Source organism: Nocardia sp. NPDC019395 (genome assembly GCF_040632335.1).
Lineage (GTDB): Bacteria > Actinomycetota > Actinomycetes > Mycobacteriales > Mycobacteriaceae > Nocardia.
In genome coordinates this window covers 1-115343 of the sequence record NZ_JBEYBT010000003.1, presented here as the reverse complement: position 1 = coordinate 115343, position 115343 = coordinate 1, and the positions used below count along the sequence as shown (strand labels likewise).

General features: G+C 66.4%; 88 protein-coding genes and 2 pseudogenes (1 of these 90 running past the window's edge). 44 read left to right on the top strand and 46 right to left on the bottom strand.

The window, feature by feature from the left end:
* The 6 genes in view from ABZ827_RS11660 to ABZ827_RS11635 are tightly spaced (at most 49 nt apart) and all read right to left on the bottom strand, a layout consistent with a single transcriptional unit that may run on beyond the window.
* On the bottom strand, positions 1 to 881 hold the start of the coding sequence (locus ABZ827_RS11660) for a UvrD-helicase domain-containing protein (protein WP_357236090.1). 1222 nt of this gene lie to the left of the window's left edge; the window shows 881 of its 2103 coding nt (coding positions 1-881); it begins with the start codon at positions 879 to 881; its stop codon lies off the left edge, out of view.
* The gene (locus ABZ827_RS11655) at positions 878 to 7294 is read right to left on the bottom strand and encodes a DEAD/DEAH box helicase (protein ID WP_357236088.1); all 6417 of its coding nucleotides are present in this window, start codon (positions 7292 to 7294) and stop codon (positions 878 to 880) included. Before ABZ827_RS11655 ends, ABZ827_RS11660 begins: the two co-directional genes overlap by 4 nt.
* Positions 7291 to 12399 (bottom strand): hypothetical protein, encoded by a 5109-nt coding sequence (locus ABZ827_RS11650; RefSeq protein ID WP_357236086.1) that lies wholly within the window; start codon positions 12397 to 12399, stop codon positions 7291 to 7293. The genes ABZ827_RS11655 and ABZ827_RS11650 overlap by 4 nt, the downstream gene beginning before the upstream one ends.
* Positions 12396 to 15179, bottom strand: coding sequence for a DEAD/DEAH box helicase (locus ABZ827_RS11645; protein WP_357236084.1), 2784 nt, complete (start codon positions 15177 to 15179; stop codon positions 12396 to 12398). The genes ABZ827_RS11650 and ABZ827_RS11645 overlap by 4 nt, the downstream gene beginning before the upstream one ends.
* 15 nt (positions 15180 to 15194) lie before the next feature.
* Positions 15195 to 16202, bottom strand: a complete 1008-nt coding sequence (locus tag ABZ827_RS11640; protein ID WP_357236082.1) for a serine/threonine-protein kinase — start codon at positions 16200 to 16202, stop codon at positions 15195 to 15197.
* A gap of 49 nt (positions 16203 to 16251) precedes the next feature.
* Positions 16252 to 18279 (bottom strand): N-6 DNA methylase, encoded by a 2028-nt coding sequence (locus ABZ827_RS11635; protein ID WP_357236080.1) that lies wholly within the window; start codon positions 18277 to 18279, stop codon positions 16252 to 16254.
* 185 nt (positions 18280 to 18464) lie between these two features.
* Here ABZ827_RS11635 and ABZ827_RS11630 point away from each other — a divergent pair, with 185 nt between their 5' ends.
* The 6 genes from ABZ827_RS11630 (at position 18465) to ABZ827_RS11605 (ending at position 23551) form a co-directional block, all read left to right on the top strand.
* Positions 18465 to 18803: a hypothetical protein gene (locus ABZ827_RS11630; RefSeq protein WP_357236078.1), complete on the top strand. Its 339-nt coding sequence runs from the start codon at positions 18465 to 18467 to the stop codon at positions 18801 to 18803.
* 15 nt (positions 18804 to 18818) lie between these two features.
* The gene (locus ABZ827_RS11625) at positions 18819 to 19118 is read left to right on the top strand and encodes a hypothetical protein (RefSeq protein ID WP_357236076.1); all 300 of its coding nucleotides are present in this window, start codon (positions 18819 to 18821) and stop codon (positions 19116 to 19118) included.
* 121 nt (positions 19119 to 19239) lie between these two features.
* Positions 19240 to 19896: a hypothetical protein gene (locus ABZ827_RS11620; protein WP_357236074.1), complete on the top strand. Its 657-nt coding sequence runs from the start codon at positions 19240 to 19242 to the stop codon at positions 19894 to 19896.
* 148 nt (positions 19897 to 20044) lie between these two features.
* Positions 20045 to 20635, top strand: a complete 591-nt coding sequence (locus ABZ827_RS11615) for a DUF4352 domain-containing protein (RefSeq protein WP_357236072.1) — start codon at positions 20045 to 20047, stop codon at positions 20633 to 20635.
* Positions 20636 to 20735: 100 nt separating this feature from the next.
* Positions 20736 to 21335: an exonuclease domain-containing protein gene (locus ABZ827_RS11610; protein ID WP_357236070.1), complete on the top strand. Its 600-nt coding sequence runs from the start codon at positions 20736 to 20738 to the stop codon at positions 21333 to 21335.
* 194 nt (positions 21336 to 21529) lie between these two features.
* Positions 21530 to 23551 carry a DUF262 domain-containing protein gene (locus ABZ827_RS11605; protein WP_357236068.1) on the top strand — a complete coding sequence of 674 codons (2022 nt, stop codon included), beginning with the start codon at positions 21530 to 21532 and terminating at the stop codon, positions 23549 to 23551.
* Positions 23552 to 23642: 91 nt separating this feature from the next.
* Here ABZ827_RS11605 and ABZ827_RS11600 read toward each other — a convergent pair whose 3' ends face one another.
* A complete protein-coding gene (locus tag ABZ827_RS11600) occupies positions 23643 to 25016 on the bottom strand; it encodes a helix-turn-helix transcriptional regulator (RefSeq protein ID WP_357236066.1) in 1374 nt (457 codons plus the stop codon).
* A gap of 63 nt (positions 25017 to 25079) precedes the next feature.
* Between ABZ827_RS11600 and ABZ827_RS11595 the strand changes: the two genes are divergently transcribed.
* The gene (locus tag ABZ827_RS11595) at positions 25080 to 25430 is read left to right on the top strand and encodes a hypothetical protein (RefSeq protein ID WP_357236065.1); all 351 of its coding nucleotides are present in this window, start codon (positions 25080 to 25082) and stop codon (positions 25428 to 25430) included.
* Positions 25431 to 25497: 67 nt separating this feature from the next.
* Positions 25498 to 25821 (top strand): hypothetical protein, encoded by a 324-nt coding sequence (locus ABZ827_RS11590; RefSeq protein WP_357236064.1) that lies wholly within the window; start codon positions 25498 to 25500, stop codon positions 25819 to 25821.
* A gap of 377 nt (positions 25822 to 26198) precedes the next feature.
* On the opposite strand, the gene ABZ827_RS11585 is transcribed toward ABZ827_RS11590, so the two are convergent.
* The 6 genes and pseudogenes from ABZ827_RS11585 to ABZ827_RS11560 form a co-directional block, all read right to left on the bottom strand.
* A complete protein-coding gene (locus ABZ827_RS11585; protein WP_357236062.1) occupies positions 26199 to 26888 on the bottom strand; it encodes a hypothetical protein in 690 nt (229 codons plus the stop codon).
* 54 nt (positions 26889 to 26942) lie between these two features.
* A complete protein-coding gene (locus ABZ827_RS11580; protein WP_357236060.1) occupies positions 26943 to 27341 on the bottom strand; it encodes a hypothetical protein in 399 nt (132 codons plus the stop codon).
* Between the two features lie 3 nt (positions 27342 to 27344).
* Complete coding sequence (locus ABZ827_RS11575) at positions 27345 to 27833, bottom strand: hypothetical protein (protein ID WP_357236058.1); 489 nt, start codon at positions 27831 to 27833, stop codon at positions 27345 to 27347.
* Between the two features lie 15 nt (positions 27834 to 27848).
* On the bottom strand, positions 27849 to 28349 hold the full coding sequence (locus ABZ827_RS11570; RefSeq protein ID WP_357236620.1) for a deaminase domain-containing protein: 501 nt from the start codon (positions 28347 to 28349) through the stop codon (positions 27849 to 27851).
* A gap of 74 nt (positions 28350 to 28423) precedes the next feature.
* Entirely contained in the window at positions 28424 to 29017 is a 594-nt protein-coding gene (locus ABZ827_RS11565) for a hypothetical protein (protein WP_357236679.1), read from the bottom strand.
* 154 nt (positions 29018 to 29171) lie between these two features.
* Positions 29172 to 29492, bottom strand: a pseudogene (locus ABZ827_RS11560) (toxin glutamine deamidase domain-containing protein); the annotation flags it as partial.
* 1956 nt (positions 29493 to 31448) lie between these two features.
* Here ABZ827_RS11560 and ABZ827_RS11555 point away from each other — a divergent pair.
* Both ABZ827_RS11555 and ABZ827_RS11550 read left to right on the top strand, forming a co-directional pair.
* Entirely contained in the window at positions 31449 to 31754 is a 306-nt protein-coding gene (locus tag ABZ827_RS11555; RefSeq protein ID WP_357236678.1) for a hypothetical protein, read from the top strand.
* Between the two features lie 718 nt (positions 31755 to 32472).
* On the top strand, positions 32473 to 33843 hold the full coding sequence (locus ABZ827_RS11550; RefSeq protein WP_357236676.1) for a hypothetical protein: 1371 nt from the start codon (positions 32473 to 32475) through the stop codon (positions 33841 to 33843).
* A gap of 442 nt (positions 33844 to 34285) precedes the next feature.
* On the opposite strand, the gene ABZ827_RS11545 is transcribed toward ABZ827_RS11550, so the two are convergent.
* Positions 34286 to 34594 (bottom strand): hypothetical protein, encoded by a 309-nt coding sequence (locus tag ABZ827_RS11545; RefSeq protein WP_357236056.1) that lies wholly within the window; start codon positions 34592 to 34594, stop codon positions 34286 to 34288.
* A 28-nt stretch (positions 34595 to 34622) separates the two neighbouring features.
* Positions 34623 to 35129 (bottom strand): YbaB/EbfC family nucleoid-associated protein, encoded by a 507-nt coding sequence (locus tag ABZ827_RS11540; RefSeq protein WP_357236054.1) that lies wholly within the window; start codon positions 35127 to 35129, stop codon positions 34623 to 34625.
* A 160-nt stretch (positions 35130 to 35289) separates the two neighbouring features.
* On the opposite strand from ABZ827_RS11540, the gene ABZ827_RS11535 reads away from it, so the two are divergent.
* Together ABZ827_RS11535 and ABZ827_RS11530 are read left to right on the top strand one after the other, a co-directional pair.
* The gene (locus ABZ827_RS11535; RefSeq protein ID WP_357236052.1) at positions 35290 to 35949 is read left to right on the top strand and encodes a hypothetical protein; all 660 of its coding nucleotides are present in this window, start codon (positions 35290 to 35292) and stop codon (positions 35947 to 35949) included.
* A 250-nt stretch (positions 35950 to 36199) separates the two neighbouring features.
* A complete protein-coding gene (locus ABZ827_RS11530) occupies positions 36200 to 36499 on the top strand; it encodes a hypothetical protein (RefSeq protein WP_357236051.1) in 300 nt (99 codons plus the stop codon).
* Between the two features lie 62 nt (positions 36500 to 36561).
* Here the strand turns inward: ABZ827_RS11530 and ABZ827_RS11525 are convergent, their stop codons facing one another.
* Positions 36562 to 37368, bottom strand: coding sequence for a DUF3048 domain-containing protein (locus ABZ827_RS11525; RefSeq protein ID WP_357236050.1), 807 nt, complete (start codon positions 37366 to 37368; stop codon positions 36562 to 36564).
* A gap of 313 nt (positions 37369 to 37681) precedes the next feature.
* A complete protein-coding gene (locus ABZ827_RS11520; RefSeq protein WP_357236048.1) occupies positions 37682 to 38854 on the bottom strand; it encodes a molybdenum metabolism regulator in 1173 nt (390 codons plus the stop codon).
* Positions 38855 to 38978: 124 nt separating this feature from the next.
* Here ABZ827_RS11520 and ABZ827_RS11515 point away from each other — a divergent pair.
* Positions 38979 to 39366: pseudogene (locus ABZ827_RS11515) on the top strand (Tn3 family transposase).
* Between the two features lie 28 nt (positions 39367 to 39394).
* Here the strand turns inward: ABZ827_RS11515 and ABZ827_RS11510 are convergent.
* Positions 39395 to 39955: a DUF4303 domain-containing protein gene (locus tag ABZ827_RS11510; RefSeq protein WP_357236047.1), complete on the bottom strand. Its 561-nt coding sequence runs from the start codon at positions 39953 to 39955 to the stop codon at positions 39395 to 39397.
* A 259-nt stretch (positions 39956 to 40214) separates the two neighbouring features.
* On the opposite strand from ABZ827_RS11510, the gene ABZ827_RS11505 reads away from it, so the two are divergent.
* Positions 40215 to 40685: a DIP1984 family protein gene (locus tag ABZ827_RS11505; protein WP_357236045.1), complete on the top strand. Its 471-nt coding sequence runs from the start codon at positions 40215 to 40217 to the stop codon at positions 40683 to 40685.
* A gap of 230 nt (positions 40686 to 40915) precedes the next feature.
* On the opposite strand, the gene ABZ827_RS11500 is transcribed toward ABZ827_RS11505, so the two are convergent.
* On the bottom strand, positions 40916 to 41728 hold the full coding sequence (locus tag ABZ827_RS11500; protein WP_357236043.1) for a helix-turn-helix transcriptional regulator: 813 nt from the start codon (positions 41726 to 41728) through the stop codon (positions 40916 to 40918).
* 203 nt (positions 41729 to 41931) lie between these two features.
* Here ABZ827_RS11500 and ABZ827_RS11495 point away from each other — a divergent pair, with 203 nt between their 5' ends.
* The 9 genes from ABZ827_RS11495 (at position 41932) to ABZ827_RS11455 (ending at position 67540) form a co-directional block, all read left to right on the top strand.
* Entirely contained in the window at positions 41932 to 42882 is a 951-nt protein-coding gene (locus tag ABZ827_RS11495; RefSeq protein ID WP_357236041.1) for an SDR family NAD(P)-dependent oxidoreductase, read from the top strand.
* Positions 42883 to 42987: 105 nt separating this feature from the next.
* Positions 42988 to 43353 (top strand): acyl carrier protein, encoded by a 366-nt coding sequence (locus ABZ827_RS11490; protein WP_357236039.1) that lies wholly within the window; start codon positions 42988 to 42990, stop codon positions 43351 to 43353.
* Complete coding sequence (locus tag ABZ827_RS11485) at positions 43350 to 44462, top strand: acyl-CoA dehydrogenase family protein (RefSeq protein ID WP_357236037.1); 1113 nt, start codon at positions 43350 to 43352, stop codon at positions 44460 to 44462. Before ABZ827_RS11490 ends, ABZ827_RS11485 begins: the two co-directional genes overlap by 4 nt.
* Positions 44459 to 45445, top strand: a complete 987-nt coding sequence (locus ABZ827_RS11480; protein ID WP_357236036.1) for a 3-oxoacyl-ACP synthase — start codon at positions 44459 to 44461, stop codon at positions 45443 to 45445. Before ABZ827_RS11485 ends, ABZ827_RS11480 begins: the two co-directional genes overlap by 4 nt.
* Positions 45442 to 48279: an amino acid adenylation domain-containing protein gene (locus tag ABZ827_RS11475; RefSeq protein WP_357236033.1), complete on the top strand. Its 2838-nt coding sequence runs from the start codon at positions 45442 to 45444 to the stop codon at positions 48277 to 48279. The genes ABZ827_RS11480 and ABZ827_RS11475 overlap by 4 nt, the downstream gene beginning before the upstream one ends.
* The gene (locus ABZ827_RS11470; protein WP_357236032.1) at positions 48276 to 52628 is read left to right on the top strand and encodes a condensation domain-containing protein; all 4353 of its coding nucleotides are present in this window, start codon (positions 48276 to 48278) and stop codon (positions 52626 to 52628) included. Before ABZ827_RS11475 ends, ABZ827_RS11470 begins: the two co-directional genes overlap by 4 nt.
* Positions 52625 to 53467: a 3-hydroxyacyl-CoA dehydrogenase family protein gene (locus ABZ827_RS11465; protein WP_357236031.1), complete on the top strand. Its 843-nt coding sequence runs from the start codon at positions 52625 to 52627 to the stop codon at positions 53465 to 53467. Before ABZ827_RS11470 ends, ABZ827_RS11465 begins: the two co-directional genes overlap by 4 nt.
* Positions 53454 to 58646, top strand: coding sequence for an amino acid adenylation domain-containing protein (locus ABZ827_RS11460; protein ID WP_357236030.1), 5193 nt, complete (start codon positions 53454 to 53456; stop codon positions 58644 to 58646). Before ABZ827_RS11465 ends, ABZ827_RS11460 begins: the two co-directional genes overlap by 14 nt.
* The gene (locus tag ABZ827_RS11455) at positions 58643 to 67540 is read left to right on the top strand and encodes an amino acid adenylation domain-containing protein (protein ID WP_357236029.1); all 8898 of its coding nucleotides are present in this window, start codon (positions 58643 to 58645) and stop codon (positions 67538 to 67540) included. The genes ABZ827_RS11460 and ABZ827_RS11455 overlap by 4 nt, the downstream gene beginning before the upstream one ends.
* 207 nt (positions 67541 to 67747) lie before the next feature.
* Here the strand turns inward: ABZ827_RS11455 and ABZ827_RS11450 are convergent, their stop codons facing one another.
* A complete protein-coding gene (locus tag ABZ827_RS11450) occupies positions 67748 to 67999 on the bottom strand; it encodes a hypothetical protein (RefSeq protein ID WP_357236027.1) in 252 nt (83 codons plus the stop codon).
* A 90-nt stretch (positions 68000 to 68089) separates the two neighbouring features.
* On the opposite strand from ABZ827_RS11450, the gene ABZ827_RS11445 reads away from it, so the two are divergent.
* Entirely contained in the window at positions 68090 to 68995 is a 906-nt protein-coding gene (locus ABZ827_RS11445; protein WP_357236025.1) for an alpha/beta hydrolase, read from the top strand.
* Positions 68996 to 69039: 44 nt separating this feature from the next.
* On the opposite strand, the gene ABZ827_RS11440 is transcribed toward ABZ827_RS11445, so the two are convergent.
* Both ABZ827_RS11440 and ABZ827_RS11435 read right to left on the bottom strand, forming a co-directional pair.
* Positions 69040 to 70233, bottom strand: a complete 1194-nt coding sequence (locus tag ABZ827_RS11440) for a serine/threonine-protein kinase (protein WP_357236024.1) — start codon at positions 70231 to 70233, stop codon at positions 69040 to 69042.
* A 113-nt stretch (positions 70234 to 70346) separates the two neighbouring features.
* The gene (locus tag ABZ827_RS11435; RefSeq protein ID WP_357236023.1) at positions 70347 to 73103 is read right to left on the bottom strand and encodes an AAA family ATPase; all 2757 of its coding nucleotides are present in this window, start codon (positions 73101 to 73103) and stop codon (positions 70347 to 70349) included.
* A gap of 345 nt (positions 73104 to 73448) precedes the next feature.
* Between ABZ827_RS11435 and ABZ827_RS11430 the strand changes: the two genes are divergently transcribed.
* Positions 73449 to 74009 (top strand): hypothetical protein, encoded by a 561-nt coding sequence (locus ABZ827_RS11430; protein WP_357236022.1) that lies wholly within the window; start codon positions 73449 to 73451, stop codon positions 74007 to 74009.
* Positions 74010 to 74025: 16 nt separating this feature from the next.
* Here ABZ827_RS11430 and ABZ827_RS11425 read toward each other — a convergent pair whose 3' ends face one another.
* Both ABZ827_RS11425 and ABZ827_RS11420 read right to left on the bottom strand, forming a co-directional pair.
* Positions 74026 to 74454, bottom strand: a complete 429-nt coding sequence (locus ABZ827_RS11425) for a TA system VapC family ribonuclease toxin (protein ID WP_357236021.1) — start codon at positions 74452 to 74454, stop codon at positions 74026 to 74028.
* Positions 74451 to 74693, bottom strand: coding sequence for a CopG family transcriptional regulator (locus ABZ827_RS11420; protein WP_357236019.1), 243 nt, complete (start codon positions 74691 to 74693; stop codon positions 74451 to 74453). The genes ABZ827_RS11425 and ABZ827_RS11420 overlap by 4 nt, the downstream gene beginning before the upstream one ends.
* Before the next feature lie 366 nt (positions 74694 to 75059).
* Between ABZ827_RS11420 and ABZ827_RS11415 the strand changes: the two genes are divergently transcribed.
* Positions 75060 to 75365 (top strand): hypothetical protein, encoded by a 306-nt coding sequence (locus tag ABZ827_RS11415; protein ID WP_357236017.1) that lies wholly within the window; start codon positions 75060 to 75062, stop codon positions 75363 to 75365.
* Between the two features lie 217 nt (positions 75366 to 75582).
* Here the strand turns inward: ABZ827_RS11415 and ABZ827_RS11410 are convergent, their stop codons facing one another.
* Positions 75583 to 75966 (bottom strand): VOC family protein, encoded by a 384-nt coding sequence (locus tag ABZ827_RS11410; protein ID WP_357236015.1) that lies wholly within the window; start codon positions 75964 to 75966, stop codon positions 75583 to 75585.
* 393 nt (positions 75967 to 76359) lie between these two features.
* Here ABZ827_RS11410 and ABZ827_RS11405 point away from each other — a divergent pair, with 393 nt between their 5' ends.
* Both ABZ827_RS11405 and ABZ827_RS11400 read left to right on the top strand, forming a co-directional pair.
* Positions 76360 to 77865, top strand: a complete 1506-nt coding sequence (locus ABZ827_RS11405; protein WP_357236013.1) for a SulP family inorganic anion transporter — start codon at positions 76360 to 76362, stop codon at positions 77863 to 77865.
* Position 77866: 1 nt separating this feature from the next.
* Entirely contained in the window at positions 77867 to 78277 is a 411-nt protein-coding gene (locus ABZ827_RS11400; RefSeq protein WP_357236618.1) for a MerR family transcriptional regulator, read from the top strand.
* Between the two features lie 149 nt (positions 78278 to 78426).
* Here the strand turns inward: ABZ827_RS11400 and ABZ827_RS11395 are convergent, their stop codons facing one another.
* A complete protein-coding gene (locus ABZ827_RS11395) occupies positions 78427 to 79131 on the bottom strand; it encodes a TetR/AcrR family transcriptional regulator (protein WP_357236011.1) in 705 nt (234 codons plus the stop codon).
* 142 nt (positions 79132 to 79273) lie between these two features.
* On the opposite strand from ABZ827_RS11395, the gene ABZ827_RS11390 reads away from it, so the two are divergent.
* The 3 genes from ABZ827_RS11390 (at position 79274) to ABZ827_RS11380 (ending at position 82865) form a co-directional block, all read left to right on the top strand.
* Positions 79274 to 80365 (top strand): homogentisate 1,2-dioxygenase, encoded by a 1092-nt coding sequence (locus tag ABZ827_RS11390; RefSeq protein WP_357236010.1) that lies wholly within the window; start codon positions 79274 to 79276, stop codon positions 80363 to 80365.
* 89 nt (positions 80366 to 80454) lie between these two features.
* A complete protein-coding gene (locus ABZ827_RS11385; protein WP_357236009.1) occupies positions 80455 to 81630 on the top strand; it encodes an alpha/beta hydrolase in 1176 nt (391 codons plus the stop codon).
* Positions 81631 to 81653: 23 nt separating this feature from the next.
* Positions 81654 to 82865: a CoA transferase gene (locus ABZ827_RS11380; RefSeq protein ID WP_357236007.1), complete on the top strand. Its 1212-nt coding sequence runs from the start codon at positions 81654 to 81656 to the stop codon at positions 82863 to 82865.
* Between the two features lie 16 nt (positions 82866 to 82881).
* Here ABZ827_RS11380 and ABZ827_RS11375 read toward each other — a convergent pair whose 3' ends face one another.
* A complete protein-coding gene (locus ABZ827_RS11375; protein WP_357236005.1) occupies positions 82882 to 84051 on the bottom strand; it encodes an acyl-CoA dehydrogenase in 1170 nt (389 codons plus the stop codon).
* A 128-nt stretch (positions 84052 to 84179) separates the two neighbouring features.
* On the opposite strand from ABZ827_RS11375, the gene ABZ827_RS11370 reads away from it, so the two are divergent.
* The 4 genes from ABZ827_RS11370 to ABZ827_RS11355 all read left to right on the top strand — a co-directional run bounded on the left by ABZ827_RS11370 (position 84180) and on the right by ABZ827_RS11355 (position 88980).
* The gene (locus ABZ827_RS11370; RefSeq protein WP_357236003.1) at positions 84180 to 84962 is read left to right on the top strand and encodes a hypothetical protein; all 783 of its coding nucleotides are present in this window, start codon (positions 84180 to 84182) and stop codon (positions 84960 to 84962) included.
* Between the two features lies 1 nt (position 84963).
* On the top strand, positions 84964 to 86061 hold the full coding sequence (locus tag ABZ827_RS11365) for a hypothetical protein (protein ID WP_357236001.1): 1098 nt from the start codon (positions 84964 to 84966) through the stop codon (positions 86059 to 86061).
* Between the two features lie 145 nt (positions 86062 to 86206).
* Positions 86207 to 87685, top strand: a complete 1479-nt coding sequence (locus ABZ827_RS11360; RefSeq protein WP_357236000.1) for a hypothetical protein — start codon at positions 86207 to 86209, stop codon at positions 87683 to 87685.
* Positions 87682 to 88980: an AAA domain-containing protein gene (locus ABZ827_RS11355; RefSeq protein ID WP_357235998.1), complete on the top strand. Its 1299-nt coding sequence runs from the start codon at positions 87682 to 87684 to the stop codon at positions 88978 to 88980. The genes ABZ827_RS11360 and ABZ827_RS11355 overlap by 4 nt, the downstream gene beginning before the upstream one ends.
* A gap of 17 nt (positions 88981 to 88997) precedes the next feature.
* Here the strand turns inward: ABZ827_RS11355 and ABZ827_RS11350 are convergent, their stop codons facing one another.
* The 3 genes from ABZ827_RS11350 to ABZ827_RS11340 all read right to left on the bottom strand — a co-directional run bounded on the left by ABZ827_RS11350 (position 88998) and on the right by ABZ827_RS11340 (position 91213).
* Positions 88998 to 89423 carry a hypothetical protein gene (locus tag ABZ827_RS11350; RefSeq protein WP_357235996.1) on the bottom strand — a complete coding sequence of 142 codons (426 nt, stop codon included), beginning with the start codon at positions 89421 to 89423 and terminating at the stop codon, positions 88998 to 89000.
* Between the two features lie 67 nt (positions 89424 to 89490).
* Positions 89491 to 89877, bottom strand: a complete 387-nt coding sequence (locus ABZ827_RS11345; protein WP_357235994.1) for a hypothetical protein — start codon at positions 89875 to 89877, stop codon at positions 89491 to 89493.
* A 154-nt stretch (positions 89878 to 90031) separates the two neighbouring features.
* Entirely contained in the window at positions 90032 to 91213 is a 1182-nt protein-coding gene (locus tag ABZ827_RS11340) for a hypothetical protein (protein WP_357235992.1), read from the bottom strand.
* Positions 91214 to 91588: 375 nt separating this feature from the next.
* Between ABZ827_RS11340 and ABZ827_RS11335 the strand changes: the two genes are divergently transcribed.
* From ABZ827_RS11335 to ABZ827_RS11315, 5 genes are all read left to right on the top strand, one after another.
* Positions 91589 to 92011, top strand: a complete 423-nt coding sequence (locus ABZ827_RS11335) for a hypothetical protein (protein WP_357235991.1) — start codon at positions 91589 to 91591, stop codon at positions 92009 to 92011.
* A 95-nt stretch (positions 92012 to 92106) separates the two neighbouring features.
* Positions 92107 to 93420 carry a S8 family serine peptidase gene (locus ABZ827_RS11330; protein WP_357235989.1) on the top strand — a complete coding sequence of 438 codons (1314 nt, stop codon included), beginning with the start codon at positions 92107 to 92109 and terminating at the stop codon, positions 93418 to 93420.
* Between the two features lie 10 nt (positions 93421 to 93430).
* Positions 93431 to 93667 carry a hypothetical protein gene (locus ABZ827_RS11325; RefSeq protein WP_357235987.1) on the top strand — a complete coding sequence of 79 codons (237 nt, stop codon included), beginning with the start codon at positions 93431 to 93433 and terminating at the stop codon, positions 93665 to 93667.
* A 67-nt stretch (positions 93668 to 93734) separates the two neighbouring features.
* Positions 93735 to 95387: a serine/threonine-protein kinase gene (locus ABZ827_RS11320; RefSeq protein ID WP_357235985.1), complete on the top strand. Its 1653-nt coding sequence runs from the start codon at positions 93735 to 93737 to the stop codon at positions 95385 to 95387.
* A gap of 113 nt (positions 95388 to 95500) precedes the next feature.
* Entirely contained in the window at positions 95501 to 96661 is a 1161-nt protein-coding gene (locus ABZ827_RS11315; RefSeq protein WP_357235983.1) for an FAD-dependent monooxygenase, read from the top strand.
* Between the two features lie 15 nt (positions 96662 to 96676).
* On the opposite strand, the gene ABZ827_RS11310 is transcribed toward ABZ827_RS11315, so the two are convergent.
* From ABZ827_RS11310 to ABZ827_RS11280, 7 genes are all read right to left on the bottom strand, one after another.
* Entirely contained in the window at positions 96677 to 98233 is a 1557-nt protein-coding gene (locus ABZ827_RS11310; RefSeq protein ID WP_357236616.1) for a polyamine aminopropyltransferase, read from the bottom strand.
* 70 nt (positions 98234 to 98303) lie between these two features.
* Positions 98304 to 98729 carry a DUF350 domain-containing protein gene (locus ABZ827_RS11305; protein ID WP_357235982.1) on the bottom strand — a complete coding sequence of 142 codons (426 nt, stop codon included), beginning with the start codon at positions 98727 to 98729 and terminating at the stop codon, positions 98304 to 98306.
* 40 nt (positions 98730 to 98769) lie between these two features.
* Positions 98770 to 99195 carry a DUF4247 domain-containing protein gene (locus ABZ827_RS11300; protein WP_357235980.1) on the bottom strand — a complete coding sequence of 142 codons (426 nt, stop codon included), beginning with the start codon at positions 99193 to 99195 and terminating at the stop codon, positions 98770 to 98772.
* 50 nt (positions 99196 to 99245) lie between these two features.
* Positions 99246 to 99830, bottom strand: a complete 585-nt coding sequence (locus ABZ827_RS11295; protein WP_357236614.1) for a DUF4178 domain-containing protein — start codon at positions 99828 to 99830, stop codon at positions 99246 to 99248.
* Between the two features lie 125 nt (positions 99831 to 99955).
* Positions 99956 to 102262 carry a hypothetical protein gene (locus ABZ827_RS11290; protein ID WP_357235978.1) on the bottom strand — a complete coding sequence of 769 codons (2307 nt, stop codon included), beginning with the start codon at positions 102260 to 102262 and terminating at the stop codon, positions 99956 to 99958.
* Positions 102263 to 102588: 326 nt separating this feature from the next.
* A complete protein-coding gene (locus ABZ827_RS11285) occupies positions 102589 to 102876 on the bottom strand; it encodes a hypothetical protein (RefSeq protein ID WP_357235976.1) in 288 nt (95 codons plus the stop codon).
* 156 nt (positions 102877 to 103032) lie between these two features.
* Positions 103033 to 103377: a hypothetical protein gene (locus ABZ827_RS11280; RefSeq protein ID WP_357236612.1), complete on the bottom strand. Its 345-nt coding sequence runs from the start codon at positions 103375 to 103377 to the stop codon at positions 103033 to 103035.
* A 769-nt stretch (positions 103378 to 104146) separates the two neighbouring features.
* On the opposite strand from ABZ827_RS11280, the gene ABZ827_RS11275 reads away from it, so the two are divergent.
* Positions 104147 to 105265: a CHAP domain-containing protein gene (locus ABZ827_RS11275; protein WP_357235974.1), complete on the top strand. Its 1119-nt coding sequence runs from the start codon at positions 104147 to 104149 to the stop codon at positions 105263 to 105265.
* Between the two features lie 250 nt (positions 105266 to 105515).
* On the top strand, positions 105516 to 105713 hold the full coding sequence (locus tag ABZ827_RS11270) for a helix-hairpin-helix domain-containing protein (RefSeq protein WP_357235972.1): 198 nt from the start codon (positions 105516 to 105518) through the stop codon (positions 105711 to 105713).
* A gap of 40 nt (positions 105714 to 105753) precedes the next feature.
* Here ABZ827_RS11270 and ABZ827_RS11265 read toward each other — a convergent pair whose 3' ends face one another.
* The 3 genes from ABZ827_RS11265 to ABZ827_RS11255 form a co-directional block, all read right to left on the bottom strand.
* A complete protein-coding gene (locus ABZ827_RS11265) occupies positions 105754 to 106062 on the bottom strand; it encodes a hypothetical protein (RefSeq protein WP_357235970.1) in 309 nt (102 codons plus the stop codon).
* A 182-nt stretch (positions 106063 to 106244) separates the two neighbouring features.
* Complete coding sequence (locus ABZ827_RS11260) at positions 106245 to 106463, bottom strand: DUF4287 domain-containing protein (RefSeq protein ID WP_357235968.1); 219 nt, start codon at positions 106461 to 106463, stop codon at positions 106245 to 106247.
* 152 nt (positions 106464 to 106615) lie between these two features.
* Positions 106616 to 107560, bottom strand: coding sequence for a WYL domain-containing protein (locus ABZ827_RS11255; RefSeq protein ID WP_357235966.1), 945 nt, complete (start codon positions 107558 to 107560; stop codon positions 106616 to 106618).
* 94 nt (positions 107561 to 107654) lie between these two features.
* On the opposite strand from ABZ827_RS11255, the gene ABZ827_RS11250 reads away from it, so the two are divergent.
* Positions 107655 to 108020 carry a VOC family protein gene (locus ABZ827_RS11250; protein WP_357235964.1) on the top strand — a complete coding sequence of 122 codons (366 nt, stop codon included), beginning with the start codon at positions 107655 to 107657 and terminating at the stop codon, positions 108018 to 108020.
* 115 nt (positions 108021 to 108135) lie between these two features.
* On the opposite strand, the gene ABZ827_RS11245 is transcribed toward ABZ827_RS11250, so the two are convergent.
* From ABZ827_RS11245 to glnA, 6 genes are all read right to left on the bottom strand, one after another.
* Positions 108136 to 108567 carry a VOC family protein gene (locus ABZ827_RS11245; RefSeq protein ID WP_357235962.1) on the bottom strand — a complete coding sequence of 144 codons (432 nt, stop codon included), beginning with the start codon at positions 108565 to 108567 and terminating at the stop codon, positions 108136 to 108138.
* Between the two features lie 204 nt (positions 108568 to 108771).
* Complete coding sequence (locus tag ABZ827_RS11240; protein ID WP_357235961.1) at positions 108772 to 109620, bottom strand: alpha/beta hydrolase; 849 nt, start codon at positions 109618 to 109620, stop codon at positions 108772 to 108774.
* A 6-nt stretch (positions 109621 to 109626) separates the two neighbouring features.
* The gene (locus ABZ827_RS11235) at positions 109627 to 110373 is read right to left on the bottom strand and encodes a DUF899 family protein (RefSeq protein ID WP_357235959.1); all 747 of its coding nucleotides are present in this window, start codon (positions 110371 to 110373) and stop codon (positions 109627 to 109629) included.
* A 62-nt stretch (positions 110374 to 110435) separates the two neighbouring features.
* Entirely contained in the window at positions 110436 to 112214 is a 1779-nt protein-coding gene (locus tag ABZ827_RS11230; RefSeq protein ID WP_357235958.1) for a M91 family zinc metallopeptidase, read from the bottom strand.
* Between the two features lie 15 nt (positions 112215 to 112229).
* Positions 112230 to 112580 (bottom strand): hypothetical protein, encoded by a 351-nt coding sequence (locus ABZ827_RS11225; RefSeq protein WP_357235956.1) that lies wholly within the window; start codon positions 112578 to 112580, stop codon positions 112230 to 112232.
* A 325-nt stretch (positions 112581 to 112905) separates the two neighbouring features.
* Complete coding sequence (glnA, locus tag ABZ827_RS11220; protein ID WP_357235954.1) at positions 112906 to 114342, bottom strand: type I glutamate--ammonia ligase; 1437 nt, start codon at positions 114340 to 114342, stop codon at positions 112906 to 112908.
* Positions 114343 to 114592: 250 nt separating this feature from the next.
* Here glnA and ABZ827_RS11215 point away from each other — a divergent pair, with 250 nt between their 5' ends.
* The gene (locus tag ABZ827_RS11215) at positions 114593 to 115123 is read left to right on the top strand and encodes an RDD family protein (protein WP_357235952.1); all 531 of its coding nucleotides are present in this window, start codon (positions 114593 to 114595) and stop codon (positions 115121 to 115123) included.
* The last annotated feature ends 220 nt before the right edge of the window (positions 115124 to 115343 follow it).

Here is a 115343-nt window from a genome sequence, read left to right as displayed (position 1 = left end):
TTGAACGTGGTGAGCAGAACATCTTTTCCACCACCCGGTTCGAGTTCGCGGACCAGCCGGACCACCCGGTGCAAGGCTACAATTGTCTTCCCGGTCCCTGGTCCCCCACTCACCCGCGCGGGTCCCTTGTAATCACGTTCGACGATCTTGCGCTGCGTAGGATGCAGGAACGTCTTCCAGCGCTGGAAATCGCCGCCCTCCAGAACCTCCTGCAGTGCGGTATCGGCAGTGGTCACCGTCGCCGGCCGGGTCAGCGCGGATTGGTAGTCTTCTGTGTCGATCGGGTCGGCAGCCGCGGCGGGTGTGGTGACCTGTTCCATCACCTCTTCGGGTGTCTTTCCGTAGAACAGCTCGAGCAGGACTTCGCCGGTGAGCTGGGGCGCATAGGAGAGGAGGGCCACCAGTTCATCCTCGGTGGTGAGCTTGGCGATCAGCGGCAGCAGCGGCTCGGCCACCCCGAGTTCGAGCAGTGTTTCGGTGGAGTACTTTTCGAACAGTCCTGTCGCCACAGGAGTTTCGGCTGCGGGTTCGGGCACGACGGTCTCCGCGGAGACCAGGTCGACGAATTCGATACCGCCACTGACCGGGTTGATCTGGTAAGAGTACCGGTCGAGGTTGTCGTAAACCTCCTGCCGGGGTTTCACGGCGACGATCACATAGTCCTGGTTACCGGCGTGCAGCAACAGCGCCCGGTAATCGTCGTTGACCCGCGCCGAGAACAGCAGCGAGTGCCCCTTCAGCTGTTTGAATCGCAGCCCCGTGGTGGTGGGATCGTGACGAAATTTGTGCTGGAAATCGTAGATTGCGCCCTTCACCGAGCGGGGCAGCTTCATGATCTCGTCGTACGCTTTGTCGAGCATGCGTAGTGTCGCACCGCTCATCGTTTCCCTCCGATCCGTTCGGCGAGCTCATCAGCCGTCCAGTCCGCCGCGGCACGTACCTCCCAGCCGGCTTCCTTGAAAGCGGCGGCACAAGCGTCCGCTTCCGAGTCAGTGGACAGGACTACGCCGACTTTATCTGCGGCCCAGGCCAATTCTGCCTGCCAAGCCTGTTCTCCGAGTTCGAATCCGACCTCTGGAACCGGGACTGCACGTGCCGCCAGCTCATGCGTCAGCTCGGCTAGACCGGGTTCATCGGGATCGATCAGGTCCAGTTGTTCGCGCCACTCGTCCGGGATATCGCCGCTTGCGGGGACGGGCTCCGGTTCGGAAACCGCATCGGTGGGTGGTGGAGGTGGGGGCAGGGTTCTATCGACCAGATCGTCGTCCAGCGGCTGCAAGCTCAGTGCGGTGAGGATGCCCGGCCCACCTGCCGCAGCCAATGCGTTCGCGTCGAATTCGTCGAGGGCTGATAGGGCCAGCTGGGCGCTGTCGCCGGCCCCGAAGTCCAGGAACTGCAGGAGGTTTCCCCAGTACAGCCAGTTCGCCCAGCGCTTCCTGTGCCCTGTCTGGTCCTCGGTGATCGTGCTGTCGCGATCGTCGAGGACGATCGCCGCGGTCCAGGCCGGAGTGGTTCGCTGATCCAGCACGATGGCGAGATGCCCTGCCGTCACCGTGGCGATCCTCCCGCCGGCGGCAGCGGGAAGTTGCTCACCGCGCAGCGCTGCCCCGAGACGTTCCGCGACGCCGTCGGCATTCGAGAGGCTTTGGGCAGTAGCTGTCTTCACAGCCCCCGCCACTACGGCCTCGGCCCGAGCCAGCCAGCGTTTCTGGTCTGGATCTGCCAGATACTCCAGCAATGTGTCGACCGGATTGGTCCACATTGTGCGCACCAGATCGTCGGGATCGGAGCCGGACCTGGCATAGAGTTCGCGCGCGTAGTTCTGCGCGTTGCCCTGATACGGCGCGACCAGGGGTTCCCGTGATGTATTCGGAGCGAACCGGCGCTGCTCCCACGCCTCGATATCGTTCCAGGTGATCTGGAAAACCAATCCCCGATGCGCCCGCAGTCTCGCCCGTTTCCGTGCGTCGTCGGCGAGCCGGTTGTACGCCGGGGATGCGTGGAATTCGTACCCGTCGAGGTAGATCGAGATCTCCTGAGGCAGGTCATCGATCAACCGGAACACCACATCAGGACGGGTGCCACGAATGGTGTTCTGCAGCAGCATCCTCCAGTGCCGCGATGTTCCGTCCGGCCCGATAAGCCGCAGATCGGCAGTTCGCTTTCCGTTCACCAGTCCGGCCCGCGCCAGAGTGCCGGTAGTGTCGTCGCGGGCCGCCCACTTTTCGAGGCCGTCGAGAAAACGGGCCTCCAGTTCACTTTCCACCTGATCCCACAGCGAGATGTGATCGGTATCGGACACTGCCGCGACCTTCCAGCCCACGAGCAGTTCGTCGAGCATCTCGAGCGCCTCGACCCGGCTCACCTTGTCGTACATATCAGGTCGGTCGTCTGGTACATGCGCCAGCAAACACCGGTGGCATGCAGCTTTGGGTGGATCCTCGTTCTGACAGTCGCAGTCGCGCACGAGATTGCGGGCAGCCTCGAGGACCTCCCGGAATTCCGTCGAGTGGGACAAACGATGCAGGTATCCGGTACCGCCTGGAAGGGCGTCGTGCAGTACCAGAAAGCGCCGCCGCCGGCCCGTGTCGTGATCGGGCATCGTGGCGGTGACGATCTTCAGATGGTCGGGGTCACCGCCGTATTTACGGGCGACTCCGGCCATCAGCGCGGCCTGGAAGGTCGCGGTTTTCTCTTCTGCACGCAGGGTCGCCACCGGCAGCAGGATGCGGAGCGCCTCGGTCTCGAGTTCGTGGGCAAGGATCAGCGCGAGGTAGTCCGCGTCCTTGGCCGAACGCCGGTAGGTGCACCAGGGCCGGTGATGCTTGCGCGCCGGTTCCCAGATCGACGGCGCGACCAGCGCGTTCGACGACGCCGGGGGCGGTCCGTCGACAGTGGTTCCGCCACAGGCCGGGCAGGTGTGGAACGGGTTGAGCCGCACTCCCTCACCGGCGAACCGGTCGGTGGCCGGGCGGTCGTAGCGTGTGGTTCCGAGGTTGAACCGGCGAATCATGGCACGGCGCGTGAAATCGACACCGAATACCGAGGTGGCGTGACGCCAGGAGCCTTCGGCGATATCGGCGGAATCGATATCGACCGCCGCGGCGGTCTCGTAGTAGCGGCGTTTGCGGTCGTCCTGATCATCGCGGATACGGGCGTCGTCGCGGCGGTCATGCGCGGTGACCCGGGTGGGCCGCAGCACCTTGTACAGGGCGCCGACTTCACCGATATCGCGCGCGCGGCATCGCGGGCAGGGCGAGGTGTCCTCGGCTGCCCCGCTCGTGCGGACATACCCGCACTCCGGGCACACCCGCCAGTGCTGCCAGGCCGGCCGGGTCTGCGACCCGACATCGAGCCCGCTCACCGTGTGCTCATAGCCGCGCATATAGAAGGTGTTGTCGGGCGCGAGTTCGGTGAGCGCCGCCTGCGCCGGACGGCGGTACTCACGAACCTCGCTGTGGTAGTTGCGGTCACCGTCTACACCGACATCGTCCCAGGTAATTGTGGCTTCCAAGGTGGTCGAAGAGTCGATGAGCGAATAGTTCGGCAACAACCCGAGTTCGACGAGTGCTCCCTGGGCGTTCTGCCGGCCGACTTCGGCGATCCGCTTGGTCACGGCCCGGCGCTCGGCCTGCATGGACCGTTTCACGATCCGGTTGTCCGCGTCGTCCTGGGAGTTCTCCAGCGCCGTGTCGATTAGCTTGGTTCGTTCGCGCAGATCGGCCAGGCGTTCGTCCCATGCCTGTTCGGCCTGCGTCACGGCCGCGGCAAGACCCGACGCCGCAAACGCGCGCAGGTCGGCCGCGGCGGCATCGTTCACCGTTTCGCCGAAGAGTCCGAGGAAGGCCTCGACAGCGCCGGAGCCAAGCGCGGCGGGAACGAAGCTCGCCAGCCAGCCGGTCGCACCGAACAAGGCCGACGCGCGATGCGGTAGTGGCAATACTCCGGGCAGGCGGCCTCGGGCCGCGAGGTCGACGAGATGCGCGAAGTATTGGCGATGCAGGATTTCCACGGCCGACAGGTAGCTCCCCGGCGGGATGATATCGCCGTCGATCATGGCGAGCGGCTGATCGAGGAAATACAGGTCGCGTGCCCGCCGGCCGACGAGAGTGACCAGGAAGGCGTTTCCGGTACGCCGCCCCGCACGGCCGACCCGCTGCACATAGTTTGCCGGCCCCGGCGGGAGCGAGGCCAGCACCACCGCCGACAGTTCCCCGATATCGATACCGAGTTCGAGCGTGGGTGTGCAGGACAGCACGTTCGGATTGTTGTAGCGCGTTCCGGCCTTGAACTGCTGCTCGACCTGTTCACGCTGAGCCCGGGTGAGCGCGCCGGTGTGTTCGGCAGTCACCACACGGAACGGCGTGCCCAGATACAAGTGACGGTAGTAGTCGTTCCGGTCAAGGAGGCCGCGCACCGCGAGAGTCCCGCCACAGCGGTAGCGGGGGCAGGGCTGCCCGAGCCATTCGTCGAACTGTTCCGGAGGCACGGTCTGTTGCCAGGAGCATCGGTCGCAACCGATACCCGCGGCTTCGACCTCCTCCGGCGCGAGGAACCGAACCCGGACGTGCCCCGGCTGCAACCCGTACAACTGGGTGGCACCGTCGTCGGCGACCCGCTTGGCGATCACCTTCTCCGTCGCGAGCAGTGGTAACAGCCGGGAAAGGAAGTCGCCCGCCTGGCCGCGCCCCAACTTCAGGCAGCGAGTTGCCCAGTCCTGCATCCAGCTCTGATCGGATTCGATACCGTCGAATTCGGAGCCCTTCTTCGCGCGATCCCGGACAAACGTAGGAGCCGACATATCGCGCACAAACGCGGGCATACCGTCCGGGCGGTGGCCCCAGACGGTGCCGAACCGTTTCGTGCCGGCGACGGCAAGCCACCTCTCCAACCATCGGTGTTTGATCGCCCCGCGATAGCGCATCCGCTCGAGCAGGCCGCGTACGAACACGAGATACCGCTCCGGTGATTGCAGCTCGATCTGCCCATTGACCTGCATATGCGCCGCCCGGACCAGCTCCGCTATCGCCAACGGATCCTCCAGAACCACTTCGGCAGCGGCGGTGCCCGTGAGCTCGAGTGTTCGGCCCTGCCGGGACCGCAATCCGAATTCGAGGATGGTCTGGAAGGCCAGCCGCTCCCCGATCAGATCCCAGGCCTGCCCCGTGCCGCTGGTCTCCTCGGCGAGGATGGCGTCGATTTCGGGCAGATCGTGCAGATCGGGTGGCACCACGGCCGGCAGCACCTCGGCCTCGGTGGCCGCCGCCACGATATCCGCGATCAGATCGTGGAGCAGAATCGGCGCCTCCGGGTCGAGGCGGCTGGTGATGAGCCGGCGCAACGAGAAGGCATACGAGCGGTTGGCGACGAAGCCGGCCCGGTGGGCGGCATCCTGTACGGAGTCGTTGAACATCAGCGTTTTCCGCTGTGCCGGCTCGAGCTGATCCCGCGAGAACAACTGGGAAATCGTCACCGACGCAAGACTGGCCAGACCCGCACCGAGGAACCGGATGCCCTGGTCGATACCGCAGGCAGGGCAGCGGTCTTTCTCGGCATTCCGGTTGGATTCCGTACCGGTGCCGACATCACCCAGTACGAACACAGTCTTGTTGTCGTACTTCTCGGCCGGATCGAAGGGCCGCACCCGATCCAGCTCCAGGATCAGCAGCCCCCGCACCGCGGCCGCAACCTCCTGCTCGGTGGCCTTGATGAACGGCCGGACACGCTTGCGCTCCATCCCGACGTTGGAGCGGTAGATCTTGTCCGGGCTCACCATCAGCTCGGCCGGGTCGCGCTCCGGGGAATACGCCGCCCAACCAGACCGACCACAATGCCTGCAGTAGACGGCAGGCAACAACGTCTTGCCGAGCGACTCCATGAGCGAATCATCGTCAAGGACGAGTGGTTCTCCTTCCCATGCGAAAGCCGGCACGGTGTCGACCAGCCGCAGCAGCCGCGACACCGCACGCGCCCAGATATGGCTTTCGATGAGCAGCAACGGCCGGCGAGGATCCTCCGGATCACGCGCCTCCGACAGCAACGCGACGAACCGCGCCAGCGCCACCGCCGCCTTCCGCGGGTTATCCCGAATGGTGGCGCCCCAACTGTAGGCGCCGCGCTTCGGCAGCGATTCCAGGATCTCGGCCATCGTGCGCGGCCGCCCGCGCGGGGGCTGCTCGTTGAGTATCTCCAGAACCGCGTGGGTAAGAATATGCTTGCGCAGCACACTGCCGAGCTCGGCCGGGTTGAGCCCCGACATCCCGGTAACCACTTCGGCGATATCGTTGAGCGCCCCTGGATACCGCAGCGGGTCCGGGCATGCGAACAGCTCTTCCGGAGAGGGTAGCGGCAATGCCAAATCGAGCTCATCGACGAAATCGCCTACCGCGAGGCGGCTCTCCCCGATAACCGACTGCTCGTCGAACGGCACACCGAACACAGTTTCGGCAACTTGCCGAATCACCGCCCCGTCCCCGCCCTCACCGAGCGTCGCCGAGGTGGCGACCGGACAGATATCACCCAGTGGCGCACCCGGCCGCGAATGCCCCGTGGCAGCGGCCAACCGCCGCAACAGCATCGCCACATCGGTGGCCTGAGCACCGTCATAGGTGTGGAATTCGTCCACCACCACGTAGGCGATCCGCGCGTCCTCCCACAACGGCAAATCATCGGCCCGCTGCAACAACAGATCGAGCATCTTGTAGTTGGTGATCAGCACATCGGGCGGATTGCGCCGGATCTCCGACCGCACCGTCATCACCTTCGGATAACCTACCTCCGGGGTATCACCGATATAGAGCGCCGCGGTCACCTGCTCCATCCCGGCCTGCGTGAGCAGTTCATTGATCCGCTGCGCCTGATCGGTGGCGAGGGCATTCATCGGGTAGAGGAAGACGGCCTTTACCCTGTGGTGGCCAGCAGCGCGCTCCCGCCGGCAATGATCAAGTACCGGAATGAGAAACGACTCGGTCTTACCCGAACCGGTGCCGGTGGTGATGAGCGACGGTGCGGCTTTCTTACCGTTGGTGCTCAGCCGCTGCCAAGCCTGGGCCTGGTGCAGGTGAGGAACGAAACCAGTGGGGGTCCACTCGAGTGGGTTCCGCCAGGTCTGCTCATCGACCTTGCGGAACTTGGTGCGGATACGCAGGTAGGGGCCGCGGAAGATGCCCTGCTGGGGATGTTCCAGGAACCGCTCCAGCGCCTCACGCACCGGAAGTTCCGCGAGAGCGAAAGTAGTGGTGAGGTACTGAGTGACGCTCTTCCGAAGCTCTTCAGCCGCCAGCGTGGGTTTCATGCAAGGTTCTCCTCGCTGTCGGGTGTACCTGGAACGGGGTACCCTGCCGCGCGCAGACGCTCGGCAAAGTGGGCGTGGGCCTGGCGGTATTCGGCCTCGCGGTCAGCCTTGTAGAAGGGAGCCGAATAGCCCTCTGGAACTGGACCGTTTATCTCCGTGTCCAGATGGTCCATGAGCTGCTGGAAGTGTGCCTTGGTTTGACCGTGACCATAGGCATTGTAGTTACCGGCAATCTTTCGGCCTCCAGCATCAAACCAAACCTGCGCCTCATAGTCCGATAAGACGGGGTATCGAGCATCGTAGATCGCTATGAGCTGCTCGTCTGTCATGCCGAGCCAAAGGGAGACCAGCGCGTCAATTTCAACGAGAGCAGCTCGTCGAGCGTATTCCGAGCGCAACGGTGTATTGTAGGACCACCTTGGTTCTACAACACCGAGCGAGGGTAGCATTGGCCAATCAATCGCCCACTGCTCCACCCGCCACTCCGGACAATAGAGATCCTGCCAAAGTTCGGAGTAAGCGGTCGTTAGGCAGTTTAGTCTCAGCACCCTGAGAACCAACGCTTGAGCCAGAATATGATGGGGATAAGGCGCGGGCATAGCGTTAGCATCTGTGACGTCTAGATGGCCCTTTCCAGTTATTCGAAGTAGATAGTCAAGCGGAAGAGAAGCCCAGAATCCCGCCACTAACGCGGTTTCCAATCTACTGTTCGTCGCCATCGATCGAACAGCATGAATATGTGCGGGTCCCGGCGGAAGTAAAGCCGCAAAAAGAGATCGCTCTCCATTGAATGGAATCATTTCACGCCATGCAAGACGATAATACTCAGTATAGGGGCGAGGAATGCCTTCGGAGTCGCACCAGACATCCTGCGCGGCACGATATTCCTCAGAGTCACACGCTCGTTCGTAGTTTGTGGCATGTACAGCATCCTGCGCCAATTTGGTCAGATCTTGAGGTCGATCCGAACTCTTGAAATTGGGAGGCTGCTTGGCATATGGTGTCGCACCCAATATATGAGGACCCTGAAGAATTACTTCCTCCAGCGATGACCTAGGACCTGGGCTCCAGCGAATCAAACCAGACTTCTTGCCGTTAGATTCATCGAACCCTCGACTTATTCTTGGATCGAGCTTCGACAGGCGCAGACTACAATGCGAGAGCGCTTCGATAGCCGCCGCCTCTGCGGTGGTGATAGGGTATAGAAGTTGGGTTTCATCAGTGGGGTGTTCTCCACCTCCAAGAAGTCGCTTCCACTCAAAGAGCGCTTCCTCGTTGACATGGATCATGCGCGCACTATGCGGTCGCACGTCCCACTTGCCCTGGTATTTTATTCCGGGCAAAGGCCCGCCACCGTGATGCTCGAACGATCGCAGGATAACGTCAGCGCCGTAGAGGTCCGAGAAGTGAACGAAGTCCACATCTCGACCCTGCCCGTAGACATGCAGGCCAAATTCCTGGGTACGACTGAGGTCTTCAAAGGCCCAGTTTGCAGCATTTATAAATTTTGCATGAACTCTGAGATGGTGGAACGATTGCGCTCGAAGTAGCCCTTCCTTAACGCCACCAAAATGGGAATCTGGATGTATAAGACCCGCAGTTCCCGCCGCACCTAAGTTGTCCCAGATTCTACACATAAATGCCCGGTATAGATCGGGCTGTGTGCCCGAAAGGAGCGGATACGCGACACCACCACCCAGATACTCAACCGACCCAGCCATCAACGCGAGCTCACGCCCCACGAAGGCGAACACCGTATCAGATTTGAGCAGGACATTCTTTCGGTCTGCAAGCTCTTCCACATCAGGCATATCCGCCATAGCAAACCAGGGATCCATTTCGGCGAATATGGGACTTTCTTCCCACCTCGGCCGGAACCATGGAGGGTTTCCTACTTGCAGATCGAACCCGCCTTGCATAAACGCATTGGCAAAATATAGCTCCCAGTGGAAAAACCCATATTGGTCTGCTATCGATTTAACCTCGCTCAGCCATGGAAAACGATCAGCAACCTTAAATTCCGAGTCCATGACCATATCCATCGGCAATTGGTCCTCATACTCTGACAGCGAGTATAGGTCAGTAAAATTGCTGATGAGGGAGTCCTTTGGGGCATCATCTCGGCCCAGTACTGCCTCGGCGAAATCCAACCAGTCGTCGAGGTTCTTCAGGGGTATGACGTCGCGGACCGCTGGGAGTTTGGGTTTGGGTGTGGTTTTTTTCTTCGGGGTGTCTACCTTCGCGTCCGCGAACCCTGCCAACACCATCTGTTCGTTGTCCACATCGAACAGGGATTCCGTCACGAAGACCTGTTCGGACCCGCTCAGCGTGTGAGACCTTGCCGGCTCGGCGGGTATCGGAACGATCGACTCCAGCAGCGAACTCGCGTTGAGCTCATGCTCGTATCGCATATCGCTCCCGTCGAGCAGTCCGGCCTTGTCCAACGGCCAGAACCAGAGCGCGCACCAGGCATCCATCACCTGCTTCAATCGCCAGAACGGCGTTCCGGGTGCGGTGAGGTCCTGGTATACCTTCTCCTTCGGCACCGCGTTGTCCGGCTGCGTGATCCAGTCCGCCCCCCACACGTCGATCTTGCGGCTGATCTCCCGTTCCGAGATCGTGAGCCGCTGAATCACCAGGTCCCACAGGAATTCCACCCGCCGCGACAACCCCCGCAGCCGCTGCATCTGCTTGGAGGGCGTCCCGTTCTTACTCGGCCCGGCGACCCGTTTCTTGATCCCCTTCCGCCAAGCACCCAACTGCGCGGCTTCCTCTGGCGCGAGGGCTTTGGCCTCCTTGGCCCCGGCCACCGCACCCCACCCGTCGGCGGGCAGCAGGAAGTGGTGGATCTTCCCGGGCGGCACCGGCCCAGCGGAGAACGGTAGGTCCTCGGGCGCCTGGGTGAGCCATTGTCCCTTGGTCAACTGGGCCATGTCGTACACCTTGCGCCCGGCGCCAATGAGCGAGTTACCGCGCCGCAGGTGCAGGCCGAACCATGGTGCTTGCAGGCCGGGGTGCATGACATTGAGCCACAGAGAGACCTCGGCCAGTTCCACGGCCGTCTCGTTCAGGTCCACACCGTACGAGTTGTGCAGCGCGATGTACGCTTTCGTCTTCTGCAGTTCTTCTTCGTACCGTTCGGGGTCGATGTCGCGTCCGAGTTCCCGCTGCCGCCGTTTGAGGTATTCGGCTGCTACCTGGTTAATGGCTTCGTTGAGAAACGCCCCCGAGCCGAGGGCGGGTTCGCAGATCTTCCAGCCCAGGATCTCCTCGGCGGTGGTGGTCGTACCGTCCTGGTCAAGGCGGTATTTCAGGGCGAGCTGGACGGTTACCTTGGTGAGCGATTCAGGGGTGTAGTAGGAGGCGCTGGTTTCCCGGTCGCGGCCGGCGAGGCGGTAGACGAAGGTGCCCTGCGGGTAGCGTTGCTTCTCTTCGAGTTTCGTCCCGTCCTCGTCCTTGCGGTGAACAAAGACCTCTTCCGGATAGTCGTTTTCCTTCGAAGCGGGAATCATCCACGACCCGTCCTTGGGGTCTCCGTTCTTCGCCACCTCGAACAGATCCTCGGTGGCGATGAAGCCGGTATACGACATCAGCCCCTCGTACACCGCGCCGAGCTGGTTGATGCCGAGCTGGGCGTATGAGATGAACCCGCCGCGTTCCTTCCGCCGGCCTTTGGCGAGCATGAGTTTGCGCAGTACCTGATACAGGCAGCCGTTGCGCAGCCGGGTGTCGACGGTGCGGTCCTCGTCGTCATCCAGGGATAGATTCTTGCGGATGAGTGTGATCGCGTCGGGTTCGAACAGGTCCGAACGCATCGGCTCGAACCGCAGCCCCTCCCCTTCGGAGACCACCTCCCCCGTGCGCCGCCGATGCCCGCGGTTCACCAGACGGAACAGCAGATCCAGCGATTCGTACAGGTGCAGGCTGTCGCGTGCCTCCTCACCGGTGAGGTCCCGGATCACGAGGTCGCCGAGGCGAGCGAGGCTGTATCCCTTGCCGTAGTCGGGGTCGTCGGTGGGCAAGATGCCCAGTTCGGGACGGGCTTCGGCGTACAGGAGGAACAGGATGCGATACAGGTAGCGCAAGGATTCCCGCCCCAGCTCCTTGGCGAGGGTGGCGGGTTCCATGATGTCTTCGGGACGGGCACCTTGTTCGCGGATGCGGGCGAGGACTTCGTTGGCGATGAGTTCGACCGATTTCTTCAGCCCGTCCCGCAGATCCTTCGAGACACCGACCGCATGGTTGCGGGAGTTGCTCAGCAGATCCGCGAGTGGTTCGGCGCCGCCTTCCTCGGGCGGGAGCAAAGAGTCCGCGCCGAAGAGTGCGGCGATTACGGACAGTTCGTCGACATCGTTGCGGCCCAGGGCGATATCGAGGCTCACACCGAGGAAACGCCCCTCCCCCCAGGTGGCGCGGTCGGCGAGTATCACCACGCCGCCTGCGAGGATGAGCACGTAGCGGGGCGGGGTGTCGCCGGCGAACAGCCAGCGGGCGAGTTTGCTACCGGAGGTGATCTCCTCGCGGTTGTCGAGCGGTACCGGGTCCAGCAGGTGGCCGGCCTGTTCTTCGTCGAGGGCAGCATCCACCTCCACCGACCACCCGCACTCGACGGCTATCAAATGCTCGTCCGCATAGGCGACCTGGACGGTGTGTTCGCGGCCCGCACGCTCGACGGTCAGTTCCTGTGGCCGGGCATCGTAGCCGAGTGCGCGCAGCACATCACCGTGCAGTTCGTGGAGCTTCTTGTGCCATTCGCCGGTTTCGGCGGGGGTGAAGGTTTCTCCGTCCAGGCGGCGGGTGTCGAGGTCGGCGAAGTAGGGGCGGTCGGCGAAATACGGTTTGCCGAGCGCGCGCAGGCCCTGGCGCGGGGTCACCCATCCGGGCTTGTCCTCGCTCTCCGAGCCCGGCTCTTCAGCGGACCGGTCTTGTGCACCCTGGCTTGGCCGGTCCTGTTTCGCGCTTTCCTGGTCGAGGCGGTACTGCTTCTCCCGCTCGGTCCAGCGGGCCAGCAGGCCGTCCTTCTTCTTCAAGTCCTTCGGCAACACCTCGGCCAGGTAGTGGGCCGAGAAATAGTCGCCGCGATTGACGAGGGAGTCGAGCCTCACCGCGCTGCCTCCTGCTCCGGAACGAGAACGGCGAGCACCCGCAGCAAGGGTGCGCCGGTGGTCTGCATGGCGTCGAGCAGCCGCTGCTGGCGCTCGACGGTTTCGTCGACGGACTTCCGTTTCCGGGTGAGCTGCCCGGCATCCAGGCCGTCGAGAGTGAGCTGTTCCCAGTCGTGCAATTTGCCGCGGTAGTCGTTCAACGGGGCGACCACTTCGGCGTCGTACTTGCTGCGCTGGTTCTCCAGGTGGGTGCGCGCGAGGGCCACCACTTCCCCGATCTTTTCCTGGAGGGGTGCGAGGTCGAGGGGTCGGCCGGTGTTGGTCATCCCGGGGCCCACGCGTGCCGCCGTCAGCACGTCGGTCATCGCTTCCGGCTTCACCCCCGCGCTGGTCACCGCCATCCACTCCACGACGGTGGGCTGGCCGAGAGTGTTGGAATAGATGCCCTGGATGAGAAACACAGGTTCGTCCACGGCCGCGACGATCACGGGGGCTTTCTGCCGGCCCAGCCGGACCAGCACCTTGTCCGTCACCCACTCCACCAGCGGATGCAGATCCGATAGGTAGGCGATCTCCGGCCACATGGTTTTGGTGTCGCGGGCCTCGGTGAGCTTCCGCTGGGCGAGTTCCCGGTCGAAGGTCACCTTCATCCGGTCTTTGATCTTGTGTTTGCGCAGGTAGTCGGCCGGCAGAGCGGACAGGCGGTGTACGAGGTCCGGCGGCGGCGTGAAGGCGAGCATTTCGCCGTCGTCCTCGAGGTCACCGAGCAGGTCGAGGGAACCGATGGCTTCCTTCACGAATTTCTCGGTGCTCTCGAACAGTCGCGGCACATCGGCCGGCTCCGGGTCTGCGTCCACCGGGTCCACGCCGACCGAACCGAGCAGATCCGCGAGCAGATCGCCCAGGGGTCGTTCCTCCAGGGATTCCTCGACGGTCTTGCCCTCGAGCAGGTCTTGGATGAGTCGCTTCTCCTCGCGCTCCGGACGATACTCACCGGTCACCGCTTCGGCGGTGCCGATACTGCGATGTGCGGCTTCCTCTTTCGCGAGCAGTTTCTCGGCAACTGTTCGATCATCCTTGGCGCCTTCCAGCGACGAGGTGAGGATGAGGGCCTTGAACTGGGGCTGATACTGCTGGCCGTAGCGGTCGATACGCCCGTTTCGCTGTTCGATCCGGATCAAGCTCCACGGCACGTCGTAGTGGATCAGGTGGTGACACTGACGGTGCAGGTTGACGCCCTCGGAGGTGACATCGGTGGTCACCAGGATGCGGACCGGGCTGTCGGAAAGCCCGAAGCGTTCGATGATCTCCTGCTGGGTCGTATCCGACATCCCGTTGCCGAGCAGTTTGTCGACCGCTGCCGTGGGCAGCTTCAGGATGCGGGGAAGCCGGTCGTGCAGCCAGTTGACGGTTTCGATGCTCTCGGAGAACACCACCGCGCGGGTAGCGGAGCGCGGACCTACCCCGATCTCCTTCAACTCCCGCACCAGCGCCGCCAGTTTCGCCGAATCGTCGTCGGTCATCTGCGCGGTCAGTTGCTGCAGAACATTCAGCGCATCGATCTCCCGCTGTTCGGTCGCCGATTTCAACCGGTTCTTCACGGTCTTGGCCAGTGCGTGATGCGAGGATAGGAACTGCTTGAGCAAGGTATAGGGGAACAGGCGGTTCGCCGACCCGACCACCGGGCCGTCCACCCGCTGGTCATCGGCCATCCATACCTCGGTGAGCTCGGCGAAGATCTTCTCCTCCGCCGGGGTAGCGGAACAGCGAATAGGCACCGAGGGGCCGCGGTCCGGCCATTTCGTGCCGATCTGATTGCGGACTTCGGAATCTGTCTTGGTGCGCCGGATATACAGGTTCGCGATATCGCCGGCCTGATAGTTCGAACTGTCCGCGATGGCGGCCGGGTCGAGCATCCGGATCAGCTCGGCAAAGGATTCGCTGTTGCCGTTGTGCGGGGTCGCGCTGGCCAGCAGCAGGGCATCGGTCTGCCGGGCCAGCAACCGGGCCAGTTTGTTACGCAGGCTCTGCTCGCCGATCAGATTGTGTGATTCGTCGATGACGACCGCATCCCACGACATCTTCTCCAGATGCTGACCGTATTTGCCCTCGTTCTTCAGGGTGTCGATCGAGACGATGATCCGCTTGTAGTAGGTGAACGGGTTGCGACCGGCGGGAATATCACGCTGAATACGTTCGATACCCACCGAATCCAAGCGGATCAGCGGGATCGCGAACCGTGTCCACAGTTCGCGCTGGAACTGTTCGAGCACCTGCTGCGGGGTGACCACCAGAATCCGCTCACCCCGGCCCCGACGGATCAGCTCCGCCAGGATGAGGCCGACTTCGAGGGTCTTACCGAGGCCGACCACGTCGGCGAGCAGGATCCGCGGGCGCAGCGCCTGCAGCGCCTTCACGGCCGGGCGCTGCTGATAGACGAGCGGGTCCAGCAGGAATCGGTCGGCCAGCGCCAGACCTTTCTCGGTCTGCGGGAGCGGAGTTCGGCGCAGCACGGCTTCGAGGAAGAGGCGGCTCTTGGCGAAACGCCTCGTCTCGTCCTGCTCGAGGATCGTGTCCTCGGGACGCAGCAGGCTGATATTGCGATCGAGGTCGGTGAAGAACACCGCCTCTTCGTCGCGCACGAACTCCGAGGCACCCACAGCGGTGATCCGGTAATCGTCTGCCTCACCATCGCGATCGAGTTTCGCGCAGGTCCGGACGATCCACTCCGCGTCGCGAACCTCGATCCGGGCGCCGGGAGGGAAAGGGGTTGTGGTCACTGTTTCCATGACCTTTCAGAATCGGGCGGTAGCGGCATACTCACGGCGCAGGCGTTCGGCGAGGCGGTGGATCACCGACCCCGGCGGAGCGACCGCGGACAAATCCTTGGGCACCGGTTTGGGTGGTGCGGCCTGCTCGGGATCGGTTTCGCGCTCCACATAGTTGCCGACGGCAAGACTGCGGATGGCGGCGTTCACTTGGCTGCCGACCAACCGCTCGCACCAGGCACGTACCTCGGGAACTGTCGGCCGGTCCGCCTGTTCATGCGCCAGCATGCGCCGGACGAGAGGCTCGAATTGATCGGGCAGGCCATCCAAGTCCGGCGGGGAATTCGGATCCGAGATCTTGAGCAGCCGCGCCGCGGTCACCCGGTCCCGATAGGGGTAGTGCCCGGTCAGCGAATACAGCAGAGTGGCGCCGAGCGAGTAGACATCCGAGGCCGTCGAGATCTGGCGCGGGCTGTTCACCTGCTCCGGAGACATGCACGGGGGCGTACCCAGATGTGCTGCACTTCCGGTCAGATCGCTCGGACCATCGGCAAAGGCAGCAAGCCCGAAATCGATCACCTTGGGGCCTTCCCGGCTCATCAGGACATTGCCCGGGGTGAGATCGCGGTGCAGCAGCTCAGCGGCATGGATGTCGGCCAGGGCTTTTGCCAGCAGCAAACCCAGGGTCGCTGCGTGCTCGAGGCTCAGACAGCCTCGCGTTTCCACCAGCTCTTTCACAGTGAGACCACGGATGTATTCGATCGCGATCCACGGCCGCTCGTCGGTCTCGTCGGACGCATCGAGCAGTGCCGCGATCTGGGGTCCCTGCACGGAGCGCAGCGCGTCGAGCTCGCGGAAGAAGCGCGCGCGCACCTCTTCCCTGCCCAGCAGATCTTCCCGGATCACTTTGACCGCCACCGGTTCGGCGTCGCCGGTGAGCCCGAAGTAGACGCGGCCCATCCCGCCGTAACCGAGCAGCCCGCGAATCGCGATCGGGCCGATCTGTTTGGGATCGGTGCTCTTCAGAGGCTGCACCGAGTCCTCCCCTCGGGGTCGCTGATGGTGTTCAGGGCTCCTTCGGTATTCACTTTCTACCTTTCCCCCGGGTGGTAGGCGCATCTTGGGCGGGTGGGTCGTGCGGTTCGAGGGCGCCGGCGGTGAGGCCGGTGCCGAGTAGCCCGGTGAGCCGGGCGGCGGAGCGTTCGGCGCGGCGGGCCGCGTGGCGTAATCGGTGCAGCCGTTGGAACATCACGCCGTATCGTTCCTGCTGGTCGATTGGTGGCAGCGGGATGCGGAGGCGGCTGGGGACCACGCGGATCGTGGTGGCGCCGACGGTGGCGGCAATGTTCTCGGGGCTTGCGACGAAACCCGCGAGGAACCACGGGTCGAGGCGGCCGGGGGTTGGGCGCAGGAGGAAGACGTTCGGGCCGATCAGGGCGCCGGCCTCTGCGCTACCCGCGACGCGGGCGCGAGGGTGTTCCTCACGGATACCGCGGAGCAGTGGAATCACCACGTCGCCGGGTTCGATGACCACCGGAACGGTCGGTATGCCGGGTTCCGCGATACCGGTCGGCCCGGTATCGGCGAGCAGGTCGCGGGTGGTGAGGACGGGCGCGCCGAAATACGAATCGTCGGTGGTTGTCTCCTCGTCGCGGCGCTGGCGGGCCAGATGGACTTCCACTGCACCGCCCTTGGCGAGGTCGGCGACCGTCGCGGTACGCCAGGTGTGTTCCGCTGTTCCGCGGAAGCGGGGTAGTTCGCCGAACTCGCAGCGGAGGTCGTCGATGGCGGATTCCAGGTCCCTCATCCCGGCGGTCGCGGCATCGGCGGTGCGGTCGGCGTCCACCACGGCACGGACATACCGCCCGGGAGTCAGGTCGACATCCTCGTCCAGGACGTCCATCACGCGAACCACAGCGGCTACATCGGGCATGGCCGCTTTTTCGCTACTGCTTTCGTCGAAATTGCGCCAGGATTCGAGGACGGTTTCGGCGAGGTCGCGTACGGCGCCCGGTTTCGCCGGGTCCGATGCCGGATCGAGGCGGGCGGCATCCACGAACATCACCTCGCCGGTCCGGTCGTCACCGGGGGCCGGGCCGCGAAGCACCCACAGGTGCAGGCCCAGCTGGCGCGGCGGTGCGGTGCCGGCCGGGAGACCGATCACCGCGCGCAACGCGCCCTGCCGCAGTAGCTCACCGCGGATCCGGCGGCCGGCGCCGCGGGAGGCGACGGCGGGCGGTAACAGCAGCACGGCCGTGCCGCCCTGCCGCAGATGCGCGAGCGCGTGCTGGACCCAGGCCAGTTCGGATTCGCCGCGTGGCGGCACCCCGTAGGTCCAGCGCGGGTCGAGGGCCAGTTCGTCGGCGCCCCAATCCCGTTGCTGGTTGGGCGGGTTGCACAGGACGATGTCGACTTCGAGATCGGGAAAGGCATCGGCTAGGAGACTGTCACCCACCTGGGTGTCCACCTCGATATCCGGTGCACCGAGCGCGACATTCAGTGCTGCCCGCTGTGCTTGCACCGGCAAGATGTCCTGCCCGTAGCATTCGCGGGCGCCGAGCCGGGCCGCCGCGGCGAGCAGGGTGCCGCTGCCGCATGCCGGGTCCAGGACCGCCTCGGCGTCCGCTCCGGGGGTTTGCGCCAGAACCGCCATCAGTCCCGCCACGTCGTCGGGGGTTGTATAGACACCGGTGGTCGGGCTCTCCTCCAAGCCGCGCTCGGCCAGGGCCTCGATGGCCGGGCCCAGCCCAGCGTCGGCAACCGCGGCCCGCACCGCGTGCACTACTTCGGACTTCTCGTCGTCCGCTGCCGGTGGACCGAGCGCGGCGCCGGCCGGGGCCAGCACCGCGAGCAAGGGTGGAATCTCGCCCGGCGCCACCTGCGCCCGCAGCACGGTTCGCAGATGGTGCAGCGGCGATTCCGTGGAATCCACGCCGTGTTCTCGCAGCCACTGCCGCACTTCGGCCAGATCGAACACCGGTCGTGATTCGCTGCCGCCCGCCGGAGACGGGAAGCCGGGATGCCGCCGGCGCCAGTTACTGACGGTCGCTCGGGTGACACCGGCCAGCCGGGAGATCTCCGCGGCGGTGACCAGTGGGGCGGTCTCGGACATACGCCTCCTTTCGTCAAGCAACAACTTAGGTTGCCAAAGCATCCACGTCAACCATCGAATTTACGATTGACAATGTTTTCACTTGCGCTACACACTTCGGCCGTCTAATGTTCTCGGCAGACGGCGACTGCCACGGAGCGCCGGCCTTCAACTCCGAATCCTTTTGTGTTGCAAGGAGTACCGCCATGTCTAACCACCGCGACCAGCTCATCGACCACGGATGTGACAAGGGCTACCGACGCCGCCTCGCCGCCCGCGGACACCGGCCGCTGCGGTTGCGGCACGGCGACGACCTCCGCGGCCTGCCGCCGCTCCCCCGCCGCAGCCGATGCGCGGACACCGGGAAGATCCGCTACTTCGACCCCGAAACCGCCGAGCTGGCACTGGCCGGCGTCGACCACCACAACCCCAGAAGACGGGAGCAGCGGGCCTACCGATGCCCGAAATGTGCCGGCTGGCATCTCACCAGCCAGGCCCGCAACAGCGGAAACAATCCCGCCGCCGGCCCCGAGCCGGTGGCCTGAATCCCAGGAGTCCGCGTGTCACTACGCACTCGCATCACCGCTTCCGTCCTCGCCGCCGGCGCCGCCACCGCGCTCACCGTCGGGCTCGGCACCGGCACCGCCAATGCCGAAACGCACCTCCGGCACTACTCCGGCTACGACGCCGAATGGGCCTGCAACGCCGACAAGGCCGCCTACGGCTCCGTCACCGGCGCGGTCGTGCTGTGCGATCGGCTGAATAACGGCCGCTACCGGCTCTCGGTGGTGCCCTACGGCGAGATGCCGCTGCACCTGCTGGGCCTGATGGCGACCGGCAGTTTCGACGGGCTCTCGTAGCTCCCCGCCGGGCCGCCGTCGCGTGCGGCGGCCCGGCCCGAGTCGACCGACTACAAGCAAACCCCGCGGGAAGCCCGCCGGGGCCGACCCCACACGCCCTGATCACGGAGAACCAACCCGGATGAAAATCAAGAAATTCACCGCTGCCGCCGCGCTGGCCATCGCCGCGCTGGGCGTGGTCGAGAACACCGCGGTCGCCGCACCGCAGCCGAGCGCCGGCAAAATCGCCGGCGTCGTGCCCGAAAGTGCTCGAGGTGTCGAGCAGGGCGTCGGCTACCTCGTGAGCCGTGACGGGCGGACGCTCGCCGCCGAGCTGACCGGCGCCACGTTCGCCATCACGGAGGACACGATCGATATCGTCGCCGGAAACGGCACCCACGTCGCAAGCCTTCCGCGCGCGGTGCAGGTCGGCGAGCACGTCCTCACGCTGGCGCCGCGCGTCGAAGCGAACGGCACGAAAATGGTCGCCGACGTCGCCGCGCAGGACATCGGCTACTGGCGCAAAACCTCACCGCGCCAGCGCAGCATCGAAGCCGGGGTCGGAATCGGCGGCGGTGTGGGCGCACTCACCGGGTTGTTCGTCGGCATGGTCGTCGGAATCGCCGCCGGTGGCCTGCTGATTCCGATCAGCGTGCCGATCGGCCTGCTCGCCGGAGCATTCGGCGGCATGGCGCTCGGCGGCGCGGCGGGCGCGGCCATCCCGAACTCCGATGTCCCGGACAAGTGGGACTACCAGGAGGAATGCGAATACATCGGCGACCACCGCTACTGCTGGTAGCCGGCCTCCCCCATGAACCCGCTGGGTCGCCGTCCACCGGCGACCCGGCGTTCGCCCCGCCCCACAGCGAAATACACGCAACCTCGCGGCCGGCGCCGCCGGGCTGATCCCGCATGTCCTAATCCCCCGAATCAAGGAGTCCGGTCAGATGACCAACCCCCAATATCCCCTCCCCTATCCGCAGTCCCCGCGCAAGAGCCGCACTGGACTCTGGATCGTCCTCGGCGCACTCGGCTTCTTCATCCTGCTCTGCGGCGGATGCGCCGGCCTCATCGCCACCAGCGCAGATGACACCGACACACCGAGCAGCAGCGTGACCGCCGGTTCCGCACCCGATGACGGTCCTGCCCTCGCACCTGCCGGATCGGAAGTGCGCGATGGCAAGTTCGCGTTCGTGGTCACGCAGGTCGAGCCGCCGGTGAAAACGGTCGGCGGCGACTACCTGAGCAAAGCCGCACAGGGCGAGTTCATCCTCGTCCACATCGATGTCACCAACACCAGCGACCAGCCGCAGTCCTACTTCGGCAGCAACCAGAAACTGATCGACGCCCAGGGCCGGGAGTTCACCAACGACACCGAGGCCGAGATCTACCTGAACGACGACGTCTACACCGATATCAACCCCGGCAACAAGTTCTCGGTGATCCTCGCCTTCGATGTCCCCGTCGGCACCGACCCCGCGGCCCTGGAGTTCCACGATTCGATGTTCTCCGGCGGCGTCCAGGTCGCGGTGCGGTGAGATGCAGACCCCGGCGAGCTCGAATACAGCGCATCTCCCCTCGCACCACACATCTTTCCGGGCTTGGAACAACTCGCCCATCACCTCTGAAAGCAGGCCGATGACCACCTCCCTGAACTTCGCCGCCTTCGATGTCGAGACAGCAAACCCGAAATACGGCAGCATCTGCTCGATCGGCGTCGCGATCGTCCGTAACGGAGCCCGGGTGGGCACGCGCACCTGGCTCTGCCGGCCGCCCGCACCCGTCGACAACTTCAATCCCGTGAACATCCGGATCCACGGCATCACCGCTGAAATGGTGGCAAGGCAACCCTCTTTCGCCGAGCAACTGCGGGCAGCAGTGACGGCTATCGACGGACTGCCGGTCGTCGCACACAATGCCGCCTTCGATATGGCGGCACTGGTACAAGCGTGCGGGCACAGCCGAGTGCCGGTCCCGAGCTGGCAATACGGCTGCACCCGCCGGTGGGCGAAACAACACCTCCCGCATCTGCACCGGCACGGGTTGAAGGAGGTCGCCGCCGCTCTCGGTACCCGCATCGACCGGCACCACGAGGCCGGCGCCGACGCGGCCGCAGCAGCAGATATCGCGATCACCATCGCCACTCGCGTCGGCGCCCACGATTTGGTGGCCCTGGCAAAGGCCACTGGCACACGCCTCGGCTCGCTCGGGCCGAGCGGCAACATCGGCTGCCGCTGACCGTTGAAGTGCGATGCCGTCCAATAGTTTCGCTTGAAACATGATGGGCGGCACCGCCGATATGCCCCCGAGCTCGTACTCACGGGGGGTGCCCCCCAACCCCTTACGGCCGGTCGATCCGCCTCCGGTCGAATCCGCCGAGGAGGACAACCGTAGTGGTCGCCGCGCAGGAAACCAGTCTGCAAAAGATACTGGTGGGAGCTTCGCAATATTTGGTGCCGCTGTACCAGCGGCCCTACCAGTGGGGCCTGGACAACTTCAAGGAGCTGTGGCGCGATATCACCCAGCTCGCCGAAGACCTGACCGACGACATCCACACCACCCACTTCATCGGCTCGGTGGTCCTAGCACCCGTGCCTGGTGGCGTGGCGGGCTCGATCACCAGGTATCTGGTCGTCGACGGGCAACAGCGACTCACCACCCTGACTCTCCTTCTCGCCGCCATCAGAGACCACCTCGGTGAACTCGACGAACCCCCACGCCGCGATATCGACCGCATCCACAACCAGCTGCTGACCAACCAGTACGAGGACGACCCACTCCGCCTGAAACTGCTACCCACGCAGACCGACAGAGACTCCTACGCCGCGGTGATCGACGGCCTTCCCACGGCGGGCGGCGAAGACAATATCGGCGCTGCCTACCGATTCTTCCGGGCACGGCTGGCCGAACCGGCGGATCCGGACGCACCCTATGATGCGGTGCATATCGCGCAAGCTGTCGTATCCGGTCTCTCAGTAGTCTCGATCAGCACGGATCACGGCGACAACGTCCATCGCATCTTCCAGTCTCTCAACAACACCGGGTTGAAGCTGACCCAAGGTGACCTGTTGCGCAACTACCTCTTCATGCGGATGCCCAATCGTAGCGACGAGGTGTACCGCTCACTCTGGCGTCCGCTGCAGGACGCTCTAGTCGACAACGAACGTCTCGAAACGCTGTTCTGGCTCGATCTGCTGCAGACCAAGGCGAAGGTAAAACAGACGCAAACCTTCGCCGGACAGCAGGCCCGGCTGGACAAGTTCACGCATGAGGACGAGATCGTGGCCGAGGTCGAGCGGATCTCCGCGCTCGGCCACCTGTACCGGCTGATGCTGCAGCCGACGGAAGAAATCGCCCCTGCCGTGCGGCAGCGACTCGTGCGATTGAACGAATGGGGTTCCACCACACCGGCACCTCTGGTGCTGCACCTGCTGGCACTACGCGACCGTGGCGACGCCACATCGGAGCAAGTCGCACGCGCACTGCTCTATATCGAATCGCTGCTGGTCCGGCGTTTCCTGGCCGGAACGGCAACGCAGAGCCTGAACAGGCTCTTCCCCGCAGCAGTACACGAACTCGATCGGACACTTCCGGTCGACGAAGCCCTCCACCGCTATCTGTCCGAAGGGCGCAAGCACTACGCCTCCGATGAAAAGCTCACCGAAGCGATTCTCACCTCCCCCTTGTACAACACCGGCCGCGCCGCCCAACGAAAAACGATGCTCGCCTGGATCGAGGAGCTGTTCACACCCAAGGAGCATGTATCACCTGAATCGCTGACGGTCGAGCACGTGATGCCGCAAACGTTGTCAGCCCAGTGGAGGGACGAGCTGGGCGCCGTATACGGCACGGACAACGTCGACGAACTCCATGATCGCCTGGTTCACACCCTGGGTAACCTGACGCTCACCGGATACAACGAATCGCTCGGCAACCACGGTTTCGACCGCAAACGAGAGACGCTCAGCGCAAGCAGTATCCGAATGAACCAGGTCATCGGGGCACATTCCGAATGGGGTCCCAAGCAGATCGAGCAGCGCGGGCGTGAACTGGCTCAGCTGATCATCGCCGCATGGCCCGGGCCGGCTTTCCTGACCGGTCCGTTCAGGGACGACAACCCACTCTGGCAGTCGATGCACCGGCTACTGGCACTCCTACCTGCCGGGCATTGGACCACCTATGGCGATCTCGCCAAAGTCCTCGGCACCGCCGCACAGCCGCTGGGGAACCGGCTGGCGACGGTGCCCGCTCCGAACGCGCACCGAGTACTCACCGCGCAAGGCGAGATCTCCGCATCGTTTCGATGGATCGAACCGGATCGCAAAGATGAACCGCGGCAGATTCTGGAGCAGGAGGGAATCCAATTCACCGGTGGCAGGGCAGCTTCCGCCCAGCGCTTGCCCATCGAGGCGCTCGCCGCGCTACGAGAGACAGCCGACGACGGTCTCGAATAAGTAGTGCTCAGCGACAGCGAGCAAACGGCGACGGCGCGGGTTCCAGCCTCACAGTCTCTCGGTAACACCGGGCCGTAGCTGCCACATTCTCCTACCGGCCGTATCCGGCACCGGCAAGAATGTCCCGCAATTGCCCGGCCTCGTCGCGCGCCGAGGGCACGGGCTCAACAGTGTCGAGGTAGCCGATCGCGTCCAAGAGGGTGGTGGCGGTACGGGTAGAACGGATCTCATCGACCAGGGGCATCACGCGCCTGACCGTATCGCTCGCGTCCCGCCACGCGTGCGCGCGGATTTGCGCGTTGAACAGTGCGGCGAGGTGATGGTAGCGAGAGCGGACCTCGCGGTGTGGGGTGAATTCGACCGAGGCGGCGAAGGTATCGACCGCTGCGCTCCAGTCGGCACAATTGCTGTGGATAACGGCTTCGTGCCAGGCCATTTCCCGGTCGTCGATCCACCAGGCCCACGACGGGTCGTCATCACGGGTGCCATCGAGGTAGAGGGATCGTGCCCGGCGAAACGAGCGTTTGGCCGAGGCCTCGTCGCCCGCCTGCGCGAAAGCACGGGCCTCGCGAATGCGGAACAACGCTTCCAACCGGGGAGAGAGCGCACGAGTTTCCAGCACCATTCTCGCGATACGCAGGGCTTCCGCCGGGCGTCCGAGGTCACCGGCGTGCATGGCCATGTTCTGCAAGATCAGCAGTTCGATGCTCCGATCGCCCGCCAACCGGGTCAGGTGCAATGCTTCGTTGTTCACTTGGCGCACGAGTTCGTGTTTGCCTGCGTCGTAGAGCAGCCACCCCGTGACCTCACCGATCTCTCCGGCCGCCGCACACAGTTCGCGCTCGGTCCCCGGATCACAGCGCACGCTTCCCAGTTTCCGGTGCACCGATCGAAACAACTGGAGAGCGAATTCCGAAGATTGGTCACCACCGAAGGTGGCATCGAGATCGACAAGCTGTGGGATACGGCTGCGGAGTGTGTCGACGTAATCGTCGTCGATGTCCACCGATACCGCAGGGCAATCGATAGGTCCCACACAAACGGGTGAGTGTTGAGCAGACGGTAGGTGACCATCTACGCCCACCTCTGGCGACACGGCGCACCGGTTGGTACGGATAGGCGCGTCCAGATCCTTTAACGCGGCATCGAAACGTGCCCGCTGCTCATGGTCGAGTCTGCCGTGGGTGGTGTCCATGCACTCGGCGTACTTCGTACCCAGGGTGATGTCAGCACCCCTCCGCTCCCATTTGCCAACCGCCTCGATCGAACAACCGATCCGGTCGGCGAACTGAACCTGCGTGTCCCGCAACGCTGTACGCAACGCGGCGATCTCGAGCCCGGTCCACTTGATGATCGTCATTTCTCGGCGTTCTCCCCTCCGCTGTAATACCGCCAGGGTACGGACTGAGTACGGGTTCGGTGTGTCCTTCTGACGCAACAACACAGCAAGGCTGGAAGTGAACATCTTCCGCTATCAGAACAGGCGCACGCTCGACTTTCGCCCCGACAGAACCCGGAGCCGACCGTAATGCCCGTACCCGCAGCCGAAACCAGTACCCGCAAGCCGATCAGCGTGGACCCGACCCCCGCCGGCACTGCGTCTATCGACGACCACCTGCGTCAGGAACTACCGAAACTCCCCACCAGACGCGCGCACAACCAGTCGATGGCGGCCGCCCTCCGACTCTGGCACACCCGCAACCGCGACCTCCTCGAACGCGTCGCCGCCGGCCTCCGCCACCTCGACCACCCGGCAGCCTGCAAGAGCACCGACCCCATCCGCGGGCGAGCGCACGCCATCCACCTGATGGCCGACCACACCAAACACAACTGCCCCCGGTTCCGGCTCGCGGCCCAGTACATCGAGGCACAACAGTGACCGCCGGACCGACGGAGTGCGGCCCGGTCCTGTTACGTCCAAATCGAATCGGGGAGGGGCAAGCGCTGTGACGGAACCGGACGCACCGAGACGGGCGGCTGCCCTCCTGCACAGCACCCACGACCCGGCCACCTACGAAGCACTGACGCGGAAACACCGGCTGACCGTCGTCCACACCATCCACACCGATACCGTCGCCGTCCTGGCCGCGCTGATCGCCGTCCAGTACGCCCTCGAGCACGCCGCGGACGCGGTCGTGATCCCCCACCTCGGCACCCTCGGGCCGCGCACCCCGTGGTGGCTGGTCACCCAAGCCGCCGACCTGATCACCGGAACGCAGAAGTATCCCCTCGGGTCGGCACTCACCACACAGCACAGGACCGAACAGTGATCGCGCTAGGATTCGCCATCGCGATCGGCCTGCCACTCGCCGTGCTGATCCTGTCGGTGATACTGCCCGAACGCCGGGACAAGCCATGAACCATCCTCGTCCGATGGCATCGCCCCGGGCACTCTCCGGGGTTGCCGGCCGAACGGGACAACTGCGTGGCCCGTCGGCGCCATCGCTTGCGCAGTTGTCCGATTCCGCCACAGCCTGTTTCGGCTCGCCTCAGATTTGTCCGTTGCGGGGTACTCGGGACCGGTTCGCCGATCGAATCGGATTTCTGTCGAGCCCGATTCCGCGATGCGCGACGAGACCGGGCGGTTTCGGGAGGTCCTGGCGACCAAGCGCGCAATACCGCGGTCGAACACGGTGATTCCGAGGACTCACATACTCCTCGGGCGACCGGGTTCCGGTGGTACATCGAATACGATGCCCCGTTCCTCGTCCGCCTTGATCTGCGCGTCGACTTCTTTGAGTTCGTTCCACAGCGAGAGGATCATGGAGCCCCACAAACCCATGCTCGGTGCGCCCCCGGGGTTGAAATGTATGACACTGTTCTCAATGGGGCAGATGTAGTCCAGAATGTACATTCCGCTCAGCGATATTCGAAGAAAGGGGTTGGTGTCTGCGGGTAGGAACTGTGCCGATGTGTATACCTCGAGCACTCTTTCTTCGCCCTCGTATTTCAGAGGCGCCTTATCAGGCATATCTTCGAGCGCAACTGCCAATAATTCCGCTCCGGAAAGTCCCCGCACGAAGTCGCCGGCACGGCAGTACCCCTTCATGGTTCGCCAGAATATCAATTCGAATTCGTTGGCGAATTTCATTCCCGCTGTACTCGGGACAGGAATGAATCCGTCGTTCATCCAGTATTCTTCGCTCACATTGCCTGCATCATCGGCTTTCCGTCCGGACATAACGTTCTCCGGAAAGATCGGTCCGTCGCGACTGACCGCGGGATCCACGTAGTAGAACCACTTCCCGGGGCTCCTGCGTGCGGTTGCCCGATCGTTCTCCGATATCGGTGGAAGTGCGGGCCTTCCGAGCCGATTGAATATGCGAACGTCGGTCATGAAAATCCCTCCGGGATCAATGGATTGTACTGTGGTCGGGTGATGATCTTCGATCTAGAAGTACTCGAGCATCTCGGAGTCGAATTCGGGTGAAAGTGTGATGTCGGTGGGTGGGGTGTAGTTTTTTGTGCGAACATGCTCGAGAAACTCTTCCGGAATGTCGATATTGTATCGACCGAAGTAATGGACCGAGTCGACTCGCCATATCCATTCGCCATCGGAAATGAGAGACGATGCGCTGGCGATTTTGTCGGTTTTGTTCAGCATATCTATCACTACATCGAGGACATCGAGGACGCCTGGGGAGGATTTCATGTACCGCGCAATGCGTTCGCGATCGTCTATGGCGCTGCTGGTCAACGCGTCGAATATTGAGGGTAGTTCCTGGTGACGTCCAGGCTCGTACATTTCACGGTACAGTCCGACCGGCTTCGGTGTCACTATCGGTTTCACTTTTCATCTCCGGTGGAGTCTGTCGTCCAGTTCCGCCCTTCGTGGCAACTCTGCAAAATTTCTGCGAATCCATTCCGAGAATGTAGTGCTGCTTCTCCGGAGTGGTCTTCCTCCGGTGTATATCCAGAAGTGCGGATCGTTGGACGGTAGGTCCTCTTTTCTGAAGAAATTGAACATGTACCCCTGGTGTGTCTCGAATATAAATGATTCAGCAAACGGGGAAAAATCCCCTTCGTAATCTTCTTCCACGATCTCGCGGGCGACTACTTTTGCTTCCATGGTCCATTCGTAGTCCCACTCGCCACCGCGGCTCAACCAGTACGGATTCTTCCCGCTGAACAAGAGGAACTCGCGGTAAGAAAACGGTAATTCGGATACCGACTGAGCGTACTGCAATTCGTCTACTTCGACGTCAGCGCATCCCTTGATTTCGTCCTGGGTGACCAAACCTGTCTCCAAGAGCGGTTTGACCAGTTCGTTCAGATAACTCATTTGATCGTTGACCTCCTACAGGGTTGGCCGATCCCGGCGAACCGGCGGGTACGGTAGGGTGTAATATACATCGATCCGCAGTCCTGGATACATATCTTGGAAAGCTCGAATAGTAGGCTCGCAGGAGTTGCAGGGCTGCTGTTCCGAGAATATTCTCACGTGCCCGTTTATGCGATTTATTCCGTTGTTGTCGGGTGGGTACTCTTCCTGTATTTCCCGAAGCAGATGCTCCAACATATTGTTCTCCGCATCGTTCTCCCTCAAGTCGTCTTCCGAAATATCGGGAACTATTCGATTGAGCGATGCTGGAGGTGCGGTCGGTGGCGCGGTTTCGCCGGACGCAACATTTCGTGTGACGTCTCTCGTGCCGCTGAATCCCGCAAAAGCGCCGGAGAGGTCGCCGATTCGGAACTCGAGCGCACCGCCCATTGTTCTCCAGCCCACCTGCGCTGCCCGCCGGGCCGCACGCTGCAGATCGACGAGATCTCGGATCTCGGGGGCTTCCGCATCGAGCATGCGGAAGCATGGTTCACGATCGGACGGAGGATCCGTGTCCCTTCCGGCGCCCGCGGTGGTGGGGGGTGTCGGGTCTAGTGGTCGAAACTCCCCTGGTCGGGCCATACCCCCCGGTTGGTGCGGCGGTACTGCATGATCCACGCCGCCACCTGTTCCGGTATCCGGTCGCCGGGCAGGAATTCCCGGGGCTGGACGTCGTGGGTCTGCTTGTTGATCTCCAGGGGGAATATGCTGCCGGCCAGGTACGGGTTGTCGAAGCTCACCGAGTACCCGACTATCAGGGCGTCCTCCCATTCCTTCTGGAAATGCACCTGGGGGACGCGATGGTGAGTTCGGGGTGGTTCCGGGATCCATGCGGGGGGCGGCGGGGGCTGCCTGGGGTAGATCTGTACGGCCTCGGGTCGGCTGCCCGCCTCCTTGGAGGTGTGGAAGCTGCTGGTGATCATTCCGAGCGACCAGCTCGGGTACTCGTAGATCGCTCCGTTCTCCGCGTCGACTACCAGCTTCGGCATCCCGACGTCCTGTTGGGTCGAGGTTTCGTGCTGGGTCGGTATCGGGGAGCACACCCACCCGTGATCGATCTGGTAGATCCGGTACTCCCGGTCGGGTTCGAGGATCTGTGCCAGATGGGTTTTCACCTGTTCCTCGGTCTCGAACTGTGCCGGCATCGGGTGCTCCTGTCGGGGAGGGAATGACGTTGAACCATAGGCCGGCCGAGTCGGCGATCAGGTCCTGCGGCGGGCCTTCGGCCAGGCGGTTGCCCTGGGGGTCCACCCATACCGGGCCGTCGGCGCCGAGCGGGTAGACGATGGCGATGGCGTGGTTGCCGTCGGTGACAGGCCGGCCGTCGGGGCTGTACTGGAATTCTCTGGTGGCGGGGTCACGGGCATGCCATTGGTTGACGACGAACGCCGCGGCACCCGGCCCCAGGCGGGCGACTTGATCGTGCAGGCCGCGGAATTGCTCGTTGATGGTGCTGCCGAGGTCGAATCCGGACCGCAGGTCCTGGCCGAGCCAGGCTGCCGCGCGCCGCAGGCTGTCGGCCTCGCCGGCCGTCACCCGCCCGTACGCATCGGGTTGCTCGGCTCGCCAGCACGGCGCGGCGACCAGGGGCCGGCCGAAGAACGACGAGAGGAGAGCCATGCAGCTTTCGACGCAATTGTTGTTGCGGCCGGGAACGCTGGTACCGCCGTCGTTGATCCGCGAGAAGTAGGGATTTGTTCGTGGGTCGGCGAACATCTGGAAGTGGTCGCCGGTGCGCAGGGCGTCCTCGACGGCGGCTTGGTATTCCGGACGTTCGACAGGCCGGAGGTATCCATCCGCGAAGACTCGGCCCTGGGAAGGGTCGGCGAAGGGGGCGCGGGTATTCGCGGTGGCGATATCGTTGCCGATCACGCGGAGGTCCGCGGTGTTCAGGCCGGGATCCCCTGGTCGGCTCGGGCCGATTCCCAACTGGTCGCGCACGAAGCCGGCGAGAGTGCCGGGATCCGCGTGATGCGGATTCCAGATGCCCGGCCCGTTCTGCCGGGGGTCGACGGAAACCTGGATATTCGCGGCCGCCGGATCGCTGGTGTAGACGATATCGAGCAGGATCCGTTCGCCGCCCGGGAGTTCGTGGCCGCGGTTGAAGGCGCTGTCGACGGTTGTCTGTACGGATTCCATCACCCGGTGCACATCCGCGCGGGGCACATCCGGAGGCGCGCTCACATGGACCGCGATCGTGGCGACGGTGATCCGCTGGGGCGGATTCCTCGGGACATCGACATGCCGGACGCTGTACGCGGGCCCGGACCGTGGACGTGCCGCCGGTGCGACCGGTGTTACGCGTCCCTCGACCGGCGGGAGCCGACGGCAATCTTCGCGGAAAACACGCGTGGGGTTCGGTGGATTCTGCGGGTGGATACCGGGGGGAGCGGGGGAAGCCGGCGTGTCGGTGCGTCGGCCGTCGCCGACAGGGCTTCGACCGCCTTGCGGACGGGCCGGGCCGGCCGTCTGCGGTCGGTCGGCCCGGGCCGGTGAATTACCCTCCGGCGCACGGTGGCCGGGGTGGGGCGCGATACCTTCCGGCGTGCGGTGGGGGGCCGCGACCGGGGCATTCCCACGAGGACTCGCGACCCCGCCGTTGCCTGCTTGTACAGCCGGGGTTCCCGGAGTCGGTGTGCGAAGCCCTGGACTCGCCTCCGTCGACCGGGGCGCGGGAGCATTCGGCGGGGCGTGATGATCGGGGTGAGTCCTGGTGTCACCGCGCGGCGCCGGTGGCTGTGCTGAACCGTTTTCCGGGGCGTGTGGAACAGGGGCGGGCGGCACGCTTTCCGGTGCCCGGGCCGGGCCGGAATTCGTAGCGTTATCTGTCCGTGCAGCGGGGAATTCCGGTATGCCCGTATTCGTGGCGGGCGCCTGGTGCAGTGCCGGAGCCGGCTGCCCTTGGGGGAATCGGTGAGCTCGAGGATCGGTGTCGGTGCGGCCGGCGGAGTCCCGCTGCGCCGGCTCGGGCGTCGCTCGGGATTGTGGCGGGAGCGCAGGGTCGCTCTCCGCGTAGTCCCTGCCGAGGAGGTTCGCGATGTCGGCCGGGTCCCAGATGGGGTCGCCGGGGAGGGGGTCGGTGGCGAAGCGGGGTCCAGGTTGTTCGTTGTTGCTGTCGGGCGCTCGGTAAGGGTTCGAGGGCGGTTCGTTTTCCGGTGCCCGGCCCGGATCGGGGTCCGGGGTCGTAGCCGACTGTGGTGGTGCGGGCGCGGGGTTCGTCGGCGGCGCGGAGGAATTCTCCGGTGAGGTGAAATTCGGGTGATCGCTATATCGGAAATTGGGATTGTAGATGGGTGGTAGCACCCGGGCGCTGACTATCTGGTTCCAGTTATCGGGGTCGAACACGATTTCGCGTGTCCATACGCGATAGATCACGTCGGAGGAAAGTCCGCCCGGTGCGAGAACTTCCGCTTCCCGGTGACCGCTGGGATTGCCCGTGTCGCGATGTGAGGACTCCACGTCGACACCGAAGGGATGATATGCCTCGTACATGTAGCGCGTCTGCCGATACAACCCGTTGGGCAGTTGTTCGACTCCGTGCATATCGACGCTCAGCGAATCTTCACGCTGGAGCACATGTTCCGGACTGTTGGAGAACGAGACACATCCACCGCCGTTGGTGGGCTGGCCGGTGTGCGCCCCGAGGTTGGGGTCGCCCGGCCTGCGGCAGTGGAACCCACCGAGGCCGCCGATTTCGGCCGGCCCTCTGCTTTCCATACGGAACAGCGCGTTCTCCTGGCGAAGAAAGGCGTCGCCGGCGGAGCGATCACGCCACACGACCGCGTCGTCGCCTTCTTGATTCAGAAAGAGGTTGTCGGCAACCGGATCCACAGCGTCGGCCAGTGCGTCCGCCGGCATGTCACGGGTGATATGAGCGGGTAGCTCATTGTCCGGGCAGCCCGGTTCGAACGTAGGGTCGGCCATACTGTCGTAGGGCGAGACCCGGCGGTTGTGCGAGTAGTGATGCTCGAGAACCGCGTTCAAGTAAGCTTCGTCGAAATTGTCCGGCGGCGGCAGCGCATCGACTTCCTGGATCTGTAGTCTGGGGAAAATTTCCCAGTTCGGGTCGATCAGGAGATCGCCGGCTCGCACTTCCCGTTGAACTTCCTCGAAGGTGAGATTGTTCTCCTGCGCGTAGTTGAGCATCGCTCTGAGCATGTTCGTGCGATTGGCGCGGTCCGCGAGTTCGTGCGAGGTGAGGGCCCGACGATCCGGAGGATGGGATTCCAGCGGTGCGGTCTCGTTGTGGGTCCCTGGGGTGAGCGAGTCGTCCGTTGGTCGGGGCGCGACAGGTTCAGCGGGCTCGGCGGAGCGTGCGGGTGTGCCGGCATCCGGGGGTCGGTGCGGTGGCGGGTGTTCCCAGGAGCGGTGACCGGACCTCGGACTATCCCGGTCCCCGTACGGTCTCGATCGACCGGCATCGGGCGCGGGGGTCGGTCGCGACCGGCGAAAGGGGTTCAGGCCCGCCGCTTCTCGCGGTGGTTCGAGGCGGTGTGCGGGACGGTCGGCGGGTTGGCCGGAACGTTCGAGGTCGCCGCGGGCCGGACGCGAGGGGCCCGCACTCGGTGCTTCCGGTGCGCGGCCCGGGGGGATTCCGCGGGTGGGATCGGTGGTGGTCCGTGGCGCTCCCGCCGGTCCGGCCTCGGCTGTGGGCGCAGCGGTGTTCGGCCGATGGCTGCCCTCGGTGGCCTGCGAAGTGGGGGTGCCGGAGAGAGGTGCGGTGGAGGGCGGTGTCGATGTGGCGGGGGTGCCCGTTGTTGTGGTGGTCGCCGCTGCGCTGGTGCCGGCGGGGTTGTCGGTGCTCGTCGGAGTGCCGGAGGTGTGCGGGGTGGCGGTGTCGCTCGTTGTCGGTGCGGAGGGGGCGTCCGAGGTGGCCGGCGTGGGGCTGGGTGGATCCGGTGGCAGGTTGAGGCTGCTACCCGGCACTGTTCCGTCGGGTAGGACCGTCTGCGGGGTATCCGATGTGTTGGGTGTGGTGCCGGGAGGATCAGAGGAGAGGTCGGGGCTGCTGCCCGGTGGGGGGCTGTCGGAGGTCGGGGTGTCGGGTCTATCGGGGGCAGTGCCGGGCACGTCGGGGGCAGTGTCGGGCGTGTCGGGTGACGAGTTGGGGCTACTGCCCGGTGAGGTGCTGTCCGTGGTCGAAGCCGGGCTGTCGGGCGAGGACGGGGTGGCGGTATCCCCCGGGGCGGCCTGGCTATCCGGAGTTGGTGCCGGCCCGGTACTTTCGGGTGCCGATCCGGAATCGGTCCGAGTGGGGGTGCTTTCGGGAGTCGATGCCGGACTGGCCGAGGTGGTGGATGCGGAGTCGTTCGGCGGCGCGGAATTCGGGGATTCGCTGCTCGGGGTGGAGCCGGTGTCCGGATCGGCCCCGGTGGCGGCGGGCTGTGTCGCGGTCTGCTCGCCTGGTGCGCCGTTGTCCGGCTGCGCGGGAGCGCCGGACTCCGAGGGGGTTGATGCGGGGCTGCTCGGATCGGTATCGGCCGGGCTCCCGGTCTCGGGGGCGGAGGGGGCGCCTTGGCCGAAATGTGTGCCCGCGGCTTCCCCCGCCGCGGTGGCCCCGCGCTCGGCGGCGCCACCAGCGGCTCCGGAAGTGAAGGTCTCCAAAGTCAATTCGCCACCGACGGCCACGGTTCCCGCGACATTCCCGGCGACCCCGGCCGCACTCTCGACACCGAGCTCGGTGACAGTCTTCCCGACGGTGGAGCCCACCTGGTTGGTCAACGGTGCGGCAAGCCCGCCGGATCCCAGACCACCGCCCACGGCGCCACCCACCGCACCGGCGATCGCGCTGCCCCTGAGCCCCGCCCAGTCCTCGCCGTCCAGTCCCGTCCGTTCTCCCGAGGCGAACTGGATCAGGTGCGGGATCAGTTCACCCGCGCCGCCTTCGAGGACTCCGAAAAGCGCGCCCTTTCCGACCACGGTGGCCAGCCTCTTGATCAACATCTGGATCGCTATGCGAATCCCGGCCTGAGTGGCGACCCGTGCCGCGGCACCGGCCACCGCACCCACACCGGTCCATGCGGTCGCCCCCGCCACCACCAGTTCGGCGGCGAGCAGGACCATGGAAGTGATGATCACCAGCTTGGTGTGCTCGATATCGAGCGCCCCGTCATCGGCCTGGTCGGCCAGCCATCGGCAATGCTCGATCAGCTTCGGTAGCGCGGCGTCGTCCTTGCCACCGACCAAGTCCCAGTGCGCGCTGAGTGCGGTATGCGATTCGCCCGAGTGGAGTGCGGTCAGCGCGGCCTGCATGGTGAGGTTCGCGTCACCGGAGCTCTCCTCGAGCGCCGTCGCCATACCGTTCCACGCATCGGCGATCCGCCGTATGGCCGTCTCGTCGGCTTCCGGCCAATCCCCGGCCCCCACAACCCATTTGGCGACCCATTGCAGTTCGTCCGGGATCTCGATACCCATCAGGACGCAGCCGAGCCCAGATTTCCGGAGATGATCTGTTCCTGGGCCTCCACATTGTCGGCCAGGGTCACCACATCTTCTCCATATCTGGTGAACGCGTCCCGCACGTCCTGTATGGCCTCCAGTCCCGGGTCGGGTGTGTAGCGCTTGGCGAACGCCTGACCTACCTGGTCGGTGCCCCAGCACTGCCCCTCGGTGTCGAGCACGCGACGCAATTGTTCTGCCGCAGTGGTGATATCGGCGGCCACCGCACCGAATCGCGGTCCGGTATTACGGAGGCCGTCCGGATCGACGCCCAGGTCACTCACGACATGTTCTCCCCGGTGCGCTCGTCGGTCACCGGCCGGGATCCAGGTAGGAACGGTTGCGGAAGTACTCGTCTTCCTCTTCGTCGGTCAGTTCCGGCGTGGCCGGCGGGGGTGTGGCCGGCGGAGGTTCGGAGAAGCTCGACACCATGTCCCGGATGCTGGGTGCGCCGGGGATGAGCTCGGAGAGATCGGGCATCGCGCCGACCTCCGCCTCGAGCGGCGCCATGGCCTGCTGCGTGGCGTCGCCGGCTTGCCGGGCCGCGGCGTGCACCGCCTCGAGTACGGAACGGGCGAGCTTGTCCGGTGTGGTCCGTTTGAACGCCCCCGCATCGATGTGCACACCGACCGGGATCCCGGCCACATTGCTATCGATCCGGACCATATTGTCGGCCGACCACACACTCACCGTCGTGGCCGCCAGCCGGGCCTGGAGTTCTCCCAGCTGTGCGCGCTGCTGTCCGAACGACTCCAGTAGGGCATCCATCTCGGCCCGCATCCGATCGTTCCGTGCCCGCTTCTCCTCGCGCTCGCTCACTCGGCCCCCTAACCGGTCGTCGCCTCAGTACTTGTTCCGGCGCACCGATCCGCGAACGGTCCCATCCTGTCCCTCCGGATTCCATCATCACATCGGAGTCGAGGCAAATCGGGACGGCGTGCCCTGCCTCGTCCGTGAGCAGGTACTGGCCGCGTAGTGCATGCTCCAGTTCGAGGAGTGGCTGGGGAACATCACTTCGGGACTGCTGGCCACCGTGACGCCCATACTCACGGACTTCCGGACTGCGTTCGGCGGGCTACACGGGCAGGACCGGACCACGCTCGACGCCTACGCCACCACCTTGGCCGACAACGCCACCCAGTACCAGGCCACCGACGGATCCACCGGACAGACCCTTGCCCTTACCGGTCAGCAGCTGACAGGAAGCACCGGCGCCGCGGCCGAGGGTTCCGACGGCGGGGCCGCCCGATTCACGGGATTGAACTTGTCGGCCTCCACGATCGAGAACGAACCCGCCTACACCATCGCCCGCACCCTCACCAGCGTGGTCGAAACCTGCCCATACGACGACGTGCTCGGCAGTGCTATCGGGATGAAGCCGGCGGCGGATTATCTCGCGCCCCTGGTCGGCGACTGGGAAGCGCTGCAGGGCATCGGCATACGCATCCGTTCGATGGGCATCAACGACTACGTCACCGCACAGAACCTCACCAACGGCACCACCTGGCTACAGCAGTTCTGGACAGGGGACGCCGCCCGGGCTTTCGCCCTCACAAACTTCGTGCAGAGATCATCTACCGTATCTATATCTACGAGTTCTACAATTTCGACCACAAGAAGCAGGACACGTTCCGATTGAATATCGGAACGAATATCAACAACGAGATGCGGGAACTCGAGGAATTCGGCTGGGCCCGGAGTTTCCGGGTCCACGGTGAAGCGCCACGACTCGAGCGATGGATCGGAAAGCTGTGACGCACCGAAGCATTCGACGAGCGGCCGTCGGTGTGGCGGCATGCATCGTTGTGTCGACTGTCGCGGGGTGCTCGACCGATGAGGAAGAGACTCGCGACCTGGTTGAATGCGCCGGCATTGTCTTCCCTGAGGAGATGGACGCCTTGTGGTCGTGGACCGACAACGCCTTTCGCGAGGCAACCTCGGCAGCTGTCGTCGATATTCCCGCCGACTCGGTCGCTGAATTCACGCGGCTGTCCGGGTTCGGTCGGTTCGAGCCCGGAGTTCCGCCGTCGTGGCAGTCTTACTGGCAGGACAGCGGAATGGCCGACGTCCTCTCGGTCGATACGGGAAACGAACACTCGATCGACGAATACCGCGATCCACGCCGATACGCCGTCATCCACAACGGAGGCGGTGAAACGCGCCGGATCTTCGTGCGCACCGACTGCTGAACCTGGATCTGCCGATCCGGTGATGGGGGCTACCTGTTGCCGTGGTGGCAGCGCGGTCCCGGTTACCAGAGCTGCGCTGGAACCAGGACTGTCCAGACCTGGCCCGGCGCGAACGGGATGGCTGTACCGGTGGGGGTCGTATAGCTTGTGCCTGCCTGTGGGGAGGGCCGGGACCACACGGCCGGGAACGATTGACCGTCGCGAAGTACGAGTGCCGGACCGCTACCGGTCGTCTCGGCCAGGGGTGAGACGCTGCCCGCAACGTCGCTGACGGCCGAGTTCTGCACCTGCACACTCTGCAGCACGACCGTACTCGCCATGACCGGTCCGGTTTCGGCCTCGGTGTAGGCAGCACCGTCCATGGACACCAGCCACCGCTGGTGGTCGGGTGACCAGTCGAAACCGATCACGGTGTCCTGATACCGCGCTTCCCGATATTGCGTGGTCTCGCCGCCGTCAGGCGCAGGACCGAAGTGCGGTTGCGAAGCCGCCGGCCAGCCGCCGCCTTCGGGCAGCTGATCCGAGCGAACGAACATATTGTGCGGAGCGACGCGACTGTAGTCGCGGAAGTACGCCGCAGGTTCCCGCTCGGCCGAGGCGTTCTGGAGCGAGGACTGATCGACGGAGGCAACCAGCTCAGGTGCGGCACCAGACGATGCCAACGTCGGGTTGCCGAACTGGTCCAACAGCGTCAGATCCGTCTCCCGCGCGCTGCGGACAGGTCCGATCACCGGGGGTATGTCGGTCGAGAACACGGCGGCCAACCGGCTCAAACCACCCTCGACCGGCTCGACGTAAACCACATCGGCGGCTCCCAGCCCCACCGGTGGTCGTGCCTGCGGACTGTTGTCTATCTTCGCGACCAGCACGGGCACCCCTACCCGGGAGGATGTACCGGGAGGAGCGCGCTCGGGTCGGGTGCCATTACTGCACGCGAACACCGCGCACATCCCCAGTGTCGTCAGGAACGCGGCTATCCACACCCACCATCGCTGTTGCATAGGGGTAACCCTTTGACACACCCAATGCTACGCCGCGCTCGACCAGGGCAGGAGTGGCCGAGCCGGCCGCTGGATGAGGCTTACCCCCCGCAAGCTCACGAGAACTGATATGCGCATCTGACTCAGAGGATCAGCCATACGGCTTCTGCTGATTACCGGTCGCCCCGCGACCGGCCGGCGGTCAGATCAGCTGCCGGATGTCGCCGCGAACTCGGTAGAAAAAGCCGCGCTCGGGTTCGTCCACGTCATCGACCACATAGCGGGCACCGGAACGCCACAGGTCCTTGGGGAACTGGACCTCCAAGGACAACACGTGATCAGGGGAGACGGCGATTACGCACTGCTCGCCGTTCTGTAGAACGCATTCGACCACAACGCCGGTCCCGGCGTCGGAGGTGACCTCGACGGTGTTGCCGGGCACCACGGCGGAGATCTCCGGAGCCGTCACCGACACCGTCTCGGGCAGCACACCCTGCTCGGCGTCGCGGAAGGCGGCCTCGCTGACATCGAGACAGGCGAGGGTTCCGGTGGTGGTGACCAGGTACAGCTTGTCGTCGTGGTACTGCATGGAAGAGGCCGAGCCGCAGCCGGTGGCCCATTTCCACGCACCGCATCGCGACATGTCCCAGCAGTACACCGAGGAGCAGTCGTCCCCGGCGAAGACACGGCCGTCGAGGGCGGTGGCGCAGGACTGTACCGGCGCATCGCCGTTGTAGCTGATCCCCGCCCATTCGTCCTTGCCGACCACCTCGACAGAGTTGTCATCGGTGCCGGCGTAGAACGCGTTCGAATCCTGGCAGCCGGACAGGACCGCGCCATCGGTGTCCTCGTGACACACTCGGTATCCGGCTTCCAAGTCATATCCGGTGACACCGGCGGAATGCCCGTGGTAGACGGCATGCGAGTCGATCTGGATCACCCCGCCCTCGTCGCCGGGAGTGCTCCACAGCAATTCCCCGTTCCAATCGATCGCGGTGATGACACCTTTCCGGTCGGTGACGCAGAGGAGGCCTTCATGGATGTCGAGCGAGCAGATATCGAATTCGGCAGGAATTTCGTAGGCGACTCGCGGCACCGTGCCGGACAGGTCGTAGACCCGGTTGTCGGCGCACACGGCGTAGATCCAGAAACCATCGGCCACAACGCATTCGACCGCACTCGGCAGTCGAAATCGGCCGGTGACCACGCCCTCCGGCGTCAAGGTGAACACGTCACCGCTCTCGGTGCCCACCCAGCAGCCCCGCTCGTCCACGACGACACCGGAAGCGGCGGCGCCGGAATGAAAACTCCACAGCACCGGCGCGGACATCACATCCTCGGACTCTTCGAAACCGATATTGTTCCCGATTGCCATAGTTCGCCTCGTCGCTTCGTCGGATCAGAACGCGACAAGTTAGCAAAGGACACCGACTTTCGGAGAGAAAGCCTGCCGGTCCTGGGAATCCGGCACCAACTCCGCCCACCCCGCCTACCAGGCCATGATGGAGCTCGGCCGGGTCCAGAAGACCATCTTTCTATGCCGCTACCTGCGCAGTCGCGAATTGCAGAGAGATCAACAGCGGCCTGAACCTGGTCGAGTCCTGGAACGGCGCCAACTCGGTCATCTACTACGGCAAGACCTCCGAAATCGCGTCCAACCGGCGCGATGAACAGGAGATGTCGGTGTTGTGCCTGCGGATCCGCCAGGCCGCCCTGGTCTACGTCAACGTCCTGATGATCCAGGACATTCTCGCCGACCCCCAATGGGACGGTGTGCTCACTACCGAGGACGAACGCGTCCTGACCCCACTGTTCTGGTCACACGTACCACCTTATGGGGAGGCCAAACTGAACATGAACAGTCGTCTCACCCTCGCCGGTTCCTGAAGGTGGAAGCCGTTGAGTTGGCTGGTGGTCACGTCCCCTTGAACTCTCCCAAGTGCTCGACCAGTTCGGGGACGGTCGCAAGCACCTGTGGGTCGACACTTGCGCGGATCAGATCGGCTTCCTTCTCACCCCGTTGTCCCTCGAGAATGACGACAACGAAATCGGCCGGCAGCGAGTCGTGGATACCGCCCCGGCGAGCGGTCGCGGTCATCGCCTTACAGACCCTGGCCATGGCGCGGTCGTGGGCCGCCTCGAGCGTGTCCATCGTTGCGTCCTGGGCGGCATCGGTGCCGGCCGTGAGGAACTCCTCGCTGAGGCGTTGGTACCACGGCCGCATCGGGTCGCCCGCGGCATCCAGGACGTCCCATCGCCACTCCGGAGGGGCGAACCGCGTCGAATATCCATTGTTCTGGTGCACCGCCGCCTCCGTGTTGGCCGCAAGAGCCGGCGGGAGGATCTGGATGTCATCGCTGTAGAAGAGGTGAAAGGCTGCCGCGTACAACCGCTCGCCCGGATGCGCTGCGGCGAGGCCAGCCAGGCTGTGGCATCCGCTGTCGTACCATGCTGTCTCGAAGGCATTCCAATCCACCGGCACACGCTACCGCGCCCCGCAAGCCCGACTCTTGAAGCCTTCATCAAGTGCAAAGTACGAACGGCGGCTCCTGGCGTAGTGGTGTTCCGTAAGCCGAACGGCCAACGGAACACCACAGCGGGACCATTCCGTCAGGAATACAGTATCGGCCGCTCCACCATCCACCGGCTTCGCGGGGCCCGGGTGTCCATTAGGACCGCCCAGTGCCGGTAGGCCATACTCGAATCTTCTTGGTCGAGGACGAAAGTAGGGGGATGTGAAGCTAGCAGAGGCTCTGTCGTTGCGGGCGGACGCAGTGCGCCGTATCGAACAACTGCGCACCCGGATCGTGGGCAACGCCCGGTTCCAGGAGGGCGAGGAGCCCGCCGAGAACGCCGCCGCGCTGCTCGACGAAGCTCGCGAAGTGCTCGCGGAGTACGAAGCGCTGATCCGCCGCATCAATCGCACCAACTCCGCTACGAGTATCGGCGCGGACGGCACCCTGACCGACGCACTCGCCCGCCGGGACGCGCTACGGCTCCAGCATTCGGTGATCACCGACGCGGCTGATGCGGCCGCGGGCAAGAATCGGGGCGGTTACGCACGACAGCTGCGGTCGGAGTTGAAGATCCTGTCCGCACTGCCGGTGGCCGAACTCCGCGCGCAGGCCGACGGGCTCGCCGCGCAACTGCGTGAACTGGATGTGCGGATCCAGCGGGCCAACTGGGAGGTCGACCTCCTGGACTGAGCAGAGCAGTGGAGCAGGTAGCCGGCACGGAGGCGCGCACCGACCCGCTGGACCGACGGGCAATCGGTCACCTCCTGGCGCACGAAGGGCAGTGCGAGGGGTTCGACTCCCCTACCCACATCGCAGCCCAGCAACGCGCACAGGTGACAGCGCACAGCGCACAACACACAACCGGGTGCGGATCCGTCACGGTGAGGGCGGGAACGGGGTACTCCACTGAAATTCGGCGGCTACAGCAAGGGCGGCACGGGCTCCTCGCGCGGGGTGTAGAGCATGAGCCAGTGGTCCCGCTCAGGGTCGTGGAGCATCTCGAGGTCGAAGCTCAACCATCCTCGGGCGGGATGGTGCAGATGCTTCACCGCTGATCGGAGAGTACCGACCTCGCCGCGTTCCCAGTGGTCACGGAAGCTCGCACTGGTCGCCGTGAGTTCGGTCCGCAGTGACCGGAGGTACTCGTCGCCCGGGTAGCGACCGAGTGCCGTGCGGAGTTCCGCTGCCGCGACCCGTCTGAGTTGTGCCGCGCCTTCCTCGCCGAGCAAGTCAGAGAGGGCCGTGGCGGTGAAGACCTGGTAGACGATATTGCGCGCGTAGCGGCCGGTCGCGGCGAGCGGACGGAGCAGTTCGGTGGCCGCGGCGTTGAGGGCGAGCAGGTCCAGGCGTCCGTCGTGCACACTGGCCGGCATCGTGTCCTCCAGGCCGCGCAACAGACGCATGAGCCCCGGTCGGATCGCGCCGTCCGGCGAGTTGCGTTCGGGGGCAGAAACTCCGGCGAGACGGAAGAGGTGGTCGCGTTCGGCGTCGGAGAGTCCGAACGCCTGTGTCAGTGCGGTGAGGATTTCTCGCGATGGCCGGGGTGCGCGGCCCTGTTCGAGGCGGGTGTAGTACTCCACCGAGATCCCGGCGATATCGGACAGCTCCTGGCGCCGCAGCCCTGGGACGCGCCGCCGTGACGTCCGGACGCCGGCAGCCGCGTCCGGGGGAGACATCGCGGCGCGGTGCCGGCGCAGATAGTCCCCCAGGCTCGTCCCGTCACTGCTGACCATAGGAACCATTGTGCCTGCGCCGACTGCGGCACGTTCGGCGCTGCATGGTCCTGCGGAGACCAGGCTCGACAAGGTCTTCCTGCACGGGACGGCGTACCCGAGATTGATACCGGTGCACCGCGGTCATCGGCGGTGCACCGGCCCTGAACAAGGTGGCGAAACCATCGCGTGCACCGACCGATCCCGAAGCTCAGGAGTACTGGATGACCACAGCGACCCGAACCATCATCATGACCGGCGCCACCCGCGGAATCGGCCTCGAAGCAGCACGAGAAATCCTGCGCCGCAGCCCCGATACCCACCTCGTGGTTCTCGGGCGAGGCTCCTCCGCTGCCGAGGTGCTGCCGAGCCTGCGGGGAATCTCTCCGCACGTCTCGACTGTCGATATCGATCTGTCGAGCATGGCGAGTGTCGCCGCTGCCGGTGCACAACTGGAAGATCTTCTCGATTCCGGCGAGGTGCCTCCGCTGCGGGGTCTCGTCTTCAACGCGGGTGTCCACCTCTCCAACGCGTTGGAGAGCACGGTCGACGGATACGAGCGGACCTTTGCCGTGAACGTCATGTCCACCCACCGGCTTCTCCGGCAACTCCACCCCCACCTTCAGGCGCCGGCGCGCATTGTCGTCACGGTCAGCGACGCCCACTTCGGAGATCTCCGGCATACCGGCGGAACAATGCCCGCACCCCGATGGGCCATCCCGGAAATCTCCCGGCCCGGCGCATTCGAGCGTTCCGGAAATGTCCGAGCCGGCCGTCGTGCCTATGTGACGAGCAAACTCGGCGGGATATACCTGGTGCACGAATGGGCCCGCAGGTTGCCCGACGATATCGATATCGTCAGCTACAACCCGAGCCTCGTGGTCGGGACCGGGCTCGCGCGCGAAACCGGTGGGGCCTTTCCCTTCCTGATGCGCAGGATCATCCCGCTGCTCACGGTCACCCCGCTCGTGGACACGCCGGTCCCGGCGGGCAAGAAACTCACCGACGCGGTCCTCGGCGTCACCCCCGCCGAGACCGGTGCCTATATCCATCGGGAGAAGGCCGCGGCGTCATCCGTGGAGTCCTACGACACCGACCGCGAACGCGCGCTCTGGAACTGGCTGGAACAGGTCACAGTCCCCGAGCAGCGCATCGACCCGTCCGCTGACGGATAGGCGCGCCGTACACATCTGGGGATTCATGACGCCCTCCGCCCTCGGATTCGCAGTAGCACCGGGATCCAGCACTGCCGAGACAACCGGGCAGCACCGGCGCGCCGGGTGTCACCGGAAGGGCTTCCCCTGAGAAGGGGTGGCCTAGGAAGAGGGGGCTTGAGGGCTCGGTGTGCAGGGTGGTCCGATCAACGGGTGCACGACCCAGGCAAGGCCAGTGGTAATCGTTCCCATCCAGATCCAGCAGAGCAGTTGCGCCGGTTTTTCAGTGCGATGACCGGAACCGAAGTACAGCCCGACGACGATATTTTCGAGTTGGGGTTGGTGAATTCCCTACGGGCACTGGAAATTGTCGCCCATGTGGAGCAGACGTACGGGCTCACGGTGGAGGTCGAGGATCTGGATCTCGACAACTTCCGCTCCGCCGGCCGGCTGGCCGCCTTCGTCATGCGTAAGCAGGCCGGGGAGCGATGATCGAGCTCGACGGGCTGGTACCGATGGCCCGGGAGAATGCCGCGGAATGGGATCGGACCGGTCTGCCCGAGGAAGTCATCGGTGCTGCCGCCCGGGCCGGGATTCTCGGCCCGGACCGGTCGCCGGAGTGGGGTGGGCACGGGCTCGGCCCCTACGAACTCGGGCAGCTCGCGGCCCGGCTCGGCGGGGTGTGTACCTCGCTGCGCAGCCTGCTCACCGTCGGTGGCATGGTGAGCGCGGCAGTGGATCGCTGGGCGACCGCTGAGCAGCGGGCATACTGGCTGCCGCGGCTGGTGTCCGGGGAACTCGTCGCCGGTTTGGCGGCCACGGAGCCGGGTGCCGGGACCGAACTTCGCAGTGTCGCCACAAAATTCGAAGACGATGGAGCGGGCCTGCGGGTAACCGGCCGCAAACTCTGGGTGAGTTTCGGTGCGGTGGCCGATGTGCTGCTGGTCCTCGGCCGCGCGGAGGGCGGGCTGGTGAGCGCGCTCGTCCGTACCGATCAACCCGGCGTCGTGGTGGAACCGGTGACCGGCCAGCTCGGTATGCGTGGCGCCCGGCTCGCGCACATCACCCTGGACGGCACCCGGGTACCGCGCGACCAGCTCATCGCCCCACCGGGTTTCGGGCTCAGCCATGTGCTGGGTACCGCGCTGGACCACGGAAGGTACACCGTGGCGTGGGGTTGCGCCGGAATGGCCCGGGCCTGCCTGCACGCGGCGGCGCGGCACGCGACCGAACGCACTCAGGGCGGTACGCCGCTCAGCGAGCACGCGACGATCCGGGCTGCGCTGGGGCGTGCCTGGGTGGATGTGGAATCCGCGCAGGCCCTGTGTGAACGCGCCGCTCAGGCCCGAATTGCGGCCGGGCCGGAGGCGGTGATGGCGACGGTCGCCGCCAAGTACGCGGCCGCCGAGACGGCGGCCCGGGTCGGGGCGGAAGCGGTGCGGATACTCGGTGCCGCCGGCTGTGCGGCCGACAACCCGGTGCAGCGCTTCGCCCGGGACGCGCAGGTCGCGCAGATCATCGAGGGTTCACGCGATATCGCGGAATTGCATCTGGGGGAACACTTGCTCACTCGGCCGGCACGAGAGAAGGACGACGCGTGATCGGGATCGGACCGGTGACCGCGTGGTTCCCGGAGCGCGAAATCCGGGTACCGGATCTACCCGAACTCGCCGGGTTGCCGGCGCGGCAGCGCGAACACGCACTCTCGCTCGGGATCGAGCGGGTGCGCTGCGCCGCCGGGGCGAGCGAGGTGGATCTGGCCGAACCCGCCGCGCGCGGGGCGCTGGAGCGCGCCGGAATCGACCCCGGCGCACTCGACGCGCTGATTCTCGTCCAGGGGCGGGCACCGCAGTACCTGCTGGCTTCCGAGGCCACCCGGCTGCAGCATCGACTCGGCGCCGGGCGCGCTTTCGTCACCGGGGTGGGCGAGCTCGGATGTGTTTCGGTGTCGGCGGCGCTGCGGTTGGCCGCGGCGCTGCTGCGCGGGGATCCGCGCTGCCGCACCGTGCTGGTGGTGGCCGTGGCCCGGACGCCGACCCCGGCCCGTTATCGCAGCCCGATGACCGTCCTCGGCGACGGTGCGGCCGCGGTCGTGCTCACCGGCGATACCGCGGCCGGACGATACGAGCTGGTCGATATCGCGGTGCGCAGCGACGGGCAGTACTCCGACCTGTTCCGCATCGACTACCGGGATGTTCCCAGCGAGCGCTGGGTCGAGGAATGCGCCGACGAATCGACCTACAGTTTCCGGCTCGCGGTGGACAGCAGTAAACGGTTCGCCGCGCTCAATGCCGAACTCCTCGCTCGCAACGGTCTGCTCCCCGAGGATGTTTCGGCGATTCTGATGCAGAACCTGTCCGCAGGGGCCTTCGCGTTCTGGTCGGAGGCACTCGGCCGGCCGATCCACCCCTCCTGCGGGGACAACCTGGTCCGCTACGGGCATCTCGGGCCGGTGGACGTACTGATCAATCTGGACGATGCCGCCGAGACGCTGACGCCCGGCGCTACGGCACTGCTGTTGAACAGCAGCCCGGTCGCGGCGTGGAGCACGGCGGTGCTGCGGAGAACGGATGTGGCGGGATGACCGACCGGCCCGAGCCTGTGAAATGCCTGGTCTGGGATCTCGACGATACGGTCTGGGACGGGGTGGTACTGGAAAACGACCGGCCCGAACCGCATTCGGCGGCGCTGCACAGTCTGCGGGTACTCGACGAACGCGGGATCCTGCACGCCGTCGCCAGCCGGGGCGAACTCGACGTCGCGACCGGACATCTGCGCCGGCACGGGATCGAGGACCTGTTCTCGGCGATCACGGTCGGCTGGGGCGCGAAATCCGTCGCGGTCCGGGAGATCGCGGAATCACTGGGGATCGGCCTGGACACGGTCGCGTTCGTGGACAACGACCCGGTCGAACGCGCCGAGGTCGCCGCCGCACTGCCCCAGGTGCGCTGTTATGCGGCCGAGCAAATCGCCGAACTGCCGGGGCTGCCGGAGTTCGTGCCCGAGGTGATCACCGCGGAAGCTCGCCACCGCCGTGACTATTACCGCGCCGAACGCGCGCGGCGCACCGGTGAGAACGAATTCGCCGGCTCCGACGCGGATTTCCTGGCCTCGCTCGATCTGGTGCTGACCGTGCGGCGCGCCACCGCGGCGGACCTGGACCGGGCGTACGAGCTGACGGTCCGCACGCATCAACTCAACACCACCGGACGCACCTACGATCTCGCCGACCTGCGGGAACTGAGCCGATCTCCGGAATACGAGGTGCTCGTCGCGGACCTGCGGGACCGCTTCGGCGAATACGGGACCATCGGCCTGGCGGTGACCCGGCGCCGCGGCACCGATTCGGTACTGCTGCTGACCCTGATGTCGTGCCGGGTGATGTCGCGCGGGGTGGGTGGGCCGTTTCTCCGGTTCCTGATCGAGCGGGCGCGGACGGCGGGGCTGCGGCCGACGGCGGAGTTCGTCACCACCCCGGCGAACCGGATCATGCTGGTGACGCTGCGGTTCGCCGGTTTCACCGTGGACGCCACGGACGGCGATCACCTGCTGCTCGTCCATGATCCGGCGCATCGGCCCCCGCCCACCTCGCATGTCCGGGTGGTGGGCGAGACCACGGCGGCCGGCCTGCCGCTCGCGTTGTTCGGTCAGGTCCATCGGGTGCCCGACCGCACCGCGGTGGTGGTCGGCGACCGGCGGCTCACCTATCGCGAACTCGACGAGACCACGACCGCGCTGGCCCGGCGGCTGGTGGCCGCGGGGGTCCGGCCGGGCACCGTCGTACTGGTCCATCTGCCGCAGAGCCTGGATGCGCTGACCGCCGCGCTCGGGGTGCTGCGCGCGGGCGCGGCGTGGTGGATCGCGGAACCGGACCACTCGGCGGCAACTCTGACGGCCCTGGTGGATGAGCTCGGCTGTGCGGTGGCCGTGGTTGCCGGCCCGGCGGCGGGGCTGCCGGGACAGCTGACGACGGTCGATATGCGCGGCCCGGAGCCGGGGCGGGCGGAGCTGCCCGCCACGGTTCCGGAAACTGCGCCGGCCTACGTGATCACGACCTCGGGTTCCACCGGAATTCCCAAGGCGGTCATCGTCTCCCGCGCGAACCTGGCTGCCATGATCACCGCCCGCGACTACGATCACCGCGGCGGCGAACCGGTGACCTTCGCGGCCTTGCGGCTGCTGTGGGACGGCTGGCTGATGGTGTTCGCCTGGGGCCTGACCGTCGGGGCGACCAATGTCCTGCCCGATGCCGCGGCACTCGGGAACGTCACAGCGCTGACCGAGCTCGCCGCGCGATGGCGGCCGACGCATCTGGCGGCCACGCCGTCGATGTACCGGCTGCTGCTCCCCGGGCTCACCGGGTTGCGCGACGTCCTGCGTCAGGTCGCGCTCGCCGGTGAAGCGGTCCCGGCGAGTGTGGTCGCGCGCCACCGGGAGTTGCTGCCGGAGACCGGGTTCGTCAACGAGTACGGGCCCACCGAGGCGACCGTCACCTGTATCGCCTACGACGTGCGTGAGGTGCCGCGCGGACCGGTGCCGATCGGTACCGCGATGCGCGGGTCGGCGGCGTACGTGCTCGACCCGATGCTGCGGCCGGCTGCCCCGGATACCCCCGGTGAGCTCTATCTCGGCGGTGCCCAGGTGGTGCCGGGGTACGCGGCCCGCCCCGCGCTCACCGCCGGTGTTTTCCTGCCCGATCCGTTCACGGGCGAACCCGGGGCCCGGATGTACCGGACCGGGGATGTCGCGGTGCGCGGCAGTGACGGCGTGATCGAGTTCCACGGCCGGGTGGACGGGCAGGTGAAAGTGCGCGGGGTCCGGGTCGAGCGGGCCGGTGTGGAAGCTGTCCTCGAGACCCATCCGGCGATCCAGGAAGCCGCCGTGATCGACTTCGCGGGCTCCGACGACGCGGTTCGGCTCACGGCGTTCTGTGTGGTTACGGCGGATACCGATCCGCCCCCCGCCCGGGAACTCATCGCCCACTGCCGCGGCGGTCTCCCACCCCAGGCGATACCGCACCGGTTCCGATTCGTCGAGGCGATCCCGATCGCCACGGCGAGTACCAAACGGGACGACGCGGCGCTGCGGGCATGGGCGGGTGAGGCCCCGGTCGCTGCCCCGATCTCCCGGGAGGGCTGGACGGAGACCGAACAGGAGCTGGCCGCGATCTGGCAGGAACTGCTGGGACACACCGATTTCGAACGGACCGACAGTTTCCTGGACATCGGCGGCGATTCGCACCTGATCGTGCGCCTGCACCTGGCCCTGGAGGCGCGGTGGCCGGGCGCGATCCGGGTGGGACGGCTGTTCGATCTGGCGACCATCGAAGCGCAGGCCACCACGGTGCAGGCCGCCGCGGCGGACACCTGCCGGAATACCGAGGACCGAACCCCGACGCCGCAGGCGTTCGAACTGTGAGCGGAGCACCCGTGTACACCTACCGTGACAACGATATCGCCGTCATCGGCCTCGCCGTGCGCTTCCCGGACGCCGACAATCCGGACCGGTTCCATGCAAACCTCGCGGCCGGCCGCGACAGTGTCGGCCCGATGCCGGCCGCCCGCAGCGCCGCTACCGGACTCGGCGACCCCGCGGACTTCCTGCCGATGGGGCATCTCGCCGAGGTGCACGGTTTCGACCATGCCTTCTTCGGATTGTCCCGCCGCGAGGCCGAGGTGATGGATCCGCAGCAGCGGATGGCAGTGGAACTCGCCTACCGGGCCGTCGAGGATGCGGGATATGCGCTGGACGACCTGCGCAAGTCCGAGACCGCGGTGGTGTTCAGCTCCCCCACCCCCGCCTACCACGGGATGGTCGCCGACTCCGGGCCGCTGGGCATGCTCGGCAATCTCGGTTTCGGCACTCCCGCCCGCATCGCTCATCTGCTCGGACTGAGCGGCCCCGTTTACGGGGTGGACAGCGGCTGCAATGCGTCGATGATCGCGGTGCATCAAGCGTGCCGTGAATTGCGTTCCGGTGACGCGGAATACGCGCTGACGGGCGGTATCCGGGTTGCCTCCGGCGGCGCTCGAACCACCGGTCCAGGGCTCTTCTCCGAGATCGTCTCGCCGACGGGTCGCTGCCGGGCCTTCGACGCCGCGGCCGACGGCGCCGCCGGGGGTGAAGGCGGGGCCGCCCTGCTGCTGACGACCCTGGGGCGGGCGCGCGCCGAGGGAGCGGCGGTGTACGCGGTGATCGCGGGGAGCGCCACCCTGCACAGCGGGCATACCGCCGCGACCATCAGCGCACCGAGCGCGCCCGCACAGCAGCGGGTGATCGAGCGGGCGTGGCGGCAGGCCGGGGTGGCTCCGGCAACGGCCGGGTACCTGGAGGCCCACGGTTCCGGCACTCGGCTGGGCGATGCGGTGGAACTGGAAGGTATCGCGGCGGTATTCGGCACCGGGCGGACCGGACCACTGCCGATCGGCTCGGTGAAGACCAATATCGGGCACCTCGATCATGCGGCCGGGATCGCCGGACTGGTCAAGGCGGTACTCGGCCTCGCCCACGGGCAGTTGTACCGGTCCCTGCATTTCGAGCGGCCGACGGATGCGCTCGATCTGACGGCGGCCGGGATCGAGGTGCTGACTGCGACCCGGCCCTGGCCCGCCGGCCCGGCGCCGCGGCTGGCAGGTGTGAGCTCGTTCAGCCTCGGTGGCGCGAATGCGCACTGTGTGCTGGCCGAACCGCCGCCCGGCCCGGACACCACCGCGTCCGAGGCAACGGATCCGAGCGCCCGGCTGGTACGGGTCTCGGCGCGGACCGCGGACGCGTTGACCGAACTCTGCGGCGCACTCGCCGAAGCGCTGCGCGATGGCGACCAGGCCCTCGACGATGTGGCGTTCACGTTGAACCAGGGCCGCTGCGGGTACGCGCACCGATTCGCGGCGGTGGTCCGCAGCACCGGAGAACTGGTGCACGAACTGGCCGAGCGGGCCGGCCGGACACCGGAGGAGACCATGCCGGGTCCGGCGCCCCGAGTGGCCCTGCTCCTGGCGCCCGATACGGTCCCCGCGCTGGAAGATACGGATCCGCTGCCGGAAGAGCTACCCGCCGAAGGGCCCACCGCCGAGATCCTCGCGGCTCAGCTGGCGCTGCATCGGGAACTGCGCCGGTGCGGTATCGAGTTCGCGGCCGTTCTCAGCGCGGGAACCTCCCGTTATGCCGCGCGCCACCTGCTCGGTTCCGCGGTGGCGGTGTCCGCGGCCGAGATCGCCGCGACCGAGTACACGGTCGACGCCGAACGGCTCGCCGCGGCGGCGGATTCGCTGCGCGATGCCGGGCCGGTGGTGTTCTGTGAACCCGGGGTGGGCGGACGGCTCTCGGCACTGCTGCGCGAACACTGCGGTGACGATCTCGATATCGTCTGCGCCCCCGACCCGCTGCACCTGCTCGCCGCCCTGTACGTCCGCGGCGTCGATCTCGACTGGGCAGCACTGCAACCCGGCGGCGGGCGCAGAATTCGGCTGCCCGGGCACCCACTACGGCGAACCCGGTGCTGGATCGATCTACCGGGCAGTGACCGGCCGGTCCCGCCGGTGCAGCGGTCCCCCGCCGGCCCCGAGACGTCGGATCCGCGGAGCTGGCTGCGGGCGACACTGCGCGAACTCCTGCACACCGATACCGAGATAGACCACGGCGCAGACTATTTCGAGCTGGGTGGCAACTCGCTCATCGCCGTGCAACTGGTGGACAGGGTCGAGGAGGCATACGGATTCCGGCCCAAACTGCTGGACGTCTACGAGCACCCGAAAGTGGCCGATTTCGCCGAACTGCTCGTGGCCGGCCCGCGTCCCGCGGACCGCCCGGCGGTGCCCGAACTGGTCGCGCACGACGAACCGGTGCTCTCGTTCGGGCAGGAACGGATGTGGTTCCACCACCAGTTCGATCCGGGGACGACGCTCTACAACTACCCGTATGTGAACCGGTTGCGCGGCGACCTCGATATCGACGCACTACGCGGTGTTTTCGCCGACCTCGCCGAACGGCACGAATCGCTGCGATACAACATCGAAGCTCCCGACGGCCTGCCCGAGCTGCGGGTCCGCGCCGATCTCGGCGATTTCTTCCACGTGGTGGATGTCGCCGATCGGCCGGACCCGGTGGCCGCCGCCCGGGAACTGGTCCGGGCCGCCGCCGCGGCGCCCTTCGATCTGGCGACCGACCCGCTGCTGCGCGTATCGCTGATCACCCTCGGGCCCGGCGATCACGTCCTGCAGATCACCTGCCACCACATGGTGACCGACGGCGCCACCCCCGTGATCCTGGCCCGGGAACTCCCGGAGCTCTACGCGGCCCGCACCGAGGGTCGCCCGCACCGCCTGGCCCCGCTGCCGTTCCGCTACCGCGACTACGCCCGCTGGCAGCGGCAACTGCTGGCCAGTTCGGCGCTCGAGCACGAACTCGACTACTGGACCCGAACGCTGTCCGGCGCCCCGCGGCTGGCGCTGCCCACCGATTTCCCGCGTCCCGCACGCAAGGGCTTCACCGGCGACCTGTTGCCGTTCACCTTGCCTGCCACGCTGCTGACCGAGCTGCGGGCGCTGGCCCGCCGCGAATCGGTATCCCTGTTCGTGGTGCTGTTGACCGGCCTGTATCTGACCTTGGCCCGGCACAGCGGACAGCGCGATATCGTCGTCGGCACACCGACTTCCGGCCGCAACCGGCGCGAACTCGAAGGAATGCTCGGATTCTTCAACAGCACGGTGGCACTGCGTGCTCGCCTGTCCGGCGATATGCCGCTGACGGAGCTGCTGACGGACGTGCGGGCCGTGGTGCTGGGCGCACTGGAGAATCAGGAGATCCCGTTCGAGCGGGTGGTGAACGCGCTCGGCGACCAGCGCGATCTGGACCGGACCCCCGTGTTCGACGTGATGTACGTGCATCAGGAGATCCCGGAGTTCGCACCCCTGACCGATTCCGCCGGCTCCGATTTCGATACCGACCACACCCCGGCGAACGCCTTCGGTGGTTTGCCGGCGGGGACCGCGAAATTCGATCTGACCCTGATCACCTACGCGAACGCCCGGGGCCCGGCACACGATATCGGCGCCTGTGTGGAGTTCAGTACCGAGTTGTTCACCAGGCAGACGGTTGAGCGCCTGGTCGCGACCTACCTGTCCGTGCTGTCACTGATGGTGACCGCTACCGCGCCGGCGGTCGGTGCACTGCTCCGTGACGCGGACGCGCCCGGCGCGCCGGTGACGGACGCGGAAACCGCCGGGACGGCGGCAGCGAACGGAGCAGCCGGGCCGGGGTCCGGCGTTCCCACCGACCGGCCGCGGCGACCGGGCGGGTACGGGATCGACCGGGTGACGGGTCCACTCCCGGACACTGTCGACGAGGCCACCGTGCTCGCGGCCTGGGTGAGCCTGCTGGCCTGGTACTCCGGCCGCGACGAGGTGTCGCTGGGGGTGGTGGGTGCCGGAGACGAACGGCCGGTAACGATGACGATCGATCTCTCCGACGAACCCGGCGGCGCCGAGCTGGTCACCAGGGCACGTGCGGTCCGGGCGGCGCGACCAGGTACGGCGAACGGCGCCGCCCCAGCTATCTGGTTCGGTGCGCTACCCGGCGCCGGTACCGCGACCGAACTCGCGCTGACCTGGTCGGTGGGTGGTGACGGCCGGCCGGAGTTCACGCTCGGCTACGCGCCCGAGCTGTTCGACCGGGACACCGCGGACGATATGGCGGCCGATCTGATCCGGCTGCTCACCGCCTGGTCCGCCGATCCCGCCGCCCCGGTATTCGAGGTGATGTCGCGATGAGAGCCACCGGTGTGATCGGCGCCGGCACCATGGGCACCGGTATCGCGCAGTGTCTCGCGGTGGCGGGGCACCGGGTGCTGGTCGTCGACAACAACGACGACGCCCTGGTACGCGCGCAGAACTCCCTACGGCATGCCGTGCGCCTCGCCCTGCTGCTCGGCCGCGGCGACCGCGCCGCGCTCACCGCGGCGCCGGACCGGGTGGCGTGGACAACGGATCTCGCGGCACTGCACGACGCGGAGTTCGTCATCGAATGCGTGACCGAGGACATCGCCCGCAAAACCAGCGTGTTCGCCGAACTCGGGCGGGTCTGCGCGGCCGGCACCGTGCTGGCCACCTGCACGTCCGCGATCCCCGTGGCGCGGCTCGCCGCCGTGGCGGCGCACCCCGAACGGGTACTCGGCCTGCACATCATGAACCCCGCGCCGCTCACCGGCACGGTGGAGGTCGTCCGCGGCGGGCAAACTTCTTCCGCCGCACTGGACCTGGCGCTGACTGTGGTCGGCGAAATGGGTAAGACCGGCATCGTTGTCGGGGACCGGCCGGGATTCGTGATCAACCGGGTGCTCATGCTGTCGATCGTCGAGGCCGCGACCGCGCTGGACGACGGTGTGCGCGCGGCGACCGTCGACGCCTTGTTCGAGGGCTGCCTCGGTCATCCCACCGGCCCGTTGCGCACCGCGGACCTCATCGGGCTCGACAACGTGGCCGACACGCTGACCGTCCTGCGCACGGAACTGGGCGACGACCGCTACACCCCGCCGCCCGCGCTCGCCGCGCTGGTCGCGGCGGGACATTACGGCCGGAAGACAGGACAGGGTTTCCATGACTACCGCTGATACCCGGGTGCGCGACGACTCCGCGGACCGTGCGTACTGGGCAGACCATCTCCGCGACGCGCCGCGGCCGGAGGAACCCGCCGTCGCCCCGGCCGGCCGGATCGTGCTCGCGCTGCCGGAATCGGGTGATGTCGCGCGGCTGGCCCGTTCGGGAGGCGGGGCCGCCGCGGTCGTGCTGGCCGGGCTGGCGGTGTACGGGCAGCGACTGGGTGGCGCCACGGAACTGATCGTCGCGCATCTCGAGGGGTCCCTACGCACCCCGGTTCGGGTGCGCGTCAGTGCGTACACGAGCTTCGCGGCGCTGGTGCGGGAGGTCGGCGCCGGGTGGCGCCGGGCCCGCCGGCACCGATTCCGCGACGAAACCGACGACCGGTGGGCCGGCCGAGCAGACCGGGGCTGGGCGCTGTCCGCCGAATACCTCGACGGACAGTGGAATATCGCAGTCCCCGGACCGGCGCAGGAGTTCGTGCGCCTGTTCGAACGCCTCGTCGCTGAGCCGGCGCGTGCGGTGGGCGGCGTGACAGTGCCCGTCACGGGTACGGGAGACAGCGCACCGGCACCTGATTCGGCTGACGACGAACCCCACGCGCGCACTGTGCTCGAGGGTTTCCGGGAGACGGTGCTGCGCTCCCCGGCGTCGCCGGCCGTCCGCACCGCCGCGGGCGACGCGCTCTCCTACGCCGAACTCGATGCCCGGGCAAACCGGTGGGCGCGGTGGTTGATCCGGGCCGGCGCCGGACCGGAGACCGTGATCGCACTGACCGCACCCCGATCGCTCGCCGGGATCGTCGCGGTCCACGCGATCCTGAAGGCCGGTGCGGCATTTCTCCCCCTCGCCCCCGACCTTCCCGCGCCTCGGCGTGACCGGATGCTCGTCACCGCGCGACCCATGGCGCTACCCGGGCTCGCCCGGCCCGGTGAGCGCGCCGTCCGGGTACTGGAAGCGCCGCATCTCGACCTGCTGGACCGGTTGTCCGCCGGGGAGAAGACCGCCGACCCGGCGATCACGGTCCGCGGTGACAACCTCGCGTATGTCATGTTCACCTCCGGTTCCTCGGGGCAGCCCAAAGGCGTCGGGGTCGACCATGCCGCGCTCGGTAACCACTTGGCCTGGGTACAACGCAGATTCGCGCTCGATACGACCGATACGGTGTTGCAGAAAACACCCGTCACCTTCGACGTATCGCTGTGGGAGGTGTTGTGGCCGTTGCAGTCCGGTGCGCAGCTGGTGATACCGCCGGCCGACGATCTCGGGCCCGGGGAGCTCGCCGGGCTGATGCGCCGGTTCGCCGTCACCACAGTGCATTTCGTACCCACCATGCTGCGGGTTTTCCGGGAGACCGAGCAGCTACCGCCCGAAGTCCGCCGGGTGCTGGTGGCCGGTGAAACGTTTCCGCGCGACCTGGCCCGGTGGTGTGCCACCGGGCCGGCCGAGGTGGTCAACCTCTACGGGCCTACCGAAGCCTGTATCGCGGTGACCGCACACCGGGTACGCGCCGGTGACACGGGTACGGTCCCGATCGGGACGCCGATCCCCAATGCCGGGTGCCGGGTACTCGACGCCGCACTGCGGCCGGTGCCGGACGGGGTCGCCGGGGAGCTGTATCTGGTGGGGGTCGCGCTCGCCCGCGGGTACCCGGGCCGTCCGGCCGAGACCGCCGGCCGATTCGTCGCCGATCCGTACGCTCCGCACGGGACGCGGATGTACCGTACCGGCGATATTGTGCGCCGCCGCGCCGGTGATCTGGAGTATCTGGGCCGCAACGACTTTCAGATCAAGCTGCACGGTCTGCGGATCGAACCGGCGGAGATCGAAGCAGCGCTGCTGGCCGACGAGACGGTGGGCGCGGCCGTGGTGGTCGCCGACGCCGACCGACTGCACGGTTATCTCGTCGCCGCACCCGGATATCGGATCGAGATCGGCGCCGTACGAGCCGGACTGGCCGGCCGTCTGCCCGGCTCACTCCGGCCGCATACGCTGACCGTGCTCGATTCGCTGCCGTCGACCACCGCGGGAAAGCTCGACCGGAGCGCACTCCCGGCGCCGGTGGTGGAGGAGACGACCTACCGTGCGCCGGAGGACCCGGTGGCGGAAACGCTGGCCGGTGTCTACGCCGAAATTCTGGGCCGGGAGCGGATCGGCGCCGACGACTCGTTCTTCGCCCTCGGCGGCGACAGCATCATGTCGATCCTGCTGGTGGCGCGCGCCAAAAGTCACGGTATCGCGATCACCGCGCAGCAGGTCTTCGAGCACCGCACACCCGCCGCGCTGGCCGCGGCCGCCGCGGGCACCGCGGCCGTACCCGTGCTCGCGGAGCTGGCCGGGGGCGGTATCGGCGAAATGCCGCTGCCGCCGGCGGCGGCGTATCTGGTGCAGCGCGGCGGTGGCTGGCGCCGGTTCGTGCAGGCCCTGGTGCTGGAACTACCGGCGGGTATCAGCGCCGGCCAGTTGACCGCCACGCTCTCGGCGGTGCTGGAACGCCACGATATGCTCCGCTCCCGGCTGTACCGCGACGCGGGCGGGCAGTGGCGGTTGTTCGCCGATCCGCCGGGTTCGGTCCGGGCCCAGGACCTGATCGACCGGGTGGGAATCGCTGCCGGGGCGGACGAGCGCACCCGCACAACGTCGGTCGCCGAGGCCTTCGAGACCGCGCTGGGCCGGCTCGATCCGGGTGCGGGCGCGGTGCTGCGGTTCGTCTGGCTCGAGCCGGAAACGCCGGCGGCGAACGAGACCGGCCGGTTGATCGTGGTCGCACACCATATCGCGGTGGACGGTGTCTCGTGGCGGATCCTGGTGCCGGATCTCATCGCTGCTTGGGCGCAGGTCGCGGCCGGTCGGCAACCGCAGCTCCCGCCCGTGGCGACCTCCATGCGGCGCTGGACGCATGCGCTGGCGACGGAGGCACAGCGGGCCGGGCGGACCGCGGAACTGGACTACTGGCGTGAGGTCGTCCGCCCGGCCGATCCGCCGCTGGCCGACCGGCCGTTCGACCCGGCCCGCGATCTGGCCACATCCATGCGCTACTCCACCGTCGAACTCGACGAGAAACGCACGGCCGCAGTGATATCCACGCTCGCCGAGCGGTACCACACCGGTGCGAACGAGATTCTGCTGACCGCACTGGTTCTCGCGGTCGCGGCATGGCGGCCCCGGGACGAGGTGCTGGTGCGCCTGGAAGGGCACGGCCGGGAACCGGATATCGCCCCGGGCGCCGATCTCTCCCGGACCGTCGGCTGGTTCACCGCCCTGTATCCGGTCCGGTTCCGGCTCTCCGGAATCGATATCGCCGAAGCGGCAGCCGGTGGCGAAAGCCTCGGGCGCGCTGTCAAAGCCGTCAAGGAACAGCTGCGGTCGGTTCCGGACCGCGGCGTCGGATACGGCCTGCTGCGGTACCTGAACCCCGAGACGGCACCGGCCCTCCCGGCCGCGGAGCCGGGACAGATCGTCTTCAACTATCTGGGCGCTGTCGCCAGCTCGGCGATCCCCGGCGAGCTGACCGGTCTCGGCTGGATTCCGGTCGGTGACGCGGGCGAACTGCCGCGCACCCCGGATCCCGATATGCCGGCCGCGGGGGCGCTCGAACTGGACATCATCGTGGTCGCCGGGCGCTTACACGCCACCATCGGGTATCCGGAAAGTCTGCTCGACCGGACGGCGGGCGACGAATTCATCCACCGGTTCGACACCGCGCTGGGGCTACTGGCCGACCATGCCGGCACCGCACGCGGCGGGCATACGCCGTCCGATTTCCCGCTGGTGCGGGTCGGGCAGCCGGATATCGAACGGTGGGAACGACGATATCCCGGGCTGGTCGACATCTGGCCACTGGGCCCCATGCAGGCGGGCCTGTTCTATCACGCGGTGTACTCGGGCCGGTCGGTCGATCCCTATGTGCTCCAACTGGTGATCACGCTCACCGGCACCCTCGACTCCGGCCGCTTGCGGGCTGCCGCCCGCGCGGTGCTCGCGGCACATCCGAGCCTGCGCACCGCCTTCCACGCCGACGGCTCCGGGACACCGATCGCGGTAGTGCTCGCGGCGGTCTCGCTGCCGTGGACCGAACTCGACGTGGAACCCGACAGCGATATCGGGGCACTGCTGGCCGCCGACCGCAGCGCCCGGTTCGATCTCACCCGGCCACCGCTGATCCGCTTCACCCTCATCCGGTTCGGTGACGAGCATGCGAAACTCGTGGTGACCAGCCACCACATCGTTTTCGACGGCTGGTCGGTCCCGCTGCTCATGCAGGACCTGCTGACCCACTACGCCGGGGGCGATCGCCACCCGGCCCCGCCGCGCCCGTCCTACCGCGATTACCTGCGTTGGCTGACGGGCTGGGAGCCGACCGCCGCGGAGCAGGCTTGGCGTACCGCTCTCGCGGACGTGGTGCCGACACTGCTCGCCGCGCCGGCCGAGCCCGCACCGCCGGGCGCGCTCCCGCTCGAGGAGACGATCCTGCTCTCCGAGGACACCAGCCGAGGGATCGCCGCGACCGCCGCCGACCTGGGGGTCACCGTGAACACCGTGGTCCAGGCGGCGTGGGCACTCGTCCTCGGCGAGCACACCGGCCGCGGCGATATCGTCTTCGGCGCCACCGTATCCGGCCGCCCGCCCGACCTGCCGGGTGTCGAAACCATGGTCGGCCTGTTCATCAACACCGTCGCGGTGCGGGTTCGGCTCGATCCGGTCGAATCGATGGCGGCGCTGCTCATCCGGCTACAGCACGAACAGGCCGAACTCACCGCACACCACCACCTCGGCCTTGCCGATATCCAGGCCTGCGCCGCCGGTGCCCACCAGGAACTGTTCGATACCCTCCTGGTTTTCGAGTCCTACCCGTTCGATCCCGGCCTCGCCGCGGAGGCGAGCATCGACGGTCTCTCGGTGACGGGATTCGAATCCCATGAGGCCACCCATTTCCCGCTCGCGTTGTCGGTCTGGTCGGGGGTGGGACCGGTACCTCGAGTCGGTGCGGACAACCGCATCCGGATCGTCGCGAGTCACTGGCCGGACGGGTTCGCCGCGGGAGCCGTGCGCGCGCTCCTCGACCGGTTCGGCGGGGCACTGACCGCGATCGGCACGAATCCGGCGGCAGCCGTGGGGGAATGGCGGCCGGTCGATACGGCACCCGCGGCGGATCCATCGACGCTGAACGAGCACGGAAGGAATCCGCGGTGACCACCTGGCCGTTGACCGCCGCCCAGCAGGAAATCTGGCTGGCACATGAACTCGACACCACCCGGGCCCGGCTGGTTGTCGGCGGGTACGTCCACATCCACGGGCGTATCGATCCCGAGCTTTTCGAATGCGCGTTGCGGGCAGTCGTCGCGGGCTCCGAGACGCTGCGCGTGCGCATAGCGGGCGATACCCAGATCGTCGACGAACTCACCGATTGGCCACTGCCCCACCGGCAGTTCGACTCCGTGGCCGCCGCCGAGCGAGCGCTGGCCGCCGAACTGAACCGTCCGTTCGACCTCGGCGCCGCGCCCTTGTTCGACCAGCAACTGATCGATGTGGGCGAGGCAGGCTACCTGTGGTTCCTGCGCGCGCACCACATCGTGCTCGACGGTGCCGCATTCATGGCGCTGTTGCGGCGGGTCGCCGCGGTCTACACCGCGTACGCCGCCGGGACGGCACCCGCTGACGGACTGTTCGACCGAGTGCAGACGCTGGTCGAGGAAGACACCCGCTACCGCGCCTCGCAACGGTTCCGGGCCGATCGGGAGTACTGGTCGGCACGGCTGCGGGAGATGCCGGAGGCACCGATGTTCGCCGAAGGTCCCGCCGGTGCGGGCGCGCTCGGCTATCCGCGCTACACCGGCGATCTCGCCGCCGCCGACTGGCAGGCCCTGCGTGCGGCCGGTGACCGGTGGACAGCCGGCTGGCCGGCCCTGGTCCTCACGGCGGCCGCCGCCCTCCTGCACGCCGACACCGGCGCGCGCACGGTCGGGCTCGGGCTCACCGTGCCGGCGAAGCGGTCCCGTAACGCCCTCGGGATGACCGCCAATGTCGTTCCCCTCCGGCTCGAGCTCGACCCCGCCGACCGGGTAGCCGATCTGGCGCGGACCGTCCGGGCGGACTCGCTGATAGCGCTGCGCCACCAGCGCTATCGGCTCGCCGATATGTTCGCCGATCTGTCCGCGGCAGGCGGCGAACGGCGCCTGGTGGGCCCGGTGGTGAATATCCTGCCCCGGCAGCGGGCGGTCGAATTCGGCACCTATCCGGCAACGCTGCACGATATGTCCGCCGGGCGCACCGACGATTTCACCCTCAGCGTGTACGAGGGCGAGCCCCGGCTGCGGATAGCGCTGGACAGCAGTACGGCCCGCTTCCGGGAGAGCGACCTCGCCGCGCAGCACGACCGGCTCTGTGCCGCATTGCGCGCCCTCGCCCACGCCCCCGACGACCTCACTCTCGGTGGACTGCGTCTCCATACCGCCGGCGGCGCAGACGAACCGGCCACCACGCTGCCGCGTAGCCCGGAAGCCGTCGCCCCGGTTCGTACCGTGCCGACGGACCGGCCCGTGGCATCGGTGACGGCCACGACCACGCTGGTTTCCTGGTTCGCGCACACCGCCGGATCCCATGCGACGGACCCGGCGCTCACCTTCGGCGCCGGCACACTGACCTACCGCGAACTGGACGAACGCTCCGATCTGCTGGCCCGTCGGGCCGCCGCGGCGGGTGCCGGGCCGGGCTCCTACGTCGTGCTGGCGCTGCCGCGGTCGGCAGAAATGGTGGTCGCCGTCCTCGCGGTTCTGAAAACGGGTGCGGCGTATGTTCCCGTCGACCCCGCCGACCCGCCCGAACGAATCCGGTCGGTACTCGACGATTGCGCACCCGCCCTGATCCTCACCACGTCCGAGACGCTGCTGCCGAGCGGCACGGTCCCGGTGCTCGCCGTCGACGACGAACCGGCCACGCCCCCGGCGGCCGGGCCGGTGCGCGCCGTGCGACCCGCGGACCCCGCGTACGTGATCTACACCTCGGGTTCCACCGGAAAACCCAAAGGGGTCGTGGTCACCCACGCGAACGTCGTCCGCTTGTTCACCACCACCGACAACTGGTTCGGTTTCGGACCAGCTGATGTGTGGACATTGTTCCATTCGATCGCCTTCGACTTCTCGGTCTGGGAGATCTGGGGCGCACTGCTGTTCGGCGGGCGGCTGGTGGTGGTCGATCGCGATATCGCCCGGTCGCCCGCGGATTTCCGGACATTGCTTGCCGACGAGCGGGTCACCGTGCTGAACCAGACACCGTCCGCTTTCGGCATGCTGGTGGACGCCGACGCCGAGCGCGACGCCGGCGATCTCGCGCTGCGCTGGGTGCTCCTCGGCGGCGAAGCGATCGAACCGCACCGGATAGGGGCCTGGTACGCACGGTATCCCGGTCACGCGGTGGTCGATGTGTACGGCGCCACCGAGACCACCGTGCTGAGCACCGGGTACCTCTCGGGCCCGCACGCGCACGCGAACCGGATCGGGCGGGCACTGCCCGATCTGCGGGTGTCTGTGCTGGATGCCGCCTTGCGCCCGGTACCGCCGGGAATACCGGGCGAGATCTATATCGGCGGTCCCGGTGTGGCGTGCGGATATCTGAACAGGCGAGAACTCACCGCGGCACGATTCGTCGCCGATCCCGCCGGACCGCCCGGTGCGGTGATGTACCGCAGCGGCGACAGGGCCCGCCGGATCGACGGTGTTCTGGAATATCTCGGCCGGGCCGACCGGCAGGTGAAGATCCGCGGATTCCGGATCGAACGTGGCGAGGTCGAGGCGGCGCTGTGCGCGCTTCCCGAGGTCTCCGCCGCCGCCGTCCTGGTCGACGACCGCGCCCGGCTGATCGCGTTTGTGGTGTCGGAACTGGACCCCGCGGTGATCCGGGACCGCGTGGCGGCCGGGCTCGCCGCGCATGCGGTGCCCGCCGCGGTCGTCGGGGTCGCCGAACTGCCGCTGACCGGTAACGGCAAACTCGACGAACGACGCCTGCTGGCGATCGGCACCGGCGCCCCGGCCGGCGAACCCGACCTGGCCGGCACCGAACGCGAGATCACCGTGCACCGGCTGTTCGCCGAGGTACTCGGCCGCACCGACTTCGGGTTCGACGACCGGTTCTTCGCCGTCGGCGGCGACAGTATTCTGGCGATCCGGCTGGTGAACCTCGCGCGGACCGCCGGGCTGGTGATCACCGCGAAGGATGTCTTCGAACACCAGTCGGTCCGCGCGGTCGCCGCGCTCGCGGTACCGGTGTCCGAAACCGCCGCGGCGGAGGACGCCGGCGCGGCCTGCGGTGCGATGCCGGCCACCCCGATCATGGACCGATTCGGCCGCGCCGGTGTGGTCACCGACGATTTCGCCCAGTACGTCGTGATCCGGCTCCCCGCCGCCGTCACCGAGCCCCGGCTGCTCACCGCGCTCCAAACATTGCTCGACCACCACGATGTGCTGCGGATGCGGGCCGAGTGGACACCGCACGACCAGTGGCAGGTGGTGATCCCGGAACCCGGTGCGGTGCGCGTGGACACCGTATTCCGGCGGGTGCGGTCGGGCGGGGGTACCGCGCAACGGGAGATCGAACGTCTCGCCGCGCACCGCCGGCTGCTGCCGCGGGACGGTGTGATGGTGCAGGCCGTCGTCGTCGACGAACCCGAGGATGCGGTGCTGCTGCTGGTGATCCATCACCTGGTCGTGGACCATGTCTCCTGGCAGATCCTGCTCCCCGATCTCGCCCGGGCACTCGCCGGGTACGAGCTCCACCCGGTACCGGCTTCGCTGCGAACGTGGTCGAACACCCTGGCGCAGCGCGAGATTCCGGAATCCGAGGTGCAGTGGTGGCTGCGCACCACGGCCGCCGCCACCAGCACGATCGGCCGGCGTCCACTCGATCCGATGCTCGACCGGATGGCCGATGCCGTTGCCGTCGCCGCCGGCCTCGACGCGGAGGCGACCCGGACACTGCTCACCGCGGTACCTCTCCGGTTCCGCACCGGGATCACCGAAATCCTGCTCACCGCGCTGTCGGTGGCCCTCACTCGCTGGCGAGGCACCGACCCGGTGCTGGTCGATATCGAGGGGCACGGCCGCGATACGGTGCCGGACCTGGACACCTCCCGCACAGTCGGCTGGTTCACCGTTGTCCATCCCGTCCCCATGGATACCGCGGTCGCGGACTGGGACCGGATGGTGGCCGACGGCGGGGCACTCGCCGAGGCCGTGCGGCAGGTACGGGAACGGTTACGTGCGGTGCCGGACGGCGGTATCGGCTACGGGCTGCTGTACCGCGAAGGCCGGATCGACGCCGTGGCGCCGATCGGATTCAACTACCTCGGCCGGTTCGATGTCCCGGGCTCCGCCGAACTCGACGCCGCGGGCAGCGCCCGGGGGCCGGACGCGGCCATACTGTACGAACTGGACATCCAGGTCCATATCGACCGCTCGGGTGCTCTCGTCTCGCAATGGGCCTGGCCGGGCGAGGTGTTCGAGCGATCCGACGTGGACGAACTCGCGCACCTGTGGATCACCGTGCTGACCGCTTTCGTCACCCATCACAGCGGCCCCGCCGAGGGCGCGTACGACCCGTCGGACTTCCCGCTGGTACGCATCGACGCGAGCACGCTGGCCCGACTCGGCGAACAGCACGGTGCGCTGCGTGATCTGCTGCCCGCCACCCCGATGCAGGCGGGCATGCTGTTCCACACGCTGTACGAGACCGAATCCGATCCGTATGCCGTGCAGATCCTGCTCACCCTGCGCGGTGCGATCGATCCGGACCGGCTGCGCCGCGCCGCCGCGACCGTCCTGCACCGGCATCCGCACCTCACCGGCGCGTTCACCGTGCACGGAACCGACCGGCCGCTCCTCGTCGTGCCCGCGGAGACACCGGTACCGTTCCGGGTGGTCGAGACCGCCGGTCCGGTGGCCGGGGAAACGGTGGAACGTCTGGCCCGAGAGGACCTGCGCGCGCTGGATGTACGGGTGGCACCGGTATTCCGGGTGACCCTGGTACCGGTGGAGCCCGGTTGCTCGCGGCTGGTGTTCAGCTTCCATCACGCACTGCTCGACGGCTGGTCCACCCAGGTGTTCCTGCGCGAGATATTCCAGGTCTATCACCGGATCCCACTCGGGCCGCCACCCGCCTACCGTGACGTGCTCGCCCGCACCGCCGGCCGGGATCGCACAGCGGCCCGGCACGCGTGGAATGAGTTGCTGCGGAATGCCGAACCGACCCGGGTCGGCCGTACCCGCGGCGGCCCGGCCGAACCCGCCGAGCTCCATCGGTTCACCCTGGATCCCGCGACGTCCACCGCGCTAGCCGAAGCGGCCGCGGCCCACGGCCTGACATTGAACTCACTGGTGCAAGCGGTGTGGGCGCTGGTACTCGAATATCTGACCGGTAGCCGCGAGGTGCTGTTCGGTGTCACGGTGTCCGGCCGCGACACCGGTTTCGATTCCGAGCAGGTCGTCGGCATGCTGATGAACACCGTCCCGCTGCGGGTCCTGATCGATCAGGGAATTTCCGTACTGGAGTTGGCGGCCCGGATCCAGGCCCAGCGGATCTCGCTGCTCGAACACGACCATCTCGGCCTGAGCGAAATTCTCGATACGGCCGGTGAACTGTTCGACACCGCGTTGATCTTCGAGAACTATCCGATCGACACCGCAACCTTCACCGACCCGGCGGCGGATTTCTCGGTCACGGACGCCGAACATCGCGACCGCACGCACTTCCCGCTGGCGGTGACGGTGTTCCCCGAGCCGGTGCTGACCTTCCGCCTGGCGGTCCGCCCGCAACTGCTGGACTGGTTCGGGACGGCCGCGGAGATCCGGTCTGTGCTGACCCGGCTGTGCGACGCGGTGGCGGCGCACCCGGATCGACCGGTGGGCCGGCTGCGACTGCCGGTCCCCGAGATGCCGGGCCGGGGACCGGATCGGGAGATTCCGGAGATGTCGGTGCCCGACCTGTTCGAAAAGGTCGCTGTGGAGTATGCCGATCGAGTAGCGCTGTGGCACAACGGCACCGAGATCAGTTACGGAGAGCTCGACGCACGCGCGAATCGCACTGCCCACCTGCTGGCCCGATCGGGAGTCGGGGTGGGGACACCGGTCGGGATCGCGCTGCCGCGCTCACCGGAACTGGTCGTCGCCTTCCTCGCGGTGCTGAAACTGGGCGCGGTATGCCTGCCCATCCACGAGGGATACCCGCCCGAGCGGGTCGACTGGTTACTGCGGCACACCGGAGCCGAGCTGGTGCTGCGCGACCCGGAATCGGTCGCGGGCACCGACCCGCAGCTCCCGCGGACGAACCCCGGAAGCTCTGTTCCCGCCGCGGCGACGGCCTGGCTGATGTTCACCTCCGGTTCGACCGGGACCCCGAAAGGGGTGAGTATCACCCATCGCAATATCGTTGCGCGCGCACTGGATTCGCTTGGCCGAGATCGGGAATGCACCCGCTTCCTGCTGCACTCCCCCTACACCTGGGACATGGTGGTATACGAGCTGTGGCTGCCGCTGCTGAACGGATACAGTGTCGCCATCGCACGGCCCGGGCCACTCGACGCCGCGGACTACCGCCGGGTACTCGGCCGCGCATCGGTCACCTCGCTGCTGCTCTCCGCAGGCCTGTTCCAGGTTCTCGCCGAGGCCATCCCCGCCGAACTCGGCCAGGTGCGCGATATCGCGGCGATCGGCGATGTGCTGGCGCCCGCAGCGGTGGCCCGGATCCGCGCCGCGGCACCGGATATCGCGGTCACGAACCTGTACGGGCCGGTCGAGGCCACCGCCTTCGCGCTCGCCCACCGGATTCCGCCCGGAATCCCGCAGGACCGCCCCGTCCCGATCGGCATCCCGGCCGACAACACCGGGGTCGCGGTGCTGGATACAGCGCTGCGACCGGTATCGCCCGGAGTCGGCGGGGAAATCTATCTGTCCGGCGCCGGTGTGGCCGCGAACTATCTGCGGGAACCCGGGCTCACCGCGGCACGATTCGTCGCCGACCCGCACGGCCGCCCAGGCTCGATCATGTACCGCACCGGCGATATCGGCACCTGGGACCGGGAAGGCCGCCTGCATTTCCTGGGCCGGGCCGATCGCCAGCAGAAGGTCAACGGATACCGGGTCGAACCGGGTGAGGTCGAGGCCGCGCTGTTGCAGCAGCCGGATATCGCGGCGGCGGTGGTCACTGTCCGTCCGGGCCGAATCGGGAAAACGCTCGTCGCGTATGTGGTGGCCCGCAGTGGGCAGCCCGACCCGGCGGTATTGCGCACCCGGTTGGCCCGGTCCCTGCCTTCCTATCTGGTGCCGGCCGCGATCGTGCCGATCGCTGAACTGCCCCTCTCCACGAACGGCAAGGTCGATATCGCGGCCCTGCCGCAGCCCTGGCGGGACTCGTCCGGCGGCGCCGCAACCGGGTCCCAGCAGCTGGTGGCAGCGGCGGTGGCAGAAGTGCTGGCACTGGACGAGGTGGGCGCTGACGACGATTTCTTCGACTTGGGCGGTGATTCGCTGTCCGCGATCCGCCTGGTCGATGCGGTGAACACCGCATTCGGTACCGCACTATCGGTGCGCGATATCTTCGAGGCCTCGACGGTGGCAGCTCTGGCCGATCTGGCCGGACAACCGGCGACCGACGCCGGTGCGGACCCGTCGGCACCGGCCCGGCCGCCGCGGCGTGGGCCGATGCCGGCCGCGAATCGGCCACCATCGCAACCGATTCCGCTGACACCCGCCCAGCAGCGATTGTGGACCATCAACTATCTGTCCGACGGAGCCCCCGGTTACCTGCTCCCCCTGGCGGGTGAAATCACCGGCCCCCTGGACCTGGTAGCGATGCGGGCGGCCATCGCGGATCTGCTCATCCGGCACGAGATTCTGCGCACCGTCCTGCCGTACACCGATACCGCCCCGGTTCAGCGGATACTGCCCGCCCCCGTGGCGGACGACCCGGACAGCGCGGTGCCGTTACGAGTGCAGCCCTGCACCCCGGAAGATCTCGAGGCGGCACTGACCGCGGAACTCATCCGGGGTTTCGATCTGCAGGTGGAGATACCGCTGCGCGTCACAGTGTTCCGGCTGAGCGATACCCGGCATATCTTCGTCTTCGTCTTGCACCATATCGCCGGAGACGTCGAATCCCTGGTGCGCCTGTCCCAGGATTTCGGATTCGCCTACACCGCCCGCGCCGCGGGCCACGCACCGGAATGGCCCGCGCCCGCCGTGCAGTTCGCGGACTACACGCTGGGGTTGCGCGACTGGATGGGTCCCGAATCCGACCCGGACACCCGCGCTGCCGCCCAGGCCCGCTATTGGCTCACCGAACTCGCCGGAGTACCCCAGGCGCCGGTACTGCCCACCGACCACCCTCGTACCCAGCGCACGGAAGACCGCGCCGCCGGTGTGCCGCTGAGCTTCGACGCCGGAACACATCGGGCGATCACCCGGGCTGCGCAGGATTGCTCGGCGAGCACGTACCTGGTCCTGCACGCCGCGTTCGTCTACGCACTCACCGAATTCGGTGCCGGACACGATATTCCGATAGGTGTAGCGGTCAGCGGCCGTGATCACGAATCGCTCGACACCATGATCGGCTGTGCGGTGCACACGGCGGTGATCCGGGCGCAGACGGCAGCCGCCCCGACCTTCCGCGACCTGGTGGTCCAGCTGCGGGACCGTCTGGCCGGCGCCACCGAGCACAAGGAGTTCCCCTTCGACCGGCTGGTGGCCCAGCTGAAGCCACGGCGATCCCGGCACCACCACCCGCTGTTCCAGATCATGTCGACCTTCTACCGCGATATCGCCACGGACCATCCCTTCGGTTCCGCGACGGTCCGCGAGAGAGCGCTCCCCCTCCGGCACACCGAGTTCGAACTGCTGTTGCAGCTGCGCGACCGATACACCGACCGCCACCCGGCCGGGATCAGCGGCGAGCTGATCTACGCTTCCGAACTGTTCGACCACTCGACCGTCGAGACACTCGCCGCCCGAATCCACGAGCTGATACCGGTCCTCTGCGCCGATGTCGACGCCCCGCTCGGGTCGGATGACGGCCCGCGTACCGCCGCCGACCGTGAAACGTAGTGCGCGGACCGGGCACTCGAAATCCTGAGACGGCCGGCCGCTCAGCCCCACCAGTGCTCGGGTTTCCAGCACAGCGATCAACGTCACAAGGCGGTTCCCCCGCCCGTACTGGGATGCAGTGCAAATTGTTTCGGGTCGGTGAGACGGCGCGGGCCGCTACCGTCGCGGTTCATCTCCCAGACCTCAGCTCCCGGCCTGGACGCTGAGTCATGGGTGAAACGAGTGAAGAGGATCGCCCTGCCCCAGTCGGGGGAGAACGACGGGTGCCCGGTCCAATCGTGCGGGATTCATCACGAAGACCGACTGACGGTCGTCGGCGAACGTGATTTTCGCACGGCCCGGCGTACTGGTGAAGTATTGCACCCACTGCTCGGGATCCACGCCGCAGCCGGCGATCAGCCCCGACAACGCCACGGTGATCGCGACTGCCAACGGCACCCGGATCTTTGTCTCGAACACTTTGCCCAATCTATCCGCAGCCCGGTCCGGGAGCTGTTCGAAGAAGCGAGGCCGGGAAATTCGGCCGCGCTGATCGGTAACGTGTGGAAGATGCACACCCAGGGAGCCGCGGAGTGGATCGAGACTCGCGACGGCCGCGAACTATACGCACAGGTGCTCGACGGCCCCTTCGGAAACCGAGGCGAAGAAGGCAGTACGGATGCGGCGGGGACCCGCGGCGCGGTGACAGTGGTGTTCGAGGCCGGCTACGCCGCCCAGCGCTCCACCTGGGCTCCCGTGCAGACACGAGTGGCGGAGTTCGCTCGCGCCGTCGTCTACGACCGCTCCGGCCTCGGGCGTTCGGCGCCCGACCCCGGCGGTCGCAGCCTGGAGCGGATGGCGGCCGACCTGAACGACGTACTCGACCATCTCGGCACCGGCCCGTTCGTGCTGGTCGGGCATTCCGCCGGCGGCCCTATTGTGCGCGCCGCGGCCGCGAATCCACAACGACGCCAGGAGGTCATCGGCTTGGTTTTGGTCGATCCCAGCGACGAGGCAGCGGGTTTCGCGATGAGCCGCACCACCAGGCTGCTGGAGCAAGTGATCGAGCCGATCGAACTGGGACTGGCAAAACTAGGGCTGTTCAAGCCGCTGTTCGGCAAGCTGCTGGCCGCGATGCCCGCTGAGGATGTGCGTGCCGACCTGGACAGGGAGGCTTTCACCCCGCAGGTAGTCCGTACGCAGATACAGCAGACGAAGACGTTCATCCCGGAACTGCGGGCTTGGCGGCAGAATGCGCCGGACCTGGGTGACATACCGGTCACTGTGGTGTCCGGAGCCCTGCCCGGGGACGGGATGATCCGCAAGCAGCGAACGGCATTCGTGGCGGCGCACGCCACTCGCGCGGCAGCTTCGGCCAGGGGGCGTCACGTGATGGCGCCCAACTCGGCGCACTATGTCCCGCTCACCGACGCCGACTTGGTGGCCGCTGAAGTACGTCGTCTGGCGGAAGCTTAGGTCGGCACGGAACCCGTACATCACCGGCTACCGGAGCCCGACCGTCAGATCGCCTGGTTCCAGCCCTGCTCGTCCCGATCTGGAACCAGTAGCGAAATGCCGTCACCTGTGTACTGATGAACCTCCGAGGCAGCCACGCTGTGGCTGTTCTCCTCGTTCGAGTCGGGCAGCAACAAGGCTGCCGCGCCGCTGATCAGCACCAGTATCACGAAGATGGCAAGTGCCACACCCCATACGATCCCGAGATTACGGTCCTCGGTCGACGCGCCACGCCCGATCGGGTTGCCGGGAGCCGGGGGCGGTACCGGTGGAGCGGCCACCATCGGACGCTCGTATCCGGCCGGTCGTGAGTTGTGCACCGTCGGCGCGATACGCGCGATATCGACCGTGTTCTCGACGTGCCGGCCCCCGAGTGCGTCGAGGACAGCGGTGGTGAATGCGGCACAGGTGGGGAAACGGTCGTCGCGTTGTTTGGCCATCGCCCGCGCCAGGACCGCGTCGAGGGCCACGGGGAGATCCGGGCGTATGGCGGTGATCCGGGGAACAGGCTTCGAGACGTGGCCCAGCACCACCTGTCCCGGATTCGTCGCCGCGTACGGCGGTTGCCCGGCCAGCAGGGTGAACAGGGTGCAGGCCAGGGAATACTGGTCGGAGCGGTGATCCACGACCTCGCCGGACAACTGCTCGGGCGAGGCGTAGGCCAGCGTCGCGGTGAACGTACCGGTGGCCGTGAGCTTGGTGTTGAGAGTGTCGGTGAGCCCGGCGATACCGAAATCGGTGAGCACCGCGTGCGCTTCGCGGAAATCGTCGCCGTGGGCGATCACGATATTGGCCGGTTTCACGTCGCGGTGCAGGATGCCGCGGCTGTGCGCGTAGTCCAGCGCCACCGCGGTTCCGCGCAGGAAATCCGCCACGGTCGCGGGCGGCTGCCGGGCAGCGTCCCAGGATGCGGCGTCGGTGCCGCGGATGTATTGCATCGCGATCCACAGATGACCGTCGTGCGCGCCCCGGTCCAGCACGCCGACGATTCCCGGGTGTTCGAGCCGGGCGATCACGTCGGCCTCGCGTTCGAACCGGCGGGCGAGTTCGGGGTCGGTGGATACTTCCCGGTTCAGCAACTTCAACGCCACGGTGCGGGGTAAACGTGGGTGCTGGGCAAGGTACACCGTACCCATTCCGCCCTGGCCCAGGAGCCCTTCGATCCGGTATCCGGCAAAGGTCTCGCCCACCCCCAGCATTACTGCTCCTTCTGTCACTACTCGAACACGGTGACGGTACCGCACCGCTCCAACCGCGGCACCCGGGTGTTGCTTCTGACCGAACTGGCTTCCAGCGGTGGGTAATCCGCCAATTACTGTGACAGCCAACGGTGTTCGAGTTCGCGACGGGACCGGACCCCGAGTTTGGCGAAGATCTCGCGCAGCTGCCATTCGACGGTGCGCGGGCTGACGAAGAGCCGCGCCCCGATTTCCACGTCGGTGAGGCCTTCCCGGACCATTTTGACGATCTGGTTCTCATCCGGGGTGAGTTCGTCACCGGTTCCGGTGGGGTGCTCATGGATACGCTCCCCGACGGCGGCCAGCTGGCGTGCCGCTCGGTGGGTGAAACCGTCCATGCCCATGGCCGTGAAGAGTTCGTGCGCGGTGTGCAGATGTTCGCGGGCCTGCGGTCCGCGGCGCTCGCGGCGCAGCCATTCACCGTAGACGAGGTGGGCGCGGGCCAGTTCACCGCGCAACGTGGTGCGGGCGAGATGCATGACCGCCGCCCGATACCGGGTTTCGGCGTCCGGTCCGTCGCTCAACAACGCGTGGGCGCGGGCCTCGATACCCATCGCCCAATCGCTGCCGCTGGGCCGGGTGACCTCGGTGAGGCGGACCAGGGCGTCGAATGCCCGGTCGGTGGCGCCGGAGCGGGCCGCCGCCTCGATGTATTCGACGAGCGACCAGACCGGGATGCCGACTTCCAGTTGCACATACTCCTCGTTCGACGCGCGCGCGGCCTCGGCTGCCTCGGCGTACCGTTCCTGACTGTTGTAGAGGACGGCGCGGGCGTAACCGCCGACCACCGGCCCGATCCCTTCTCCCCGGCGCTGCTCCCCTTCGTCGGCGTATCTGCTGAGCTCGAGACATTCCGCTTCGCGGCCGCGCCAGCCGGCGACGAGCAGTGCCACGTAGACGGGGGCCGCGGCGCCGACCGCTTCGGAGACGGTCCGGATCTCTTCGGCCAGCGATTCCGCTTCCGCGAGTTCACCGTCGAGGAAGTGGACGACGCCGCGCAGGGTCAACGCGATCGGTAGCGCGGAGGCTCGCCCGGTGACCCGGACAAGATCCAGATTCCGGACGCTCAGTTCGGACAGTGTCTCGTGATCCCACAGGCCGACTGCCGTCACACAGGTGAGCCACAGCCAGCGCAACGCCTCGTTCGGGGAGAGGCCCGCGTGGCGGAACGCGTGCAGAGCGGCCCGCAGCGCCGGGACTGCGGTGGTGTGCCCGTCGAGGGTTCTGGTGGCCAGGGCGTCGAGCAGGAGGTCGACCGGGCGTGGGTTCGGCGGGGCCGGGGTGGCGCGGGCCGCGAGGGCGGCCTCGTACTGTCCGCGGCGATAGGCCTTGGGACCGGCGAAGAGGGCGGCGTCGATGACCTCCAGATACGTTTCGCGGGCACTGGCGACGTCGTGGACGGCGAGCCGTCGCGCAGCCTCCAGCAGCAGGGCCGGGGCGGCGATACCGCGGTCGGTGGTGAACGCGATCCGGGCGCGCACCAGCTCGGCTTCGGCGCGTAGCCGGTCGTCACGCAGACCGGATTCCGCGAGCGACAGCAACTTCAGGGCGGTGTCCGGGTCTCCCGCCTCATGGGTCGCCCGCGCGGCGACCAGTGCCCTGTCCCGGCGACGCTGGAGGTCGGGGGTCAATTCGACCGCCCGCGCGGTGAACGCGGCGGCCGCGGCGATACCACCGCGCACGCGGGCGCGGACGGCCGAACGCTCGAGTTCCGCGGCGATTATCTCGTCGGGACCGGCCGCGCCCTGGGCGGCATGCCAGGCGCGGCGATCGGGGTCGGTACCGGGATCGGTCGCCGCGGCCAGCGCGCGGTGGGCGGCGCGCCGGTCCTCGATATCGGCGGCCCAGTAGACGACGGACCGGACGATGGGATGGGCGAACCCGACCCGGTCACCGATCTCCACCAGCCCGGTCGCCACGGCCGGCTCGGCCGCTGCGAGATGGATTCCCAGATGGTCGGCCGCCGGCCAGAGCAATCCGGGTTCACCGGTCGGATCGGCCGCCGCGATCAGCAGGAACTGCCGGGTTTCGGCCGGGAGCTCGGCGATCCGCCGCAGGTACGCCGAACGTATCCGGTCGTTGACGCCGCGCGCGGCCGGGAGGCCGAACCCACCGGCCAGTTCCACCGGACTCGATGTCTTCGGCAATTCCAGCAGGGCCAGCGGATTGCCCCGGGTTTCGGCGACGATCCGGCTGAGCACATGCTCGTCCCACGAACCGGGCATCGTCGCACGCAGCAGCGCGCGGGCGTCGTCGTCGCGTAAGCCCGCCAGCGGCAGTTCGGGCAGGCCGGCGGGCTCCACCGGGTCGGTCGCGGCGGTACCGGGTGGCACCCGGACCGCGAAGACGAGGGCCACCGATTCGGCACCCAAGCGGCGGGCAGTGAACGCGAGAGTCTGCATGGAGGCCCGGTCGAGCCACTGGGCATCGTCGACGACGCACAGCAGCGGCCGCTCCCGGGCGACCTCCGAGAGCAGGCCGAGCACACCGAGCGCGACCAGAAAACCGTCGGGCGCGGGTTCACCGCCCTCCCCCAACGCCGCGGTGACCGCCGCGCGCTGCTGGGCCGGCAGCGCGTCGAGTTCGTTCGTCATGGGTGAGCACAGCTGGTGCACGGCCGCGAACGCCAACTCCATCTCCGACTGGATACCCGTGATGCGGGCGATCCGGAAACCCCGCGCGCGTCCCACCAGATAGTCGAGCAGCCGGGTCTTACCGATCCCCGGGTCGCCCCGGATCACCAGGGCACGGCTCTGCCCAGCACGAACGGCGCGGAGCAGTTCGTCCAATCGTTCGCATTCAGGGTCTCGTCCCGGAACCCGCGATGGCATCGGTGCTCCCGTCGGTACATCGAACGAGTCCCGAACGGTGCCGGGCACGAACGACCAGCACTGTTGTCGTCATGGGTTCAGGGTAACCAGCACTCTCCGGTCCGGCTCGCAACGAACACCACAGCATGCCGCGCCGGGGGCGGTCGCACAAGGCCCGGATTCCACCATCCGGAACACGGAAGCGATCGGCAGTCGGCCGCGGACGGGCGTCGCGGTGCGACTATTGACGTACGAGAGGGCGCGACCATGACTCCTGGACCGATTCGACCGGGAAAGAGGCTTCATGAACCCGCAGGCTGCCACCGGGCCGTGCTCGCCCGCTCACCGACCGGCGCCGGACTCGCGATGATGACGCCGCGACGCCCACCGGCGGACCTCGACCAGCACACTCTGCTGCACGGCCCGCTGTTCTCACGCCGCACACCACTGCGACCCGATAACGCGGCGTCCCGGATCAGCGCCTACATCTACGGCAACGTCCTGGTCCTTACGGCGCTGGTACCGGTGGTCACCGCGGAAAAACACGTCGGAATCCTGGTGGTCCTGGGAACCGCGGCCTCGACGTTCGTCGCCCACAGCTTCGCCGAAACCGTCGGCGACAGCGTGCGCCGGCAACGCACGGCGACCCGAACCGACCGGATACGCGGACTGCGCAACTCGGTGCCGATTCTCTCGTCGGCGGTGCTGCCCTGCGTGATCCTCGCGACCGGATGGCTGGGGTGGATCGAACCCCGGACCTCGCAGGTTCTCGCGGAGATCGTCGTCCTGATCCGTATCGGGGGCATTGTTTTCGTGATCCGCCGCCTACGCGGTGAACGTCCCAGCCGCGCCTCGATCGTCACCGCCGTACTGCTCACCCTCGCCGCCACCACGGTCGTCGTCGTCAAGATCGCGCTCACCCACTGAACTCCGGCGGCCGCGGTCACCGGTGCAACGGATTGATCCAATCCACCTCGGGAAAGCGGGCGAAATCGGTGTCGAACGAGCACACTGCCACACCGTGTTCGATCGCCAGGGCAGCGAGATGAGCGTCAGGGACAAGGTTTCCGGTCGCATAGTGATCGTCGACGAGCCGGCCGAGAACGCGCCGGTGCCGGTCGGTCGGCAGCGGGACCCACGCCATATCGTGATCCAGCCACTCATCCACGAACGACCATGCTTCGCGGCCGGTCATCGGCGCGGTGAAGATCTTCGGGTGGGTGGCGATTCGGACGAAGCCGACCAGGCTGTGCCATGGGAACCCGACCCGCACATCGCCGTTCATCGCGTCCTCGAGCCAGGTATGCGCCACCGCATGACGCGGGCTGCTGTCGTCGACCGCGTAGAGCAGCACGTTGACGTCGACGATCACGATTTACCGGGGTACGGCTCGTCGAGCAGATCCGAGACCTCCGAGTTGCGGGAGAGGTCCACCCGTGCCCCCAAGGCGCGGGTCCGCTGCTGAAAACGGCGGCGTGGAGCTGTGGACGTGTGATGGATCGCCGCCCGCGCCAGCTCGTTGACCGCCTCGCCGAGACCGATACCGCGCTCGCGCCGTAGCCGCTCGGCGGCAGCCAGAACGTCACTGTCGAGCCGGATCGTCGTACGCATACGACCAGGTTACATCACTGATGCCGGGAGTATGAATCAGTGATGCGCCGGGGATATCTGCTATCGAGCCGGGACCTACCAGGGCCGAGAGCGAACAGGATCCGCGAGGGCTCTCGGAAAACCGACGCTGACGACAGGCGAAATATATAGCTAATTCCTATGAAAATGGGTCGAGCTCGAACACCTCGGAAAGCGCTCGAATTCGTGAGCTGGACTAACGAATTTCCCTGCGCGAGTGGATGATGCGGCAGTTCCCGGATCGGCTGTGAACAATTCTGAAAAAAGGCTGTAACACTTTGTGCCTGGAGCGACATATGTGGGCGTAAGCACAACTGTCCCACTCGGGACATCTATGAAAGGAACAGTGTGAGACACAGAAGTTTCCGCACGCTCGCTGCCGCCGTATCCATCGCCGCCGCCGGTCTCGGCGCGGCCGGCACCGCGGCCGCGAACCCGGTACAGCTGACCGAAGCGGCACCGATCCAGAACTCTGGGGCCACCGAGACCGGCACCGGGTCCGCTGCCCTGCTGCCGGCGTTGCTCCCGCTGCTGGCCAGCGGATCGGGTACCCCCGAAGAAGCAAGCGGAACGACAACCAGCACCGGATCCGCGGAAACGCTGCTGCCGGTGCTGCTGCCGCTGCTGGCCAGCGGATCCGCAACACCTGAGTAAGTAACACTCCGTACGAACCTTCTCTGGACGATTTCGGCCCCGGGTCGCCGGCGCGGCCACTTCACGTGAGGGACGTACTGCACCACCCCCAAATCTGCGCAGGCTCGAACAAACATCGACGAGCCGCCGCACCCCGGAAAGCTCCCAGCTTCCGGGGTTCGGTCTTTTTCCGGCGAGGCACCTCGAGCAAGAGGCACAGCGTCTCGCCCCTTGCCGTTCATTCGATCGGCGTGCCGATAATCCATTCATGACCGAACGGGTCCCGCACCCGCCCCTGCCTGACGCCGTACGGCCGATCCGCTACCTCGATCACGATTTCGCCGCCGGCCGCAGCCATACGCTCGGCGAGCCGGTCCGGATCGTTGTCCATCACAGTGAGCAGCAGGCCCCGTCCGCCGAGTCGCCGCGGGTCCCGGTCGAGCTGGTCGGCGTCCTTCAGCTGGAATACCGCCCCGCCGGGAACCTCGAGTTCAGCGAATACGACCCGGCCGTCCGCCTCGTGCCGGTCCCGGAGCGCGGCACCGAAAGCTTCGCCGTAGTAGCGGATCGCGGCTTCCGCTCCCTCGACGACCAGTTTCGGGATGATCTGCTCAATAGTCATAGAGGTGAGTATCGGCAGCCACGGCGCTTGCCGACTTGGAATTTTGTCTCCTCGGGAGCCGCCAGAGGCCGCCATGTGTGCGTGCGACGCCGTGCACGGCCAACCGCCGTATCGGGGCCCGGAGGCCGACACCGGCCGTCGGACCGGCGATCATGCGCACACACCGGGAATGAGGGGTGGGCCACTTTCCCGGCATCGAGCTTGTAACCCTACCCTCCCGTAAGGGTAGGGTCCGGATTCGCTGAGTGGTTGCCGATCACCGATGCCCGGCAGCGCGGCCGGTTCCGGTCTCATGTTCTCACCCACTCGGTTCCCTCTCGACAGATCCCCTGCCGGGCGAGCGCCTGCTCACCCGACCGCGCTCGCGCGCCCAGTGAACGGAGTCAGCGAACCGTGCCGACGACACACCGGCCCGACAGCCCCGCCATCTCGGTGGCCGCGGCTCTGCGTAGCCCGAAACGACTCCGGACCGAGGTGCTGGCCGGGCTTGTGGTGGCATTGGCGCTGATCCCGGAGGCGATCTCCTTCTCGATCATCGCGGGGGTCGACCCACGAGTCGGGCTGTTCGCCTCGTTCACCATGGCGGTCACCATCGCGATCACCGGCGGGCGGCCCGCCATGATCTCCGCGGCGACCGGTGCCGTCGCGCTCGTCGTCGCACCCGTGGTGCGCGACCACGGCCTCGACTACCTGATCGCGACGGTCATCCTGGGTGGGGCGATCCAAATCGTGCTGAGTGTGGCCGGGGTCGCGAAACTGATGCGGTTCATCCCGCGCAGCGTCATGGTCGGGTTCGTGAACTCGCTGGCGATCCTGATCTTCACCGCCCAGCTTCCCCATCTTTTCGGCGTGCCGTGGCTGGTGTATCCGATGATCGCGGTGGGTCTGGCGATCATCGTGGGGCTGCCGAAGCTCACCACTGCCGTCCCCGCGCCGCTGATCGCGATCGTGGTGCTCACCGCGGTCACCCTGATATTCGCGCTGCATGTACCGAATGTCGGTGACGAAGGCGAACTGCCCTCGAGCCTGCCGATACCGCTGCTGCCCGATGTTCCGTTCACGCTGGAGACCCTGCGGATCATCGCCCCGTACGCGCTGGCGATGGCGCTGGTGGGGCTGCTGGAGTCGCTGTTGACGGCCAAGCTGGTCGACGACATCACCGATACCCGTTCCGACAAGTCCCGCGAGGGCTGGGGGCAGGGCATCGCCAATATCGTCACCGGAATCTTCGGCGGTATGGGTGGTTGCGCCATGATCGGCCAGACCATGATCAATGTGAAGGTGTCCGGCGCACGTACCCGGATCTCCACCTTCCTGGCCGGTACGTTCCTGCTGATCCTGGTCGTCGGACTGGGCGGCCTGGTCGCGCAGATCCCGATGGCGGCGCTGGTGGCGGTGATGATCATGGTGTCGGTGGGCACCATGGACTGGCATTCCCTCGCGCCCTCGACACTGCGGCGGATGCCGATCGCGGAGACCACGGTGATGCTGATGACCGTCGGCGTCACGGTCGCCACCCACAACCTGGCCTACGGTGTGATCGCCGGTGTGCTCACCGCGATGGTGGCGTTCGCTCAACGGGTCGCGCATTTCACCGAGGTGACTCCCGAACCGACCACCGAACCGGACAGCGAAACCCGGGTCTACAAGGTGCGCGGTGAGCTGTTCTTCGCCTCCAGCAACGACCTCGTCTACCAGTTCGATTACGCGGGCGATCCGGACAAGATCGTGATCGATATGTCGGAGACCCATATCTGGGATGCCTCGACCGTGGCTGCCCTCGATGCCATCACCACCAAGTACGCCGCCAAAGGCAAACGAGTGGAGATCCTCGGTTTGAACGCCGCGTCGGTGGCGCGGCACGAACGTCTCTCGGGCCACTTGGCCGGTGCGCACTGAGATGGGCGGCGACGCGAACTATCTGCAGATCGGGCAGGTAGCCGAGCGGACCGGATTGTCCCTCAAGACGATTCGTCACTACGACGAGGTCGGGCTGGTGCAACCGTCGGCCCGGTCGACGGGCGGGTTCCGGCTCTACACCGCGACGGATGTCGATCGATTACTGGTGATCCGGCGGATGAAGCCGCTCGGTTTCACGCTGGAGGAGATGAAACAGCTCCTGGAAACCCTCGGCACTCTCGACGACGGCGCGGCCTCCGGCCCACAGCGTGACACCGCGGCCGCGGATCTGCGGGCGTTCCGCAACAAAGCGCGCGAAAGCGCCGAGCGGCTGCGCAAACAGCTTGCCTACGCGCATGAATTCACGGAGCTGCTGTCCGCCCGCGTTTCGCCACAAGAATCCGGCGGCTGAAACCCCGCTGTCGGTTCAGCGGAATTCACCCCGCCCCGGCGCCGAACGGCCTCTCGCATCATTCCCGGCCGTCGGGCGGGGGTCGTGACGGCTGTCGCAGCGAGCGCCCGAGATGCGCGCCGACTCCGGCCACACGGAGACCTTCGAACTCAAACGCGGTCGATGCCTCCAGGAACCACGCCTGCCACCCGGGCTTCGATCCCCGCGACGATGGTGTCCGCGACCAGGCGTGCGTGCCGTCGCACGGCTGACGCGGCCAACGGGTCCGACGGGGACATCCTGGTCGCCAGTGGGAGCAGGGAGTACGGAGCGGTCGCGCCGGTGGAGATGAGGAAGTGCAGCGAACGGAGATCGTCGCGATTCAGGATCTTGCGCTGGATCATCGGTTTCAGGGGTTCGCCGAGCAGCATCAGCATCGGTTCGATATGCCGGTCGTAGAGGTAGGTCAGGCGGGGGCCTTCGATCGCGGCTTCCATGCTGATCAGGCGCACCACCTCGGGGTACTCGGCCTGGAGTTCGAGGAAGCGGATGATGCCGGCCCGGAATTCTTCCAGCGGGGGCAGATCGGTGCGTTCGGGTCGGATCTTCAGCAGGGTGAGCGCGTTGCCGAAGATCCAGTCCGCCACCGCGTACCAGAGGGCCTCCTTCGACCCGAAGCGCTGGTGGATCAGGTTATGACTCACGCCGAGTTCCCGGTTGACCGCCGCGACCGACGCGCCGTTGAACCCGTCGCGGGCGAAGACCCGTAGCGCGGCGGCGAGGATCTCGTCCACCGAGGCGGGTGTTTCCCCGGCGGGCGGCCGGCCCCGGCCTTTACGGGACCCGCGCGGTTCGGGTGCGGCCACAGCGTCCATAACCGTCGATTATATTGACACCTATCAATTTGTCTGCCAGTGTGAGCCCAGCCACTTTGCTCTGCGGTGCGGCGGGTCGCGGCGGCTCTGCGTTGCCCGCGGCCGCCTCCGCCGGAGCGCCCGACGAGGACTGGATGCTGTTATGGAATCCTTTGTGCACCTGCGGAAAGGCACTACTCCCGACCGGCTGCACGCCGATCTCGACGGCCTGAAGGACGACGAGCTGGGTCGCGGCGGTTTCACCGGGCGCACCGCGCAGCTGTATCGGCGCAACGATCCGGTGAGCTATCGCGCGACCGGCCCGCTCGCACCGGTCGATGTACTGGCCGACGCGCTGAAACCCACCGATTCCACCGATCCGGCGGGCTCCCCGCTGCTGCTGTTCTCCAACGCCGACTGCCGCATCCTGCTGAGCCGGCGCGCGCAGGAGATGCCCTTCTTCGCCCGGCATATCGACGGCGATCTGCTCTCGTTCGTGCACAAGGGTTCCGGCCTGCTGGAAACCGAATTCGGTCCGCTGCGTTACCGCGAGGGCGATTGGGTCTACATCCCGAAGGCATGCACATTCCGCCAGGTTCCCGACAGCGAATCGACGCTGCTCATGATCGAGGCGACCGAGGAATTCCGGGTACCGCCCGCCGGGCCGCTGGGCCGGCATTTCCCGTTCGATCCGAACCGGATGACCGTCCCGGAACCGGCGGCGATGGACGACGACGGACGTGACGAGTACGAGGTCCGCCTGGTGCACGAGGGCGGCCCGACTTCGCTGTTCTACCAGCATCATCCGCTGGATGTGGTGGGCTGGCAGGGCGACAATTTCCCGTTCACCTTCAATATCGCCGACTACAACGTGATCCTCTCCGATACGGTGCACCTGCCCGCCACCGTGCACCTGTTCATGCAGGCCACGGGCGTGTACGTGATGAACTTCCTGCCGAAACGCGCGGAATCGGCGCCGGGCACGGAGACGATCCCCTGGTATCACCGCAATGCCGACTACGACGAGATCGCGTTCTTCCACGGCGGCGAGATGTACGGCGTGCCGATGCCACCGGGACTGATTTCGCACGCACCGCAGGGCGTGCACCACGGGGCACCGGAGAAAATGCGGGAACGCGCGCGGCGTAAGCGCGAGGAGATCAGCCGGATCGGCTGGACCACCATCGCCGTCGACACCCGGCGGCGGCTCGTCCCCTCGCCCGAGGTCCTGGCGAACAACCTCGGCGCGCACTGAACCGCACCGCTCTCCCGCCGGTGTCCGCGGGCCGGCCGTCCGGCGGGCACCGGCTACTTCTCGCTCCGAAAGACGAAGGCAGGCAATTCATGTCGCACCATGTCGAACGCACCCCGTATGTCGTCGCCTACGCGAACACCTCCGGCACCCGGGACGCCTACGGGGGTCTCACCGAGATGGTCACCCTCGATTCGATTCTGGTGAAACCGGCAGACGTGCCCTCGGAGACGGTGCTCGTCCTGATGCACCCCGTCTCCAGCGGCACCTACCTGCCGATCGTCACCGCGCTCGCCAAAGCGGGGCATCACATCATCGTCTGCAACAGCCGCTATCGCGGTGCCGACGCGGCGCTGCTGATGGAGAAAGTGGTGCAGGACCTCGGCGAATGCATCCGCGACGCGAAGAAGCGGCTCGGCTACCGGAAGGTGGTCCTCGCGGGCTGGAGCGGCGGCGGCTCATTGTCGGTGTACTACCAGCAGCAGGCGCGGCGCCCGACGGTCACCTCCGGCCCCGCCGGGGAGGGCCCCGATCTCACCGCTCTGGACCTGATCCCCGCCGACGGGATCCTGCTGATGGCCGCCCATATCAGCCGCCACCACACGCTCACCGAATGTCTCGACCCCGCGATCCTCGACGAATCCGACCCGTCGCGGCGCGATCCGGAACTGGATCTCTACAACCCGGACAACCCCAACCAGCCCCCGTACAGCCCGGAATTCCTGGACCGGTTCCGGCAGGCGCAGCACGACCGCAACCGGCGGATCACCGCCTGGGTCAAGGAGAAGCTGGCCACGATCCGCGCCTCCGACCGGCCCCAGGACGAATTCTGTTTCGTCGTCCACGGCACCATGGCCGATCCCACCACCCTCGACCCCACCCTGGACCCCAACGACCGGACCCCCGGCGAGTCCTATCTCGGCGAACCGCAGGAGGTGAATATGGGCGCCTTCGGGCTCGCCCGCTTCACCACCCTGCGCAGCTGGCTGTCACAGTGGAGTATCGACGACGCCCGCGGCGACGCGGTGGCCTGCGGACCGGATATCGACGTGCCCACCCTGGTGCTCTACAACGCGGCCGACAATGTCTGCACGCCCTCGCACGCCCACCGCATCCACGCGGCGCTGGGCTGCGCGGACAAGGAACTGCACGAGATCCCCGGCGCCAACCACTACTACCTGGGCCCGGATCAGCGCGAACCGCTCAGGAAAGCGATCGGTCTGGTCGACAGCTGGCTGCGCGCCCGCGACCTCGGTCCCGCCGCGTGACGCGCTCGGGAGATAATGCGGCGATGGACTCCGCGACGACCGGCGCTCTGGACGGTATCCGTGTACTCGAGATCGGCACGCTGATCTCGGGGCCCTTCGCGGGCCGGCTACTGGGCGATATGGGGGCCGAGGTGATCAAACTCGAACCCCCGGACGCGCCGGATCCACTACGCACCTGGGGGCAGGCGGAACTGGACGGACACCATTTCTTCTGGACGGTGCACGCCCGGAACAAAAAGGCCATCACCCTGAATCTGCGCGAGGACGCGGGTCGCGATCTGTTCCTGGAGCTGGCCGAGAAGTCCGACATCATCGTGGAGAACCTGCGCCCGGGCACGCTCGAACGGTGGGGTCTCGGTTACGAGGTGCTGCGGGAACGTAACCGCGGCATCATCCTGGTGCGGGTGTCCGGATACGGGCAGACCGGCCCGGAAGCACAGAAGGCTGGATACGCGTCGGTCGCCGAGGCCTCCAGCGGTTTGCGTTATATGAACGGTTTCCCCGGCAGCCCGCCCCCGCGCCTGGCACTGTCCCTCGGCGACAGCCTGGCCGGTATGTTCGCGGCCCAGGGCGCGCTGGCGGCACTGTACCGGCGGACGGTGACCGGCGAGGGCCAGATCGTCGACGCCGCCCTCACCGAAGCCTGCCTGGCCGTCCAGGAATCCACGATCCCCGATTACGACGTCGGCGGTGTCGTCCGCGGCCCCTCGGGCACCCGGCTGGAAGGGATCGCCCCGTCGAATATCTACCGCACCGCCGACGGCAGCTGGGTGGTGATCGCCGCCAATCAGGACACGGTCTTCCGGCGGCTGTGCGCGGCCATGGGCCGGCCGGAACTGGCGGCCGACGAGCGCTTCGCGAACCATACGGCGCGAGGTCGTAACCAGGACGAACTCGATAAGCTCATCGGCGACTGGGCGGCGGAGCGGCAGCCCGGGGAGATCATCCACGTCCTGAGCGAGGCGGGGGTGATCAGCGGTCCGATCAATACTGTCGCCGAGGTGGTGACCGACCCGCAACTGAACGCGCGGGGCATGATCGCCGACCACTACGACGAGCGTATCGAGCGAAATGTCAAGGGGCCGGGGGTTGTTCCGGTGCTCTCGCAAACCCCGGGCACCATTCGCAACGCGGGTTCGGCCCGGCCGGGGCAGCACAACGAGGATATCTACGCCGGTTTGCTCGGGAAGGCCGTCGACGAACTGGAAGAGTTGCGTTCGCACGGGATCATCTAGCCACGACGATCATTTCTCAGAGCAGCGCGGTCCGGGGAGCCTTCAGGCCGATGGCGGTGGCGCCGGCGAGTTCGCGGCTGGTGTCGTAGTCGAAGATGACGTGACCGCTGAGCACGTCTATGTCGCGTTTCAGGCGCTGCATCGGGTGGTCGGTGAAGTGCACACTGGCGCCGGAGGCGTGGAGGAGATCGGCGATGATCGAGCGGGACTCCCGCACGATATAGGCGGCGGCCAGCCGGGCCTCGGCACGGACCGGTACCTGGACAGGGGCGCCCGCGTCGAGGAGACCTTCGATCTCGGCGACCGTACCCTCCAGCAATCCGTGCAAGGCCCGCAACCGCACCCGGGCGTGACCCAGATGTGCCTGCGCTATCGGTTTGTCCTGCTGACGGCCGCCGCCCTCGTAGAGGACGCGGCCCTCGAGCCGGTCGGCGTAGATATCGGTGGCCCGTTCGGCGGCACCGAGGGCGGGCATCGAGGCCGCCAGGGCCAGGGCGGGGACCAGCGGCCACCGGTAGGTCGTGGAGTCGTGGAGGGCGGCGCCGGGGGCCGATCCGCTGTTGATATCGAACGAGCGCACCATACGGTGGTCGCCGACGTGCGCGTTGCGGATCACGACATCGTTGGAGCCGGTGGCGCGCATCCCCTCGGTGTGCCAGACATCTTCGATGGCGATATCCGCGGCGGGTAGCAGCGCCAGGGCCGGGTAGAGGTCGCTGTCGGGGCCGCACAGCGCGCCGACCATGATCCAGTTCCCGCCCATCACACCCGTGGCCCAGGACCAGCGGCCGGACAGGGTGACTCCGCCGTCGGCCGGTATGCCCCGGCCCGTCGGCGCCAGCGGGGCTGGGCACAGGAACGGACCGCTGCCGTAGGCCTCGACCTGCGCCTGTTCGGGGAACAGGGCGAGCAGCCAGTTGTGCAGGGTGTAGAAGCCGAGTGTCCAGGCACTGGATACGCAGCCGTGCGCCATCCGGCGGATGGGGTCGAGAATGACGGGGAATTTCTCCTGCCGGCCGCCGAACCGTTTCGGTACCAGGTATTCGAAGAAGCCGGAGGCGATCGCGTCGTCGATGGTTTGCTGTGGCAGTCTGCGCGATTCCTCCGCGGCGCGCGCCCGTTCGGCCAGCGTATCGACGAAACTATCGGTGATTCCCGGTCTGCTATCCGGCTCGGCCGCAACCATATTCGCGACCGTAACATACCCGAAAGTATGGAGTGGGCACCTTTCCGGGATACCCGATTCCACGACATACCGCGGCAAATACTGGCATTTACTGGACTTCCCTGGATCAGCCACCTAGATTCTCCCCCATGCCCACCGCCGAGGCGCTGGAACAGCGCATAGCCGAGCTGCGCGCCCAGGTGCGCCGCGCCGCGGGCTCCGGTGATCGGAGTTCCGCACGCCGGCTGCGCGCCGAACTCCGCACCGCCGAAGCGGAATGGGACGCGACCGTGCTCGGAACACCCGAACCGGCCGAACCACCGCGGCAGTCCCCGGCCGCGGTTCCGGTCCGTGAACATGTGCACCGGTCGCTGAACCTGCTGTCGGTTCCCGCCGCCCCGAAGCTCGTCCTCGCGGTGCACGAGGCATTCTTCTCCGGGGAGCTGGTCGCGGCCCGGCTCACCAGCCTGCGCCGTGACGAGGAGCGCTCTTTCCGCGCCGCCCCGTACTCCCGCCCCTACTACATCTGCGCGGCCATGACCACCGATCTGCTGGCCCCGGCACGCGGGTTGCTGGCGGTGAGTACCTGGCCGCTGGCGCAGCGTATGGTCGGGCCGTTGAGTCCGCGAGCGGATCTGCTCACCGCGGCGATCCGGTTGGCCCGGCATATGACCGATCACGGCAACACCCCGGCGGGACAACGGGTGCTGTGGCAGCTGGCGGTATCCATTCCGGGCGCCACCGACGGGGTCGCCATCGACCCGGACGTGGTGCTGGCGGCCGCGGAACGCGAGCTCGAGGTGCACAGAGATGACGACACACAGCAGCGGGCCGAGGCCGCGGAGCGGGCAGCGCGGCAACTGGCGGATCCCGCGGCACAACTGTTCGGTGTCCGGCTCGCGGTAGCCGACCGGCGAAGGAACGAGGCCTGAGATGACGCTTGCGCAGAAATCCCTGACCAGCCGCCTGGACGAACTACGCGGGGCGGCCCCGGCCACCCGCCACAATGCCCGCACCATCGCCGCGCTCACGTCGAACCCGGGCTGCGCGCGCCGGGCGCTCCTGGACGCGGCGGCAGTGGACAAAACGGTGATCGCCCGCGAACTGGGGTTCCCCCCGCATTTCGGTCAGTCACCGTTCGCGATCACCCGGGGTAATGCGTTCGAGGCCATGGTGAAGGCACACGGCTGCGCGGAACTGCTCCGGCTGCTGCGCGAGGAACTGGGGCTCACCGTCCCCGAGGTCGGGTACCACGATCTGGCGACGGTCGGGGACAACGCCACCAATTCCATTCGTTATCAGCGCACCAAACAGCTACTGGGACAGGCGCTGAGCTCCGGGCAGGGCACCCTGTTCGACCATCCGATGCTGCGCCTGGAGATCGCGGGAGCCACCGCCTATCTGGAGCCCGATGTGGTGGCCTTGCAGATCGGCGGGAAGTTCTACGTCGTGGAGATCAAATCGTTCGCCATCGTGGACGGCCAGGCGGATCCGGCGCAGGTGGCCTCGGCCGCGCGGCAGTCGGCGGTATATGTGCTGGCGATGCGGGAACTACTGCGTGAGCTGGGGCATTCACCCGAGGAGGTGGCGCACGAGTCGATTCTCGTGGCCGCCCGGGATTTCACCAACCGGCCGGTCGCGGCGAAACTGGATCTGCGTAAACAGCTCGCGGTGATCGGGCGCCAGTTGTCGCGGCTCACCTCCATCGACGCCCTGCTGGATCTGGTACCCGCGGACGCTTCGTTCACGCCGGGCGAGGCACTACCGGACACCATCGCGGCGATCCCGTCCCGGTACGCCCCGGAATGTATGTCCAGCTGCGAGCTGGCCTTTGCCTGCCGCTCCGAGGCGCGGACTCAGGGGTCGGTGGATACGCTGGGCCGCGGGGTCTGCGACGACCTCGGTGGTATCGATAATCTCGACACTGTGCTGGCGCTGGCCGAGGGCACGCTGGAACCCGGCCCGGAGCACGCCGATATCGCGGAAATGCTGCGCCGGGCGCAGGCATTGCGCCTCGAGGTGGCGCGGTGAGCCGGTCGGGCCCGGAGGCGGCAGCGCAGGGTAACCACGCAGAGCCCCCGCGCATCCCCCATGGACAGAGCATCAGCGGGTCAGGCCTGGAGACGGCAGCGCAGCCCGAACACGCGGGCCCTTCGCACATCGCCATGGACGCGGCATGAGTGTGCTGAGCGCGCTGGCGAAGGCGACCGCCGCACGCACCGGGCGCGCCGAACCCGTTGCCGCACGGCGGCATTACCATCTCGCGGACCGCCCGCTGGTGCTGGTTCCACTGCGGCTGGCCGGTGAGGCCGCCGCGCCGCTGGCGGTGATACTCGGCTCGGCGCCGGAGGATTCGACGGTGCTGATCGTGGCCCAGCCGCGCGACCGGATTCTGCGACTGCGCTTCATCGAACAACTGGCCGACCGTGTGCTGCCCTATATTTCGTCCCATTGCGAAGAGGCGGAAGAGCTGACGGTCAAATCGACCGGGGAAACCTACCTGCGCTACCTGGACGCCCCGCAATTGCTGCTGCCGAATCCCGGCGGTGTGCAGTTCCTGCGGCTGCTGGGCCGCTCGGTGCGGTTCCATCGCACCGAGGGCGAGAACGCCGTACCGGAATCGCTACCGCTGCTGGGCAGGTGGCTCACCTGGTTCGGTGACCGGTCGGATTTCCCGGGGTCCAGTGTGTGTCTCGCGATGACCTCGGTGCTCACCGCGCATTGGGCCTCCGGCCAGTCGGCGCTCGAGGACGGGAATCTGGCGGCCCTGCTCGGCTGGATCGACCCACCGGCCGGGCTCACCGGGCCGCAAGCCGCCGCGCTCGCCGAGGATCCGCTGGCGGCACCGCCGGCCGGTCCGGCCACCGACCCGGGTTTCGACAACGAAGAGCTGGCCCCGCTGATCACCGCCTACGACCGCGCCGAGCACGAATGGGCGAAAGTCGTTGCCGCCGAACGCCTGGAACAGGCGATACGCGGACAACTGGAACCGACCTGGCGATTGATGTGGCGGGCGGTGGAACTGCTGCGCGAACTGCCCGAGGGCGCCAGCGTGGAGAAACGCTGGACCGATGACCGCTCGGCGTTCTCATGGTTCGTCTCCGACCTCCCCGAGGGATATCCGCAGGCCCGCCGGGATTCCGCGGTCTCGGCGACCCGGCGGCTGCTCAAACAGGAACAAGCCCTCGACACCTTCCAGGCGCAACGAGCGTTCGACGACCCCCGCGTGCTGATCGAATACCGGCTCGTCGGCGAGGCATTCCAGGGCACGATCACCGACTGTGAACCGGACCGGCGCGCGAAACCGAAAACTCGCGAGGTGCCGCGACCCTATATCTGGGTGCACACCACCGACCCGTTCCGTGGCCGCCTCGGCGAAACCCTGTTCCGCATCGACCGGCCCGCGCAGAAGGCCGAGGTGGTCGCGGTCGAGGACGACGTGATCCAGCTGGAGTTGGTGAGCGGGATGGGCCAGGGGAAGAACCCCGCCGCGGGCAGTATCCCGGAAGAAGGCGATCCGATCGGTTTCGCCCGCTTCTCCCCCAGCGGATTCGGCGGGCCGCCCGCCAAACTCCCGCCACGCGAGGAAACACCGTGGACGCACGGCGGCCCACCGCCGGACCCGGCTCCCGAGGCCACGGAGGACTGGTCGTGAGTACAGCCGACGAGGTGATCGGCGCTATCCTCACCGATCTCGACAACACCGCGCACCGGGCCCTCGTGGTGGACTCCCCGCCCGGCGCCGGGAAGTCCACACTGGTCGTACGCGCCGCCCGCCAGCTTGCTGCCGCCGACGACGACCAGCGGATGATCGTCGCGCAGACCAACGAACAGGTCGACGACCTCATCGACCGGCTCGCGACCGCCGATCCGGCCCTGCGGATCGGCCGGCTCTCCGCCGGGGACTATCGCCCCAGCGCCCGGATCGACCGCGAGAATGTGGATGTCGCCAACCGTCCCGCCGATCTGGAGCGATGCTCGATCGTGATCGGCACGGCCGCGAAATGGGCCACACTGGACGAGGGCCGCTGGTCGTACGCGATCGTCGACGAGGCATACCAGATGCGCTCGGATATGTTGCTGCGCATCGCGAATCGTTTCGAACGCGGACTCTTCGTCGGCGACCCGGGCCAGCTGGACCCGTTCGCCACCGTCGATTCCGACCGGTGGGCCGGGCTGTCCTGGGATCCGACGATGAGCGCGGTCGCGGTGATGCTCAACCACAACGACGGAATCCCGGTGCACACGCTGCCGGTGTCGTGGCGGCTGCCGCCCTCGGCGGCGTCGGTGGTCTCGGCCGCGTTCTACCCGTTCGCACCCTTCGAGGCGGGGACCCGGCCCGAACAGCGGCGCATGGAGTTCACCACCCGGGGAATGCGAGGTCCGGTGGACGAGGTCCTCGATATCGCCGCGGTCCACGGCTGGGCCTACTACGAACTACCCGCCCGCCACACCCTGCGCACCGACGGCGAGGCGGTGGCCGCTATCGCCGACCTCACCTGCCGGCTGCTGGAACGCGGGGGTGTCGCCCATTCCGAACAGGGCACCCGGGAGATCGACGCCACCCGGATCGCCGTCGGCACGGCACACCGCGACCAGGCCCAGGCCGTCCGCGACGCACTCGCGGGCACGGTCGCTGCGGAGGTCACCGTCGATACCGCGAACCGGCTGCAGGGCCGCGAATACGACGTCACGGTTATCCTGCACCCGCTGTCCGGCCGCCGCGACGCCGGCGCGTTCCATCTGGAAGCCGGGCGGTTGTGCGTGCTGGCGTCGCGGCACCGCCACGCCTGTATCGTCGTCGGCCGCCGCGGAATCGACGAACTCCTGGACGCGCACCCGTCGGCCGAACCGGTCTATCTGGGTGTACCGGTCAAGTTCCCGGACGGCTGGGAGGCCAACCAGGCCGTGCTCAGCCGGCTGGCCGCCCACCGCGTCCCGGCACACTGAGTTAGAGCACTGATCCGTTACAGCGGCAGCGGACGGAGCCAGAAACCGGCGGGATACACCGGTGCCGAGGTATTCGCGACGGTCACTGTCCCCATCCACATCCCCGGAGTGGCCTGCGGTGTGAGCGCCAGCCCGAGCGGCGACGCACCGAAGGTCAGGTAGCTTTCGTTCGGACCGTGCGACGCCTGCCGCCCGGCGAAATGCTGTGCCCCGCACACCAGGTCGACCGAGACGCGGTCCTCGAAGACGTTCACCCGGCAGTTCTGCAGCGGTGTACCCGAGAAGGTCGTCGGGATCGGCCCCTGCGGCGGGGTGATGACCAGGTACTCCCCCGGCGGCACGATATTCCGCGGTATCCACGGCTCCTCGGCAGCCGCCACCCCGGGGGCGGCGCCCATTGCCGCCGTAGCGAGCGCGACGAACACTCTCCGAAAAATCATCATTCGTAGCCTCCTCATACAGGCTGTTCACCGGGATTTCGAAAACTACTGCGCAGTCCGCGTTTACGATTCAGCCCGACTCTTCGATATCGACATACCAAACCGTCGTCGGCTCCCGGGTGAACTGGTCGGGTTCCACCTCACTTTCCGGTGTCACAGCGGACTCGGGTGTCGCGTACTTATCCCTGCTCACACTATGTCTCGGATATTTGTCCACATAGGCCCCAACCGCCTCTCCGGCGTTCACGAATACCTGAACTGCCGAATCCGAGTCACCAGGAAGACCGAGCCAATACGCATCCGTACCAAGTTTGGAATTGATTTCATCACTGTCGAGCGGCGAATAGAAAGTATACATTCGGTCCCATGAGTCGAACGGCAATCCCGCCTCGGCAATCACATCACCGAGACGAGCGGGCGCTCGGGAGTCCAGAACACGCTGGAACGCCGCGTTCACCGAGGAATCGTCCCGGACAACCTCCAGCCTATGGAAAAGGAACCCACAGCCCGGCAATGTCAAGACAGTGAAGGCCGCCGCCGCGGCTGTACCCATTGCGACCCATCGGCTACGATTCCGAATCTGCACTCGATCACGACTCCTTCAACGGGAATTATTTGGGCGAGGGACTGTCGTCGGGTACCGGAGAACCAGGCAAGTACTTCGCTTTGCTGTCGAGTTCAGCCGAATCCACCGTTGCGCCGACTTCGACGTCATCGGACCAGCTCAGCTGCCGTTCTTGGTTGACAACGACGGTATCCCCGCGCTCCACAGCCTGTTTCACCAATTCCTGCAACTCTTCGGGGTCGGCGTCCGGATTCTGAAGTGCGATCGTTCGCCCGATCTCGTTGTTGTACAGGTCCATTGCTTCACGAACCGAAGCATTATCGGGCCTGCCCTCATGTTTGGAGGTGTACTCGGTCGTCCAGTCTTCGCCGAACTCCCGTGTCATCAACGCATTCCAGTAGGCGTGCCGAAACGCGTCCGTGTGATCGTCCTGTTCGAGATCACCGTCGTACATCCCGTTGGCCGTGTCCTCCGCCTCGGTCATGATCCGATAGAAGCGGATCTGGTCACCGAGGCTGAGATTCTTCAGCATCTCCGCCTCGGCGGCCGTAACCTGCTTGGCCTTGCCCAGTGGTCCCGCGACAGCGCCGAGCATCCCGTCGTCCGGCCAGGTGACCATTCCTCCCGGATCGGCTTGCGCCTGGTTCTCGAGAAGGATCGCTTCCAGTTCCCAGCCGGGCGGTAGCCGGACATCCTGGAAGGCGGTGCCGAGCGCGGTCCGCACCGATTCCGCGGCATCGCCTGCGGCGCGGAGCGCGGCCTGGATTGCGTCGCGGTGCTTTTCCGCCTGTTTGTAGAGCACAGAATTCGCCACCATCCAGTTCATGGTGCCCATCTCCTGCTGCACCCAAGCCAGCAGTTCCTTGCTGTACCCGACCTCACCGGTCTCGCCGACGAGGAAACGCTCACCTTCAGCTGCCGCGATAGCGTTCACCGCCGTGGTTTTCGCCGCCGACAGCGCGTTCCCCGCGCCGGTGAGTACCGTGCCGGCCTTCTCCAACGCCGTCGCGACGCTGGACAGGGCGGTTCGCGTTTCATCGCCTTTCCCCCGCATCGCGTCGGCGGCGTCACCGCGCCAGATACCCGGCGAATCCGCGAGCTGATGGGAGACCGCGCCATGCTCGACGAGCACGGCCTGCGCGGCGCGTGTCCACTCCGCTCCCTGCTCGGTGAGCGGGGCAGTGTTCCATTGTCGAATTTGCGATGTGGAGGGCGGTAGTGAACTCACCGGGGTGACTCACCCGCGTTCTGGATCCCGGTCACGTTCTGCGTTTCCGTCTGGAGGAACTGCCCGATATCGGCCTTTGCCCGATCACAGATTTCCTGTATCTGCGAACCGGACCCGCGGGTTGCCGCGCGCGCCCGGAACCCCGCCGTCATCACCGCGTGTCCGAGGCCGGATCCCGGCAGAGCACCTTCTACTTGTGCCACAAAACTTTCCGTGGGCACCCCGTCCAACACCGTTCTGGACTGGCCGAGGGCCCCGATCATCGCCTCCACCGCAGGTGGATCAACATATAAGTCAGACATTCCGAACCTCCCCGAGCGGGTTGCTACGCTAGCACAGCCACAATCTGGACTAGTTGGGGGAAAGCGGATTCCGATGAATCTCGGTGATATCGACCCGATCAGCAATCAGCTCGAAATGGTGCAGCGTGCACTGCTCACCGACGCCTCGACCGCCGGTCGATACGGAGTATCGGTGCGTGTTCGAGCCGACGGCGCCCTCGAGTCCGTCGCGATCGACCGAACTGTCACCCCGCACGGCGCCGAACTCGGTGCGCTCATTACGCAGTTGGCCGCGGAAGCCCTCGCGCTGGCGCGCAGCAGTGCGCGGGAGAGTCTGAACGAGCTCACGGCGGACCCGCGCGTCGTCGCGATCACCGAGGCAATCGGTGACGCGACGGAGAAGCCCCGCCCTGCCCCGGCTCCCCAGGAGCGATTTGCCGATCCCGACGATGGGTTGACCGAAGAAGAACTGATCGAACAGAACCAACGTCGCAACCAGGGCTTCTTCCGCGCCTGATAGCGGTATGCCCGCGCCGCGTACATCGAGCCTGCCGATAGGCGCGGATTCGCGCAGAAATTGCCGGAGTCTCGGATCCGGGGCAGGATGGCGGTATGCGAGTCGTTGTCGAGCTTCGCCCCTCCCCCGAATTACTTTCCGCCGCAGCCGGTTCAGCGGCCGGTATCTCCGCCACCGAGATGACCGGCGAACTGCCCGGATTCACCCTCGACGCCGGATTCTCGCCGGTCTCGCTCCCGCCGGGAGTCCGGTTCAGCGATACGTCGCAGCAGAGCACCGAGTCGTACCTGGTACGCGGGGAGATTCCCGACGGCGATCAGGCCGCCAGGCAGGCGCTGGCCGGCGCCGCCGGCGTCACCGGCATCTTCGCGGACCCGGTGATCGAGCCGGTACTCACCTGCGGTGACGACGGTGTCGTGGGCGACTGGAAAAAGGTGGCCGAACTGCTGGGCCGCACGGAACTCGACGCAGCCGGGCTCACCGGCGAGGGTGTGACGGTGGCAGTCCTCGACACCGGGATCAACGCCGCGAAAGTGCGCGAGGTGAGCGGAGCCACGATCACCATAGATGCGGCACGCAGCTGGAATCCGGCCGGAGTGAGCGGGAAGGCCGGCGAATTCGCCGTCGATCACGGCACCATGTGCGCCTTCGACGCGTTCATCGCGGCGCCCCGTTCGACCTTTCTCGATATTCCGCTGCTGCAGAGTTCGCGGTCCGGCGGCAGTCAGATGGACGGTCTGCTCTCCGATGCCCTGGCCGCGTTCGCCCACCTGCGCACCGTGCTCACCGATCAGCCCGAAGACCGCCGGGCGCTGGTGATCAGCAACAGCTGGGGCGCGTTCTCGCCGGAATGGGATTTCCCGGTCGGCGATCCGGGCAACTACTCCGATAACCCGGATCACCCGTTCAATGTCATCGTCGGATCGCTGGACGCGGCCGGCGCCGATATCCTCTTCGCCGCCGGAAACTGCGGACGTGACTGCCCGGACGGCCGCTGCGCCTACCCCGAGCGGCCCATCACCGGAGCGAATTCGCATCCGGGTGCGCTGTCGGTGGCCGGTGTCGATACCGGCGGGCAGCGGGTGGGGTACTCCTCGCAGGGCCCGGGACGGCTCGCCGACCGCAAACCCGATATCTGCTCCTACACCCATTTCCTCGGTTCGACCGCGTTCGGTGCCGACGCCCCCGATACCGGCACCTCGGCCGCCTGCCCGGTCCTGGCCGGGGTGGTCGCGGCATTCCGTACCCAGTGGCCGGCCACCCAGCTTCCGCCGGCCCGCCTGCGTGAACTGCTGCTGAAGACGGCGGCCGACCGGGGTGGTGCGGGATTCGATCACGACCACGGGCACGGGATCGTCGAACCACGGGCGCTGCTCGCGGAACTGCGGAAGGCCGCCGCCCGCGCGTAACCTGGGGTTCGTGCCGCTGCTGACCGTCGTCTTGCCCGCGGGTTCGGTCCTGGCCGATGCGCTGCGCGAACTGGGTCTCACCGAGGACGAGGTCGACTGCGAATACGGTTTGATCGCACTCGACCCCGATACCGGTCGCTTCGCGCTGCGCATCGCCGCCGAGACGGCGGCCCGCCTCGCGGGTTCCGCCGGTGCGGTTTACGCCGATCCGCCGATCGAATCCACCGGCGACCAACCCCCGGATTAGCCGGAAACCCCTCACATACAGCCGTTTCACCGGTTTCCGGGTTCAAACCAGGCATTTATCGGGTGCTGTGATCGGCCACAATCTGTGGTATCCGTTGCTCGTGGAAGGAACACCGTTCGGCCGCTACCGGCTACTCGAGCTACTCGGGGCCGGGGCCATGGGGGAAGTACATCGCGCCTATGACACCGGCACCGACCGGTTGGTGGCGGTGAAGGTACTCGCACCGGAGTTCGCCCACAACGAGGTGTATCGCAAACGCTTCCAGCGCGAAGCCCAGATGGTGGCCCGGCTGTCGGAGCCGCATATCGTGCCGATTCACGATTTCGGCGAGATCGACGGCCGGCTGTTCCTGGATATGCGCCTGGTACAGGCACCCAACCTCGCGAAATTGCTCGTGGAGCGGGATCATCTGGAACCCGGCGAGGCGGTCGAGGTGATCACCCAGATCGCCGCGGCACTGGACGCGGCGCACGCCGAGGGCCTGGTGCACCGGGATGTGAAACCGTCGAATATCCTGCTCACCCCCGACGGGTTCGCCTACCTCATCGACTTCGGGATCGCCCGCAGCGACGAGGACACCACTCTCACCACCACGGGCGCCGTTGTCGGCACCTTCGCCTATATGGCCCCGGAACGGCTCGCGGACGACGAATCGGATGGCCGCTCGGATGTGTATTCCCTGGCCTGCGTTCTCTACGAATGCCTGGTGGGCGCGAAGCCCTACCGCGGCGAGAGCATGCAGCGCCAGGTCGCCGCGCACCTCAACGCCGAACCGCCGCGACCGTCGGCCGAAGGTTTACCGAGCCCGTTCGATGCCGTGATCGCCAAAGGTATGGCCAAGGATCCCGGCCGGCGCTACGACACAACCGGCGAATTGGCGGCGGCCGCCCGGTCCGCGCTGCTGGAACCGCCTACCGCGACGGCTTCGACTCCGGCCCCGGAAGCCGCCACCCCGGCCGCGGCGATTCCGACTCCGGACCCAGCCGCGGTTCCGACCCCGACCGCCCCCGGCCCGGCACCGGCACCGGCACCGGCGAAGCGGTTGCCCTGGCGGGCCGCGGTCGCGGTGGCGGTGCTGGCCGTCGCCGTCGCCGGGACCTCGGCGCTCGCGCTCACCCGTGACGATGCCGCGCTCGTCACCGAGCCGACCGAAAGCCCTGCTCCGGCGATCAGTTCCACGACGGTCGTCCCCACGAAACCCGCACGCTCGTCGAGTTCTCTGCCACCGCCGCCGGCTCCCGCGCCACCGGTGTCGGTCACCGAATCGGTACCTGTCACCTCGGCCGTTCCCGGTGGCGCGGTGCCCGAACCCGCCGGGCCACCGGCCGAGCCTGCACACGAACCGCAGCCGAGCCAGTCACCACCGCCGCCACCGCCGACGACGACCACCCCGCCACCGGTAACCACCACGACCACCGAACCCCCCACCGAGTCCGAAACGACCACACCCGCAACCAGCACCTCCGAGCCCACGGTGACAACAACGACCGAGGAGAACGGCGGCGAAGGCGACGACGCGGCAGGCGGCGACAGCGGTGCGGATGCCACAGGCAGCACCGTCGCGTCCTCTTCCGCGGTCGGCACCACAGGTAGCACCGGCGCGGCGACTCCCTCCGGAACCGGCACCACCAGCGGCACCCCCACGACCGGCACCACCAGCAGCATTGTCGAGTCCAGCACCACGACCGGCCGGCCGAATCAGCCCGGCCCCGCCCGCTGACCTCACCTGTCCTGATCGAGTCGAATCACACAGCGCTCAGCGGGCACCGCTCCACCGCGAGCGCGACATAATCGAGCCGGGACGGGCGAGGATGCCCGATATCGGAGGTGGCGATGACCGGGGAACCGATCGGAGGGCAACGCCGGGCCGTCGTGGTCGGCGCGGGTATCGCCGGCCTCACGGCCGCGATCGCGTTGCGGCAGCGGGGCTGGCAGGTCGAGGTCCTCGAGCGTGCCACCGCCGTTGGACCCGCCGGATCCGGATTGAGTCTGTGGCCCAACGGTTTACGCGGACTCGATACGATCGGCGCCGGGACTGCTGTCCGGGAGCAGGCGCTCTCGGCCACCGAGGCGGGTATGCGGGATACATCCGGCCGGTGGCTGGCGCGCACCGATATCGCCGCTGTCCGCGACCGCTACGGCGATCTGGTGATGATCCACCGGACCGAGCTGTTCGATATTCTGCGCGGCACTCTCGGAGCGGGCGCTCTCCGGCTGGGAGCGGCAGTGCGGGCCGTGGACATCACCGGAAACGGTGTCCGGGTCCAGCACAGCCTGGGCACCTCCGACGCGGATCTGGTGCTCGGCGCGGACGGAATCAACAGCACTGTCCGGGAACTGCACTGGCCCGGCGCGCCGGGCCCGATCTACGCCGGTTACACGGCATGGCGGGCGATCGTGACACCGCGCGCCCCGGTGCGTTCCGGTGGCGAAACACTCGGGCGCGGTGAACGTTTCGGCATCGCACCGTTGCGGGACGGTCGGGTGTATTTCTACGGGTCCGCGAACCTGCCCGCGGACGCGATCAGCCCGGACGGCGAGCTCACCGAACTCCGGCGCCGTTTCGGCGACTGGCACGATCCGATCCCCGCACTGCTCGACGCGACGGATCCGGCGGCGCTGCTACGGCACGATATCTACGAACTACCGCGCATCGCCGGCTACGCCCGGGGCCGGATAGCGCTGCTCGGAGATGCCGCGCACGCCATGACCCCGAATCTCGGTCAGGGCGCGAACCTGGCCATCGAGGATGCGATCACCCTCGCGGCTCTGCTCGACCGGCACCGCGATATCCCGTCCGCACTGACCGAATACGACCGGATACGCCGGGCACGCGTCGAGCCCCTGCAGCGATTGTCCCGGCGCATGGGGGTCGCGCTGCAGGTGTCCCCGGCGCCCGCAGTGTTGTTGCGCGATGTGATCCTGCGCCTGACCCCGCCGTCGGTGGCCCTGCGTGGCCTGGCACCGGCACTGACCTGGGAACCACCCCGCTGACCGCCCGGGGGAGCGCTATACCCATTCCTTACGCGCCAGATCGAGAATCACCGGATGCATCAAGGTGGAGGGTTCCTCCCCGGTATCGCGCCGGTCCGGAGCGAAAACCTTCGCGGCTTGCAGGCTCGTCTCGTCGATCGAGCGCAGCGGGGCCGGTGGATCGAGTCGCAGCTGGGGGTCCGGGGCTCGGGTGACCAGCAGGAAACCCCAATCGCCGAAGCTCGGTACATCCACGTGGTAGGGCAGCACGTTCAGCCCGGTCGTGCGGACCGTAGCCGCGATGCACCAGTAGGAGTGCGGGGCGAAGAACGGCGAACCCGACTGCACCACCATGGTGCCTTCCGGGGCCAGCACGTGGGCTGCCATGGCGTAGAACTCGGTGGAGTAGAGCTTCGCGATGGCGGTCTCGTCCGGGTCCGGCAGGTCGACGATCACCGAGTCGTAATCCGCCCGGGCGGTGCGCAACCAACTGAACGCGTCGGCGTTGATCACCTGCACGCGGGAGTCGGCGAAGGAGTTCTCGTTGAGTTCGGTCAGCCGGGGGTCGGTGCGGGCGAGGTCGGTCATGACCGGGTCGAGTTCGACCAGAGTGACAGTGCGGACGTCCGGATATTTCAGGATCTCGCGCAGGGCCAGACCGTCACCGCCACCGACAACCAGCACATTCTCCCGTTTCCCGGCGAGCGTGGGATGCACCATCGCCTCGTGGTAGCGGTATTCGTCCACCGAGGAGAACTGCAGATCGCCGTTGAGGAACAGCCGGGTATCGCGGGTCCCGAACGGCGACGCGTTTTCGGTGAGCACGATCTTCTGATACTCGGTCTGGTGCTCCCAGACGATCGGCGCCGCGAACAGCGCCTGCTGGGCGGTGGCCTCGAACCGGTCGGCATAGATATAGCTGCCCACCAGCACTCCGGCGGAGAGCAGGGTGACCATCACAAAGGTCGCTTTGACCAGGTGTGACAGGTCGGCACGAAACCAGATGAACACCAGCGCCAACCCGGCCAGCGCGTTCACCACACCGACGATGAGACTGCCGCGGATCTGCCCGAACACCGGCAGCAGCAGGAACGGGAAAGCCAGACCCCCCAGCAGGGCACCCACATAGTCGGCCGCGAAGAGATCGGCGACCGCGCTACCGGCCTCCTGTTTGCGGATGCGCTGCAGCAGTTCCATCAGCAGCGGGATCTCGGCACCGACCAGGGCGCCGATCACACAGGACGCCACCACGAGCGCGGCGGTGTAGAGGTTGAGCCAGGCATAGGCCGCGTAGAGACCGAGTACCGAGAGGCCACCGACCAGCGCGAGCGCGATCTCCACCGCCAGGAACGCCGGCGCGGCCAGATGCCGCAGCGGTTTCGCGGCCAGTGCGCCGACACCCATCGCGCACACCATCACACTGAGCGTGATCGACGCCTGGGTGGCGGTATCACCGATCAGATAACTGCCCAAGGTCACCAGGGACAGCTCGTACACCAATCCGCATGCCGCACAGACGAAAACCGTGAGGAGCAGGGCGATCCTGGCGAACCGGCCGGGAACACCGGACTGCCGCGCCACGGTGCCGGTCACTTCCTCACCAGCGGATTCCACCGGCTCCTGTTCGGCTGCGAGAGTGCTCGCCGGAGAGTTCGCCGACACCTTATGTGAGTGCGGCGGCGACCACAGCGGCGACCGCGATATGCACCGCGGCGCTCACCCACACGCCGGGGTGCAGTTCGTGTTCGTTCACCACACCGCGGAATTCGCCGGGTGTGGCGAATTCCAGCACCAGGAATGCCAGCCCCATCGCCACCAGGCCGATGATGCCGTAGACCGCGCTCGACACCAGCGCGCGCCCGATCGCCCCGTCGGAGGTCCAGATCGCGGTGGCGACGATGATCCCGACCCCCAGCATGTTCGCGGCGACCAGCAGGGCGGCATTGCGGTTGCGGTCCACCCAGATCTGATGGCGCAGGTTACCCGGTGTGAGCACGTCCACCAGGACGAACCCGAGCACCATCAGGACGATTCCGAGGCCGGAGTAGGCAGCCGCGGCACCGGCGTCCGCGGGCAGGTCTTCGAGCATTGTTTCCTCCTGGGAAATGGATCGGTGAGACGGCGGCGGCCTATTTTCCTTCGCCCGAACCGCCGCCGCGGAAGCTGCTGTTGTCACTGGGCCAGCCGTAGGCACTGACATAGGAGTGGTGGCGCCGGTGACCGTTCCGATAGTCGTCGACCAGGATCTTCGTTCCGGAACCGTTCTGGGACAACGCGATGATGTCGTCGCGGTACTGCAGGAAGGTCAGCGGACCGGTCGAACGCCGATCCAGCGGGCGCGCCGCCTTGGTGATCTCGTCGGCGACCGCGCCGGGCTGTTTGTTCGCCGTATAGGCCATCCCGTTGTCGGGTTCGTCGAGATTCGCGGCACGCGTGTAATGGGAGCTGATATAGGACCGCGCCCCGCTCCCGTCGTCGTCATCGGACCCGCATCCGGACAGCACCAATGGGAGGATCGCGCAGACAGCAGCGATCACCCAGAACTTACGACTCACAGAAAACCTTTCCCCCGTCTGGTGCACAGCCCGTCCGGTAACGCAGCTACTCAAGACGGCGCTTGCGGATAGATCATAATCGCACTGCGATAGACGACCTGCCCGATTGCCGCTTCCTTCTTCCCCGACTCCCCGAAATCCTCGAACGACAGCCGAGTTCCGTCCTCGGCCACATAGTCGTGATAGGCGACAGTGCCCGATGGGGTGAGCCCGGTGGTCGCCTCACCGACATAGCGGGCATTACCCGATTCCTCCAGCCGGAAGCGTTTACCGTCGTGCTCCAGCTCGTTCCCGCCCGGCGCCGGGATACCCGGCGTCTCCGTCCACAGGACCAGCTCGAGCTCGGGGTCTTCCTCCACCGACAGCCATTTGCGGGTGCCTTTGGCGTTATCGAGCAGATGCTCGCTCCACTGGTACCCGCCCTCCTTCAACCGCAGCGAACCGCGAACGGTGAAGCTCTCCTGGAAGATATCGACGATATCCCCGGCCTTCAGCGCCCGTGGGTCTCCGCGCAGGGCGTCGGAATCCTTATCGGCGAACGGGTCGACGGGAACGGATGGCGCGGCCGGCTGATTCTTCCGTTTCACGAGCAGGTACACCAGGACCCCCGCCACGACGAGCACGACGATCAACACGACGATCAACAGTGCGGTGATGGCTGGCTCCCTCCGGCGATTTCTGCGGAGACTAGCATCCATCCCCGACCGTGGCGATCGGTCCCGGAGCGGGGCCCCGAAACCGTCCGTTCAACACCCGCGACTCAGGCCTGCTGCTGCGGCGCCTGGACCGCGGGCGGCTTCGGCGGCTGCGATTCGGTGATCTTCGGTTCCGGCAGGTCCGCCGGCCCGGGAGCACCCATCTGGGCCTCGCCCGCACCCAGCCCACTCGGGCGGAGATACTGCTCGAACTTGCCGAACTGCGGGTTGTCGGGATGGCTCGGATCGAGCGCGACCACTTGGCCGTTGGCGATGTAGTGCAGGCCGGCCCCGTTGTCGAACAGGATCGCGCTGTGGTTGTTCTCCCACCTGATCACGTCACCCGTCCGCAGCGGCTCGTTGGGCGTACCCGTGGTGGACGTGCTGATAACGTCCCACGCCGCCTGTGACTGCGCGGCGGGGGTGCCCTCGTACGCGGTGTAGGCGTTGATCGCGGGATTCCCCTCCTGCCGGGTCAACGCGTCCGCCACGGTCTGCGGAAGTTGGACCGGCGTACCGTCCGGCAGCTTGTGGTCGACAGTCGCGCCGGGTGTACTCACCACCGGCGGCGGCGTACCGGTGTCGGTGGGAGCGGTCACCGCGGGCTGAGCAGCGGCACCCTGATCGGCGGGGGCTCCTGCCGACACGCCCGGAGACTGCTGGCCGGGGCCCGGCACCTGCTGCCCCTCGCCACGACGATCGTCATCGTCGCTGTCCTTCTTACCGTCCTGCTCGCCGCCACCCAGAGGGTTCTGGCCGCCGCCCATCGCCGAGGCAGCCATCACCGCCGGGATAACCGACCCCAGTGCCCCCATACCCCCGTCAGCGGAACTGGACGGCTGCTGAACAGGAGGCTGAGCCGAGGGGGTGCCACCACCGCCGCCGGCACCCGTGTTGTCAGCGCCGACCTGCTGGGCGGTCGAGCCCTCTTCGTCGGCCCCGCCGAGGGCATTCGACTCGTCCTCGGAGGTCTTCGACTCGTCCTCGGGGGTACCGAGAATATCCTTGAACTCGTTGTCCAGATCGTCCTGCACCTGTTCGGCGTCGGCCGGGGCAGCCTCTTCCTTTTCCTTGGAATCGTCTTCCTTGGAATCGCCCTTCTCGTCAGAACCGCCGAACTGCTCGTCCGGGGTGTTGTTCCCCGACTTTTCATTCCCGCCGCCGGTCTGCTGTTGTTGACCGCCGCCGGTTTCCTTTTCGTTCCCGCCGCCGGTTTCCTTTTCTTTACCCTCGCCCTTCTCCTTTTCCTTACCCTCGCCCTTCTCTTTCTCCTTACCCTCGCCCTCCTTCTTTTCGGCCGGCTCCTTCCCCTCAGGTGGTTTCAGGCCGTCCGGAAGGGTTGCCACAAAATCGACATAAGCGTTCACTTTCTCACGGCAAAATATGACCGCATCCTGAATCAGATCGAAGAGAGGAGCCTCCTCGAGCACATGCTGCAGGCCGGGCTCATTCAGGTACGTCTCGGTGTATTTTTCCTTTTCTTTTGCACTGTCACCACTCTTTTCTTGATACTCTTTTAAAGCCGCCTTCTCACTGCCGTCCAATTTTCGCATAGACCCCCACATAGCCTCATGGGTGGCCTGCACCTTCTCCCACATTTCTTTATAGTACGAGTCATTGACGTCATTGAGCTTTTTCTCTTTTAGTTTGAATTGCTCATCTTTACCTTGCCAAGCGGTGGCCACGGCACCCAGCCAACTAAGCGTTTCTATGTACTTATCGTGCGCTTTCCCCTCAGCGGCGTATGGCTTCCCTGCCGCAAGTACCTCCATCGGGGAATCCACCTTGCCGTTACTGTTATCAGCCAGGTTGTCATCGTATATATGTTTTTTGTCGCCGAATACGTTTGTTTTCTCACCCTTCGCAGGCTGGAGCAAACTTGGCTTTTCCCGCTGATTCGTACCCAACTGCCACGACAAATGGTTCAACTGAACATTCGCCGTACGGATGCAGGTATTCAGCGCCTCAGATATATCTATCCCAGGGGGCTTACGGATTTCCAGCTTGAAGTCGGTAAGCAGGTCGCCGGCATCAATATCCGCTTTCGTGTTCCCAAGGAACTTCTCCTTCTTATCGGCCCACGATTCACCGCCAGTAAGATCCTGGTCTTTCTTACGTTTATCCGGATCCCCTTTGAGATGCTGCCAGAGAAAATCGCCCCTGTATGCCTCCATGGCCGTACCCTTGGAGGAATGTAACGTATCTATATCAAAGGCGTCGCCCCAGTGCTTTATCTTCCTGGGCTCACCGCCATCCGGATCAGCTTCATAAAGAGTGGCATCGCGGTAATCCTGCTCGTAGTAAAATCCGGATTTAGGCCGTTCATCAGTTTCTTTGAAATCGCCGTGCTCGTCATAGATATAGTAGGTCACAACTCCCTCATAACTATTTCGCAGCGGGATCCCATTACCAGCTCTCCATCAATTCCAACACCGTTGATGCCGGTTATCGATCGACATCCCGGCAATCGCGACGACATATCCGCGACACTTTCCACGTAGTAGAATCTCGAACAATTATTCTGAGTTACAGCTACCGGGTTACCGCTTTCCAGGAGATAAAGACAACCGGTCACAGAACCTCCACGGCTACTCTTGAAGCATTCTCGAGCGCGTGCCGCGCCCCTGCCGTGACCTGAAGCAGCTCTGGCTCGAAGACGGCCCCCAACCGGCCGAAGCACCCCCACACGTCTGACGACTCACACTCCGGGATCGGTCCGGCGGATCTGTGCGGCGCCCTCCTCGGATGCGCCCTCGAACGTATCCGCTCCCACTTTGTAGTTGTCACCGACGCCCAAGTCGCCGTCCGCGACAGTGTTCCAGGCATTCTGGTGAGCCGGACCGAACTCGCCCTCCCCGAACGCCAGCCAGTGATGCGCTCCATAGCCATATGCCCCATAGAACTCAGCCGCATAGGCCTCGTTGAGCTTGGCGCGTTCGCGGTTACCCGGCTCCCTGGCATAGCTGTCGTTGCTCTGGGTACGCATATTTTCAGGATCTTGACCGACTGTTGCGCCCACGCCGACGAACCTCCCGCTTATCCGACCTTTCAGCACCACTGTGGCACATCCCCAATCACGGGAAGAATGCACTGAAGCGTCCCACACCGAAACCATGCTGCTCATCGGCTCGGAGGACTCGAGCTAGTGGTGGGATCCGAACTCGGTTTGCAGCGCGTGCTCGAATTGAGTCTGCGTGGGAAGGTTCAAAGCATCCGCAACCTGTCGATTACCCAGTCGGCGTATGTATTCGGCACGTTGACCGACCTTCGACTTCAGGTGGGCCAACCGGGCCACTCGAAGAACCTCGGTCGCGAGCCAATGGTCTGTGTTGTCCCACACCTCGTCGCCGAGGTGTACCCCGACGATCACCCCGTTGCGGTCACACGCCACGCCGACGGAAAAGTCGGGGTTGAACACCTCATAGACCTGGCTCCGACCGACAGGCGGCGAGTCGGGTTGCACGTCTTCGGCCGCATCGACATCCATCACACAACTACTCCTGGACCCGGAACCGGAACGACCACCGGCGGTTCCTCATCGAGCCTTGGGCCATTCGGTAGCGTCGAGGACCAGCCGGTGCTGCCGAAGCGCATCCACCGTACTGTCGTTGATCGCCCCCATCAGCTCGTCGGTCAGCTCCTGCCTGGTCATGCTCGCGATGGTACCGGGTGCGATATACAGATTCGTGAGTCTGGCTTTCCCATCCACCTCGGGGATCACCCGAGACGTCGCCGAGGGCCGACGGGCTCGAATCCGGTCGACTCGTTCCTGCATCTCATCGACTGCGTAGATGAACTCTTTACTCGCCCTCAACGATGCGACCGTCTTGGGGTGCATCAACACCACAGCAGCCCACTCTCTCCCCAAGACTCCCACCGACGGCGGTGACCAGTCTCTCGACAACGACATCACAGCCTGGCAGTGCCAGGGCTGGTACATCCTCGGACATACAGCTACCGAGTGCGCACCCCTACGGCGGGTAGGCCGGAGTACGTGCCCACTATCCTCCGACTGGAGACTTCGGCGCCATCAGCGTCATTCACCAGAATTGGGAAGCCTCCATCGGGAAGCCGCTGAATCGCCTCCGCAAGGCCGGGCGGCGGATCGGATACGTTTTCTCCACGCCGAGAATGTCTGATACTTACCGTATGTCGCATTGGGTCTCCGACCCGAGCCGGACGCGGAATACTCGCCAGCAGGTATCCCACGGAATCCGTCGCGGAGTCGGTCCGGTCGGCGCAGAGAGAGGATCCGGATGAGTCCGACCACGGCGGAACAGCTCGATATCACCCTTCCGCACCCCGAAGGTTCCAGCTGGGGCCTCGACTCGATCATCGATGCCGTCCAGGAGTACATCCAGCGGCACATACTGCTGCTGGCCTCCGGTGACTCCGGCAGCCAACCGGACTTCGTCGCCTGGTTGGACGGCAAGGGTCTGCTGAGCGAGAAAGGGCTGGACCAACCCGCGGGCAAATCCGTACTGGTCGAGAACTATTCCGATCGCCGCAAAGAAGTCGAGGACCGGGTAGCCGAACTCGAACGTCAGAACAAGAATATCGACAGTTCCAAGTTCGCGGCGTTCGACACCTCGAACCGGACGTACCAGAAGGTGCGGACGATCGTGCGCGAGCTCAAGCGGACCCTCAACGACGCTCCCCCGCCCAGCAAAGGCGAGGACGGGATCTACCGTCTCTCCGCCGCAACGGAATTCGGTTTGACAAGGGCTCTCCTCACCGCGGTGGATCGTGTGCACGACGAGGTCGGAAAGGCGAAAGACGATATCGACAAGCGTGCGCAGGAAATCGACAGGTCGGTTCCTTCGATACCGGCCCGCTTCCGCGGCGGGGGCGGTGGAGCGCCGGCCGGCTCGGGTTTCCGGCCCACTGCCAGCCAGGCCAGCTTCAGGCCCACCAACCCGGACGACGCGGCGGGCACCGCGGTCGAAGCCGCCGAAAGTCAGCTCGGGGTCCGCGAATACGCCCCGAACCTGGTAAACGCGGAATACAACATCAAGGGTGGTGGGCCCTGGTGCGCGTCCTTCACCAGCTGGGCATGGGAAAAGGCCGGTTACGACGTCAAATGGACCAACCCGGACTATGTCCCCAGCATTTGGAACGATGCCGCGGCAATGGGCTTGCGGAGGAACTCGGTCGGCGAGGCCCAACCCGGTGATCTCATCGTCTTCGACTGGGAGGGCGACGGCACTCCCGACCACATCGGAATCGTGAAGTCGGTCCAGGGCGGGCAGATCAACACCATCGAAGGAAATACCAGCAACCAAATGGTGGAACGCAATCGCTATGGAATGAATTCCGGCAGCATAGTCGGAGTCGTCAAACCCCCGCCCTCCGAGAACTCGGCGATATCGGCATAGCGGCCTTCGAACTGGGTGCCGAGACCCGCTCACTCCGATACCCCGGCCGGCACGCCGCAAACAGGAGCCACACGGCATATTATGGCCGCATGCCCGTGTCCCGGACCGAGGAATCCGACCTTCCCTTCATCCGGCCAACTACCTGATGGCAGGCGAATGGACCCCCGCCGACGAGCACGGAGTGCGGATCGAGTTCCCCTTCCCCATCAACATCGGCTGGCCGGATCTCGAATACTGAGAGGTTCGCGTGATGACCACACCGCAGGATCGGGGCCCGGTTTTCGACGGGGTGAAGATCGGCCGTCCCGCGACCGGCGCGCTGACCGACGCCGGATACCGGTCGATCACCGACCTACCGGAGCGGCTGGACGATCTGCTCACATTGCACGGTGTGGGCCCGCGGGCGGTCCGGCTCCTGGCCGCTGCCCGTCTCACTGAACCCGGCTGACCGCCGTCGGCCGTGGCCCGGGGACAGTCACCCGGACCGATCAGTCACGGCCGCGACGGCCGAGGTCGGGCCACGGCGGGCGCCGCAGAACCGCCAGAGAAGCGATCACCGCCGCCAGTAGTCCGATCAATTCTCCCATCAGAGCGATCCGGTTGACGTCCACCGCCGGAACCCATTCCGCGGCACCGTCGCGCACCACGAAAACCCCGGCCGGCCGCATCACCGTGCTCATCAGGCTGCTGCGCCGGGAAACCGTGATCACTATCGTGCCGTCGGCCGTCTCGAACGGTTCGCCATAGACAGGCGGGGACTCGGCCGCCGCTAGCCCCAGTCGTTCACGAATCACCATGCACTGACCCCAATCCTCGTGGCCGGTATCTACCTGTCGGTGCGGCGAAGCCTACGGCGGAGGCGAGGCGGAACACCGCATTTCGAGCGGGGACGAGCCCCGGGCGACCGGCCGGCAGCAGATGCGGACCCTTCCGCAGCACCCCTCGTGCGCTGCCGACCACCCGGGTTTCCACATGCCGGTCAGGCCACCGCCCATTTCTCGGGATGCAGATGATGCTGGGTGAGCGCGGTGGCATGTCCGTGCCCGAAACCGTGTTCGGTCTTCAGCAATTCGACGAGTTCTTTGTGCGACGACAATCCGGAATTCCGCAGGGTGGCTTTCCACTCCTCGATACTGCGACCGTATTTCGCCTCGATAGCGGGAAAGTAGGATGCGGGGCCCTTCGGCTGGGTCGCCATATTCGGTCTCCTTGTTCGACACGGCATTCCTGGAAGAAGACGGGATACCGGCCGGAATTTCGTCGTCGGCGGCCCGGATGTGACCCACCCCACTCGAACGTGCCGCACCATTGACCCGTCCACGGCCACGCTCTGCCGATCCGAGGCCGTTCTCACTGGTAGCGGCGCAATGTTGCGGCCGCCAGCTCTCGCAGTCGCTCCCGTGCCTCCGCCGGACCGGTCACCGTCAGGTCGTCGGCGAACTGCAACAGTTGGCGCACATCCTCGACCACCCGGCACGCCACGGTGATATCCACCCGATCGACGGCATCCGGATTGTGGACCGTCAACCGCGTGCCGAGGATGCGTTTCGCCCGTTCCAGCTGGCCGGCGCTCAGTTCGGCCTCGACCCGGACCGCTCCGGTGTTCTCCCAGCCCGCAGACAATTCCGCGGACACCTCCTGCAACGTCGCCCCGGGCCGCAATCGCCGGGGCGTGCGCAGCGGTCGCCACCCGGCGATCCGTTCGAGCGAATACAGGCGCGGCCTGCCCGAACGATCGGCCACCAGATACCACCGGCCACCTTTTGCCAGCAGACCGTACGGGTCGACGATCTGCCAGGCCGGCTCTGCCTCACCGGACCGGCGGTAGCTGATCCGTAACCTGACGCCACGCCGCAGGTCGCCCAGTAACGCCGCGGGACCGATACCGTCTGCCGGGTTTCCGAACCACGGCCGGTTGTCCGTGGTCACCACCGCATGGACCGGCAGCAAGTTCTCTTGCCGCACGCGCCCCGGCGCCACCTTGCTCCTGGCCCGGCGACCGTCGAACCCGCCGCCGATCTGCTCACGCTGCGCGTCGTCGAGACCGTACAGAGCGAGGTGGTCGCGTTCGGCCGGGGTGAGCCGGGCGAGATCCAGTGCGCCGCCCGGCAGCAGGGTCACGCCGCCCCATCGGCCGCGCCGGACCAAGACCGGGAAACCCGCGTCCTGGAGCCATTGCAGATCCCGGAGCACTGTTCGCACCGAAACCCCCACCTCGTCCGCCAGATCCGTCGTAGTGACGGATTCGCGGGTCTGCAGGGCGATCAGCAGGGAGAAGAAGCGATCGGGCGTCATACCGCAAGATTCTCCAGAAAACCTGCCGGAATCTGTCACGTATGGCAGGCAACCTCATGCTGTCCACATCACCGGCAAGAGGAGATACCAGACCATGACCACGCCGAACATGTTCATCGTCTACGTCAGCGACGCCGCGGCATCCGCGCGTTTCTACGGGGATCTGTTCGAGATGACACCCGTATTCGAATCACCGCGCTTCATCGCTTTCGACCTCGGCGGCGGTATCCAGCTCGCGGTGTGGAGCGGTGTCCGGGACGAGTTGTCCCCGGCCGTCCCGCGCACCAGCGAAATCTGCCTGGCCCTGCCGGGCGGACCCGAGCAGATCGACAACCGCTTCCGGGAGTGGTCCGGCAAGGGCGTCGAGGTCGTCGCGAAACCCTACGACGAGGTATTCGGCCGCACCTTCCTGGTCGCCGACCCGGACGGCAACCTGATCCGCGTCGCACCGGTCGACTGAGACGCACGGGCGCGGGGCCGGTACTCGTCCGGCTCCGCGTGCCACCACATCCGGATCGACGCTTCACTTCGCCGGGCCGCAACTCGGCCAGCTGCTGTCTCTGCGCGCACCGACCTCATCCGAGGACTACAGTGCCGTCCGCTTCGATACGCCATGAGGGGTTGTGCGCGACCTCCCATACGACCCCGTTGGGATCGGCGACGTGGCCGTTGAAGATACCGCCGAATTCGCTGTCTCGCGGCGATTTCAGAACCGTGCCACCCGCGGCGGCCATGGCATCCACCGTGCTGACGACCTCCTCGCGGCTGCCGACATTGTGCGACAGTGTCAGCCCCGATACCGGCGCACGGTCGGAGCCATCGGCGATATCGGCGTTGAACTTCTCCGCAAGGAAGAATCCGAGCACCACTCCGGGCGCGATCTGGAAGAACACAATCTCCCCCGGCACGTCCATCAGCGGTTCCCACCCCAGTCCCGCCACGTAGAACTGCCGAACCGCCCCCAGATCAGGTGTGGCGATCGTGAGAAAGTGCGCCTGCTGCTTCACGAAGACTCCCGTCGAGCGCTCTGGTCCCGGCCGCCGCCAGACTACCGCCGTCACGGCGCGGGACCGGGCAACCCGTATCAACAAATCCCGCAAGGTGTTGCCGTAGAGAACATTCGCGTCGTAAACGACCACGCAGGGCATATAAGATACCCGGTTCCGGACCCAACCCGGAGAGCTCGTCGGCCGCACCGAGTGCGTAATCCTCTAGAACAGTTCAGGTGTCGTCGGTGGAAGATCGTCGAGAAACGAATTCACCATCGGTACCAGCACCGCCGACTCCCCGCTGATACCGATATGCGAGGTCGCGGGCAGAATCACCAAACGCGCAGCCGGTGCCTTGTGCAACATCCCCGACGCCGCCGCTTCCTCGTCGCCGCCCCCGCGCAGCGTGAACATCCGCAACGCATGCTCCGGTTTCACGCCGTCCGCGTCACCGACTATCACCATCGTTTTCGCGGAAATCGAACGCATCTGCGCGTCACTGATGTTCTGGTCTTCGATATTCAGCACTTTCATCTTTTCGACGTAGGCGTCGAATGCCGCGGGGTCCGGAGTGTGCTCCCTGAACGCTTTCTCGACCGGTGTGCCGGCGAACGCTGTCGCGTCGAGACCCGCGATCCCCTCCAACACCGAGGGATACCAACCATCCTTGCGGAAGGTAGCCGACAGCGAAACCAGTTTGCCCACGAGCGCCGGGTGCCGGAGTGCGAGCTGCAGCGCGACCCCGCCACCTTGCGAGTAGCCCATGACATCCGCGAGCTGGACATTCAAGGCGCGCAGCAATTCCGCCGCATCGTCGGCGAATTGCTCGTACGACATCGTCCGCGAAATATCCGGGGTACGGCCGTGCCCTTGCTGATCGAAAACGATCACCGCCCGCTCACCCGCGAAACCCGATATCCACGACGTCATCGAGTCGGTGGCCATGAACGCGCCGGGTATGAGCAGCAACGGGGGCGTTTCCGAACTGCCGAGCTCACCGTGCACTTCGTAATACAGGCTCAGACCGTTGATCGGCAAGTGACCACCGCGCGAAGGCTTCGTTGCCGTCATTTCGACCTATCCCCTCACGTCCCGGGAACCGGCGGCGCTCACGGACCCCACGGCAGCGTCTCCGTCCGGACCGTACAGCCGGGCAACGTCGGGAGAGTCGAGCCATTTGGAATAGGTGGGCGATTTCGGCCACCCTTCGGGTGAATCCTGCCATTCCTCCTGCCGACCCCACGGCAGGGTGTCGACCAACGCGAACGTATAGCTGAGCTGCTCGGTACCGCGGCCACTCGTGTGCCAGGTTCGGTAGACCTTATCGCCGTCGCGGAGAAAAACATTCACCGCGAAACCGCCGCCGGGCGGTGCGTCCACATCGGCGCCGAACGAACTCTCCGACGACGAATACCAGTCCATCGTGTTGCCGACCTTCGTCTTGTAGGCCAGCGCCTCGTCGATGGTCCCGTTGGTGACGATGACGAAGCGGGCATCATAGTTGTCGAGCCAGCCCAACCGGACGTACTGCGATGTGAGCCCGGTACAGCCGCCGCACTGCCACTCCGCGCCATCGGACCACATGTGGTTGTAGACGATGAGCTGGGAGCGCCCGTCGAATACGTCGACCAGCCGGACAGGGCCGTCCGGGCCGATCAGTGTGTAGTCCGGCATCTCGACCATCGGTAGCCTGCGGCGCTGCGCTGCGATCGCGTCCAGTTCCCGAGTGGCGGCCTTCTCCCGCTTCCGCAGGTCGTCGAGCGCGGTCTGCCACGTCTGCCGGTCGACGATCGGTGGCAGGGCGCCGGCGCTGTGCTCGGTCATGATTCCTCCCAGAGTCCAGATCTATCCGCTCTGGATGTGTTGACGGGAGCCGGACACAGAAATCATCGCTCTCTATAATGGTCCCTGCTCAGCCAACCTATCTCCTTGCGCAACCCGTTCTCGGTCAGCTCGATCGGGTGGTCGGGATCGATGCGTTCCGGGGTATTCGGATTGTGATCGTGATCCACCGGTAGTCCGACGGCAACCCGTTCGATTTGCGCGACGTTGCGATCGTCCGAGTCCTCTCCGGTGTAGGGGGTGTCGTCGCGATTGTCGGTCATAAAGTCATAGACGTGGGCGGCCTCGTGGTACAGGGTCGCCACAGGAGGGCTTTCCCCTGATACGTTATCCACACGTGGGGAGTATTCGATCTCATCGCCGCCGAAAATATGTTGGTGTGCCCAGCTGTTGTCGCTCCTGTGGTACTCGGTGATCGTGAGGTTTTCCTGGCCTATGCCGAGAATTCCTGAATCGTCGTGTGCGCGCTCGAGCTCGGCCAGCATTTGCTGGCCGGTCGGCGAGGACCGCAGCATATCCAAATCAGCCTCGGTCCGGGCCACGAACTCTGGCGATCCTTCGATCTCGATGAACCGGGCATCGTTGGAGATTTGCACTGTCACGGTGGTTTCGGTGTCCCCGTACGAGCGATCACCGGACTCCTCATACGAGATGTCCTCATCGGTGCCGCCGTAAGTCGCGTCCGAGCCCGCCCCGGCATAGGACACGTCGTATCCCGACCCGCCATAAAGCACATCATCGCCGCGTCCACCCGACACGATGTCATGGCCCCGGCCCGCGACGATCGTATCGTTGCCGGTCGCGCCCTCGAGGTAATCCGCGCCAGACCCGCCCACGATACGATCGTCGCCACCGAGCCCGTACACGGTGTCGCTATCCCCGCCACCGCCGAGCAGGTCGTCACCGCCCTGACCGTCGACATAATCCCGCCCCGCCCCCGCCAGGACCGCGTCCCGTCCACCGCCGGTTTCGATCTCGTCGTCGCCCCGCCCGCCGAGAACACGGTCGGCTCCGGCACCGGTCTTGACCGAGTCGTTACCCCGGCCCCCCAGAACCGTGAAGTTCACCTGGGTTCCCTTCTGGACACTGACGTTGTCATCGCCGCCACCAGTGCGAATAACGATCTTCTGGCCCCTGGGAACAACAAACGATTTTCCGTTGACGGTGACCAATTGTCCGTCGCTGAACGGATCATCGCTGATCATGACACTGTCATTGCCCGCACCGGTGTTGATATACGTCTTGTTGCCAACCGTGATGACCCCGACCCGATCGGCATCCCCGGGTAGCTCGAATGGGTCTTCTTCGAACTCGGAGATCGGCAACAGCCCCATCCGCATCGCGTCCCATACCCCGGTGGCGTGGACGAGAACATGCATCTCGCCACCCAAACTGACATCGAGGCCCGAGCGGATCTCCGTCTCACGTGTGACAGCGGCACTGACCAGCTCCACCTCGGCGTCGTTTCGCGGCTCGAACCTGATTTCACCCGACGGGCTACCCGAATGCGGAATATGCGAGACAGTGCCCCAAGCCTGGTCGAGGTGCTCCTGCGCAAGGCGGACGGACTTGGCGATAGTCTCCACTGCCGCGGATACATTCGCCGCCGTGCTGTGCGCGGTATCCAACTCCGACACCACTCGGCCGCGGTGTGCGTGATACGAGTCGGCGGAATCGCCTTCCCACTCAGCGACGATGCGCTTAGATTCGGCGACCAGCCTGTCAGCGGTCTTCTGAAGCCGGTCGGCGAGCATCGCCCACTCCCGGGCCGCATCGTCGAGCGATGCGGCGTCATGCCATAGCCGCCAACTGCCCTCCGCCATTCCAATTCTCTCCCGTCACCGAGGGCCGTACCTCGGCCGAGGGTCGGGCCCGTGGGAACTGGTCAGAAATCTCTTCGCTGCGGCCTCGTCCATGTCGGAGAAGGCGAACGCGCACAGCATCAGCGCTTCGGCGTCGGCTTCGAACACCGCCGCCAACGCCTCGATCGCAGCCTGAGCAGCCTCGACACAGGGGCCGTACACGGCTGTGGTGGCGTAGCCACCGCTGGTATCCCCCGCATCCCCCGCCGCGAGGGTCAGATCACCTGCCGATTCACTGACCACTGACGTCAGGCCGATGGCAAAGTCGATACACCGATCGGCCAGGGTCGCCAAATCCTCGGGATGTACCTCGAAACGTGGCCCCATCGGGCTACCTCCCTTATTGACGCGAACGAAAGATTACCGAGAACCGCGCGCTTCACGGCTGCTACTCCAGCCAGAGTTGGGGATAACGCCGTCTGGACCTCCGGACCCACCGCCGCGTCCGGCACCTGTTCTCCGGATACCGTCCACGCTCCGCGCTGCCGCGAAGACCACACTCGGCACCGCTGGCCATCTCTGGCCCTACATAGACGAGTCCACCCGCCAAGTGATCGCGCTTGTGATCACTGAGCGGGTGGACTCGATGCCGAGCACTGCGTACGCACTGCGTATCGAAGGGGCTACTCAGCCCTATTCGTGCAGGTCAGGCTTACACGTCGAAGTAGAGTTCGAACTCGTAGGGGTGCGGGCGCAGGTTCACCGGGGCGATTTCCTGCTCACGCTTGATGTTGATCCAGGTTTCGATCAGGTCCTCGGTGAAGACATTGCCTTCGGTGAGGTACTCGTGATCGGCCTCGAGGCGGTCGATCACCGACGCCAGGCTGGTGGGGGCCTGCGGGATGTTCTTGGCCTCCTCCGGCGGGAGCTCGTAGAGGTCCTTGTCGACCGGGGCCAGCGGCTCGATCTTCTTCTTGATGCCGTCCAGGCCGGCCATCAGCATGGCGGCGAAGGCCAGGTACGGGTTGCCCGAGGAGTCCGGTGCGCGGAATTCGATGCGCTTGGCCTTCGGGTTGTTACCGGTGACCGGGATACGGACTGCGGCCGAGCGGTTGCGCTGCGAGTACACCAGGTTGATCGGGGCCTCGTAGCCGGGGACCAGGCGGTGGTAGGAGTTCACCGTCGGGTTGGTGAACGCCAGCAGCGACGGCGCGTGGTGCAGGATGCCGCCGATGTAGTGGCGGGCCAGATCCGACAGGCCGCCGTAGCCGGCCTCGTCGTGGAACAGCGGCTTGCCGTCCTTCCACAGCGACTGGTGTGCGTGCATACCCGAGCCGTTGTCACCGAAGAGCGGCTTCGGCATGAAGGTGACGGTTTTGCCCTCGGCCCACGCGGTGTTCTTCACGATGTACTTGAACAGCTGCAGATCGTCGGCAGCGCCCAGCAGGGTGTTGAACTTGTAGTTGATCTCGGCCTGACCGGCGGTGCCGACCTCGTGGTGGCCGCGCTCCAGCTCGAACCCGGCGTTCTGCAGGTTGGTGGAGATCTTGTCGCGCAGGTCGACGTAGTGGTCGTAGGGCGCGACCGGGAAGTACCCGCCCTTGTTACGGACCTTGTAGCCGCGGTTCGGGCTACCGTCCGGGTTGACCTTGGCGCCGGTGTTCCAGGAGCCCGAGATCGACTCGACCTCGTAGAACGCGCCGTTGATACCGGAGTCGTAGCGGACCGAGTCGAAGATGTAGAACTCGGCCTCGGCGCCGAAGAACGCGGTATCGGCGATACCGGTGGAGCGCAGGTACTCCTCCGCCTTGCGGGCGATATTGCGCGGGTCACGCGAGTAGGACTCGCGGGTGAAGGGGTCGTGCACGAAGAAGTTCATGTTGAGCGTCTTCGCCGCACGGAACGGGTCCACGGCCGCGGTGCTGAAGTCGGGCAGCAGCAGCATGTCGGATTCGTCGATGGACTGGAAGCCCCGCACCGAGGAGCCGTCGAAGGCGAGACCTTCCTCGGCCAGATCACTGGTGAACGCCTTCGCCGGGATGGAGAAGTGCTGCTGCACACCGGGCAGATCGCTGAACCGGATATCGACGTATTCGACATCCTGATCCGCCATGTACTTGATGACCTCGTCGGCCGTGCTGAACGTCACTTATATCTCCTTACGGATAGATTCCCAGCCAGTATCGAGTGCGGGGCGTCGCGAACCGACGCTATGGACAGGGTGTTTCCCGGCCGTCAAGAGTGTGTTTCGCCAGTGTTACACGTGCCGTCCGGCGAGTGTCGTCGGCCACGCCACGGACACTACCTTCCCGTAACCCGCACGATAGGGCGCGCCCCGGACCCTGTGACGAGCGGCGACCGCCGGATATGCCGGAAATGGGCACGCTTATCCTGGGGTCATGGCACGTGTCACCGGATCCTGGCTCACCGGCCCCACCGCGGACCCGGGTGACCCGGAAGCAAGCGAATACAAGGGCGAGCACCTGGGCCTACCGCGCGAGGGCGCGGGGTCGCTGGTCGGGATGGCCCGGCGGATCTCGGCGATGATGGTGGACTGGGTGATCTCGCTGGGCATCGCCGCGCTGATCGTGCGCCCCGATTCGGCGCAGATCATCGCCGATGCCGACCCGCCCCCCGGAGTTGCCGAACCGACAGCCTTCGAAGCCGTCGCCGGCGCCCTGAGCACCCCGACCTGGATGGTCTGGATGGTGATCGGCCTGCTCGCCGTCGCCCTGTTCGGTTTCACCCCGGGCCAGTACTTCCTGCGCCTGCGGGTGGTCCGAATCGACGCACCGGCCCGGGTCGGTTTCCTGCGCGCCCTCGGCCGCCAGTTACTGCTGACCTTCGTGGTCCCCGCACTGTTCACCGACGGTGACGGCCGCGGCATGCACGACCGCGCCACAGGCACCGCGATAGTCCGCTCCCGCTGACCCCGCGGCCGGCGCTGCCCGCCCATACGATCGGGCCCGAACCCCGCCGACCAGTCGATCTCGCCGTCGCCCCCGGACACGTTTGATCCCCCACCGGCGGTCTGTCCGCATGCAACCCCCCACCCCGTTTCCCCGCATGCGACTGGTCAGCTTTGGTGGTTCGGGGCCCGTCTCGTTCTGGAGCGACCAGAGCGAAGGAGCGCAGCGACTGAGCGCCGGG

Coding starts and splice junctions, on each gene's coding strand:
- ABZ827_RS11655 (WP_357236088.1), bottom strand. CDS start 7,294: ATGAAACCCACGCTGGCGGCTGAAGAGCTTCGGAAGAGCGTCACTCAG.
- ABZ827_RS11635 (WP_357236080.1), bottom strand. CDS start 18,279: ATGTCCGAGACCGCCCCACTGGTCACCGCCGCGGAGATCTCCCGGCTG.
- ABZ827_RS11630 (WP_357236078.1), top strand. CDS start 18,465: ATGTCTAACCACCGCGACCAGCTCATCGACCACGGATGTGACAAGGGC.
- ABZ827_RS11620 (WP_357236074.1), top strand. CDS start 19,240: ATGAAAATCAAGAAATTCACCGCTGCCGCCGCGCTGGCCATCGCCGCG.
- ABZ827_RS11615 (WP_357236072.1), top strand. CDS start 20,045: ATGACCAACCCCCAATATCCCCTCCCCTATCCGCAGTCCCCGCGCAAG.
- ABZ827_RS11610 (WP_357236070.1), top strand. CDS start 20,736: ATGACCACCTCCCTGAACTTCGCCGCCTTCGATGTCGAGACAGCAAAC.
- ABZ827_RS11600 (WP_357236066.1), bottom strand. CDS start 25,016: ATGTTCACTTCCAGCCTTGCTGTGTTGTTGCGTCAGAAGGACACACCG.
- ABZ827_RS11595 (WP_357236065.1), top strand. CDS start 25,080: ATGCCCGTACCCGCAGCCGAAACCAGTACCCGCAAGCCGATCAGCGTG.
- ABZ827_RS11585 (WP_357236062.1), bottom strand. CDS start 26,888: ATGACCGACGTTCGCATATTCAATCGGCTCGGAAGGCCCGCACTTCCA.
- ABZ827_RS11575 (WP_357236058.1), bottom strand. CDS start 27,833: ATGAGTTATCTGAACGAACTGGTCAAACCGCTCTTGGAGACAGGTTTG.
- ABZ827_RS11570 (WP_357236620.1), bottom strand. CDS start 28,349: ATGCTCGATGCGGAAGCCCCCGAGATCCGAGATCTCGTCGATCTGCAG.
- ABZ827_RS11565 (WP_357236679.1), bottom strand. CDS start 29,017: ATGCCGGCACAGTTCGAGACCGAGGAACAGGTGAAAACCCATCTGGCA.
- ABZ827_RS11555 (WP_357236678.1), top strand. CDS start 31,449: ATGTTCCGGACTGTTGGAGAACGAGACACATCCACCGCCGTTGGTGGG.
- ABZ827_RS11535 (WP_357236052.1), top strand. CDS start 35,290: ATGCTCCAGTTCGAGGAGTGGCTGGGGAACATCACTTCGGGACTGCTG.
- ABZ827_RS11530 (WP_357236051.1), top strand. CDS start 36,200: ATGGACGCCTTGTGGTCGTGGACCGACAACGCCTTTCGCGAGGCAACC.
- ABZ827_RS11520 (WP_357236048.1), bottom strand. CDS start 38,854: ATGGCAATCGGGAACAATATCGGTTTCGAAGAGTCCGAGGATGTGATG.
- ABZ827_RS11500 (WP_357236043.1), bottom strand. CDS start 41,728: ATGGTCAGCAGTGACGGGACGAGCCTGGGGGACTATCTGCGCCGGCAC.
- ABZ827_RS11495 (WP_357236041.1), top strand. CDS start 41,932: ATGACCACAGCGACCCGAACCATCATCATGACCGGCGCCACCCGCGGA.
- ABZ827_RS11485 (WP_357236037.1), top strand. CDS start 43,350: ATGATCGAGCTCGACGGGCTGGTACCGATGGCCCGGGAGAATGCCGCG.
- ABZ827_RS11475 (WP_357236033.1), top strand. CDS start 45,442: ATGACCGACCGGCCCGAGCCTGTGAAATGCCTGGTCTGGGATCTCGAC.
- ABZ827_RS11465 (WP_357236031.1), top strand. CDS start 52,625: ATGAGAGCCACCGGTGTGATCGGCGCCGGCACCATGGGCACCGGTATC.
- ABZ827_RS11460 (WP_357236030.1), top strand. CDS start 53,454: ATGACTACCGCTGATACCCGGGTGCGCGACGACTCCGCGGACCGTGCG.
- ABZ827_RS11445 (WP_357236025.1), top strand. CDS start 68,090: ATGCACACCCAGGGAGCCGCGGAGTGGATCGAGACTCGCGACGGCCGC.
- ABZ827_RS11440 (WP_357236024.1), bottom strand. CDS start 70,233: ATGCTGGGGGTGGGCGAGACCTTTGCCGGATACCGGATCGAAGGGCTC.
- ABZ827_RS11435 (WP_357236023.1), bottom strand. CDS start 73,103: ATGCCATCGCGGGTTCCGGGACGAGACCCTGAATGCGAACGATTGGAC.
- ABZ827_RS11430 (WP_357236022.1), top strand. CDS start 73,449: ATGATGACGCCGCGACGCCCACCGGCGGACCTCGACCAGCACACTCTG.
- ABZ827_RS11420 (WP_357236019.1), bottom strand. CDS start 74,693: ATGCGTACGACGATCCGGCTCGACAGTGACGTTCTGGCTGCCGCCGAG.
- ABZ827_RS11410 (WP_357236015.1), bottom strand. CDS start 75,966: ATGACTATTGAGCAGATCATCCCGAAACTGGTCGTCGAGGGAGCGGAA.
- ABZ827_RS11400 (WP_357236618.1), top strand. CDS start 77,867: ATGGGCGGCGACGCGAACTATCTGCAGATCGGGCAGGTAGCCGAGCGG.
- ABZ827_RS11395 (WP_357236011.1), bottom strand. CDS start 79,131: ATGGACGCTGTGGCCGCACCCGAACCGCGCGGGTCCCGTAAAGGCCGG.
- ABZ827_RS11390 (WP_357236010.1), top strand. CDS start 79,274: ATGGAATCCTTTGTGCACCTGCGGAAAGGCACTACTCCCGACCGGCTG.
- ABZ827_RS11385 (WP_357236009.1), top strand. CDS start 80,455: ATGTCGCACCATGTCGAACGCACCCCGTATGTCGTCGCCTACGCGAAC.
- ABZ827_RS11380 (WP_357236007.1), top strand. CDS start 81,654: ATGGACTCCGCGACGACCGGCGCTCTGGACGGTATCCGTGTACTCGAG.
- ABZ827_RS11375 (WP_357236005.1), bottom strand. CDS start 84,051: ATGGTTGCGGCCGAGCCGGATAGCAGACCGGGAATCACCGATAGTTTC.
- ABZ827_RS11370 (WP_357236003.1), top strand. CDS start 84,180: ATGCCCACCGCCGAGGCGCTGGAACAGCGCATAGCCGAGCTGCGCGCC.
- ABZ827_RS11365 (WP_357236001.1), top strand. CDS start 84,964: ATGACGCTTGCGCAGAAATCCCTGACCAGCCGCCTGGACGAACTACGC.
- ABZ827_RS11360 (WP_357236000.1), top strand. CDS start 86,207: ATGAGTGTGCTGAGCGCGCTGGCGAAGGCGACCGCCGCACGCACCGGG.
- ABZ827_RS11350 (WP_357235996.1), bottom strand. CDS start 89,423: ATGATGATTTTTCGGAGAGTGTTCGTCGCGCTCGCTACGGCGGCAATG.
- ABZ827_RS11335 (WP_357235991.1), top strand. CDS start 91,589: ATGAATCTCGGTGATATCGACCCGATCAGCAATCAGCTCGAAATGGTG.
- ABZ827_RS11330 (WP_357235989.1), top strand. CDS start 92,107: ATGCGAGTCGTTGTCGAGCTTCGCCCCTCCCCCGAATTACTTTCCGCC.
- ABZ827_RS11315 (WP_357235983.1), top strand. CDS start 95,501: ATGACCGGGGAACCGATCGGAGGGCAACGCCGGGCCGTCGTGGTCGGC.
- ABZ827_RS11305 (WP_357235982.1), bottom strand. CDS start 98,729: ATGCTCGAAGACCTGCCCGCGGACGCCGGTGCCGCGGCTGCCTACTCC.
- ABZ827_RS11285 (WP_357235976.1), bottom strand. CDS start 102,876: ATGCGTACCCAGAGCAACGACAGCTATGCCAGGGAGCCGGGTAACCGC.
- ABZ827_RS11280 (WP_357236612.1), bottom strand. CDS start 103,377: ATGGATGTCGATGCGGCCGAAGACGTGCAACCCGACTCGCCGCCTGTC.
- ABZ827_RS11275 (WP_357235974.1), top strand. CDS start 104,147: ATGAGTCCGACCACGGCGGAACAGCTCGATATCACCCTTCCGCACCCC.
- ABZ827_RS11270 (WP_357235972.1), top strand. CDS start 105,516: ATGACCACACCGCAGGATCGGGGCCCGGTTTTCGACGGGGTGAAGATC.
- ABZ827_RS11265 (WP_357235970.1), bottom strand. CDS start 106,062: ATGGTGATTCGTGAACGACTGGGGCTAGCGGCGGCCGAGTCCCCGCCT.
- ABZ827_RS11260 (WP_357235968.1), bottom strand. CDS start 106,463: ATGGCGACCCAGCCGAAGGGCCCCGCATCCTACTTTCCCGCTATCGAG.
- ABZ827_RS11255 (WP_357235966.1), bottom strand. CDS start 107,560: ATGACGCCCGATCGCTTCTTCTCCCTGCTGATCGCCCTGCAGACCCGC.
- ABZ827_RS11250 (WP_357235964.1), top strand. CDS start 107,655: ATGACCACGCCGAACATGTTCATCGTCTACGTCAGCGACGCCGCGGCA.
- ABZ827_RS11240 (WP_357235961.1), bottom strand. CDS start 109,620: ATGACGGCAACGAAGCCTTCGCGCGGTGGTCACTTGCCGATCAACGGT.
- ABZ827_RS11235 (WP_357235959.1), bottom strand. CDS start 110,373: ATGACCGAGCACAGCGCCGGCGCCCTGCCACCGATCGTCGACCGGCAG.
- ABZ827_RS11230 (WP_357235958.1), bottom strand. CDS start 112,214: ATGGCGGAGGGCAGTTGGCGGCTATGGCATGACGCCGCATCGCTCGAC.
- ABZ827_RS11225 (WP_357235956.1), bottom strand. CDS start 112,580: ATGGGGCCACGTTTCGAGGTACATCCCGAGGATTTGGCGACCCTGGCC.
- ABZ827_RS11215 (WP_357235952.1), top strand. CDS start 114,593: ATGGCACGTGTCACCGGATCCTGGCTCACCGGCCCCACCGCGGACCCG.